We start from the raw sequence: 115,057 nt of genomic DNA on the forward strand, positions 1-115,057 counted from the left end.
AAGCTGTCGGCCAAGATCAAGTCCGCGCCGCTGATGCTGCCCGGCAAGAACTTCCTCAACGTCGGCTCGCTGGTGCTGTTCGTCGCCCTGACCGTGTGGTTCGTCATCTCCCCGAACCTGTGGCTGCTGGTCGGCGTCACCGTCCTGGCGCTGCTGCTGGGCTGGCACCTGGTCGCCTCCATCGGCGGTGGCGACATGCCCGTCGTCGTCTCGATGCTCAACAGCTACTCCGGCTGGGCCGCGGCCGCCTCGGGCTTCCTGCTGTCCAACGACCTGCTGATCATCACCGGCGCGCTCGTCGGCTCCTCCGGTGCCTACCTGTCCTACATCATGTGCAAGGCCATGAACCGGTCCTTCATCTCCGTCATCGCCGGTGGCTTCGGTATCGAAGCCGGCCCCGCCGAGGACAAGGACTACGGCGAGCACCGCGAGATCACCGCCGAAGGCGCCGCCGAGATGCTCGCCTCTGCCAGCTCGGTCATCATCACACCCGGCTACGGCATGGCGGTGGCCCAGGCCCAGTACGGCGTCGCCGACCTGACCCGCAAGCTGCGCGACAAGGGCGTCAATGTCCGCTTCGGCATCCACCCTGTCGCCGGCCGTCTGCCCGGCCACATGAACGTGCTGCTGGCCGAGGCCAAGGTGCCCTACGACATCGTGCTCGAGATGGACGAGATCAACGACGACTTCGACGACACCGCAGTCGTTCTGGTGATCGGCGCCAACGACACCGTGAACCCCGCCGCCTCCGAAGATCCGGGCAGCCCGATCGCCGGCATGCCGGTGCTCACCGTCTGGAACGCCGACAACGTCATCGTGTTCAAGCGCTCCATGGCCTCGGGCTACGCCGGCGTGCAAAACCCGCTGTTCTTCCGCGACAACAGCCAGATGCTGTTCGGCGACGCCCGCGACCGCGTCAACGACATCCTGGCCGCGCTGTAGAAATTCATCGAAGAAGCCTCCAATCCATTGGGATTGGAGGCTTCTTCGTGTCCATGCCGAACACAACGTCTGCCTGGGAGCGTCGTTGACACGTATATACGGTTATCGACACTCTCAGCCCGACATTGTGATTGCGCCCGCGGTCGATCCCGGTCCACCAACTCCGTCAGCGGACGAAATCACCTACCGCCGCGAGGAATTCGTCCGGCTTCTCGACCATCGGGCTGTGGCCTGAGCCGGCGATGAGGTGCGGCGGCAGCCCGGCCGCGGTGTAGCGCGCGACGTTGGGCGCTGTCGGGGTCAGGACGTCCTTGTCACCCCACAGCACCAGCACGGGCTTGCCCAGCCCTTTCAGCGTCTCGGCGACGGGGCGGCCGGCGTCTTTCGAATCGCACACGCCCGCGTAGGTCAGCTGCTTCAGGGAGCGGTAAGCCAGCGGCGGGACGGGATAGTCGGCCGCGAACCCCGTCTGCAGCGAGCCCGCACTGATCGCATCGACGCCGCGGAAATGATCGAGCGCAGGCCCGATGAGCGGCCAGCACAGCATCTTGCCGAGCAACGGCATGGACACCAGGTCCTCCGCCGCGGGGGTGTCCGAAACCGCCACGCGCTCAACCATTTCCGGATACTTGGTGGCGAACTCGGCGGCCACCTTGCCGCCCATCGAATGCCCCACCAGTTCGGCATGCCGGACACCCAGCGCCTCCAGCGCGCGGTGCACCGCCTCGGCCTGACCATCGGAGTGATACGGCGCCGCATCAGTGGGGGCCTCGGAACCGCCGTGGCCGACGAGGTCGACGGCGATCACGCGCTGATGCGCGGCCAGCGCCGGGGCGACCTTCTCCCACCACTCGATGGAGGCCGAATACCCGTGCAGCAGAACGATTGCGCGGTCGCCGGGCGGCCCGTACTCGCGGATGTTCAGGTCGGGTCCATCGAGTTTCAGTACGTGGCCGCCGGCGAACGGTTCGGCCGCGCGGCCGGTGTGCTCCACCACCACGGCGTTCACCACCAACGCCACCACCGCCGCGACCAGCAGGCCGCCCAGAATGCGCAGTTTCATGGCGCGACGCTACCGCCGCCGATGGGTCGCAGGCGCTCTATTTTCTGGCGAGTAGGGATTGCCCCGCTTGCAGGGGACTACTCGCGCTCGGGTGGTGACGTCACCGTCACTCGGGTGCCGCCGCCGACCGCGGAGTCGACGAGCATCGAGCCACCCATCGCATCGAACCTGGCCAGCAGCGAGCCGAGCCCGATGTGTCCGTCGGCCACATACCGCGACACCACGGCCGGATCGAATCCGACGCCGTCGTCGGAGACGGTCAGGACGACGCGATTGCCGATGCGGCCCAATCGAACCGAGACCGTCGTGGCCTGCGCATGCTTGCCGATGTTGGTCAGCAGTTCACGTGCCGCGCGGTACAGCAGCTGCTGCGCATCCGGCTTGCCGACTTCCTCGAGGTCGGCCCGCACCGCGACCCGGCTGCGAGACTCGAACTGCCGCAACAGTTCCCGTACCGCCGGCGTCAGCCCGAGCTGGGCGAGCACCTGCGGGTGCAGTTCGGTGACGGTCGAGCGCAGCGCCGTCGCCGTGTCTTCCAACGCGGCGTAGACCGCGTCGAGTTCAGGCCCGGGGGTCCGGTCCCGGACCTCGTCGAGCTGCAGCCTGGCCGCCAGCAGTGTCTGCAGCGGACCGTCGTGCAACCCTTCGGCGACTTCCTGGTTGTGCCGCTCGTCGGACTGCATGGCCTCGGACACCAACTGGCGGCGCACCTCCTGCAGGGCCTGCACCCGCTCCTGGCGACGCACCAACACGAAGCACAACACGGTGGTGGCCACCGCCAGCCACACGAGGAACCCGAAGTGCGTGTAGACCATGTTCGGCAGGCCCATGCGGTCGTCGTGCTTGGAGTAGAAGATCCACACCGCCAGATAGCCCGCGGCCGTCAGGGTGCCGATGGCCGCGGTCATCAACGGACGGTCCTGGAATGCCACCGAGATCGGCAGCAGGAAGAAGACGGGCAGCAGCGCCGCGGTCGCGCCACCGGACACCAGACACAGCGCCAGGATCACCACCAGGTCGATGCCGGTCGACGCCCAGTCCGCCCACCGCGGCACCGGTCCGCGCAGCACCGCCACCAGCCAGATCACCGCGGCGACGGCGTACAGGCCCAGGATCACGGCATACAACTCGGGCAGCCAGTGGTCGACTTCCCAGATCCAGACCAGGACACCGATCAGCGCGATCAGCGGGAGCCGTAGCCCGGCGGATATCCGCACCGGTTCGGCGGCCAGGTACTCCCCGATCCGGCTGAGCATCGGCCTCACGTCAGTCCAGCAGCTTCCGACGCATCGCCTCGGCCACGGCCGCCGCGCGGTCCCCGACCCCGAGCTTCTCGTAGAGCCGCTGCACGTGGGTCTTGACCGTCGACGGCGCCAGGAACAGCTCCTTGGCCATGGCCGGGATGGTCGCACCCTTTGCGATCAGCTGCAGCACCTCGCGTTCGCGCGGGCTGAGCACCGGGGCGTCCGGCTCGGCCCGGCGACGGATCTCGCCGGCCAGTCCGGCGGCCAGGCTGGGGGCGACGACGTCGCGGCCCTTGGCGCATTCGAGGATCGCGTGTACGAGCTCGCTGCGCGTCGACTCTTTCGGCAGAAACCCGGCCGCGCCGTCTTGCAAGGCCCGGTACACGATCTCGGCCTCGTCATGCGCGGAGAGCAGCAGCACCCGGGTCGGCAGGCCGTCGCGCACCACCGCCGCCGCCACCTCTGCGCCGTCCATGCCGGGCATCCGGTAGTCCAGTAGCGCGACCTGAGGTTTGTGGACGCGGATCGCCTCCAACGCCGACGTGCCGTCGTCTGCTTCGGCCAGCACCTCGATGGCGCCACTCGCCGTCAGCGCGCGGACGACGCCGTCGCGGAACATCGGGTGGTCGTCACCCACCACCACGCGAACCCGTTCGTCGGTCATGCCGTCAGCGTCGCACGGCGACCAGCGAAAAGTAACTCCGATCGCAAATTGACGGCCGCGTGTCCCCCGATCGGTGGACGCCCGAATCCACCGGCGTACCGGCCGATTGCCCGATACCCGCCGAGCCCGCGTCCGGGCACTCTTGAGTCATCACCGGAACACACCGGAGCAAGACACGAAAAACCAACTGACACAGGAGAATTCACATGAGCATCACCGTCCGCACCTTCGGCTTCTCGATCGTCGCCGCCGGCATCCTGGGTGGCTCGGCACTCGGCCTGGCCGGCGCCGCCGGCGCCACCACCCTCGGACCCGATGTCCGCCCGCCGGCCATCGTCGCCACCCCGTCGATCACCGCACCGCCGGCGAGCATGCCGCTGCCCGGCGCGATCTGGCACCGCGGCATCTACCGCGTCGCGGCCCTGCAGGGCCGCTGACCGCCCCGAACCCGGATTCCCTCCCCGAAGTCGTCGCGGGGAGGGAATCCGTCGTCGTGGGGCCGGACGTCGACCGCCCGTCACATCGTTAGACAAGTGGCATATCGTGGCGGGCATGGACTTCGCGTTGTCGGCAAAAGCGCAGGATTACCAGCACAGGCTCACCGAGTTCATGACCGAGCTCGTGCTGCCGGCCGAGGCGTCCTACCACGCCTATCGCGAGGAGAAGGGGCCGAAGGACCACACGGTGCCGCCGGTGGTCGAGGAGCTCAAGGTCGAGGCGCGCAAACGCGGCCTGTGGAATCTGTTCCTGCCGTCGGAGTCGGGGTTGACCAACCTGGAGTACGCCCCACTGGCCGAGATTTCCGGCTGGAGCATGGAAATCGCGCCCGAGGCCATCAACTGCGCCGCCCCCGACACCGGCAACATGGAGACCCTGCACCTGTTCGCCAACGAGCAGCAGCGCAAGCAGTGGCTCGATCCCCTGCTCAATGGCGAAATCCGCAGCGCCTTCGCCATGACCGAGCCCGCGGTGGCGTCGTCCGATGCCCGCAACATCGAGACGACGATGCTGCGCGACGGTGGCGACTACGTCATCAACGGCCGCAAGTGGTGGATCACCGGGGCCGCGGACCCGCGCTGCAAGATCCTGATCGTCATGGGCCGCACCAACCCTGACGCGGCCTCGCTCCAACAGCAGTCGATGATCCTGGTCCCTGCCGACACCCCCGGCGTGGACATCCAGCGCTCGCTGCCGGTGTTCGGTTGGCAGGACCAGCACGGGCACTGCGAGATCGTCTTCGACAACGTCCGCGTGCCGGCCGAGAACCTGCTGCACGAAGAGGGTTCCGGGTTCGCCATCGCACAGGCGCGTCTCGGACCGGGTCGCATCCACCACTGCATGCGTGCACTCGGCGCTGCCGAGCGGGCGCTGGCTTTGATGATCGACCGGGTGCAGACGCGCGTGGCGTTCGGCAAGCCGCTGGCCGAGCAGGGCGTGGTTCGCGAGTCGATTGCCAAGTCCCGCAACGAGATCGACCAGGCCCGGCTGCTGTGCGAGAAGGCCGCCTGGACCATCGACCAGCAGGGCAACAAGGCTGCCCACGTGCTGGTGTCGCAGATCAAGTCGGTGGCCCCGCAGGTCGCGTGCGACGTGATCGACCGCGCCATCCAGGTGCACGGCGCCGCCGGTATCTGCGACGACGTCCCGCTGGCCCGGCTCTACGCCTGGCACCGCGCGATGCGCCTTTTCGACGGGCCCGACGAGGTACACATGCGCACCATCGCGCGGGCCGAACTCGGGCGCGAGAAATCGGCGCTGGCGGCCGCCGTGTTGGGGCAGTGATGCGGTCCACCGGTCTGGAGCTGGCAGGCGCCTGGAACTTCCGCGATGTCGCCGAGGAGACGGGCATCGCCCCAGGCCGGCTGTTCCGCTCCAGCGAGCTCAGCGGGCTCGTCGAAGACGGCCGTAAAGCGTTGCAGCACTACGGCATCACCGACGTCGCGGACCTCCGGTCGTTACGCGAGGTCGAGCGCCGCGGTCCCGGCCAGGTGCCCGACGGTGTGGCGATCCACCTGCTGCCGTTCCACGAGCTGGCCGCGGCTGGGACCGATACCGCCGAGGCGCCGCACGAGAACGCCTTCGAGAAGATGATGACCGCGAAGCCCGACGACGAGGACGTCGCAGTCGCCGCCGGCCGCTTCATGGTCGAGGAGTACCGCCGCTTCCCCACTCTGCCCGGTGCGCATCTTGCGATACGCCAGGTCATTTCGATGCTCGCCGACTCGCGGCCGGTGATCGCACACTGCTTCGCCGGCAAGGACCGCACCGGCTTCACGGTAGCGACGGTGTTGGGTGCCGTGGGCATCGATCGCGACGCGATCCTCACCGATTTCCTGCGGAGCAACGACGCCGTGCCGCAGCTGCGCGAGGGCATCCTCGAGACCCTCCGGACCCGGGCCGGCGAGACGGCCGAGGTCGTCACGTTCGCCGAGGCCCGGCTCACCGAAGAGGTGCTCGGCGTCCGCGAGGAGTACCTGGACGCGGCTTTGGAGGTCGTCGGCGCCGAGTACGGCTCGCTGCCGAATTACCTTGCCGCCCTTGGTGTCACCGAGGAGCAGGTCACTCGGTTGCAGACCGTGCTCAGGGGCTAGGTCCGGTCCCCAGTTGCGCGGTGAGTGTCACCCGGACTTCGTCAGCGACTTTCATCGCGCCCATCAGCATCGAGAACTGCTTGATCCGATGGTCGCTATGGCGTACCAGCGCCTCACCGGTGATCCGCAGGTCGGCGTCGTCCCCCACCACGTGGACGACGACGGTCTGCTCACGGCTCTGACCGGTGAGGTCCAGCGTCCCGGCAAGCCGCCACGAGTCTTCGCCCCGTTCGATCGACGAGGAACGGAATATCGCCTGCGGAAACCGCTTGGCCTGCAATGACTTCAGCGCATTGTTTCGGACCAGTGTCTTTTCTGCGCCGGACAACGGTGTCATGCCGCCCTCGCCCGCCAGCACGTCCAGCGAGTCCAGGTCGACGGTCACCTCGACGGCGACGGGTTCGTCTCCGTCGACGTCCAAGGTCGCGAGCCATGATCGCATCGCGATGGTCAACCGGTGTCCCATCCGGGCTGCGCTGCCGGTGACGCCGGTGTGCAGAAGCAGTTCGCCGGATGATGCGTCGAGAGTCCGTTTCGCCGCGGTCAACTGCCGACCACCAATCCCGTCACCCACGCGACGGTCGCCAGCAGTGCGGCCGTCAACTCCACCCCCATGGCCAGGGCGACGCCCTTGATGGCGTGTTTGGTCGACGTCCAGGCCCGGCTCGTGTCCCGCAGCGCCGAGTACTCGGACAGATAGACGCCCAACACGAAGCCCAGGGCCAGGCCCAGTACCGGGATCACGAAAAACCCGATGACACCGAGGATTCCACCGACGACGAGACTGCGGGTGGACACGTCGGCCCGGCGCATCCGGCGCATCGGCCAGAGATATTTGATGACCTCGCCCGCGAGGAACAGTGCCGCCGCGACGGCGAGCACGACCCAGGTCGTCGCGGTGTGGACGGCCACCGCCCACACCGCGATCGCCAGGAACACGAGCAAGCCACCGGGCAGTACCGGTACCACGATGCCGACGAGGCCGATCGCGATGACCAGCGCCACCAGCACTGTTCCCAAGGTGTTCAATTACGGCTCCAGCACAGCCTTGCCGTGAATCTTCCCGTCTGCCAACGCCTGCAGCGCGGCGGCACCGTCGGACAACGCGAAGCGCATCGGCTCCGGTGGCCGCAAGCCGGCTTGCACCAGCTTCGCCAGGCCCGCACCCACCTCGGCGGCCGCACCGGATACCTGGCGGATGAACTCGCCGTACCCGACACCCACCACGCTGACGTTGCGCAGCAGCAGACGGTTCACCTTCACCGACGGGATGCCTTGGCCCGCAGCGAAACCCAGCACCAGCAGCCGGCCCTCGGGGGCAAGCACCCGGATCGCGTCGTCGAACGCGTCACCGCCGACCGGGTCGACCACCAGGTCCACTCCCCGACCATCGGTCGCCGCCAGCGCGGTATCGCGCCAGCCGTCTGTCAGCGGCAGCACCACGTCGGCACCGACGGACGCGACGAAGTCCAGCGCCTCGGCACGGTGCACCATGGCAACCACCTTGGCGCCCATGGCCTTTGCGACCTGGATGGCCGCGACCCCGACACCGCCCGCCGAGCCGAGCACCAGCACCGTCTCCCCCGCCAGCAGCCGGCCGCGGCGGGCCAGCGCGAAGTACATGGTGTAGTAGTTGCCCAGCAGGCAGACCGCCGCGGCGTCGTCCAGGCCATCGGGTGTCGGGATCACCGAATCCGGCAGCGCCAGCGCACGTTCGGCGTAGCCGCCCATCATGGTGAACGCCGAAACCCGCTGACCGGCAACGAAACCCGAGCTCTCGGGCGCCGACCGGACGGTACCCGCGACCTCCATACCCGGGGTGAACCCGGGCGGCAGCTTGAGCTGGTACTCGCCGCGGATCAGCAGCAGGTCGGGAAAGCAGACGCCGGCTGCACCGACATCGATGACGACCGCATTGCCCGAGGGGTCTGCGGCGGCATCGACGTCGGTGTAGGCCAGGCCCGATGGGCCCGTCAGCGACTGCGCGACAAGCGCTTTCACCTATCAGCCGAGCGAGAAGCTGGCGGCCTTGGCAGCGGACAGATCGGTGATCTCGCCCCACTTGGCGGCGACGTCATCGACCGAAGGCACATCACCGAAGGTGATGCCCTCGTTCTGGAACAGCGCGGTGCGCTGCACCTTGCCGCCGCCGACGATGAAGATCGAATCGGTGTCGGGCAGTTCCTCGGTCATCAGGTAAGCCACCACCGGCGCCACATACTCCGGCGACAGTTTCTCGAACACCTCCGGCGGCACGATGTCCTGCGTCATGCGGGTCGCGGCGATCGGCGCGATGGCATTCAGCTTGATGTTGTACTTGGCGCCTTCCTGGGCAAGCGTGTTGATCAAGCCGACCAGACCCAGCTTGGCCGCGCCGTAGTTCGCCTGGCCGAAGTTGCCGAACAGACCGCTGGTCGAGGTGGCGACGACAACGCGGCCGAAGCTCTGCTCGCGGAAATGCGGCCACGCGGCGCGGATCACGTTGTACCCGCCGTACAGGTGCACCTTGAGCACGATGTCCCACTGCTCGGCGGTCATCTTGTGGAAGGTGCCGTCACGCAGGATGCCCGCGTTGGACACCACACCGTCGATCTTGCCGAACGCGTCGATCGCGGTCTTGACGATGTTCTCGCCCCCCTCGGGCTCGGCGACGCTGTCGTAGTTGGCGACGGCGCGGCCGCCCGCGGCCTTGATCTCCTCGACGACCGTGTCGGCCATGTTGTGGCCGGCGCCGGTGCCGTCGCGGGCGCCGCCGAGGTCGTTGACCACGACGCAGGCGCCTTCGCGGGCCAGCGTCAGCGCGTATTCACGACCCAGGCCGCCACCGGCTCCGGTGACGACGATGACGCGATCCTGCACTCCGGGCATGGGTTTCCTCTCATGGAAGGGCAATGAGACGGCTCACCGCAGTGGGCCACCCCTTGTGTATACGGCGACCGATCGGCCGCCGCGTCGTCGGGTCGGGTCTAGAAGAACTTGCGCGCGATCTTCCACGCCTTGTCGGTGTAGGGCGGGTAGATGAGCTTGCCCAGGTCGGGGCGGGTCGGCTTGGTCATCACCGACTTCGCGTGGCTGAATTCCAGGAAGCCGTAGCGACCGTGGTAGGCGCCCATGCCGGACGGCCCGACGCCGCCGAACGGCAGCCGCGCGGTCGAGACCTGGAAGATCAGGTGGTTGATCAGCATGCCGCCGGCCGGGACCTCGCGGATGAACCGCTCGCGGACGGCCTTCGCCTTGGTGAACAGGTACGCGGCCAGTGGCTTGGGCCGGGCGTTGACGAACGCGATGGCGTCGTCGAGCGAGTCGACCGTGATCACCGGCAGGATGGGCCCGAAGATCTCCTCGGTCATGACCGGTGCGTCGAGTGGCGGATCCACCACGACGGTCGGCTGCATGGTGAGCCGGGCCGGGTTCGTGCCGCCGCCGGTGACGACGTCCCCGCCGGTGCCGAGGTAGCTGCTGAGCCGGTTGAACTGCCGCTCGCTGACGATCGGCAGGCCGTCGGCGTCGTCGGCGGTGAACGCCACGACAGCGTCCCGGATCTTGGCGACCAACTCGTCGCGGATGGGCTTCTCGGCCACCACATAGTCCGGCGCGACGCAGATCTGGCCGGAGTTGACGACCTTGGCGAAGGCGATGCGCTTGGCGGCGACGTCGATGTCGGCGTCGGCCGCGACGATCACCGGGCTCTTGCCGCCGAGTTCCAGCGTGACCGGCGTCAGGTGCTCCGCCGCGGCCGCCATGATCTTCTTGCCGATCTCGGTGCCACCGGTGAACATGATCCGGTCCAGACCCTGCGCGATCAGCTCCTGGCTGACCATGCCGTCGCCCTCGATTACGGCGACGGCCGAGGTGTCCAGGTACTTCTCGACCAGCTCGACCATCAGCCGCGACGAGGCCGGGGCGAACTCAGACGGCTTGAGCACCACCGTGTTTCCCGCGGCGATGGCACCGACCAGCGGGCCCAGCGTGAGGTAGAACGGGAAGTTCCAGGCGCCGATGATCAGCACCGTGCCGTAGGGCTCGTATTCCACCCAGCCACGGCCGGGCAGCTGCGAGCGCTCCAACAGCCGGTAGCGACGTTTCGCCCACTTGTTCAGGTTCTTGGCGGCGTCCTTGGCCTCGGCGATGGTGCCCACGCTGTCGGCGAGCCACGCCTCGAAGGGCTTGCGGCCGAGATCGGCCTCCAGCGCCTTGGCGATGGCCGTTTCGTTCTCCTCCATCGCCTGGGCCAGCGCCAGTAGCTGGCGCTTGCGCCACTGCAGGTCACGGGTGCGCCCGGTCGCGTAGGTCTTGCGGAGTCCGGCGACAACCGCCGGGATGTCAGCAGCTGTGTGGCCGACAGATACAGCTGAATCAAGGGTCATGACATACGTCCTTACGTGAGCCAGGCAACACCGGAATCCTAACCAACCAGCCGGTTGGTTTGAAGGGTCAAGTCCTCGGGATCAGCCCTTGTGCGCGGTCACGAAGGTGGAAAACGCCTTGTCATCGGTGGTATCGACCTGCACCCAACGATTCAGCCGGCGCATCTCCTCCTGCGAGGTGACCGACGTCGACGTCCAGCCATGCGAATCCAGCCACTCAGCCACATCGGCGCGGTCGGGGTCTTCGTACATCAAATCCTGCACGTTCATGACCTGACCCATGCCGAACTGCCCGGCGAGCTTGTCGAACCGGTCCCGCATCCGCTGGCGGCGTTCTGCGGCGTGCTCGCCGACCGTCTCGACCGAGATGCGGCTACCCGGCGCGCTCAGCGCCGTGATGTTCTCGAAGAGGCGGTCCTGCGCCTCGGCGGGCAGGTACATCAGTAGCCCTTCCGCCAGCCACGCGGCCGGTGTCGAGTCGTCGAATCCCGCTTCCCGCAACGCTTTCGGCCAGTCATTGCGCAGGTCGATCGGCAGCTGATGCAGTGCTGCCGCCGGCGTAGCGCCGTGCGCCCTGAGGGTCTCGTCCTTGTACTCGAGCACCTTCGGCTGATCGATCTCGAAGACCGTCGTCCCGGCCGGCCAGTCCAATCGGTAGGCGCGCGAATCCAGCCCGGACGCCAGGATCACCACCTGGCGGATGCCGGCCGCGGCGGCGTCGGCGAAGTAGGCGTCGAAGAAATGCGTACGCACCGCCTGGTAGTTGCCCATGTGCTCGAGGACCGCGGCCACCTCGGGGTCGGCGCCGGCCATCCGGTTGTTGAAGTCGGCGTCGAGGATCGTCTCCCACACACCTGTTCCGGCGCCGGCCACCAGGATTTTCGCGAACGGATCGCGGATCAGCGCGTCATCGCGTTCGGTTTCCCCGGCACGGGCGGCAGCCACCATCACCGCCGTCGCGCCCACACTGCTAGCGATATCCCAGGTGTCGTCGTCGGAGCGTTCGCTACCCATGTATCAGATGTACCAGCTGAGGCCGGTCTATTCGGTGACCTGCCACAGCTTGTTGGCCAGCAAGAGTTCGAGCCGCTCGATGACGGCGGTCAACTCCTGGTGGCTGCCCACATACCCGGCGTAGAAACCCATGCCCCACATCACGGCGATGAGCATCTCCACCACGGTGGAGACGTCGGTGTCGACGGCCAGCTCACCACGTTCGATGGCGTCGGTGACGGCCCAGGTCACGAAGTCGCGGGAGGCCACGAGCGCGTCGTGCTCCTCCTGGCGCAATTCGGGATGCCGCTGTGCCTCGAGGATCGAGGTCACAAGGAACGCCGCGGCGGACCGGTCCTCGGAGTCGGCCTGGATGGCGGCGACGAAAAACGATGAGATGCGCCGGATGAAGGTGGTCTCCTCCTCGGCCCGGCGACGACCCGCAGCGACGACCATGGCATTGGTCTGATCGAGGACCTCGCCATAGAGCACGCGCTTGTTCGCGAAGTAGTGATTGATCGCTGGGCGCGTGAGATCTGCGCGGATCGCAATGGCTTGGAATGTTGCTGCGTCATAACCAAGTTCACTGAAAACCTCGCGTGCGGCGCGCAGGATGCGCTCACGAGTTTCGGCCGCCTTCGCCGCGGGAGGGCGACCCGGGCCTCGGGTGGCGATGTACGGCATCGTCAAATTGTGCCATAGATCTCGGCCCGACCCTGCTCGTATGCGACGCACGCTCGTCAAAATCGCCTCTTCCAGCAAACTTGCAGTTCTGTCAACAACCGATTGCTGTGCGGCGCGCGGTTCCCGGCCCCCGCCCGGTCCCGATCGGTAGCCGGGCCAGGAACGACCCCGGGGCGGCCGGCGGCCGCGGGAGACCGGGACCACAGGCGTGTTGTTGCCGACGCATGGCGGCGTCAGCCAAATTAATGTTGGGCGCCATGACGGGCGTGGTGTCGCGAGAGTCGCCGACGTTGCGCCGGCAGCGGCTTGTCACCCGGCTGCGCGACAAGGATCCGGAGTACGACGCCCTCCGGCGAGCGACCCGTGCCGGTGTGGTGCTCCCGGTCGTCGCGATCGCCGGACTGGCCGCCGGCACCGCCGTCGGGAGCAGGTCGCAGACGACCATGTTCGCCATCTTCGGCGCGGTCGCGCTGCTGGTGGTGGTGGATTTCCCCGGGAACCGCCCGGCGCGGGCGCTGGCCTACGCCGGGCTCGGCTTGAACGGCACGGTCCTGATCACCCTGGGCACGTTGCTGTCCCCACATCCGTGGCTGGCGGTGCCGGCGATGTTCGCCGTCGGATTTCTGGTGACTTTTTCCGGCGTTCTCAGCGAGATCATCGCCGCCGGGCAGCGCTCCACCCTCATGACGTTCGTGCTGCCGGTGTGCACGCCGGCGGGGCCGGTCCCTGATCGACTGCTCGGCTGGGCCGTCGCCTGGGCGATCGCCGTCCCGGCCGCACTGTTCCTGTTGCCGCCCACCCACCACGACGACCTGCGCAAGCACGCCGCGCAGGTGTGCCGCCTGCTGGCGGCCCGGCTGGAAGGGTCCGCCACCGCGCAGGAACTCTCCGACGCAATGGAGGCCCTGGCCGACAACTTCCTCGGCGCCGACTTCCGGCCCGTCGGACTGACCGCCGGCAGCCGCGCCCTGGTGCGGGTCGTCGACGACCTGCGCTGGCTGTGTGACCGCGCCACGGACGCCACCGGCTCCCTGCTCGCGGAGACGCGTGGGCCGGCGATCCGGGTGCTGAACGACTGTGCCCAGGTGCTCAGCACGCCGCGCGCCGCGGGCCGCGATCGCTACCGCGCCGACCTGGCCGACGCCCTGACCGCGCATCGGGCCGCGACCCGCGGGCGTTACCGCGAAGACATCGAGCAGATCCGGGCCGAGCACGACGATCTGCTGGCCGTCGCGACGGGCCGGAAACTGTTGCGGCTGCGCACCTTCTCGGCCTGTATCGGGGCCACGGGCCGCGTCATCGGACTGGCGGCCGACGCCGACGCCCGGCCGGTATGGGCCCGCGTGCTGGGTCGGCGGCTGCCTGCGCACGGGAACCTCGACCGGGTGCTGTCCGAATCCCAGGCCGTGTCGGCCATCCCGTCGGGTTTCGTGGCCACGCGAGCGGTGGTGGTACAGAACAGTCTTCGCACTGGAATCGGACTGGCTGTAGCCGTAGCCGTCGTGCATCTGTTTCCGCTGCAGCACGGATTCTGGATCGCCATGGCATCGCTGTCGGTGCTGCGCAGCAGCGCTTTGACCACCGGGACCCGCGTGTTGCGCGCCGTGGGTGGCACCGCGATCGGATTCCTCCTCGGCACGGTGGTGATCCATCTGATCGGCGCGAACCCCGTGCTGCTGTGGTTCGTCCTTCCGATCGTGGCGTTCGGTTCTGCCTATGTGCCCGATGTGTTTTCGTTCGTCGCGGGCCAGGCGATGTTCACGATGCTGGTGCTCACCATCTACAACCTCATCAGCCCGGCCGGTTGGCGCGTCGGGCTGATCAGGCTCGAGAATGTCTTGGTCGGCGCCGCCGTGGGTGTGGTGGTGTCGCTGCTGCTGTGGCCGCGCGGATCCGCTGCGGTCGTCCAGCGCACGCTGGAGGCGGCCCGCAGCGCCGGCACACGGTATCTGACCGCGGCCGTGCGGCGGGTGACACGCGGTGCCTCCGAAGCCGCCACCGACCGGGTGCACGCGCTGAGCTTCGACGCCCTGACGGCCTCGCGGACCGTGGATGATGCGGTGCGCCACTTCCTTTCGGAGAGCAGCGGGGCCACGGAACTGCGGGCACCGGTGGTCCGGGCCGCCAATCAGACGGTCCGGTTGCGGGCGGCGGCCGACCTCATCGCTGATGTCGTGCCGCCGCCACTTGCCCCGTACCGCGCTGCCCGCGATGTCCTCGAAGCGCACACCGCCTCGATCTGCGCCCGGATCGCGGGCACAGAAGACCCCGGCGCCGCAGGGCGCACACCCATCAGTGACGACTTCGTGCTCGCCCTGCGTGCCGAGACCGGCGGCGGAAACCTGTCGGTCGAGGCCGCGCTGCCTCTGGTGACCGTCGCCGCCAGCCTCGGCGAGCTGGAACTGCTCTATCCGGATGCAGCGCCCGCGTGATCAGTGCCCGGGCCGGTGCGGCTGCAACGCGTTCGGCGGGATGTTGCCGAACTTGCCGGACTGGAAGTCCTCGAACGCCTCGATGAGCTCCGACTTGGAGTTCATCACGAACGGGCCGTAGTGGAAGACCGGTTCCCGGATGGGCTGGCCGCCGAGCAACAGCACCTCGAGCGCGGGCCGGTTCGAGTCCTGACCTTCGTCGGCAGCGACGGTGATCCGGTCCCCCGGCCCCAGCACCGCGAGCTGACCCTGGTGGATGGGGTGGCCGACGGGTCCGACGGTGCCACGTCCGGACAGGATGTAGACGAGCGCGTTGAACTTGCGGTTCCACGGCAGATCGAGTCGCGCTCCGGGCGCAATTGTCGCGTGCGCCATGGTGATCGGCGTGTGCGTGCCACCCGGGCCCTTGGCGTCGCCGATCTCGCCGGCGATGACGCGCACGAGCGCGCCACCGTCGTCCGACGACAGCAGCGTCACATCGGTGCCCTCGATGGCCTGGTACCTGGGGGCGGCGAACTTGTCCTTCTTGGGCAGGTTCACCCACAGCTGCAGGCCGTGGAACAGGCCACCGCTCTCGACCAATTCGGCCGGCGGCGTCTCGATGTGCAGGATGCCCGACCCAGCGGTCATCCACTGCGTGGCGCCGTCGGTGATCAGGCCGCCGCCACCATGGGAATCCTGGTGCGCGAAGCGGCCGTCGATCATGTAGGTCACGGTCTCGAACCCGCGGTGCGGGTGCCAGTCGGTGCCCTTCGGTTCACCGGGTTCGTACTCGACCTCACCCATCTGGTCCAGGTGGACGAACGGGTCGAGGTCGGCCGGGCTGACCCCGGCGAAGGCTCGGACCACCGGGAAACCCTCGCCCTCATAGCCACGGGGGCCGGTGGTGATGGACCGCACCGGGCGTTCTGTGTCGCTCGGCGCAGCGGAAGCAATACGCGGCAAGCTGATCGTGTCAGCAGTGATAGCAGGCATGTCACCTATAACCGGACTGCGGTCCGATTAATTCCAGATGCTACTGCACCCGAAATCCGCCGGTCAGGGGGTCGACAGCGCGGCCAGCGCCGCGCTGCGGGCGTCCGCAGACGACTCAGCGGCCAACGCCGCGTCGGCGGCTGCCCGGCACTGCTCGAGCGTCACCCCGGACAGGGCGGCGCCGACCGCACGCACCGCGGCTGCTGCCGTCGACAGCGACGTCACGCCCAATCCGACCAGCACGCACGCCAGCGCCGGATCGGCCGCAGCCTCCCCGCACACCCCGACCGGCTTGCCCTGTTCGGCACCCGCCTTGGCGGCCGTGCCCACCAGAGCCAGCACCGCCGGCTGCCATGGATCGCTCAGCGTGGCCAGATCGGCCGACATCCGGTCCGCGGCCATCGTGTACTGCGTCAGATCGTTGGTACCGATCGACAAGAAGTCGACGTGCCGCAGAATCCGATCTGCCGACAACGCCGCGGCGGGCACCTCGATCATCACGCCGGGCGTCAGGCCGAAGGACCGCACCTGTGCCGCAAAGGCTTTGGCTTCCGCGGGCGTCGCGATCATCGGCGCCATCACCCACGGACGCTGGCCGGTCGCGGTTGCCGCAGCCGCGATGGCCTCGAGTTGGCGGGTCAGCAACTCCGGATTGCCCTGGGCGATGCGGATGCCGCGGACGCCGAGCGCCGGATTCGCCTCATCGGCATGCCCGGCGAAGCGCAGTGGCTTGTCCGAACCCGCGTCGAGCGTCCGCACCACCACTTTGCGATCGGGGAACGCGGCCAGCACGTCGCCGTAGATCTGCGCCTGCTCGTCGACGGTCGGTTCGAGATCCCGGTTCAGGAAGCACAATTCGGTCCGGAACAGACCGATGCCCTCCGCCGGGGTCTCGGCCGCCGCGTGCGCTGCGGCACCGTCCTGCACGTTGGCGAGCACCGCGACCCGATGTCCGTCAGCGGTGGCACCGGGGCCTCGCCAGCTGTCGGCGAGGTCGGCCTCACGGCGCGCACGGGCCACGGCAGTGGCGGCCGACGTCGCGTCGGGCTCGATCTCCACGGTGCCGTTGGTGCCGTCCACCAGCACCATCGTTCCGGACTGCACCTGCTCGAGTCCGGCGACCGCCACGACACACGGAATGCCCAGTTGCCGGGCGATGATCGCGGTGTGGCTGGTCGGCCCGCCCAGGCTGGTCACCAACGCCACCACCAGATTCGGGTCCAGCCCGGCGGTGTCGGCGGGCGCCAGGTCCTCGGCGCACAGCACCGAAGGCACGTCCGGCACCGGCACGCCGGGCTCGGGCAGCCCGCGCAGTTCGGCGATCACCCGGTCCCGGATATCCCTGAGGTCCGCGACGCGTTCGGCCATGAGTCCGCCCATGCGCGTGAACATCTCGACGAACTGGTCCGCCGTCGCGACGACCGCACGCACTGCGGTCATGCCGTCGGCGATGCGCTTGTCCGTCGCCGACGCCCAAGCGCGGTCCTGCGCAAGGGTCGCGGTGGTGGCCAGTACCTCGGCAGCGGCTCCGGTGGCTCGCGCGGCGCGGCTGCGAAGCCGGTCCGCGACCGTCACCGAGGCTGCCGCGAAGCGCTCCCGCTCCCCCGGCCGCTCCGGCTCTCCCAGTTCAGCGGCGGTGCCGTCGGCGTCCGGCTTCGGTCGCGCCCCGGGCCACAGCACCGGCGCGTACCGCACTCCGCCGACGGCGGGAACCCCGTGCAGCACCACAGGTGCACCGCTGGGCGAACGATCGGTCTCCACGTCGACCACCAAAGGCGACGGGCTCACAGATGTCTGGCTCATGTGATGTAGATTACTCCGAACCGTTGACAAGTCAACACATCCAAGCGTAAAACAAACAATACAAAGATCGAATCGGATGCGTTCCCACACCACTGGAGGGTCATGTACGCGGAAGAACGGCAGCAAGCCATCGCCGCGCGAGTCCTCGCCGACGGTCGCGCCTCCGTCAACGAACTCGCCGAGACCTACGACGTCACCACCGAAACAGTGCGCCGGGACCTCGACGTCCTCGACAAGGCCGGCGTCATCCGGCGGGTGCACGGGGGAGCGGTACCCGCCCGCACCCTGCACCTCGTCGAGCAGGGTGTCGTCCAGCGGGACTCCACCCAGACCCAGCAGAAGGCCGCCATCGCGGCGGCAGCCGTCGCCCTGCTTCCCGCCACCGGCGGAACGGTGCTGATCGACGCCGGCACCACCACCGCGCGCATCGCCGACCTCATCCCCACCGACCGCGACCTCGTCGTCATCACGAACTCCATCCCGGCGGCCGCGAAGCTGACGTCCAACCCGACGGCGTCCCTGCAGTTGCTGGGCGGCCGCGTCCGCAGCATCACCCAGGCCGTGGTGGGGGAGCAGGCCCTGCGCACACTCGACTCCCTGCGCGTCGACGTCGCCTTCCTCGGCACCAACGGCATCAGCGTCCGGCACGGCTTCTCCACCCCGGACAGCGACGAGGCCGCCATCAAGCGCGCCATGGTCCACTGCGCCAACCACGTTGTCGTGACGGCGGATTCGAGCAAGTTCGGCCGGGAAGACCTGGTCAGTTTCGCGCCACTGTCGGCGGTGCGAACCGTCGTCACCGACACCGAGATCCGCGCCCACGAGCGTCAACAACTCATCGACGCCGGCGTCGACGTCATCTGCGCGGAGGCCGGCGCATGATCGTCACCGTCACCCTGAACCCGAGCCTCGACCGCACCCTGTCGCTCGACGAGCCGCTGACCAGGGGAGCGGTACACCGCCTCACGCCCGTCTCCACCGAGCCGGGAGGCAAGGGCGTCAACGTATCTCGCGCGCTGACCCAGAACGGTGTGGACACCGTCGCACTGCTGCCGGCCGCCGACCACGATCCGATCCTGGCGGGGCTGACGGCCCGCGGCGTGCCGTTCCACAACATCGCCATCCCGGGCGTCGTCCGCAGCAACCTGACCATCACCGAAAAAGATGGCACCACAACCAAACTCAACGAACCAGGGGCACATCTGGACGCCGCCGCGCTGGCAGCCCTGACCGCGGTCGTCTGCGACCGCGCCGCGGAAGCCTCCTGGGTGGTGCTGTCCGGATCGCTGCCGCCCGGGGTTCCCGACGACTGGTACGCCGACGTCGCAGCCCGGCTGGCGGCACTGCCGTGCCGCGTCGCGGTGGACACCTCCGAGCGACCGCTCACCGCCCTGGCCGAAGCCTTCGCCACCGCCGCCCCTGACCTCATCAAGCCCAACTCCGAGGAACTGGCCTGGCTGACCGGCCGTTCCGCGCAGGAACTGGAAGACGCTGCCGCGCAAGGTGATCCGCTGCCCGTCGTAGCCGCGGCCCGTCAGCTCGTCGACCGCGGGGCCGGCACGGTGCTCGTCACGCTCGGCGGCGCGGGCGCCGTCCTGGTCGACCGGGACGGGACGTGGGCGGCCACGGCCCCGTCGATCGTGCCGCGCAGCACCGTCGGCGCCGGTGACGCGTCACTGGCGGGATACCTCGCCGCCACCATCGCCGGCGCCGCGCCGGAGCAGCGGCTCCAGACCGCCGTCGCCTACGGCAGCGCCGCTGCGTCCCTGCCGGGCTCAGCACTGCCCAGCCCAGACCAGATCGACGTGAAAGCCGTTCGGGTACAGGCTGTCACGTCCGCCTCCGCCCACCTCTGATCCGTCTGATCCAAAAGGAACACCCATGCCGATCATCACCTCGGAACTCGTCGCACTCGACGTCGACGCCGGTCCCGACAAGCAGAATGTGATCGAACTACTGGCCGCCCGGATGGCCGAAACGGGCCGTGCCACCAACGGAGACGGACTCGTCGAGGCCGCCCTGGCGCGTGAATCCCAGTCGGCCACCGGGCTTCCCGGCGGCATCGCGATCCCGCACTGCCGATCGCCCCATGTCGACGAACCGACCATCGGCTTCGCCCGCCTGGCGCCCGCGGTCCCGTTCGGCGCCCCCGACGGTCCCGCCGACCTCGCGTTCCTCATCGCCGCACCGGAATCCGGCGGCGCCGAGCACATGAAGCTGCTGTCGAGCCTGGCCCGGGCCCTGGTCCGCAAGGATTTCGTCGAACAGCTGCGTGCCGCGGGCACCGCCGATGAAGTGGTCGCACTCGTCGAGGGTGTGGTCAGCCCGGTACCGGCAGCCACGGCCGCATCCGCGACGCCGGCTCCGGTCGCTCCCGCCGCCGAGCCCGCACCCAAGGCCTCGATCATCGCGATCACGGCGTGCCCCACCGGAATTGCCCACACATACATGGCCGCCGACGCCCTGAAACTGGCCGCCGACCGCGCCGGTGTGCATTTCACCGTCGAAACCCAGGGCTCGTCCGGCTCCACCCCGTTGTCGGCCGAGACCATCGCCGCCGCCGACGCCGTCATCTTCGCCACCGATGTCGGGGTCAAGGACAAGCAGCGCTTCGTCGGCAAGCCCGTCATCGCCTCCGGGGTCAAGCGGGCCATCAACGAACCCGACACCATGATCGCCGAAGCCGTTGCGGCGGCGAAGGATCCGCAGGCCGCCCGAGTCCAGGGCGACGCCGCGGCGCCCGCCACCGAGAACCGCGGCGGGCTGGGCTGGGGCACCCGACTGCGCCAGATCCTGCTGACGGGCGTCAGCTACATGATCCCGTTCGTGGCGGCCGGCGGCCTGCTGATCGCGCTGGGCTTCCTGTTCGGGGGCTACGAGATCGCCAACAAGCCTGCCGGACAATCGGATTCGCTCGCGCACATCATCGCGACCACCAACTCGCTGACCAACCTGCCCGCGGGCGGCCTGATGCAGTACCTCGGCGCGGTGCTGTTCACCCTGGGCGGGCTGGCCTTCGGCTTCCTCGTCCCGGCGCTCGCCGGGTACATCTCCTTCGCCATCGCCGACCGCCCCGGCATCGCACCGGGTTTCACCGCGGGCGCGGTGGCCGTCACCGTCGGCGGCGGATTCATCGGTGGCATCGTCGGCGGCCTCATCGCCGGCTTCGCCGCACTGTGGATCGCGTCGTTCAAGGTGCCCCAGTGGTTCCGCGGCCTCATGCCGGTGGTGGTGATCCCGCTCGGCGCCTCGCTGATCGTCGGCCTGTCGATGTTCCTGCTGCTGGGCCGTCCGCTGGCGGCCGTCACCTCGGGTCTGACCCATTGGCTCGGCAGCATGTCCGGCAGTTCGCTGATCCTGCTCGGCGTCATCCTGGGCCTCATGATGTGCTTCGACCTGGGCGGACCGGTCAACAAGGCCGCTTACTCCTTCGCCGCCGCCGGGCTCAACATCACCGACGTCGCATCGCTGCGGATCATGGCCGCCGTCATGGCGGCCGGCATGGTGCCGCCGCTGGCCATGGCGTTGGCCTCCGCCCTCCGGCCCCGCCTGTTCACCGAACCCGAACGCGAGAACGGCCGGGCCGCATGGCTTCTCGGCGCCTGCTTCATCAGTGAGGGCGCCATCCCGTTCGCCGCCGCCGACCCGCTGCGCGTCATCCCGTCGATGATGTTCGGCGGCGCCGTCACCGGCGCCATGGTGATGGCGTTCGACGTGACGTCCAAGGCACCGCACGGCGGCATCTTCGTCTTCTTCGCCATCGGAAACCTCATCTGGTTCGTGGTGGCAGTGCTCGTCGGCGCCGTCTGCAGTGCAGTTGCGGTCATCGCCGCCAAGAGCGCCGGCAGGTCGCTTCCGCCGGTCGACACGACCGCGGCCCTGCAGCCCGCCGCCAGCTGAAACTTCCCGATCAAGGAACCAACCCAACAACACAAGGAGAAGCCATGCCCAGCAAGACCGTCACCGTCGGATCCGCCGTCGGCCTGCATGCCCGTCCGGCAGCCGTCATCTCCGAGGCCGTCATCAATTCCGGAGCGCAGGTCACCCTGGCGGTCGACGGCGGGGAACCCGTGGACGCCGGCTCGGCCCTGATGATCATGACGCTCGGCGCAGGCAACGGAGCGCAGGTGACGGTGGCGTCCGACGACGAAACCGCCGTGGCGACCATCGCGGACCTGGTGTCGCAGGACCTCGACGCCTGACGCGCGTCGCTCGGGGTCGCTCCCGGCAGCCACAGAAAGCGCACAGAGCCCCCGCTACGCACCACTAGTATGAATTCGTGCTAGATGCGTACGGGGAGGGCATCGCGGAACACGGCGGTGTCGTAGCGGGGAAAATGTCACGGGGGACTCGGAACATCACGAGCGGCCGTCCCCATGGTGGGGGCGGTAGCTCGTGCGCCGTCTAGCCGCCCTGGCTGCGGCGCTGCTGCTGGCTGTCGCCAGCGCACCGCCCGCGATGGCCATCGAACCGCCGGCCATCGACCCCGGCGCCGTCCCGCCCGACGACACCGGCCCCGATCAGCCGATGGAGCAGCGCAAGATCTGCTCCGCGCCGACCGTGCTGCCGAACACCAACTTCGCCGACAAGCCCTGGGCGGCCGACTATCTGCACCTCGCCGAGGCGCAGAAGTTCGCCACCGGAGCGGGCGTCACCGTCGCCGTCATCGACACCGGTGTGAACGCCTCGCCGCGGGTTCCGGCCGAGCCCGGCGGCGATTTCGTCGACAAGGGCGGCAACGGCCTGTCGGACTGCGACGCCCACGGCACGCTGACCGCGTCGATCATCGCCGGCCGCCCGGCGCCGACGGACGCGTTCGTCGGCGTCGCCCCCGAAGCCCGCATCCTGTCGCTGCGCCAGACTTCCGAGGCGTTCCAGCCCAAGGACTCCCGCAGTGACCCCAATGACCCGAACACCACGCAGACCGCCGGGTCGCTGCGCAGCCTGGCCCGCGCCATCGTGCACGCCGCGAACCTCGGCGCCCAGGTCATCAACATCTCGGAAGCCGCCTGCTACAAGGTGACCCGGGCCATCAACGAGACCACCGTCGGGTCGGCCATCGCGTATGCGGTCAACGTCAAGAACGCCGTGGTGGTCGTCGCGGCCGGCAACACCGGCCAGGACTGCAGCCAGAACCCGCCGCCGGACGCCGCCGTGCCGTCGGACCCGCGGGGCTGGAAGCAGGTGCAGACCATCGTCTCGCCCGCCTGGTACTCGCCGCTGGTGCTGACCGTCGGCGGCATCGGACCGCAGGGCCAGCCGAGCAACTTCTCGATGTCCGGCCCCTGGGTCGGCGCGGCCGCGCCCGCCGAAGGCGACACCGCGCTGGGCTACGACGGCAATCCCGTCAACGCGCTGACCGGCCAAGACGGCCCGATCCCGATCAACGGCACGTCGTTCGCGGCCGCGTACGTCTCGGGCCTGGCGGCACTGCTGCGGCAGCGGTTCCCCGACCTGACGGCCGCGCAGATCGTCACCCGCATCACCGCGACGGCGCGGCATCCCGGTGGGGGAGTGGACAACTACGTCGGCGCCGGTGTCATCGACCCGGTGGCGGCGCTGACCTGGGATGTTCCCGCCGGCCCCAAGCAGGCGCCCTACCAGGTCAAGAGCATTCCGCCGCCGGTGTACATCCCGCCGCCCGACCGCGGACCCATCACCATGGTCGTCGTGGCCGGTGCCGCGCTGATCGTGCTGCTCGGCCTGGGCGCGGTGACCCGCCGTGCGCTGAGGCGCCGATGAGGCACTTCGGGCTCCGCTTCACCACGGGGCACCTGCTGTGGGCGGCCACGCTGGTGCCGGCCGTCGTGCTGCTGTGCATGCATTTCAACCTGCTGTGGCTCGGCATCACGCTCGGTGTCCTGATCGCGCTGTTCTCGGTCCTCGCCATCCGCGGACGGCGGCTGACGGGCTGGATCGCCGCGATGTTCGCCTGGCGGCGCCGGCACAAGGTTGCCCCACCGGCGCCCTCGGAGCCGGCCGTCGGAGCGACCGTCATGCCCGGCGACCACGTCGCGGTGCGCTGGCTGGGTGACCACCTGATCTCGGTGGTCGAACTGGTGCCGCGCTCGTTCACCCCCACGGTGATCGTCAACGGCGAGGCATTCACCGACGACAACCTCGACACCCGACTGGTGGAGCAGTTACTCGCGGCACACGGACCGGACCTCGAGGCGGACATCGTCTCGGCCGGCTACCGCGTCGGAAAGACCGCCCCGTCGAGCGTCGTCGCGCTGTACGAGCAGGTGGTCGGCCCCTACGCCGCCCCGGCCAATCGGCGGACCTGGATCGTGTTGCGCGCCAACCCCGACGAGACCCGCCGGTCGGCCCTGCGCCGCGGCACCGGGATCTCCGGCCTGGCCAGCTACCTGGTGGCGACCACCACCCGCATCGCCGACCAGTTGGCCAGCCACGGCATCGACGCCCGCCCCGCCCGCAGCTTCGAGGAGTACGACCGCGCGACCGCGATCAGCTTCGAGCGCGAGACATGGTCAACCATCAAGGGCCGCAGCACATTTACCGCGGCCTACTCGGCACCCGGCGGCCCCAACATGTGGTGGTCGGCCCGCGCCGACCACACGATCACCAGGGTCCGGGTGAAGCCGGGACACGCGCCGACGGCGACCGTGCTGCTGACGACGCTGGCCACGCCGACGACACCCCGCGGCTTCTCGTGTCTGTTCGGTGGGCAGCGCGCCGCGCTCGAGGGGCTGAGCCCGATCACCGACCGGCACTACGAGCTGCCGATCGGCTCGGCCGGCGTGCTGGTGGGGGAGACGGCCGACCGGTACCCGGTCTACATGCCGTTCGACAACGTGGACTCCACGATCAACCTGGGCGACGCGCACGTGTTCACGCAGTTCGTCGTCCGCTCGGCGGCTGCGGGCGCCGTCGTCACCTTGGCGCCGCAGTTCAAGGAATTTGCGGGGTTCATCAACGCCCGGATCGGGAATGTTCCGAAGGTGGTGTGGCCCAACGCCACCACCTATCTGGGTCCACACCCGGGTATTTCACGAATTCTGTTGCGCCACAACTTTATCGACACGCCTCGCCACCGTCAGCTGCCCATCCAGCTGATCAACCCGCGCGAGGAGAGCCGGTTCCAGATGGCGCTGGAGAAGTAAGGGGGAGCAAGTAGATGGCTGGAAAACTGAAAGTCTCCTCGGAGACGCTGAACGCAAAGGCCGCTGAAGTCGACGTGGACCTGCCGACTTTGCCGCCGGCGCCCAAAGCGCCATGTGAGTTGGCAATCGCGCAAGAGGCCACCGGTTTCCTCATGAACAACCTGCAGCAGCTCGACGCTGCACTCAAGGCTGGGCGAGCTCAGAATCGGCGACTGGCCGCCTGCCTGCGGGCGGCTGCCGCGGCCTACGACGCCGCCGACGCGGCCGGGAAATCCGGCATCGACGCCACCAAGCTGGGCGCCGGCGGGGGTGCACCGATCACCCCCAACCTGCCGCCGGCTCCGGCCCCCGCTGACCCGGTCGGCAGCTTGCCCTGGATGCTCGAATCGCTTGGCGGAGCCGAATCGCATCCCAGTAATCCCGGCATGGACTGGGAGGTGGCCGCCAAGGAGATCAACGGCGGCGACCAAGGGGCCTCGATGATCGAGTTCGGCGCGAAAATGACCGCAGTGGCAGCGAAACTGGCCGAACTGAACAGCAAGTTCAATATGTCCGGCGTCGAGTGGGAAGGCGACGCCGCCGAAGCCGCAGAAAATGCGCTCAAGGATTATTCGACCTGGTTGACGGCGATGACCGCGGCAGCAAACAACCTGGCCGTCCAGGCCATCGAACTATCCACGATCCATGGCGGCAGGCGACCTGAGCACCCCAGCATGCAGGACGTGGCGGACTACGAGAACGCCAGCGTGCTCGCGACGGTGGGTCAGGCGGCATACGACTTCTTCACCGGCCACGCGACCAAGCAGCAGGAATCCGACACTGTGCGGGCCAGGTACGCCCAACAGGCGACCATTCGTTCTCTCGTCACACCGCCACCACCCAACTTCGGGTCGACCGCGTGGCCCGCCGTAAAGCCTGGGGATGTGGCGAAGAAAGACGGCAATGGCACGGGCACGCCCCAAGCGCCTGGCGGGGGCAGCCCGTCCGGCGGCGGCGGTGGGACGCCGAGCGGTGGAGCGCCGTCGATGCCGGAATCGCCGAGCGTCAGCCCAGCCAGCGCCGGTGCCCAGAAGCCCGAGGGCGGCGGATCACCTTCTGGCGGTTCACCTTCCGGCGGCGGCTCACCGTCAGGCGGATCCGGACAGGGTTCACCGAGCGGCGGGATGCCCGGCGGCTTGGGCGGCGACAAGCCCGAGATGCCGAGCCTGCCCGACGGCCCGAGCGTGAGCCCGGCCTCCGCCGGCGGCGGCGCGGGCGGGGGATCCGGCGGCGGTGGCGGTGGACTGGGCGGCCAGCCCATGCAGCCGGCGGCCGTCGCACCCGCGTTGGGTTCAGCCGGCGGTGCGGCAGCAGGCGGCGCGAGCCAGGCTGCGGGTCGTCCCCCTGTCGGCGGCGGTATGGGCGGCGGCATGGGCGGCATGGGCCACGGCGCCGGCGGCCGCGAAGGCGGCAAGGAGAAGAAGCGCAACGCGAATCTTTCTCCCGACGAGGTCCTGTACAAGGAGGACCGCGCGTTCACGGACGGCGTCATCGGGCACCGGCGCCGCACCAAGATCGATGACAAGAAGGACAACAAATGATCGAGATGCATCCCGAGGTCGCTGCGGTTCTCCAGCAGGCCCAGCGCCTGCAGTCGGTCATGGACGAGCAGCTCGCCAAGATGAACACCGAGTCGTTCACCGCGACCGACGAAGCCAAGACCGTCGAGGTCACCCTCAACGGGCACCACTGGCTGACGGATCTGTTCATCGAGGACGGCCTGCTCCGCCTCGGCGCGGACACCGTGGAAGCCCGGATCAACGAGGCCCTGGGTAACGCGACCGCGAAGGCCACCGAGTCCATTGACGCCGACCGGGCCCGTCTCAACGAGCTGGTCGCCGAGATCACGGCCAGTAATCCGCCCGCGCAGCCGTAGCGGTCACTGGATGACGACCGCCAAACTGGCCGCGGCGACTGCGGCCGTTGCACTGCTGGCCGGCTGCACGACGGTGACGACCGGCGATGCGACAAAAGATCCGTCGTTCAAACCGGGTGACGCCATTGTCAGCCTGCTGAACCCGGGCAACTACCCGACGGCACCGAAGCCAGGGCCTGCGATGAAACCGGGAGCCGAGAGCGGCCGGATCATCGACGGCGAACGCATGGGCGAGTACGTCGTTGGGCCGTGGGAGGTTGATCCGCAGCTGCTGCACGTCGGCTTCATTTCGACCGGCTTGTTGTTCAGTGTCGTATCGCTCCTGTCGCCAGAGCTAGACCAACTGGCCCAACAGCATCACTTGATCTACGGATTCGGCTCTGGCCGCCACACGGACGCCAACGCCGACCACCTCCGCAAACTACAGAACACCGTTTTGCGCTTTCCAAATCCCGACGAAGCGGCTGCCGCAGCATCTGATCTCTACACCCAGCACCCGGGCATCCACGACCCCTCAACGAAACCCAACATTCCGGTACCTGGGCACCCGGAGTCGCGGATGCTCCAAACCACCATGCCGGACGGGACGTACGCCACTTCGATCATTTCGCCGCATGGCCCATATGTCTTGATCCAAAGCGGCATGGCACAGGAAAGCGCCGACGTCTCCCTGCAATTGGCCCTCAAAGCGCTCGATATGCAGGCGCCCAGGATCGATGACTTCAAGCCAACTGATCCCAGCCAGTTCGCGACCATGCAGACCGATCCTGAAGGATTGCTCACGCGGACGGTGCCCACCAAGGAACACAAGGGAAATCAAGGCTTGTGGGGGCCACGTGGCCTGCTTCATTTTGATGACGACCCGGTCCAAACCGCAGCGGCGTTGACGGCGGCCGGCGTAGACGTCATCTCGGTGCGCGGCGCCTACCTCTATCGAGCCAAGGACGCCGCGGCTGCGACGCAGCTGGCTCAGAAGTTGGCCCAGCCTGGCGGCAAAAACCCCAGTGAACCGGGCCCCGTCGTACCCGGCCTGCCCTCGGCCAAGTGCCGGGCGATCAATTATGCCGACGTGAAGGCGCTCGTCTACGACTGCGTCACGTCGTTCGACCGATGGGTGTATACGACGTCCTCGTTGCAGCCATTCGACGCCACACAACGAATGGCATCCCAATACCTGCTGCTGACTGCGAAATAGCGCCACCTCGGTTCAACGCGCTCCGACCACCGAGCCACGGCGACTGAGGCACTCAAACACTCGAATGCGTACAGTTCGCGGAGAGTAACTGCGCACTGCCTCGGCGTTGCGCAGTCCGGGGAGACGATGGGGAGCGTCATGAAGATCGCCAGGTTGACCGCAGCGACTGCCGCAGTGTCAGTGCTGGCGGGCTGCACAACGGTGACGACGGGTGACGCGGCCAAAGACCCGTCATTCAAGTCAGGCGACGCCATCGTGAGCCTCCTCAATCCCGGAAACTATCCGACGGCACCCAAGCCCGGGCCCGCGATGAAACCAGGCGCCGAATCTGGACGCCTCATCGATGCCGAACGGCTCGGCGAATTCGTCGTCGGACCGTGGGAAGTGGATCCCACCCTGATCAGCATCGGGGTGAACGTGACGGGCCTGTTTCTCGATGCCGACCGTCTGAACAGCGTCGAACCCGGTCCCATGAAGCAGATCGCGAAAGATCATCAACTGATCAATGGGTTCGGTTCCGGTCGCGGAACCAACCGCGGCGCGGATCACGACAACCAATTGGTGATTCTGGTGCTGCGCTTCCCAACTGCTGACTTGGCCAACGATGCCGCCCGCCAATTCTCAGAGCAGGCGCCGGTCATCGATCGGGCCGCACCCAATCAACCGATACCAATTCCCGGACACCCGGAAGCGCTCGCTCATGAGTCCACAACAGCAGACCGTAGTTTCACGGTCAGTGCGTATACGCCGCACGGGCCATACGTGCTCTATCAATACGCGTTGAGTGACGTAAACGTCGACACCGCAACACAGTTCGTTGCCAAGGCGTTGGACCTGCAGACTTCGCGCATCGACAAGTTCCAGCCAACCGATCCAGCACAGTTCGCCACCATGCAGACCGATCCTGAAGGCCTGCTCAGCCGGACGGTTCCCACGAAGGAACACACGGGCAATCAGGGCCTATGGGGGCCGCGCGGCATACTTCATTTCAGTGACGACCCACTGCAAACGGGTACCGACCTGACGGCAGCCGGCGTAGACGTCGTTTCGGTACGCGGCACCCACATCTACCGTGCCAAGGACGCCGCGGCCGCGACGCAGCTCGCGCAGAAGTTCGCCGAGCCCGACGCTAAGAATCCCACCGAACCGGGCCCCGCCGTAGCCGGTCTCCCCTCCGCGAAGTGCCAGGCAACCGACGCCGCCGAGATAAAGGCGCGGGTCTACTCCTGCGCTGCAGCACTGGACCGGTGGGTCTATACCGCAGCATCGTTGCAACCATTCGACGCCACCCAGCGGATGGCCTCCCAATATCTGCTGCTGACTGCGAAATAATCGGACGACAATGACCTCGACCTTCAATCCCGGCGACATCGTGGCCGGCTACACCATCGAATCCGTCCTCGGTGTCGGCGGCATGGGTGTGGTCTATAAGGCCAAGAACCCCCAGCTGCCTCGCAGCGATGCCCTGAAGGTTCTCACCACCTCCATTCAAGGGGACGGCCAGTTCCGTGAGCGCTTCCTCCGCGAAGCCAACGTCGCCGCCACCCTCGACCACCCCAACATCGTCGCGGTCTACTCGCGCGGCGAAACCGAGGCGGGCCAGCTGTGGATCGCCATGCAATACGTCGCGGGCACCGACGCCGACCAGGAAGTCCGGTCCGGGCGAATGTCACCCGCGCGGGCGGCCCGCATCATCACCGAAGTTGCCAAGGCTCTCGACTACGCACACCGCCGCGGCATCATGCACCGCGACGTCAAGCCCGCCAATTTCCTGCTGGCCAATCCAGAGGATCCCGGCGATGACGAACGGGTCTTCCTGGCGGACTTCGGAATTGCTCGTGCATTCGACGATGCCGCGCACCTGACCACCGATGGTTCGGTCATGGCGTCCATCGCCTACGCCCCGCCCGAAGCACTGAGCGGGCAGCACGTCGATTCTCGAGCAGATGTCTATTCGCTGGCCTGCAGCTTCTTCGTGCTGCTCACCGGCCGGACGCCGTACGGTGGTCTGCCCGGCGGCATAGCCGCGATCGCCGCGGCACACGTGACAGGAGAGATACCGCGTGTCACTGACCGCGTGCCCCACCTGCCGTGGGCACTGAACGAAGTGATCGCCCGGGGGATGGCAAAAGATCCCAACGCTCGATTCCAGACCGCGCGCGAATTCGCCGCCGCGGCCACGGCCGCCATTGCGAACACCGGGCCCGCGCCACAGCCACCCGGCCAACTGCCACCTCCGGGACCGCAATCATGGCCGCCGCATCAGCCGACGCCGCCCAGCGGCGTGCTGACATATCCGAGCGGGCAGTTCAGCGGTCCCTACCCACCCGGACCACCACGCGGCCCGATGCCTCGCCAGATGGCGGCACCCCATTCTCCAGCCCCGCAACAGAAGAGTTCGCGCAAACGTCGACTGGTCATCGGCGCCGCGGCAGCTGCCGTGGTCACCGTCATCGTGGTCGTCGCCTCGATACTGCTCATCGGCAAGCCCGGTGCCCCGGCTTACACCGCGCAGTCGTTCACCCACGCCCACGGCAGCACCGAAATCACCAAGGCACCAACAGCTGTCGCCGCCCTTGGCCCCGGCGACGCCGATGCAGTGCTGTCTCTCGGCCTACAACCGGTGGCCATCGCCGGCGCAGGCACGTCCCTGCCTTCGTGGTTGCAGTCCAAGATCACCGGGAACCCGTCGGTCAAGGACACCGTCGGTTTCATCGACACCAGCGCCATCCAGGCCGCCAAACCCGACGTCATCATCGCGACCGGCGAGATCGACGACGCGACCTACCAGCGCCTCGCTGCTATCGCCCCGACCGTGACTCAGCCGAAAGACACCAGCCGGGCATGGAACTGGCAGACCCAGCTCAAATGGGTTGGCAAGATTCTCGGCCGCGACAAGGACGCCGACAACCTCATCGATCAGGTGTCGTCCCAGCAGACCGACCTGAAGAATCAGAATCCGCGAGCCGCAGGGAAGAGCGTCCAGGTGATCCACGTGTCGGACGACGGCGTCAGCCAGACGCTGACACCATCCAACGCGGCGGACTATCTCAGTTCGCTCGGTTTGAACTACGACGCCGAATTGCGTCGCAAGTCAGGCGACAGTAGTTCAACCCGGTCGATGCCAGACCTTGGGAAATTGTTCTTGATTCACAGCGAAGTGCTGGTCGTCGTGCGCACCGACAAAGCGGCCGGCAACGGTGGGGCAGCAGGGCTTCCTTACCAATTGGCCGCCTACCGCGGATCGATGATCATCGTGGATGACCCTAATAGTGTTGCAGCACTTGCCGATCCCGGTGGTTACCTGGCTACTGAGTATCTCAACGCCAACTTTGTTCCGCTGATGAGCGTCATCCGCTGAGTCACAGGCCTGCCGCAATCTTCGCCACCAGGTCGCGCCCCTTGTTCCCGACGTTCGGAGCACACACCCGCACATCGATGATCACGTTCCTTCGTGCACCCAATGAGTGCTGACAAGGAACTCGGGTGCCATCGCCGGCCATGCCCGACACCGGAACGCTCGCAACGGAATCGACCGATTCAACTTTCTCCAGCGCATACGTGAGGGGCACCTGACCGCCCGTGACCGTCGCCTGCTGGTTCTGGCATGACCGCCAGTGTCGGGCGGTCCTGTCACGAAAGTCCGCCGCCTCCGCATCTGTGGGAAACGCGGCAACCACCTGCACGACTTGAGCATGTTGATCACCGTGGAGCAGCTGCCCCGCGAAACCTGTTCGGCCGTAGTACCCAATAGTGTCGAGAGCCGGCATGACAGCTTCGAGGCACCGAATAGGTTCCACCCTCAGCTTGGTATCCGGCTTCCTGAAGATCGCCTCCGGCGTCATGGTGTTGGCCGTCGTTGAAGATGACGATGTCGGCGTCATCGGTGTTGATGACGATGCACTGATGAGAACGCCCCGCTCGACTGTGGCGAGCGGGGCGTTTGTGATCTCGGTGACGGGATCCTCGTCGCGGTGACGTGGTCGTCGCCGTGGTGAAGCGGATCGGGTTCAGTCGGTTGCTGTTTCGCTGATGGCGATGCGGGCGGCTTTCTCCCCGACGATGGAGTGCCCGGCGGCGAACGCGGCCGTGAGCGCGTGCAGGGCGAGATTGTTGACCGCACGCGGATGTCCACGGGAGGCGTTGTGGATCAGGGTCATCGCGTCGTCGGCGAACAGCGCATCGGAGCGGCCGGCGATCTTGGTGTGATGCCCGATGTAGTCGGCGGTGTCGGCCGCTGTCATGCCGGGCAGGGTGTAGCGCACGGCGATGCGCTGATCCAACGCGGCCAGAACACCCAGACGCAGTCGGTGCCGCAGGGTGGGTTGCCCGACCAGGACCACGGCGAACGGTGAACCACTGTCCATGTCGTGGTTGGTCAGCAGCCGGATCGCTTCGAGTTGATGGTTGTCGAGCAGGTGGGCTTCATCGACGACTAACACGGGGTTGCGGCCACGTTCAGCGTGCTCGGCGGCCAAGGCGTCTGCGGCTTGGGGAGCCAGCCGGGCGGTGTGAAACGCCGGGGTGTGCCCGAGGGTGGCCACGATGTGGGTGAGCATGCCGCGCACCCCGATGGTGGGGTTGGCGAGGTAGATGATTACGTGCCGCGCCGGATCCAAGGAGGTGGCTGCCGCGCGGATCGCGACGGTTTTGCCAGCGCCGACTTCGCCGGTGATGACGCCGATGGCGCATTGGTCCACACACCAGCCGATGCGGGCGATCGCTTCGCTGTGGCCGGGGTGGCGGTGCAGCATCGACGGCGCCAGATCCCGCCCGAACGGCATCCGTGTGAAGCCCCAATGTGATTGCAACCGTTGAATACTCACGCCGACACCCCGTCCTCGAACTCGTCCTCGGTGGGAGCGAGGTCGGTGATCGAGAGCTGAGCGGCGACCTGGTCGCCGTCGGAGTCGGTTCCGTAGAGGGCGTGATAGCCGATACGTTCATCCTCACGCAGCTGCTCGTGATGGGCGGCAGCGGTCAACGCCAGGTAATCGATCCCCGTCGTTGCCGGCGGGGTCTCGACGGTCTCGGGTCGGGCTTTCGGGTGGGCATGGCGGCTGATGGTGTGCGGTGTCGCGGCACCGAAACTCTGGTCGCGGTGGCGGACCTCGACGGTCTGCAGGTCGAACGGGGAGAACACCAGCTCCACGCGGCGCCCGGCCAGGGCGGGTCGACCTGGTAGGTGTTGGAATGCAGGGAGACGGTGGCGGTCTTGGTCACCACCCGAAATTCCGACCACAAGAACGCCTCGGTCAGATCCGCCGCCGTCGGCAACTCCGGAGTGTGACCAAGGCGGTCCCAGCCGGTGTCCCAGCGCTCCAGTGGGGATTGCCCGGTCTCGGTATGGGTGCGGCGGTGGTATTCGGTCTCGACCCAGGCCATGAACAGCCGGTTGAGCTCCAACAGCGCACCGGTGTGGTCGACCCCGGCGGCGGCGAGGTCCTCGGTGGTGGTGTCGGTGACCTCAACGAGGAACTGCCCACGCACGGTGCGGAAGAACCGTTCAATCTTGCCCCGTCCCTGCGGGCGCCCGGGCGCCGAATGTACCAGTCGGATACCGAGTTTCGCGCACGCCCGCAGCAGCCAGGCATCGACGAACGCCGAACCATTGTCGACATAAATCGAGGCTGGCACGCCGCGGGCGGCCAGCGCGGGTTTGAGCGCGGCCGCCAGACGCACGGTGTCCTCGGCGAACCCGAACCGGTGACCGACCACCAACCGAGAATGGTCGTCGAGGAAGGCGAACAGGTAGGTCTTGCGGTCACCGACCCGCGGACCGTGCAGAGCGTCGCCGACCCACAGTTCGTTGGGGTCGGCGGCTTCGAACCGGCCGAACACCTCCCTGGCGCCACCGGCGGCGGGCCCATCAGCTCGCAGCGATGGAAATGGCGCAGCAGGGTCGATTCCGAGGGCGCCCAGCCGGTGGCGGTGCGCAGGATGCGGGCCACCTGGGCGGTGGTGCGTGACGGATTCTCCCGCTTCAACGAGGCGGCCAGCTCCAGCACCCCGACGTCGGTGCGGGTGGCCAGCCGGCGCGGCTCGGGCACCAGGGCTTCGAACCCGCCGGCCCGGTAACGCCGGATCCAGCGGTCCAGGGTCGGTCGTGCGATCTGCACCCGGGTGCCGAACGGGTCGACATGGGTGCGCTGCGCGATCTCGCGGACCAGTCGGCCACGCTGTTTGGTCGACAACCCGGCCTCCAGGGCGGGGCAGATCAGCTGATACCGGAACAAGCCGATCGCCTGGACCCGCTCGCGACGCTTGTGTTCTTCCAACGACACCGTTTCTCCTCACACATTCGATGGCCCGACCCGAAACCATTTGTCGGGCAGGTGCCTTCGCGAGGATCACCGATTCCCACGTGGCGCATCAGGGGCAACTGGTGTTGCGAACGGCGTCTGCCGCGTCGTCGGCCAGCCCGGTGCTAGCAGTTGGCCGCCGCTGACCGCGACCATCACCTGTACCGGCGTCACCGCGCCCACCAACCCGGCCGGCCCGAACCGCTGCCCGATCGCCACCGCCGCGGCATCGACCGCGGCCACCACCTCACCCCAGCCGCAGCCTTGCCCTCGGGGATCGTCACGTCGATCCCGATGAGCACCGCCATCTGAATGAACCACGCCCGGATCGCCTCCAGTCGGCCGCCGGCCCGGCGCAGCCAGCCCCGCACCGTGGTCGCCGGCACGTTGAGTCGAGCAGCGATCCGGCGATGCCCAACCCCCTGTGCGCGAGCAGCCAATGCCATCCAAATCTGTTCGGCTGCATACGCTCTGCGCAGCAGCACCGTGACCGGCAACAACACGTGCGTCACCAGACACGATCGGCATCGCGCCCGCCGTGGCCGAACCGCACCGGCCAGACCCACCACGCGGCGACTGCGGGCGAATCCCCAACCACCCAGCACGCCCTGTGAGCACGCCGGGCATCTGATCAGCCCCGCCGCCAACCGGGACTCGACGCAGACCAGATCAGCCTCTACCGTCACCATCGGTGCCTCCGTGCACTACAGCGCGGCACCCTGCGAGCCCGCCAAGACTTCAGCGGGGTGCCGCGCGACCCATCAGTTCCTCATCACACTGATGGTGCACACGACCAAGATCAAGCCGGCGGGCCACGCCACCGATCACATCGGCAAGATCAATGACGAATGGCCACCCCGTGATAGCCATCCAGAGAGACGGTCAACATCATGGCGACGCCCACCAGATCGCTGATCTCAGAGGGAGAGCCCAACAACTTCGGCAGGCCGGCATCATCAACAGGTTTGGCGACAGCTGACGTCGACGTCGTCGGAGAAGCGACAGCCGTGGCTGTCGTGGCCGTGCCCGAGACCTTCCGGTCGGTGACCGAACAACCCGCCGCCACGACGACCACCGCTCCGATGAGCATTCCAGTACGCCTGGGGTTCATCTGGTCCTTCCGTCAGCTGACTTTGTCAGCGATCTGCTTGGCCAGGTCCGTGGCCTGAGCGCCGCCACCCGAACTGCACGCCAATACGTCGATCACCACATCAACCTTGGTCGTCAGCACGTGCTGACAACTGCGTCCCGGCTCGGTGAACACCGCAGTGAGTGTGCCCGCGCCGGACGTGACCGCACCGACCGCCAGTTGCCGCGGCGGCTGGCCGTCGGCCGTGAACGTGACGGCCGTGTTCGCGCAGCCGGGCCACGTCGCCGCGGCCGGAATCCGCTCTGCCGCTTGAGGTGCCGGGTAGCCTACGGTGTACGCCACCATCCACACATTCGGATCCGCCGGATTGTGCAGTTCCATTCCCGACATTCCCGTGAATCCGGGCGCGAAGGTCCCGGAGCTGCCCGCGTCCGCGACACCGGCACACGGCGGGGGAGTGGCCGTACCACCCCGTGGAGTTTCCGCGGTGACGATGGTCGCGTTCGCCATCGGCGGCGACTGCATGACGGCGCTCACCGCTTTTCCGTCAGGGAGCAGGTTCGCCAGATCGATGCGGTGGGTGGGGACCGCCGCCTTGGGCGGTGCCGCGGGTGCCGTCGGCTGCGTCGGCCGGTTTCCGGAGTCGCGGGTCAGGTAGGTCATGCCGGCCACAAATCCTGCCGCAAGCACTACGGCGACCGCGATCATCGCAGCTTTCGGGGGACCCGCTTTCGTGCCGCCCGGCAGCCGAAGTCGTCGGTACACCACGAAACCGGCAACCGCGCCCAGCAGCAACAGGACACCGATATCCAGCGCCCACCAGCGCAATTCGTGGTGCCACAGCTGGTCGTCGACGGACATCAGCGGAGCAATCTTGAGCAGGTCGACCACGCTCGCCGACGCCGCGAATCCCCATCGCCCTGGCAGGAACCACGACGCCTGGTCCAGGCCGACGCGTCCCGTCACGGGGATCATGCCGCCGGAGAACACGATCGACAGCATGATGACGACGACGAGCATCGGCAGGATCTGCTCGCTGGACCGCGCCAGCGAGGACAGCAGCAGGCCCAGGATCGCCGAAACAATTGCTGCCACAGTCAGACTCACGTAGAAGTCCAGGGTCGCGCTGCCCAGCAACAATGCGCCTTGCGTGGGCGCGCCCTTGCCGATCACCACGATCGCCACGACGATCGCAGTCTGAATCGCGGTGAACGCGCTGTACACAACGATTTTGGCGGAAAGGTACGCGGCGGCCGACAGCCCGACCGCCTGCTCCCTGCGGAAGATGGTGCGCTCGCCAACCAGATCACGGATCGTCAGTGCGGTTCCCATGAACACTGCCGCGATATTCGCGACGATGAGCAACTGGTTCGGCTCGTTGGGGGAGTGGCCCACAGTCGCCACCCCGAATCCGGTGTCCCCCGGCACAATCAGCGACATCGCCCCCAGGATGAACGGCAGCAGCAACAAGAAGCTGGTGTAGATCCGATCGGCGAAGATCAGCTGCAACTGCCGGCGCGCGACGGTAAGCATCTGGCGACCGGTGCTGGTGCGCGCCGGTGCGCCGAGCGGGCCGGCAGGTTCCGGCGGTGCCGGCGGTTGGTTGGCAGCGGGGTTGTTCTGCAGGAAGACGGCATGCGCCGCATCGGGATTGGCCGATACCCAGGCGAAGATGTCCGCCCAGTCCTGCGTTCCCATCGCCGATCCGACCGCTTGCGGCGGTCCCGCGTAGACGGTCTTGCCGCCGGGCGCCAGGAGCAGCACCTGGTCACACATGTTCAGGTAAGTGAGGGAGTGCGTCACCACCAGCACCGTGCGCCCGGCATCGGCCAGCCGCCGCAACATCTGCATGACCTGGCGGTCCAGCGCCGGGTCCAAACCGGAAGTGGGCTCGTCGAGGATCAAAAGCGAAGGGCCGGTAAGTAGTTCGAGCGCCACCGATGCGCGCTTGCGCTGCCCGCCCGACAGCTTGTCCACGCGCTTGTCGCGGTGCTGGGTGAGTTCCAACTCGGCGAGCACCCGTTCCACCACCGCGCTTCGATCGTCCTTGCTCGTATCCGGCGGCAACCGAAGTTCGGCGGCATAGTTCAGCGCCTGGCTGACCGTCAGTTGGCGGTGTACAACGTCGTCCTGCGGCACCATGCCGATCCGCGACCGGAGCGACGCATAGTGCGCGTGCACGTCGTGTCCGTCGAAGGTGACCTGCCCGGACGTCGGTTTGGTGACACCGCCGAGCAGCCTGATCAACGTCGACTTGCCCGCGCCCGACGGTCCGATCACCGCCGTGAGGGTGCCGGGCCGGGCGTCGAACGAGACGTTGGTGAGCAGTTGGTGGCCGTCGATGGCGAGTCCGACCTGGCGTACCTCGATGCCACCGGTCGCGACTGCCTGCCGCGACTGGACCGCGGTACCGCCGGTGAACACCAGATCCGTGTTGCCGACGGTGATGACGTCACCGGGACGCAGGGTGACGGCCTCGACCCGGTGCCCGTTGACGAAAGTGCCATTGCCCGAACCGTTGTCGTACAACTGCGTTCCGGTCGGGGCGGGCACCAGGTAGGCGTGAATTCGGGAGGCCAGCGAATCTTCGACCTTGATGGTCGCAGTCGAGTGTCGCCCGATGGTGACGGCCCCAGGGGGCGGACCCGACGAGCGTTGTGGCGCGGGGGCGGGCTGGCGCGGCGGTGGAGGCGGCGACTGCCGCTGAACCGGCCGTGGCGGCAATGGAGGAGCCGGCTGCGAAGGACGCGGGGCCGCCGTCTGTGGCGGCGGCTGCCGGTACTTGGCGACCGGGATGACCTGTGTGGCGGTCCGGAAATGCAACTGCGGTCCGTCCGGAGCACCGACAGCCAGGACGAGGTCGTCACTGATGACAGCCGACGGCACACGCGTCCGGTTGGCGAAGATTCCGTTGCGGGACTTGTCGATTGCCACCCACTGACCGACTCCGGGATCCACCCGGATGATCAGATGCAACCGGGACACCACGTGCTTGGCGCCGGGGCCGGCGTCAGGGATCCTGACGTCCGAGGCCTCGCCACGACCGACGGTGACCTCCTTGCCGGGCGGGAAGGTGAACATTGCGCCGCCGAGCGTCACGATGAGCGGCGGGACGGAGCTCACGAATGCACTCTCCTCACTGGTAGCGCTTGTAGCAGCCCTCGTCGTCGGTGGACAGCCCGGCCCGGAACGCCGCGATCCGGGTGAACGCGGCCGGAACACCCTGTCCGTCGACGGCCGTGGCGACGTAGCCGTTGGTGAGCAGCCCGGCGACGGCCTTGTCCAAGTCGCCGGCGGTCAGCTGCAGGCTGGCCCCACTGGGCAGGTCGTGCGGCTTGGCCATCTGACGCTGGGCCTGTGCGGTCAAGCAGGCCGTGCGTAAGGCGGCCGTCGGGTCGTCTAGCTTCACCCCGCGCTGGCTCTCGAGCGCCATCATGTACCGCGACACCACAATCGAGAACGCCGTGTTGTCACCCTGAATGAGACTCTTCTCGGCCATGTCCGCCGGCGTGCCGATCTGCGCAAGTGCCGGCAGATTCACGGAGATCGTGTTCGTCGACGGACAGTACGAAGCAGGTGAATCACCCTGGGAGATATCACATTTCGCTGCACCGTACGTCAACTTCGGCGGCTGCTTCGGCGAGTAGATCACCCCGAGCAACTCAACCAGGGTGCCGATCGTGTCCTTGTCGACGGGGAGGTCGGCCGACCGGTGCTCGTCGTCCATCGGCTCATCTTCGAGCTCCATCGGCAGGCCCTTGCGGCGCTGCTTGATGTCGTTCAGATCGATGGCCGCGCACGCCTGCGGTCCGACCGTGAAGCCCTGCTGGAACGCGCTCACGCGGTCCAGCGCCGTGCCGTGTCCGTCGGTGAGCATGTCGTCGTCGTGCGGTCCCAGCGTTGGATCTCGGACGGTGATCAGCCCGGCGAGCACATGGTTGAGGCCGTCGCCGGTGCTCATCATGAACCGCTTGGAATCACCCGCCGCGACGTAGTGCAGATACGCGCCGGCGAAGCAGTCGGCCTGCTGTTCACGGACGATGACAGGTGTACTACGAGTCACCAGTTTCGCCATGTACTGGATCGCGTGGCCGTATTCATGCCCGATCAGCCCCGCGACGGAGACGTCACCGAAGTACTTGCGCCCCGTCGGGACCATGATGCCGCGGTCCCAGGCCATCAGCTTCTCGCTCGGGCAGTAGAAGGCGTTCACCAGACCGGCGGTGTCCTCGTCACACGCTTCCGGACTGTTCCGATCGCGGGCGTCGTACGACAGGAACTTCTCGATGGGCTTGAACGAACCCTTCAAACCCGACGCGCTGAAGTCGTGTTGCCAGTACTCGGCGATGTCATTGATCGCCTGCAACGCCAGTCGGTCGACGTCGCTGTTGTTGGTGTTCTGCACCTTGCCGACCGCGGCCGGTGCGTTGTCCCGCAACCCGCTCGGCCCGTCCTTGGCCGGGAGGTCGGCGACATGGAAGGGGTCGTTGACCGGCGACACCGCGGTACCGGTGACGGTCGGCGCGCAGCCGGCCAGCATCGCCACCGCGCACAGCGCCACCGAACGTCGCAGCGCCGTTCCGCTTCTCACCCGCAATCCGAAATCGCCTGTCATCGTGCCCCCTGACGTTCGGTTCAGACTATGGCCTGCCGGCAGCTTCAGAACAGCGAACGGCGCACCCCGATTTCAGGGTGCACCGTTCATCGGTCGGGCTGTCAGAACTGACCGGTAGCGATCTTCTGAATACCCTTGTGGACCTGAATTCCGATGTAGCCCAGCACAACTGCGATGACACCGTTGATCACCACAGCCAGGATCAGCATTGCCGTGAGGCTACCGCTGACGTAGGGGCTGCTGCTGACACCCGCCAGGCCGATGATGCCGAACAACAGACCCAGCAGGCTGGCCACCGCGCCCACACCGCAGATCCCGTAGGCCACGAACTGCGCAGCCAGCTTCGTGCCCAAGGCCAGGAAGCAGTAGGCCAATCCGAGCCAGATCACGCTTGCGATGAGCGAACCGATCCCGCCGAACAGGCTCAGGAACAACCCGATGAGCACCGCTCCGCCGTAGCCGAGGTAGACGAACTGGTTGGAGCCCTGGGGGTTGTTCCGCATGTTCTGGAACCACGGCTGTTGGATCAGCTCGCCGCGGACACCGCGCGTCATCAACCGGAAGATGAACGAATCACCCTTCGTGAGCAGCGACTTCGCCATGTCGACGGGCGTTTGCTGCGGACCCGCCGGTCCGCCGAACTGCTGCCCGCCCGGACCGGGGTATCCACCCGGCTGGGGTGAGCCGAAGCCAGGCTGGGCACCACCCGGACCGAAGCCTGGCGGCGGCACCGACGCACCGAAACCCGGGGCACCGAAGCCAGGGGCGCCGTAGGTCGGCGCGCCGAACCCCGGCGGGGGCGGCGGCACGGGCGCACCCGCCGGATTCCACGACTGCTCGGGCTGCGGTGGCACCGGCGCTGCGGGCTGACCGAACTGCGGCTGCGGAGCCGGCGGCTGATAGCCGGGCTGCGGCGGCTGCCACTGCGGAGCAGCGGGCGGCACCTGCTGGCCATAGGGATTCGGCGCGGCGGGAGGCTGCGGCGGCTGCCACTGTGGGGTCGCGACGGTCGGCGGAACGACCTGCGTCTGGTCGCCCGCCTCCGGAGCGGCTGCGGCCGTCGGCTGCAACGCCGACCGGTCGACGAACTGGGTCTTCTCCTCGAGATCACCAGCCGCCGGTGGCTGCTCACTCACCGAGCCGGCCTCGTGATTTTCGGACATATCGTGGTCTCCCTAAAAATTGACTACTCAAGACACCGTACGGGCGCCGACAGCGCAATCGCGCAGCGGTGTCACACGCGCTGCGCGCCGCACGAACCCGTCAGAACCGGATGTTCCGGATGCTGTCGTAAACGCCGGCGATCCACAGCAGCAACGGAATCACCGCGGCAATCGCCGCACCGTCGGTCAGCTCCAGGATCCGCTTGGTCACCGGTGACACACGGCCGACACCGTCGGTCGCGCCGACCGTGATCAGCGCGACGACCGCGAGCCCCACATACAGCACGATCGCCAGCCAGGCGCTATCAGCGTCCCAAGAGACCAACTTGATCATCACGCCGGTCGGGATGGACACCGTTGCAGCCAGCAGTGCCCAGCCGCACCACCGCTCGGCATACAGTCGCGACCGGAAGCCGCACACAACTGTCACCAGTCCCGCGACGATCAGCGAGTGCACGAAGAAGTGTCCCTGCACCACGATCGCGATGGCACCGTAGGTCAGCACCGTGACACCTGCGCTCAGGAAGCCGATCAGCAGCTGCCGCGCGAGCGTGCTGCGTTCGGTCAGCCGCGCCGCGGAATCAGGCACCGAGTCGATGATCGCGCGCCATGTCGCCGACTCCTCGTCGGTGACATCACTGTGCGCAGCAACAGGATCCAGGAGTTCCTCGTTCGCGATCACCTCACCCGGCGCGGGAATCGGCGGCAGCGCGATCCGCGCCACCGCGACCGTGAGCTTCGCCGCGTTGGTGATGACGATGAGACCGACGGCGATGGCGCCCGCCGGAACCCACGACGCTCCGCCGTATCCATACGCGATGGCCGCGCCCGTCACCGCGGCCGCGATGACCGCCAGGAAAGCCGCCACCGCGGCGCGTTTCCGCGGCCCGCCGCGGGTTGCCAGTACGACGATCAGGATCACCGCCGCCGCACCCGCGAGCTGGGGCGCACCCATGTCGTTGATCCCGTACGGCAGCGGAACCGCCAGTGCCGCGGCGCCGCCCAACAGCGGCAACGACGCCACGAGAAGACTCTCGGACAGATCGGCGTTGTCGTACCGCCCCTTGGCGATGAAGCTGCCGGCCAATACCAAGGCACCGAGCAGCCCGAGGGCGACCGGCCACCACCAACCGTGGCCGGACTGCGACCACGCCCACAACGATGCCCCGGTCGTCGCGAACGTTGCGACTGGGATAGCAAGTCCGACCAGCTTTTTCAGCGCTTGACCGTCGAACTCAGGAGACTCCTCGAGCACCGCCATGGCGTCGATCACGTCCTCGACCAGCGGCCGGTACCGCTCGGTGCGGCTCACCGACACCAAGGTCAGCAAGGCCCCGTCGACCACGCCGGCGTCATCGAGCGACTCGGTGGACTTCAGCGGCGGTGAGCCCGGGCGCGCGAAAGCCCACACGCCCTGCGCTTTGAAGTCGAATCCGGCCAGTACATCCGCCGGGGTGTCGTCGAGCAGATCGGCAAGGACGTTCACTGTCTCGTCGATATAAGTCTCGATCGCCGTGGACGCCGGGAGGACCAGGTCGGTCATGCGTCGACCGGTCAGGATGGTGACCCGGGTGGTCGACTGCCTTGTCGGACTGTCAGCTGCCGCGGTAGGCGCAGCGGTTGCGGGGCCGGCCGATGCGGTCACCGACGCTCGAGCCTGTCGAAGTCGTCCGACAGCGCCGCGGCGAGCTCGGTGATGCGGCGCTGGTACGTCTTGCCCAGCAGATCGAACTGGATGTCCGAACCGGCGGCGATGTGCTTGTCCCACGGCAGCACGACGACGCGGCCCGCCGGCACATGCCGCTCGAACTGCTGCACCAGGTCGTCGACGTCGATGTTGGTCTTGCCCGGGGTCACGTGATTGATGACCACACATGCCCGGCCCAGCAGGTCCTGATATCCGTTCTGCCGCAACCAGTCCATGGTCACCGCGGCCTGGCGGGCACCGTCGATCGAGGCGCTGGCCACGATCACCAGACCGGATACGGTCGACAGCACGGCACGCGAGGCCTGGTGGAACAAGCCTGCGCCGCAGTCGGCGAGCACCAGGTTGTAGTACTGCGAGACGATCTTGACCGCAGCGGCCCAGTCCTCTTCGTTGAAGTCACGGCGGGCGACGCTGTACTCGGCCGACGACAGCACCTCGAGGTTTGAGGCGTTCATGCTGGTGTAGGCGCGGATGTCGTTGTAGCGAGCAAGTTCCTTGTCGGACAACAGGTCCGAGATGGTCGCGGCCGACTGCCGGCCGGCGCGGTCGGCCAGGTTGCCGCCGTCCGGATCGGCGTCGACAGCCAGGATCCGGTCGCCGCGGACCTTCGCCATGACAGAGCCCAGGGTGACGGTGACGGCCGTCTTGCCGACGCCGCCCTTCAGTCCCAGCACACCGATCTGGTACGAGTCGCGGGCGTTCCGGCGAATCCGGGTGTAGAGGTCCAACTCGTAGAGCTCATCGGGCGACAGGCCCAGGTTGATGCGCGTCAGCAGATAGAGCACGTGGCGCCAGCCGCGCTGCGACGGCATCTTCACCCCGGCCCGCACACCCACGTGGGACAGCGCGTCGATGGCGCGGTGGTCGCCGATGGTGGCGGCCGACGTCTGGTCCGGCATGTGCTGCTCGGTCCACTGCATGTCGGCCTGGGGATGATCCATGGCGTAGTGCTGTGGCGGCGGCTGCATGTGCCGCGGTGGGGGCGGCATCATCATCGGAGCGTGCTGCGGCTGCTCGTACTGCGCGCCGGCCATGGGGGCGCCCTGCGGCGAGCGCATCAGGCCGTTCTGCATGAATTGCGGTGGCGTAGGCGGCATTTGAGTCGTCACTTCAGACGGCCGCGGCGGCGGGACCATGCCCGGCGGCTGCTGCGCTTGCCCAGCAATGGGCAGACCGGACGGCGATTCGGCCCCTGCAGCCGAGGCAGCGGCCGCTGAGGCCGACATCTGCGCGGCGGCAGCAAGGGTCGCATGGTCGACGGTGCGCGTGGCTTCCTCGTTGTCGGCCTGGCCCGGCGAGTTGTTGAAAAGCCGGTCGTAGTCGGCGGACATGAGTACCTCTCGATTGTGTGTTGGTTACCCGGGAACGCACATGAGGTGGGCAGAGTCGACCCTACGCCGACCTGCCCACCTCCTGTGTTGCGTCGCGTGTATCGCCTAGCCGAACATTCCGGTGACGCCGTGCTCGGTCGACTGCATGTTGCCGCCGGCCTCGCTGACGGCATGCCCGAGGCTCTGCAGCGCGTTGTTGAGCTCCATCGCAGTGTTGTCCCAACGCTGCTGGACGGCCTGGTAGGCCTCGGAACCCGAGCCGCCCCAGACGGAAGCCAGCTTCGCCAGCGAGGCCTTGCCCTCGTCCAGCAGGCCGTGCGTCGTGTTCACCGCACCAGCCAAGTCGCCGGCACTTCCTTCGATGCCCGCGAAATTCCAATCCTGTGCCATTTGTCTTCTCCGCTTCTAAATCGTTGTACGTGGTGGTCGATGTCTAACTAGATCTGCATCTGGCTCGACAGCGACGACCCGGCGTCGGAGTCGGCCGCGGTGTACTGCACGCCGGCGGTCTGGATGTTGGCGGAGATGTCAGCCAGCTCCTTGAGCTGCTGCGTCATGGCCTCGTCGAAGCGCGCCAGAGCGGCCTGCGCGGCCATACCCGCTTCCGGGGTCTTCATGTGCGCCGCGAGCTGGCCCGCTACCGCATCGACGTGGGTCTTCACGCCGGTCAGCTCGCCCGCGATGCGATCGAAATTTCCTGCCTCTGAGGCGAGGACTTCGGCATCTGTATTCATGCTCGTCATGCTGGATCACCTTTTCTGTTTCCTGTGTCCTCACCACGGGAATGGCGAGTCCTTGCCGACCCCCCTGGGCCGGAAAGCCTTGTGTGAAACGACAATTCACCAATCGTCGTCATCGTCGTCGAGGTCCTGTACCAGTACCCCAGGTGCTTTGAGGGCCTCCCTCGTCCCTCCGCCCTTCTCTGCTTTACCGCCGGGACCCATTCCGGCCCCCGCCCCGCCGGCACTGCTCACCGGCGCCTTTCCGGCGCCGGAAGCGCCCGCCGCCGCGCCGGTCTCCAACGAAGCGGTCGAGGCACCATCGGGGCCACCGACCAGCGAGGCCATCAGCGGCGTCCGCGGTGCGGAACCGCCCATGCCCGGCAGTGACGCTGCGCGCACCAGCCCCGCGCCCGATGTCGCGCCCGAACCACCCGCCAGCGGATGGTTGGAGAAAGGGCTGGCGCCCATGAGGCCGATCTGCGGCCCGTTGTTCTGACCGAAGCTGCTTCCCAGCTGACTGAAAATCTGTGTCGCCTGCTGCATCGGCTGGCTCAACTGCTGAACCGGCTGCGTGATGAGCTGACCGAGCTGCTGCGGAAGCTGCGCGACCTGCGAACCGACCTGCGACACCACCTGCATCATCATCTGCGAGCCCTGCTGGCCTTTGTCCTGCTGCTCGCTGGCACGCTGCGCCGCCGATTCCACCTTGGACGCCTGCCCCTGGGCACGTTGTCCCGCGAAATTCGCCTGCGCCGCAGCATTGCCCACCATCAACGCCGCATCTTCGATTGCCGACTGGCTGGCCACCTGCGAGATGACCAAATTGCGCGCCACCGCCTCCGAAACCCCCATCGCGGCTCGCGCGACGATGGCCGCTTCCGTTGCCTCGCCGACACCAGGCATCACGATGGGCTTTGGCGGCAGAATGGGTTCGAACAACGTGTTCATCGTGGTCTCGGCCTGATATGTCTCCATCACCGAGCCCGCCAGCGCCCACATTCGCGCGTAGTCCGCCTCGTTGAAGCCGATGGGCACCGTATTGATACCCAGGAAATTCGTGGCCTCGAGGACGCCGTGCGTGACGTGGTTCATCTCGATTTCCGGCAGCTGCGGAGTGGTGGCCAAAGCCAAGCTGTAAGACTCGGCCTGTGCCAACGCCTGCATCGCGCGCTTCTGTGCCTGCATGGCAGTGGTGTGTAGCCAGGTCACCATCGGTGTGGTGGCGGTGACGGCTCGTTCACTGCCCATACCGGACCAGTTCGCGCTCAGCTCCGCCAAGCTGGCGGCGAGCTCCACCGCCTGCGTCTCCAGGGCGACGGCCAACGCTTCCCACCCGGCGGCTGCTTGCAGCATCGGCGCAGGGCCTGCACCGGCCATGAGTCGGCCGGTGTTCATCTCCGGCGGGAATGCTCCATAGAACATCGCCGGCATGGCGGGAAGTGCCACCATAATTAGCTGTCCTCAGGCTCTGTGTGGGCTCGTCGCACGCGGTGGCTAGATCAGGGTCGCTGACGTGGCCACGTCGGTGGCCTCATACATGGCGCCCGCCTCGACGTACGCGGCGCCGGCGCGCGCCAGCTCTTCCTGCGCGAAGGCGTTGATGCCCATGACCTCGACGCCCTCGACGGCGAAGGCCATGGCGGCCTGCATCGACACCTCATCCGCACCGGCCGGAACCAGAGTGCTGGCCTCCGTCATGGTGGCAGTACCGGTCGCAACTCCACGGGCTCCGTTGGCGACAACCTGGGTGCCGACGCCAATTGCGCCCTCTTCGTGCTGCAAAGGCTGCATTTCATTTCTCCTTACCAAATTCAAGATCGCGGTATGGAATTGTGCGAACGGCACAGAAACGAATTGAAGATCCCCACGGAACCCCCGTTTCCCCTTTGCCGATCAGCGGGCGTTTAGCGTTGCTGAACGTCTGAAACAGATACTACCGAGGGTTTTGGGGGGTCACCTACACTTATTCCGCGGGAGGATCAACGTAGGCCGCCTGGATGACCTCCTTACCGTCCGGTGAGACCAAAAGTGCCTGGCCAGGGGGCCTACGGCGCAGTTTGAACTCACTCGACGGGAACTCCGATTTCTCGCCCGACAGGAACATCGTCGGCGTTCCGGCGCCATACGCCGTACCGACGAACTTGTCCATCGTGGAACGGTGCGCCTGGCTCATCTGACACGTCACGATGATGTGCAGCCCGATGTCCGCGGCGGCCGGCAATAGCGGTGCCAACGGCGCCATCGGCGACCCCATACCGCTCGCCGCGACGATCATGTGCCAGTCGTCGACCAGCAGCACCACGTCCGGACCGCTCCACCAGGAGCGGGTGCGCAACTGCGACGTCGTGAGGTCCGGCGGTGGCAACCGCTTCTTCAGGTTGACCGCCAGCGCCTTGATGGACTCCTCCAACGCGGCGATGTTGCGGTTGATCGCACCCGCCGCGAGCAGATGCGTCTCCGGCACCGCGTCGAGCAGGCCCGAGCGGAAGTCGGCCAACATGAACCGCACCTGATCGGGGCTGTTGCGCTTGCAGATCGCCTCCGCCACCGCATGCGCGATGGTGGTCTTGCCCGACTTCGGCGCACCGAAGATGAGCTGATGCGGCGTGTTGTACATGTGGTTGTACGCCACCGAGAGGTCGGATTCGCGCACGCCCACCGGCACCGTCCAGCGGGTCCGGTAGTCGTTCTCCGGTCCGGGCGGGTTCGGGTCGAGTTCGTTCAGGTAGATCCGCTCGGGCAGCACGCGAACCCGCGGAGCCATATCCGTGTGCAGCGACGCGATGTGGTCGACAGCCGCGGTGATGGCCGGCACGAGGTCGTCGGCGCTGTGCACCCCGTCCATCCGGGGCACGCCGATCATCAGGTGGTGCTTCTCCATCGACACCGCGCGGCCGGGGCGATTCGGCGGGATGTCCCGGGTGATGCGGTCGATCTGCGTCTCGTTGACGTCACCGAGCCGGAACTCGACCTTGGTGCCCAGGTAGTCACGGACACGGGATTTCAGTTCCGTCCAGCGCGGCGTCGAGATGATGATGTGCACTCCGAACGCCAGGCCCTGACCGGCAAGGTCCTGCACCACCGGCTCCAGGTCCGGGAACTCACCGATGAATGCCGGCCAGCCGTCGATGATCAGGTAGACGTCACCGAACGGATCCTGCGACGCCGGATGATTCGGATCTTCACGCAACTGCCGGTAACTGGCGATCGACCCGATACGAAGCTCTTTGAAGGTCAACTCCCGTTGCCGTAGAACGGCTTTCATTTCCGCGACGACGCGCTGCACCCGGTCCGGTTCGGAACGGGTGGCGACGCCGCCGACGTGCGGCAGGTCCTCGAGATACATCAGGCCACCACCGCCGAGGTCGACGCAGTAGAACTGCACCTGCCTGGGGGAGTGGGTCGCGGCCGCCGACAGCACCAGCGTCTGCAGGAAGGTCGACTTCCCGGTCTGCGGCGCACCGCCGACCGCGATGTTGCCACCGGCCGCCGACGTGTCGATACCCCACACTTCCTGCTTGTGGCGACGCGGCTCATCCATGATGCCCAGGCCGAACCGCAACGGGGCACGCTGGTCACGCTCCACCAGTTCATTGACCGGCAGTGGATCCAGCAGCGGCGGCAGCCACATCTTGTACGCCCGGCTCTCACCGGTCGTCAGCTGGTTCAGCACCACTTCACGCAGCGCGCGCTGCTCGGTATTCGTCATCGCCCGATCCCCGAATCTGCCATCGGCGCGGCGGTGAACGGCCGAATCCGGAAGTTGTTCTGCGCCACCACTCGTGGCGCGTCGTCACCGTCGTCGTTCTCCGCTGCCGTCGGCACATAGGTGCCGCCTGTGTAGATGCTCTTGAACTTGACCGGATCCTCCATGCCGACCCGGAGGAAGCCGACGCCGCTCTCCTTGTTGGTGATGTACTGCGCCTCCGGCGTACCGATCACGGCCTTGGATTCGGCGGAGCTGGTGGTACGCAACGCGATTCGGTACGTCAGGTTGGGCTCCAGTTTGTCGATGCGGGCGCCACCGGTGTTGAGTGACTGCGTCGCCAGCAGCAGGTGCACGCGCAGCGACCGGCCCACGCGGCAGATGCGGTCGAACAGTGCGATGAAGTCCGGGTGATTCTGCAGCAACTCCGCGAACTCGTCGACGACGACGAAAAGCGTTGGGAGCGGCGGCAGATCGGCCCCGCGCTCGCGGTACTTCTCGTACTCGGCGACGCCCGACAGCGCACCGGCCGCGCCGACCTGCATACCGGCCTGACGCAGGATGTTCTGCCGCCGGTCCAGCTCACCGGTGAGCACCTCGCCCATGCGGCCGACGAGTTCGGCTTCCTCTTCCATGTTGGTGACGACGGCCGCCGTGTGCGGCAGCTTCTCCATACCGAGGAACGTCGAACCACCCTTGAAGTCGGTAAGCAGCAGGTTGATCTGATCCGGATGGTGCGTCGCAACCAGCGAAAGGATCAGCGTGCGAAGGAATTCCGATTTACCGGAACCCGTCGTACCGATCAGCATGCCGTGCGGACCGGCACCGAACTCGGCGCCTTCCTTGATGTCGAGATACATGATCTCGCCATTCTTGAGCTGGTGGCCGAACGGAATCCGCAACCGGTCCTGATCCGTATCCGAGTACATCCGCCAACGTCGCGGCGTGACCTCCTCGACGCTGCGCGCGCCGACCAGGTGGTGCCACTCGCTCGACACCTTCTTCTGGACACGGGTGCCCTTGTCGATGATCGTGCCGGTGATGGACCATCCCGCAAGCTTGCGCGCCAACCGGCCCGCCGACGTCGGGGTCACCGAGTCGGTCACGGTGGTCACCTCACGCCAAGGCTGGGACGCCGTACGGTCCTCGCATGAGCCATCCGGATTCACCTTGATGCGGTAGCCCGACCGGTGGTTGCCCTTCGTTATGACGGTGACGCCGGCCCGGCCGTCGACCGGGAAGCCGGCCTTGCCGCCGGTCAGGTCGACCACCAGCACATAGGGACCGGAAGGCGGCGCGTCGGCGCTGTGCGGACCACGCGCCGTCAGGTCGGCCAACCCGTCGGGCTTGGTGAATACCAGGCGCTTGGGTCCGGCGTCGTCGAACTCGGTCTGGCTCTGCACATGTGGCAGCCACTTGAGCCACGCCCAGTCGGGATCGTCGAGATCCTCCATCAACACCCGGATCTGCAGCAGGTCCGGCGGATGGAAGACCGCCAGGTGGCAGATCATGGCGGCGAGCAGACCCCGCGACCCTTCCGGATCACCACCGATCGCGATGGTCGGGTAGCTCTTGAGGATCACCAGCTTCGGGCAGTCGTGCACGAGACCGTGGGTGCGCAGGAACTTCGTCACCCACATGTGGCTGACCGGTTCCAGGTGAGCCTGGGGTGCGGCCATCGGGCCCGCCAGGTCCGACCCGATGTTCGGCTTGAGCAGCCGGTCGACCGCCGCCTGCGCGCCGATACCGATGCGGGCGCCCATGAAGAAATCGGCGTTGTTGCCGCTGACACTGCGGGACCACTGTCGTTGTGTCCCGACGATGGACAGCAGGTCCTCGGGATGCGGTGCGTGGTAACTGAAGAACGTGACCTGAGCGTCGGCAGACGATGTCACGCGCGTCCGCAGGCCGGCCAGGTACCGCAGATACTCCTTGCGATCCTCGTTGATCTCCGGCACCTTCTTGCCGCCGCCACCGCCGCTGGCCATGTAGCCGACGGTGCCCATGATCATCATCAGCGGCATCATCAGCATGTACGGCGACAGCTGGCGGACGCCGGTGAAGATCATGATCGCGATCATTCCGAGCATGCCGCCACCCATGACATACGGCATCGCCTTCTGCATGCCGGACGCGGGGATTTCGATGCCCAGGTCGTCGGGCGGCGTCACGTTGATCTCGCCCGGCGTCAGACGCGGGCCGCGCTTCATCGACGGGGTGAATTTCTTGGTCGTCATGACGCACCTCCCGGATGCGGCTGAGCCGCGGCCTCGTCGTTGCCGCCACCCACCCTCCGCGGTTTCGGATCCGCCGGCAGCGTGTCGTGTTCGAGCAACGCCGCCTCCTTCGACAGGACCGGGCCTTCCATCAGCAGGCCGACCACCTGCCACGGCGCCGTGGTGGCGCCGCTGAGGCCGAGGGCCTTGGCCGTGTCGTCATTGGCTATCCCGTACCGGACGCCCTGGGCGTCGACGTAGTACCGGGCCTCGCCGTAGCGCGGGTCGGGCGACTGCAGCCGGATGTACTGCCCACCGTCGATGTAGACGGTGGCGTCGCCGCTGATCTGCTTGATGCCGTTGCCCATCGAGCTCGCCGGGATGGGCAGGTGCCGGCCGACGATCACGGTGGTCTTGGCACCCTGGTCACCGGCTTCGCGCTGCCACGACCAGCACACCGTCGGATCGTCCTGCGGCAGCAACATCGTCATGGGCTTTGCAGGCAGCGGTGAGGTGTAGGTCTGCTCGGGGATCTTCGCGACGACACTGGATTCCACCGACGGCGGCGAGATCAGGCCGTACGAGTTCGTGGCCCGCAGCGCAGCCGCCGTGGTGTCGTTGACCTTCGCGACGCCGTCCGGCAGCACGACGTACTGCTGCTTGCTGTTGTCGGTGATGGTCTGGAACACCGTGCCGTTCACCAGATTCGGCGGCAGGCCGACGGTGTTGGGCGCCCCCGCCGCCGGGATCGGGGCCAAGGCCCAGGGCCCGACGTTCGGCAGTGCGTTGAACAGGCCCGACGAGATGGGCGCCGACTTCGAGCCGACCGGGATTCCCACGGCGGAGGTCAAGGCACGATCGGCCAGGTCGATCGCATGCCGACCGTCCTTGGTGATGAGCCAGGTCTTGTCCTGGTACTTGACCAGCACGCCCTGGTCCGGACGAATGGGGCCGACGCCGCCGCCCAGGACAACGGGTTCGACGAGCACCGATGTCTCGACGGTCGGGGTGACGCTCTCGGGCTTGGTGACGGTGTCGCATACCGACCACGTACCGGAGGTGCCGTTGACCGCCGTCGCGTAGGGCGCACCGGGAATGCCGATCGGTTGGCCCTTCGGCATCTTGGCCAGCTCGGCCGGCTTGACCACTTGCGGCTCGCCGGTGTGGCCGAGGACCAGCCGCGCCGAGGTGAGGTTGTACACCGGACGGATCTGCTGCGTCCCGGGCATGACGACGTACAGCTGGTTGGTGCTGCGGTCGACGAGCAGTGCATCCTCGCCCCGCTTGCCCTGAGGTTTGAAGTAGGCCAGCATCGCCGCACCGAGGCAGACGATGACCGCGACGACGATGCCCGCCGACACCGACCGGCTGTAGAACTGCAGCGGGTCGTCGAACATGCGGGTGTCGCGCCGCACGATGGCGTGCTCGACCCGACGGAGCAGGAAGCGCCAGCCGCTGACCTGAACCTTGGTGGTGAGCCGGAAATCTGCCATCGGTTATTCGCCGATGTTCAGTCGCCGGTGCACCCCGCTGATCGCGGAAGCCATGTCGTCGCCCGTGATCTCGCCCAGCGCTTCGACGCTGAGGCTCTCGATGTCCATCGACCGGGCGAGTCGCATGTCGCGGGCCTGCTCGCCGGCTTCGACCAGCTGGCGCGCGTAGCGGCCGTTACCTGCGATGTCGATGGCCGGCTTGCCGTTGAGCTCATGCTGATACAGCGTCGTCGCCGCTTCCAGGACGTGTTTTGCCGCTTCGTCATCGATCGCCGAATCGTTGCTCTTGGCAATGACTTTCGCGATCTCGACGATCTCTTCGGGCGAGTAGGACTCGAACTCGATGCGGGTGGCGAACCGGGACCGGAGACCGTCGTTGGCTTCCAGCAGCCGGTCGATGTCCGAGCTGTAGCCGGCGATGATGACGACCAGTCGGTCGCGGTCGTTCTCCATGCGGGCCAGCAGGGTGTCGATGGCCTCCGAGCCGAAGGCGTCGCCGCCCTGCAGCCCGTCCTGGATCAGCGTGTAGGCCTCGTCGATGAACAGCACGCCGCCGAGGGCCCGGTCGATGACCTTCGACGTCTTCACGGCGGTGTGGCCGAGGTACTCACCGACGAAGTCCTTGCGGGACGTCTCGACCAGCTTGGGTTCGGCGATGACGCCGAGGCCGGCCAGGATGTTCGCGACCACCCGGGCGATGGTGGTCTTACCGGTTCCCGGCGGCCCGGTGAAGATCATGTGCTTGGACTGCTGCGCGACCTTCATGCCGCGCGCGGCCCGGATTTTCGCCATTTGCGTTGCGGCGCGGTAGGTCTCGATCTGTTCTTTGACCTTGGCCAGGCCGATCTGCCGGTCGAGTTCGGCCTGCGCGTCGCTGAGCATCTTGTCGCGCGCCGAGGTGTCCGCCACGACGCTGTTCGGATCCCACTTGTCCGACCGGGCGGCGATCTTCTCCGGCGTGGTGGTCTGCAGCCGGTAGTTCGGATCACGAAGCGCCTCAGCGACTTTCGGTTCGGGGAAGTTGGCCTGCAGCCACTCCAGCAGGCGCCGGGCGCCCTCTTCGTTGCCCTGATCCCGGAAGGTCATGGCCAGGTACCAGGCGATCGGCCGGCCGCACGCCGTACCGGCCGGCGACTCGTTGGCCTCGGTCAGCTTGTCCTTGGCCTCGGTGAACAATCCGAGGTTGGCCGCAGCGACGCCGCGCGCCACGCCCGCCGCGCCGGCCAGGAAGGCGTCCGGCCAGCTCTCCGAACCGCGGAGCACCTCCATGACGTCGGTCCAGCGCTGGCCACCGGTGTAGATGACGGCCTTGACCCACGCCACCAGATGCTCCGAACCACCGACCGCCGCGCTCTCGACGGCCTCCAGCGCATCGGCGTAGTTGCCTTCGGCGGCCTCGTTGACGGCGAACGCCAGCGTGAGCGCCAGGGGCGAGTTCACCGGGTAGGTGATGTCGCCGAGCTCGCCGCCGATCCGCACGCGCGCGTTGACCTGAGCCAGCGACACCTCGGCCTGCCCGGCGAGCATGCCGAGGTTGCCGCGCGAGTACCAGGCGCGGAACAGCGTGGTCCGGTCGGCGTCACCGCACCGGATGCGCCCGATCCACGCGTCACACGCGGTGTCGTCGACCGAGGTGATCTCGGTGAACAGCTGCATCGAGCGCGCCGGTGCGGTGTCCAGCATGCCGACGGCGTTGTTGAACATGGCGGCGAGTTGGTCACTCATTGGCGTCTACTTCCCCTGAATATCTGGTGGCAAAGATGTGGGCGCGGGTCGCGGCGGCGTCTTCCGGCGACGGGAGGTCGAGACTGCGGGACAGGAAATCCTTGGCCTCGGCGCGGTCGTGGCCCAGGTCCCGGAGTCCCGAGTACATGACGTCGTACTGCGCCGACCTGCCATCCTGGCGGGCCAGGCCGGCGATCACGAGAACTTCCTCCGCCAGTTCGACTTCCGTCATGTTGGTGACGCCCGGGGCGAGCCGGACCCGGTGGATCCGGCCGTCCATGAGGGCCGTGACCGTCACCGTCTGAGGCGGGTTCGTGACCGTGTACCCGAACTGGGGCGGTTCGTCATCGCGGTCCGGCACGTCGTCCTCGGCGCCCCCGGCATCGGAGGTGACCACATCGTCGTCGGCGTAGAGGTAGTCGAGAGCGCCGCCGAGGTCGTCGTCCGAGCCGTCGTCCGGATCATCGCCCGACGGCTCGTCATCGAACCCGTCATCATGGTGGGCCGCCAACGTCAGTCCTGGTAGTCGTCGCCGGCGGCGCCCGCAGCGGGCGTGTCGAACCAGGACCGCGACGGCAGGAACTCCAACAGCCCTTGCAGGGCGCGTTCCAGGTTCTCGTCGGTGCCGGCGAGGAAGCTGCCGTACAGCTCGCCGCTGACCTTCCGCGGCAGGGAGACGATGCGGCCCAGCCGGGAGTCGAGGACACCGGCAGCCACGTCGGCCTGGCTGTACGTGCCGCCGGCGTGCCGCTCGTTGGCGGTGAGCTCGACCCACGAATCGGGGTTGGCGATGAGTTCGGAGTAGGTCCGCGCCGAGCTCAGGCTGATGCCGAACTGGGTGAGCTGGTCGGGCGTGCGGGCGTCGGTGAGACGGCTGGTCGACGCGGTGAGGGGCTCGACGTTCGCGGGGTTGGCCGATCCGAGCACGGCATTGACCATGCCGGCCAGGCCCACCTGCGGGGCGACCCGCTGCACGACCAGCATCTCGCCGTCGCGGGCCGCGACCACGTGCCGTTCGCCCTTGCGACAGACCACGAACCGCAGCATCTTCCCGCCGACATCGCGGCGCCACCAACGGCCCTCGATCGTGCGGTCGGCGCGGCTGAGGGTGTCGACCATCGCGGCCACTTCCGGATGCGGGTTCCCGTAGATGTCGAGTACGCCCTGCGCCGACAGATCGCGGCGCACCTGCTCCCAGACGATGTCCCGCAGGTCCAGTTGCGGGATGTTGGGCCGGATGCCGAGGCTCGTCGGAAAATCCATGAGACCGAGCTTGTCGGCGATGACCAGCATGCCGTCGATGGTGACCTCGACCGCGATGACGTCGTCGATGCCGCCCGAGGCGGTGCCGGCGGCGGTGTACGGGCCGGTCACGACAACCACCCCGACGACATAGCCGAACCAGACGACCCGGCATCACGCCCGGCGCATGTGTCCACCCGCTGCATCTCGGCTCCACCCCCTGTTCCCGGCGCCAGGCGCCGGGCATCGCTGTCCTCCGTGACCATCTTGGTACGCCACCTGACGGACGGCAGGCCGATGGCCAAACTCCTACGCGAGTCACGGCATCTGACCTGCGCGGGCGGCCCCACACCACCCCCACAGCGCTTCCCCACAACCCGCATCGAGCCTACCAGCGGGTCCGCCGCCGGATCCGCACCAATTCGCCGGCGCCGCCCGCCCCGTCGACACGGCCGCCGCATCGCGAAAAACGTTGGCGGACAAGCTGATCAGCGGTGCCACCGCAGTTGCACCCGAACCGCCCATCGAACGGGCGGCGACGCGATTGGGCCCGGCCATCCCGCCGTCGACGCCGGCGTGGTCGATACTGGGATGGCATCCGCGTCTTGGCACCTGCGTCGAGCGAACTTCAGGAGAGAAAGCGCGTATTCGGTGACTGACCACTTCGAACCGCAGCCGGGCCCCCCGGAAAGCGCTTTCGCCGGACATCCCGTCAACACGCCGCCGGCCTGGCCGCGCGTGAATCCGGCAGCGCACAACACCGGTATGCAGCACACGGAACCGCTGCAGCGCAGGACCGGCTACCCACCACAGCCCGGCCCGGTCCAGCCCGGACCGCCACCACAGCAGCCGTGGCCCCACGGTCCCCAGGGTCAGTTCGTGCCGCCAGGGTCGTACGCCGATGCCATCCGCCGCGACGACCTGCTCCGGACCCGCAAGCCCGAGCCCGGTCGCGGCTGGCGCAAGACGTTGTTCAAGGCGACGTTCGGGCTGGTCAACCTGGGTCCGTCACCCGACGAGATCCAGGAGGCGCAGCAGATCAACCGGATCCGGTCGGCGCTGTCGGGCCATTACAAGGTCGGCGTGATGGGCAAGCGTGGCGTCGGCAAGACGACGGTGTCGGCCTCGATCGGGTCGCTGTTCGCCGAGCTCCGGCAGGAGGATCGGGTGGTGGCCGTCGATGCCGACACCGCGTTCGGCAAGCTCGGCAGCCGCGTCGACCCCAAGGCCCTGAGCTCGTACTGGGAGTTGGCTTCCGACCAGCACCTGGAGAGTTTCGCCGACATCCGCAACCGCGTCGGCAGCAACGCCGCCGGGCTGTTCGTGCTGGCCGGCGAGGCGAGCCCAGCCCGCCGGAGGGTGCTGGATCCCGCCGTCTACCGGGAGGCCGCGTCCCGGCTGGACCGCCATTTCACCATCTCGATCATCGACTGCAGTTCCACCATGGACAGCCCCGTCACGCAGGAGGTGCTGCGGGATCTGGACGCGCTCATCGTGGTGTCGTCACCGTGGGTCGACGGTGCCGGCGCCGCGGGGCAGACGCTCGACTGGCTGGCGGCACACGGCCTCAATGGCCTGCTGCAGCGAACCGTGGTGGTACTCAACGATTCCGACGGTCACGCCGACAAACGCACGCGTTCGGTGCTGGCCCAGCAGTTCGCTGGGCAGGGACAGGCCGTCGTCGAGGTGCCGTTCGACGGGCACCTGCGGCCGGGCGGCGTCATCGCCGGCACGCGGGAGATGGCACCGGCGACGCGGCGCAAGTTCATCGAGATCGCCGCCGCGCTCGCGGCGAACTTCCCGACCAGTGACGACCGGCATCGCGAGCGATCCTGACGCCTGGGGTGGCTAGACGAGCTGCACTAGCAGCTTTTCGACCAATTCCTTGTCCTGGTCGGACACCGCCGCTTCGGCCTCGGCACCCACCACGACAGACTCCGGGACCCCGGCCGCAAGCGCCGTCTCCTGAATGGTCAGATTGGCACCGCGGCGGGCTGCGTACAGCCGCTGTCCGAGCGTCGCGGTAGGCGCTTTCGCGCCGAGCAACGTCAGTTCGTCGATCCGGGCGCGCACCAGTCCCAATGCCTTGATCAGAGGCGGCGACACCGGCCCGAGCCGGGCGGCGCTGGCGGCGACGGCTTCGAGTTGCCGCAGGTCGGACAGGATCTGCGTGACCCACGGCGTGAATTCGGAATCCTCGATCGCCGGCAGGGCATCGGCCGTGGCGCCCAACGTGTTCACCGCCGCGACGACGGCCTGCGCGATCAGCGGCACCTCGCCGGCGTTGGTCAACGGCGGGGCGGGAGCGGCCTGCGCCTGGGCCGCGGCCGGCACCTGGGTAGGGGCCGGCTCGCCGCTACGGATCCGTGCGATGGTTCCCGGTGGCCACTGCAATACCTCTTCGAGGCGCAAGCGCGTTCTCTCCCGCGGCCAGCTCCGGCCTTTCTCGAAGGAGATCAGCGCTCCGGCGTTGATGATGCCGTCGGCTGCCAGACTGCGCTGGCTGATGTCCAGTTCACGGCGCCGAGCGGCAGCGGCCGCGCCGGCGCGCTCCATTCCGGGATCGACTGCGGGCAGGGCGATGTATTCGGTGACGTCATCGGGATCGATGTTCGGCACCCGATGTCACCTCCCATCACTTGCGGCCCGCGCTCAACACGAAATCCGGAGCGCTGTCAGCAGTCCGGTACAGCTTAGCCCGTTCCGTCCCGCATAACTATTGCGTTGACAGTCACTGAACCGTATCGGTGTGGCGCCAAGCGCTTCAGTTAGACCGTACACCCCACCTGATTGTCGACTTTCACCAATGTTATTCCGGACCATTCGGATGATTTGGGTCTCGTTACAGCCCGCTGACCTGCGATTATTCGTAACGCTACGGTTTACCTGTTGCGTTACTGCAGTCTGGCGCTATAGATTCTTCCCAACCGCGACGGAACAGTCGCAGCGCAACAACAAAGGAGTACTCCGATGACCGCAATTGCCATGGACGGCCTGCCGCTCGGTGAGTGCACCCGGAGCCCGGAGCAGTGGACGACGATCGCCAGCGAAGAGGCCAAGAGCCTCTGCCGCCAGTGCCCGCGCCGCTGGGCCTGCGCGCGTGACGCCGTCGAACTGCCCCGCGCCGAAGGCCTCTGGGCCGGCATCGTCATCCCGGCCGAGGAGGGCCGCGGCCGGACGTTCGCGATGAAGCAACTGCGGTCCCTGGCCGAGGCCAACGGCTACCCGGTCCGCCGCCAGCGCCGCATCTTCCTCGAAGTCGCGTAGTACCCGCTGCCCACGCTGCCGTTTGAGGGGGCGGCAGCGCGGGCAGCGGCTTTACGCACGAGGGTTACCGTGGCTCCTATGGCCACTACGAGCACCACCGACAAGACCGGAGCACCGACCACCGTCACCGCCGAAGCCGGGCGATTCACCATCGCCGTCGACGGCAAGACGGTCGGGCTGATCGATTACATCGACCAGGGTGGCCGACGCATCTTCCCGCACACCGAAGTTCAGCCCGAGTACGGCGGCCGTGGACTGGCGACGATCCTCGTCGCCGAGGCATTGGACGCCACCCGGGCCGCAGGGTTACGCATCGTCCCGGAATGCTCGATGGTCAGCGGATACATCGCCAAACATCCCGAATACGCTCCGCTGGTCGACCAGGCCTGAGTGGTTTGGGCGCGCTCCGTATCGGAGAGTGATACGGGGCGCGCCGAGATCACTGCTGGTTCAGGTACTGCGCGGTCGAGCCGCTGACCGGCATGTCGGGCATGCCGAGTTTGCGGTGGTCCCAGCTGCGCATGCGGCTCGGTACGACGCGGACCGCGATGCGGTTGTTCATCATCTGGTCGACGAACGGGCGCATCTCGTCGGTGTACGGGCCGGTGTAGCGCTCCCAGACACTGATGCCGACGCGCAGGCAGGTGTCGGGATCCTCGACGATCTCGGCGGTGCCGTCGATCGACACACCACGCAGGGTGCCGTAGGTGTCACCGTCCTCGATCATCACGGTGATGGTCGGGTCCCGGCGCAGGTTGACCGCCTTCTGCGACTTGGCCTTGGTCTCGAACCAGATTTCGCCGTCGAGCACGGCGTACCACATGGCCACCAGGTGCGGCCGGCCGTCAGCCAGGACGGTGGCCATGGTCGCGGTCCGGCTGCGATCGATGAACTCGACGATCTCGTCGTCGGTCATGACGATCTTCTTGCGCTCGTTCTGTCCCACGCTCTTATGCCTATCAGGCCGCCTCTGGGGGCCGTTACTCGCCCCGCAGCGCCGCGATCGCCGGGCTGAACATCGTCGCCTTGATGGCGGCCATGGTCTGGGAATCCTTGCCCGACACCGGAATCACGAGATCCACGGCGGCGGAGACCACCGCGTCCTCGGCCGCGGCCAGCTCGACGATGCCGTACTTGGCGGCGTCGTCGCCCCCGAAGCGCCGGCCGGTGGTCATCGACGCGATGGCCGCCTGCGGCGTCAGCTTGGCCTGGATCAGCGCGGCCATGCCCGGGGTGAAGGGAATCCGGATGTCGACCTCGGGGAAACAGAAGAACCCGCGGTCGGCGCGCATGGTCCGGTAGTCGTGGGCCATGGCCAGCATGGCGCCGGCGCCGAAGGCGTGCCCGTTGACCGCGGCGGCCGTCGGGATCGGCAGCGTCAGCACCCGCGCGAACAGGGCGTGGACCCGCCCGACGTACGCCTGCATCTGGTCGCCGTGCGCCATCAGCCAGTCGAGATCCAGCCCGTTCGAGTAGAACTTCCCGGCACCGGTGGTCACGAGCCCCTGGGCGCCACCGGCGACGAGATCGTCGATGGCACTGTTGATGTCGTCGAGGAAGCCCAGCGAGAACCGGTTCTCGTCGTCGCCGAGATTCAGGATGGCGATCTTGTCCTGGTAGCTGACGGTGATGGTCATGGTTGTTTCCTCCTGGTTGGGGTGGGTTCGTCGGCAAGGACGGCACGGACAGCTGCGGTCAGCCGATCACGCGCCCAGCTGTTGCTGATTCTGTTGCGGGACAAGATGATTGCGGTCGGTAGGTCGACGATGCACACCGTGATGGCGTCGACCGCCGCGCCGTCGCGCCGGTCCCACAGGTGCGACGACAGCCGCACCATCAGGTCGATCAGCTGACGGTCGAGGTCTTGGAGTTGGGCCGCCAGCGCTCCCGGCAGGTCGGGGCCGAGCAGCTGGTCGCGCTGCACCCGCCACACCAGTTCGGCCGACTGGCGTTGACGTTCGTAGAACACCGCGGGTGCTTGGGCGGCGGCGACGACGGCGTCCACGGGGTCTGCTGCGATGTCAGCGAGCGCGGCGTCGACCAATTCCGTTTGTACATCGAGGAATCGGCGCGCGGCACGCAGCCAGGTGCGGGCGACGAGCTCGGATCGCGAACCGAAGTTGTGATAGATCGCGCCGTTGGAGACGCCCGCCGCGGCCGCCACCGAACGGGTGGTGACACCGGCCGGCCCGGCCTCGACGGCCAGCGACTCGGCGGCGTCGAGCACCGAGTCGAGGTCATACACACGAGGCCGGGGCACCGGCACACCATAACAGAGCAATCGCTCCGTTACTGCGCAGCGGGGGCGCGGCCCGTTACGGCGGATAGATCTGCTTGATGGTCCCGTCGGCATTGACCTGCATGTATCCGGTCCCCGGCGCCGTGGAGTGGATCGCCAGCCCCAGACCGCCGCCCTCTTCACCCTCGATGATGAGGTACAGCTGCGAGCCGGGCTCCGCGCCCAGTTGCGGCGGCGCGCCGGCCATGGTGGCCGCCACGGCCTGGGCGTTGATGGCGCTTAGGTCGGCCAGCACATCGAACGAACTGGTGGAGGTGTCCGAGCCCCACTTGTTCCAGCTGCCGCCGCGGTACATGAAGCTCTGGTCGACGTGCTTGTTCGTGGGAGAGACGCGATCCATGACCGCGTAATCCGGGTAGACCACCAGCTTGAATCCCATGGCGTCCCCGAACTTCGCCTTGATGGTCCCGATCAGATCGGTCAGACCGTCAGCAGTCTGCAGCTGGCTCGGTCCCGCCGGCGTCGACGCCGCGGTCGACGCCGGCGTGGACATGCCACCGGTCGGGTACCCGGTGGTGCCACCGGGACCGGTGGGCACCGACGGAAACAGTTGCGCGCTGGGGTCATTGGTTGCCTGAGGCTGATCGCCCGAACCGCTGTCGGACCACATCACGTAGGCCACACCGGCGCCCCCGAGGATGACCACCGTGACCAACGCCGCCACGATCACCACCGCCGAGTTGCGCCACCATGACTGTGCGGGTTGGGCATTCGTCATCTGGGGCGGCGACCACTGCGCCGACCCGGCACCCAGACCGTGCGCCGGGGTCGCGTACTGCGTGTGCGCGTGCGCGGGGTAGGACTCGGGGCCGGTCGTGGGGTACGGGACCGCCGGCGCGGCCCATGCCGGCGGCGGTGTCTGCTGAGCGGGTTGCGCATTCTGCGCGGGTCCGGTCAGCGCGGCACGGGCAGCGCCGGCCAGGTCTTTGGTTGTGGCGTAACGCAGTTCGGGATCTTTGGCCATGCCGGTGGCGATGACCTGGTCCATGTATGCGGAAATCCCCGGCCGCATGGTCGACGGCCGTGGCGGATCCGAATAGAGGTGGCTGGTGATCTGCCGCTCCATGCTGTCGCCCGGAAACGGCGGGGCGCCGACCAGACATTCGTGCAGCACGCACGTCAGCGCGTAGATGTCGGAACGCGCGTCGCACCGGTCGCTGGTGAAGCGTTCGGGCGCCATGTAGGCGACGGTGCCGATGGTGGCGCCGGTGTGGGTCAGCTTGGTCTCGCCGGCGGCACGGGCGATGCCGAAGTCGATGAGGTAGGCGAAATCGTCTGGGGTGACCAGAATGTTGGCGGGTTTCACATCGCGGTGCACCAGTCCGACCCCGTGGGCGGCGCCGAGCGCGGCGGCGATCTGTTCGACGATCGAGACGGCGCGCTCTGGTGCCAGCGGGCCGTCGGCCAACAGCTGCTGGACGGTCTTGCCGTCGATCAACCGCATCGTCACGAACAGCCGGTCGTCGATCTCACCGAAGTCGTGGATCGGCACGATATGCGGCTCATCCAGGCCCGCTGCGGCGTGCGCCTCCCTGCGGAACCGCACCTGGTACTGCTCGTCGTCGGCGAACGTCGGGGGCAGCACCTTCATCGCCACGACGCGCTTCATGGTGGTGTCGTAGGCCTTCCAGACCTCACCCATGCCGCCGCGACCGAGCAGCTCAATCAGCCGGTACCGGCCGAACGGTGTCCCATCCACCGGCTAACCATAAGACAGGCATGACTGCCATACCCGGCTGATGCGCGGGTTACGCACGCACCCTGCGGCGATAGGTGACCTTGTCGAATTCCCGGCCGTGTTCGTCGACCGCGGTCACGTCCATCTCGCTCAGCAGCTGTCCGGGCCGGACGTCGACGCGGATGAAGGCGTAGTTGCGGAAACGCACGCGCGACCAGCCGACGGCCTCGGCCTTCTTCTTGCCGTCCGCGGTCCAGACATAGCTGTTCGGGACGAAGGTGTCGGGCGCTTCGTGGCCGCGGTAGCTCTCGGGCTCGCCCGGCTGGAAGCCGTACCGTGGCCGGCCGGCGCAGCCCACGGTGTAGTAGACGGTGCCGTCGGTCTCCGCGTCGACGGTCGAATTGTCGCCGGCGACCTTGGTGGGGCGGTCGCCGCGGATCGGGTCCGTGCGCTCGTAGACATGGTTGTGTCCCTGCAGCACGAGATCGACCTGATAGCGGTCGAACAGCTCGCACCAGGCCGCCCGCACGCCGCCATCGCTGGCGTGTGAGTCGGTGGTCGAGTAGGCGCAATGGTGGAAGAAGCAGACGATGAAGTCGATGTTCGGGTCGGCGCGGTAGGCGCTCAGGGTGCGTTCGACCCAGGAGTTCTGAGTGCCGTCGGAATAGCCGGTGTTGGAACGGATTTCGAAGCTGACGTCGTTGGCATCCAGCGACAGCACCGCGACGTTGCCGTACGTGAACGAATAGACCGACGGGCAGGCCGCCGGCCCGTTGTCCGGAAAGTCCATGCGCGCCAGGTGACCGCCATATCCGTGACTCGGATACGAGGCCTCCATGTCGTGGTTACCGGTCGCGAACATCCACGGCGTGCTCGCCGCGCTGGCCTCGATGGAGCCCAGATAGACGTCCCACACGAACGGGTTGTACTTGTCGAAGCCATGTGCGGCCTTGCCGCCGGACGGGACGAACGACAGCGGCTTGCCGCCGCCGGACGGGTCGGCATACGCGATATCCCCGGCCAGCAGGTGGAATTCGGGGTTGGACGCGAGGATCTGGTTGAACACGTTGGCGGTGTGCGGGACGTCGGGCTCGTTGTCGGGCTTGTAGTAGCTGTCGTCGTAGTCGCCGGGCTTGAGCCCCGCCGGCTGACGCGGGATGTCATCGGTGCCCTGGTCGCCCATCATGGTGAACCGGAACGGCGCCAGCGTCTTTCGCACGCTGGGCAGCGCCGTCTTGGCCGACCGCACGTCGCTGACGAAGCCTTCCTCGGTGCGCCACCGGTAGAAATGTGCGCTACCACCGGGCAGCCCGTCGACGGGTACATGGGCGTAGAACTGCTCGGCCGCCAGGACACCACGGTCGCTGGTCGGGATCTGCGTGACGAGGTTGCGCACCTCGGCTTCGATGGTCGCGCCCAACTGATCGGTGGGCCCGTGGTCGACGAATACCTTGGTACTGCCGGGATTTCGCGACAGCTGCGCGGCCAGCCGCAGTTGGCTGTCCGCGGCGCCGCCGAAGCCGACCCGCCGGTTGGCCACGCTCAGCGGCGCGTCCTGCGCGTAGGCGCGGCGCCCGAACGGCGCCAGACCCAGGGCCGCCACCGCCGCGGCGGCCGCCGACCCGCGCAGGAAATTCCGCCGCGATACCCGGTGCCGGCGCAGGTACTGCTGGTGCCAGTCGTACTGCTCGGCGATGGTCATGGTCGTCGACAAATCGTCGGGGATGCCCGTGTCCGGGATTTCACCGGCGGCGGTCAGTCGGGTCGGACGCACCAGTCGATGGTGGCCCAGCACGGTCCGTCCCGCGAGTCCGACACCGGAATCACGGCCGAAGTTCAGCCGGGGTTCACGGAATCGCGATCAACGACGCCGGGGCGCCGTACCGCTGTGGCCAGTCCTGCCATGCGACGTCCGTCGGGCCGACGGCCTGCTCCGATACCGTCCACTCGCCGCCGTGTTGGTTCAACAGCGCCGCGTAGGCCCGCGAGACGAACCCTTCGGCGGCGCCGTCGGCAAGCGGTGTCCCGCGGAAGTCGAACTGCCGGCCGTCGGCGCCGCGGATACCGCCGTATACGAACGCCCACGGCCCGGAGACGTTGATGGCCTCGACCGCGAGCGTTGCGGGCTTGCCGAGTTCGGCCCTCAGCGCCGCGACGGCCGGCGCCACGATGGCCGCTCCAGTCGGCGAACCCGGGTCGACGCCCGGGTCCGCCCCGGCCCGCGCGGCACCGATCAGGATCGACAGCGACACCGTCAGCAGCACCACGACCACTCGCCGGAACATGCGGTGACGGTATCGAGGTCAGCACGAGTACGCCATACGCTGAAGCCATGGATCGCGGGTGCCAGGACACCTCACGTGGATCCGCGCGACCGACCCGAAATGACACTTTTTGTGATCTGAAAAGTCTTGGGCTGTCCCGAACTCTTTCTCAGCAACGCCTCAGTTGGCGGCGGCACGGTGGAGACATCAAGCGCGAGCACGCCTGTCTTACCGACGTTTCGAGAAAGTAGTCAACGCCAATGAGACACCCGTCAGAACAGCCGACCCCCGACAACCAGCACCTCTGGTCGCGGCAGTACGCCGCTGAGCAGGAGAAACTGGTCCAGTGGAGCAATGACCGCTACCAGCGTCCCCACGCATCGGACGCGCACACCCAACCGATTCGGACTCCGTACCTGGCGCCGCAGCAGTATCCCGCCGCACCCGTTCCGCCGGCGCCAGCTAAGCGCTCGCGTTCCGGGCTGCTGGCTTTCGGTGTCGCCGCGGTAGCCATCGCGGCGGGCGCAGCCGGCACCATGGCCGCGGTCGATCACTACGGCAGCGTGGCGTCGTCGGCGCAGGTTCCGCTCGCCACCGGTATTCAGAACCGTACGCTGCCAACGGCTTCCGCACCCGCCCCAGCGGCGCCGGCCGGCTCCGTCGAGGCGGTGTCGGCGAAGGTGTTGCCGAGCGTCGTGAAACTGCAGGTGCAGACCGGCCAGCAGGGCGGCGAGGGTTCCGGCATCGTCCTCACCGCGGATGGCCTCATTCTGACCAACAACCATGTCATCGCAGAGGCCAATCAGTCTGCTGCCGAACAGGATTCGCTGCCCAGCGGGCTGAGCCCGAGTGGCCGGCTGCCCCGCGGCATGATGGGCGGCGGCCAGACCAAGGCGACCGTCACGCTGGCGGACGGCCGCACCGTGCCCTTCGCGGTCGTGGGCGCGGACCCGGCCGACGACATCGCTGTTGTGAAGGCGCAGGGCGTGTCCGACCTGACCCCGATCAGCATCGGCTCCTCCAAGGACCTGCGCGTCGGACAGAACGTGGTGGCCATCGGCTCGCCGCTGGGCCTGCAGGGCACCGTGACCACCGGCATCATCAGTTCGTTGAACCGTCCGGTGAGCACCGGTGACGAGCAGACCGGCCAGCAGTCGGTGATGAGCGCCATCCAGACCGACGCCGCGATCAATCCCGGCAACTCCGGTGGCGCGCTGGTCGATATGAACGGCAATCTGATCGGGGTGAACTCAGCGATCGCCTCGCTGGGTGGTGGTCCGGAATCCGGTGGCTCCCAGCCGGGCTCGATCGGCCTCGGCTTCGCCATCCCGGTCGACCAGGCCAAGCGCATTGCCGACCAACTGATCTCGACCGGCACGGTGCAGCACGCCTCGCTGGGCGTCAAGCTGGCCGCCAACAACAGCGCCCAGGGCGCGGCCGTGGCCGGCGTCGTCGCCGACGGTCCCGCCGCCGCGGCCGGCCTGGACAAGGGCGCCGTGATCACCAAGGTCGACAACCAGCCGATCGACAGTCCGGAAGCGCTCGTCGCGGCGATCCGGTCCAAGGCGCCCGGTGACAACGTCACCGTGACCTACGCCGACCCCTCCGGCGCGGAACGTTCCGTGCAGGTGACCTTGGGACAGACGGAGGCCTAGACCGCCCACGTCCTGTCCCGCAATCCCTGTGAGGGTTGTGTACGCCGAACCCGAGATAGGCGTACACAACCCTCACAGGCGTTTCCGGACATCCCCGCGCCAACCGGATTCCAATCGCGCCGTCCTACGCTCTCCATGTCGACACTTCCGGAGGGACCATGCGCGTCGAGTACATCGTGGTGCTGATCGCCGTCATCGTGATCGTGGATGTCGCCGTCCTCGTCACGCTGCTGCGCAAGCACCGCGCCCGCACAGCTCCTGCCGACCCTACGACAACCAGCGCAACGGAACTCGGTGCCACCGACCTACCCAAGAAGTCCGCGGCACCGGTCCTGGCGAAGGCGTTCCTGGCGGTCGGGTTGTCGTTGGCCGCCGCGGCCGGTGTCTTCGCAGCGATTGTCACCCAGACGAATTCGTCCGACAGGCACGCCGACGGGACCGTCGTCGAGCTGGTGCCCAGCGGCGGCGGCAGCAGCCCGCGCTACCGGGCGCGCGTCGAATTCGCCACCTCCACGGGCACGCACGTCCGCTTTCTCAGCTCGATCAGCAGCAATCCGCCCCCCGCCAAGCTCGGCGAGCACGTCGACGTCCGGTACGACCCCGACGACCCGCACGACGCCACCATCAACAGCTATTGGCAGGTGTGGTTCCTGCCGACCCTGCTCGCCATCATCGGCGCCCCGTTCCTGCTGGTGGGCGCCGGATTCGGGATCGTGAGCCGGGCCGGCCGCCGCCGCGGGCCGGAACGCCTCTGAACTGGCCCGGCCGCCAGCAGATTGCCAGGTTCATCTGCGCTGCCGCAGGTCATGCGCGGATGTATCGTCTCTCCAGTTCCAAATTTGCTGTGAATCGGGGGAAATGGCCCAGTACTACCTCTCGGGTGCAGTAGCGGCCCGGGTCGACGGCACGCCGGCAGCGCTCGGCGGACCGAAGCAGCGGTGTGTACTGGCCGTCTTGCTGGCCAATCACGGCACGGTGGTCAGCATCGACCGCCTGATCGACGCCGTCTGGGGTGACGAGCCCCCGCCGAAGGCGCTCGCGTCGGTGCGCTCGTATGTGGCCAACCTCCGCCGGGTTCTCGACCCGGGCGCCGACGTCGGGCCCGACCAGACCGCCGATGCCCGCCGGGGCGACGCGCAGCGACAACGGCTCGCCTCCCACCCCCACGGCTACCAGCTGAATCTGCTCGGCGGCGACACGATCGACCTCGTCAGCTTCGAAAGCCTTGTCTCGAAAGGCCGGACGGCGCTGATCCGCCACTCGGCCGGTGCCGCCGTCGAGATGCTGACCGAGGCGCTGGCACTGTGGCACGGAGATCCGTTCGGCGAGTTCGCCTATCACGAATTCGCCGCACCCGAGGCCATCCGCTTCGCAGCCCTGCGAACCACCGCCATCGAGGCCCGTTTCGACGCGGCGCTGCAACTCGGCGGCGGCGGTGAACTCGTACCCGAGATCGAGGCGGCCCTGGCGGAACATCCACTGCAGGAACGCTTGTGGGGCCATCTGATGCTGGCACTACACCGGTCCAACCGCACCGCCGACGCCATCCAGGCGTTCGACCGGGCCTGTACGACACTCGACCGCGAGGTCGGTACCCGGCCCGGCGAAGGCCTGCAGACGCTGTTCGAGAAGATTCGCGACGGCGCCGCGGAACTGCGCGTCGCACCCGCACCGCACGTGCTGAATCCCGATCCGGACCCGGCCGCGCCGCCGCCGTTCGTCGGCCGGGACGCCGAGCTGGGTGCCGTCACCGCGGCGGTGCGCCGAGCCGACGGCGGCGCCGGCGGGCTGACGCTGGTGACCGGTGACAGCGGCATCGGCAAGACCACCCTTGCGCAGGCCGCCGTCGACCGCGCCCGCGCGGCGGGCATCGCCGTGGCCTGGGCCGGCCACCCGAGCGGGGTGAAGCTGCCCCTGCTGTGGACCTGGATCCAGCTGCTGCGCCAACTGGGTGGCGAGCTCGGCACCACAGGCCGCAAGGCCGTGCTGCGGGAGGCCCCCGGCGTCGTCAACGCCCTGGTTCCCGAATGGCACGGCGACGACGACCTCAACGCCGGCAGCCGGTTCGCACCAACGGGATTCGTCCTCGTCGAGCGCATTGTGGCGGCGCTGCGTGAGCTGTCGACCCTGGCGCCCATGGTGCTCGTCATCGACGATCTGCAACGGGCAGACCCCGCCTCGATCAACACGCTCGTCCTGCTGGCCGAAGAGTTCCCGCGCGTCCCCATCCAGATCATCGGCAACTGGACCTTCTTCGGGGACGACCGGCCCATGAACCGGTCCTCGTTCGAGCGCATCGTCCGGTCGAACGACACCGTCACCCTGCATCTGGACGGCATCGACCGCGCGGCCGCCGCAGACCTCGTCGACGCGGTGGTGGGCGGCACGATCCCGCCGGCCATCTCGGCACAGGTCTGGGAGCAAGCCGGCGGAAACCCCTTCTACATCAAGGAACTGGCGCGGGCGCTGGACACCGACGGCGCGCCGCAACGTGGCCATCCCGCACTGTCGGATGCCGTGGTCGGTGTCGTCGGCCGCCGGCTCGGCGTCCTGGACCGGCCCTGCCGTCGGGTGCTCTGCGCGGCCGCCGTCGTCGGGCCCGAATTCAACGTCGCCGACCTGGCCGACATCGTCGACCTGTCGGTCTCGACGGTGCAGAGCCGGCTACGTCCGGCGTATCAGACCGGCCTGCTCGACGAACTGCCCGCCCGTCCCGGCGCCTACCGGTTCAGCCACGGACTGGTGCGCGACGCGCTCATCGCCCAGCTCGCCACCACCGACCGCACCAGCGTGCATGCCGCGATCGCCACCACGCGGACGGCAACGCTCGCGACCGCCGCGTACGAACACGTCATCGCAACCGCCGACCATGCCTGGCGGGCCGGCGCCGAGTTGAATCCCGATGTGGCCCTTGGCATTCTCGAGATCGCCATCCAGCGGGCCCTGAACCGGTCCGCCTACCACGACGTCGCCGGGCTGGCCGAGCACGCCCTGCAGATCGGTGACCGACTGCCGGCCAAACCCGAACACCTGGACCGGCAGGCCACCTTGTGGCTGCACCTGGCCGGGGCGAAGAACATCCTCGAGGGGCAGGCCAGTGAGTCGGCCGCCGCGGCCGTCCAGCGGGCCTTCGAGATCGGTCAGGAAGTCAAGGGCCGGGCCTTCTACGGAGCCATCGCGCTGCAGTCCATGCTGCTGTGCGTGCACGGCCGCATCGACGAGGTCGAGATCATCGCCATCGGCCTGCAGGACCAGTACGACAAGTCCGGTGACCCGGTGATCGGTCTCGTCAACGACTTCGTGCACATCCTGCTGTACACCCTGCGCGGCAACACCGACATGTTGATCAGCACCGGGCTGCACATGATGGACACCTTCCCGCCGCCCGAGACGGTCATCGATCCGCTGCACTTCTTCCATCCCCGCGTCTACTGCTGGATGGCGATTGCCGAGGCGGTCCGCGGCGACGTGCAGGCCATGCGCGAATACCACCGCCGCGCATTGCATCTCGCGCAGAGTCGCGGCGACGTGTTCAACATCCTGGCCGCCCGGCTGACGTACGTCGAGTGCGCGGCAGTCCTCGGTGTCACCGACGGCATCGTCGAACTGGCAGACCAGGTCGACGTCGAGTTCACCGCGGCCGGCAGCCCGCAATGGGCTGCGTGCGCACGCATCGTCCGGGTCTGGGCGCAGGTCATCGGCTCGGGTGAGGGCGACGCGGCCGTCGCCTTCCAGGCGTTCGACGAATACACCTGCGACGGGACCACCGTGATGAACACGATGTTCCTGTGCCTGCTCTCCGACATCGAGTTGCACCAGGGCCGTCCCGACAGTGCCCGTGCCCTGGTGCACCGGGCCGGCCGCCTCGCCGATGCCACGGGCGAACAGGCATTCGCCCGCGGCATCGCCGAACGGCTGGCGGCCCAGTCCGTCGAACCCGTGTGAATCAGGCCTTGGCGGTCCGGTCGGGCAGTTCCTCGCGCCACTGCCGCCAGATGGCCCGGTCCGTCATCAGGTCGAGCACACTGCCGAACCCGGACGGATACACCAGGGAGACAACCCATTTGCGGGAGTCCCCGCGGCTGACCTCGCAGCCGCCCCGGTACAACTGACGTAACCAGGTGACCGTCACGGCGTCCCGCGGGAAGTCGAAGATCACCACCTCCTCACCCGCGGACAGCTTCGCCTGGTAATCGGTCAGGCCCAACTGGTCGTCGACCCACTTCGAATACTCGGACGCAAGGCACCGCACCTGGGTGTCGGTCAGCTCGAGTTCGACGTTCACCCACCAGGTGTTGGTACGGCTCTTGAGCAGATACGCCTTGCTTCGGGGTGGCGCCGTCGCCATTTCGTCAGAAGGTGATCTTCAAAGACTTGTCCACCGCGTCCAGCGCCTCGAACAGCTCGTGGCCCTGGCTCTCATCACTGGTCGCGTTGATCTGCAGCACGTACAGGCCGTCGGGCCCCTTGAAGACCACCGTCTCCTGCCCGAACGCGGCCTTGCCACCGCTCTTGAGGTTGTAGGTGCCGGCGATGCGGAACGCCGGGAAGCCGGCCGAGGTGCCCGGTTCCTCACCGACGGACTCGAAGCCGGGGAGGTTCTTCACCTCGCCGCCCGCGAGCTTGAGCAGCTTGTCGGGGTCTGCCGGACCGTCGAGACGGGACACCAGCGCGATGATGTTCGCGGTGTAGTCGGTGCTCTGGGCGCCGGGCCCGGTGTAGACGAGGGCGCCGTACGCGTAATCAGGAGTGTCTTCGCCGGCGCTGTCCCAACCGGTCGGGCGGTCGATGTCGACGGCGGGCGCACCTGGGTCCCCAGGATGGATCGACGTCTCCTGGATCTTCTCTTCCTTGATGTAGTCGGCGATGGTGGGGTTCGTGCCGGATTCCTCGGCCTTGCGCGGCTTCAGCTTTGGCGCGGCCTTCGCCGACGACGATGCGCTCGAGCTACTGCTCGAACTCGACGAACTGGAACTGGAGCTGCTCGAGCTCTTGTCCTTGTCGCCGCCTCCGCACGCGCCCAGCGTGATGCTCAGGCAGACCGCGGCGGCGACGGCGATGACAGGCCGATGCGATATCTGCATCGTGACTCCTCAGGGGTAGACGACGGACGCCGGTCACGTCCTCGGCGTCACGATATGGACGGCCGATTGGAATTCCGTTGAACTCGGCGGCGCAGGCGGTTGGAACGGCGGTGTCACAACCGGACCTGCGCCGACTTCCAACCGGATTCCAATACCGCAGCGCTAACTTTTGCCGTCCGCTCGATCAGTGCGGCGCCGGTGAGTGGCGCCCGAACTCGGAAGGGGTTGGCGACATGACCAACACGATGTGTCAGAGACTCGTTCTGGCATCTGCGATCACGGCTGCTGTGTTCGGCGCCGCCGCCTGCTCCAGCGGGACACCGTCGGTGAGCAAGAAGGACGTCGAGAGCCAGATTGTCGAAAAGATGACCGGCGCCGATGGCAAGAAGGCCGATTCGGTGACGTGCCCCGATAACCTCGCGGGCCAGAAGGGCGCTGAGGTCAACTGCACCATGAAGGTCGGCGACAAGACCAGCACCGTCAACGTCACGGTCACCAGCGTCGAGGGTCAGAACGTGAAGTTCGACATGGTCCAGACGATCGACAAGGATCAGGTCGCCAAACAGATCAGCGAGGAGCTGGGACAACAGTTCGGCACCAAGCCCGAAACGTTGACCTGCCCGGAGAACCTCAAAGGCACACCCGGCGCCACGCTGCGCTGCGAGCTCAAAGACAGCGGCCAGACCTACGGCGTCACGGTCACCGTCAACAAGGTCGACGGCTCCGACGTGAACTACGGGTTCAAGGTCGACGACAAGCCGACGTCGTAACCGATGGGAATGAAACGGGCCCTCTGGCGGGCATCTGCGCTCCTGGCGGTCTGCACCCTGACCGTCGCCGGCTGCGCCGGGAAGCAGCTGAAACCACAGGCTGAGCCACCATCGTCGACGACGCCGGCGGCCCCTCCGGTGGAGATTCACGGCGACGCCTCGGACCCGGTGAACAAGATCGTCATCAAAGCGATCGGCGACATCGAAAGCTATTGGCAGACCGAGTTTCCCAAGCTCTACAAGAAGGACTACACCCCGGTCAAGGGTGGGTTCTACGCGGTGGATCCCGGGCAGGGACCGCTGCCGCCGTGCGCCCAGGCGGCCGCCGACATCGCCGGCAACGCGTTCTACTGCGCCAAGGCCGACAACGTCGCCTGGGACGTCGAAGGCCTGCTGCCGAGTCTGCGAAAGCGGTTCGGCGACTTCGTCATTCCCGTCGTGATGGCCCACGAATGGGGGCACGCGATCCAGGCCCGCGCGAACTTCCAGGGCGAGACCGTCACCAAGGAGATCCAAGCCGACTGCTTCGCCGGGGCCTGGGCCAAGCACAGCGCCGAGACCTTCAAGCCCAGCCCCAACGATCTCGACCGCGCCCTCGCCGGCGTACTGTTCCTGCGCGACGAGCCGGGCACCGGGCAGCATGAATTGAGCGCGCACGGCAGTGGTTTCGACCGGGTGAGTTCCTTCCGCAACGGATACGATCAGGGCCCGCAAGCCTGCGCCGACTACCGGCGCGGTGACCCGGTCGTGGTCGAGCTGCCGTTCAACAACGCGGAGGATGCCGCGGCCGGCGGCAACGCCCCGTACGAGTCGATCGTGGACGGTGTCCCCGAGGACGCCGAGGACTACTTCGCGAAGCTCTACCAGCAGGGCACCGGCAAACCGTGGACCCCGATGAAGCCCGCGCAGAAGCTCGACCCGCGCAACCAACCGGACTGCGGCAACGAATCGACCAAGGGCTACGTGCTGTTCTACTGTGTCCCCGAGGACTATGTCGGATTCGACAACGTCGAGGCCATGCCCCAAATCTATGAGGAGGCGGGGGATTTCGCGGTGGCGACGCTGATCGCGACGCAGTACGGGCTCGCGCTGCTGACCCGCCTCGGGCAGGACAGCAGCGACAAGCAGACGTCTCTGCAGGCCGACTGCCTCGCCGGCGCCTGGGCCGCGAGCCTGCTGCTGCACGAACGCGCCGACAGCCGTTACAGCCTGTCGCCGGGTGACCTCGACAAGGCGGTGTCCGCACTCCTGCTGTTCCGGGGTGAGGGTGACGTCGAACGCCAAGGTCAAGGCAGCGACCGGATCGACGCCTACCGCAAGGGCGTCTACGAGGGCGCGAAGCCGTGCCTCGCCCGTTGACCACAGCCACCTCGTCGCTCAAGGAGCGTGCTCGATGACCCAGCCCGACCAGACCACCGTCGCCGCGGACGAGACGCCGGCCCAACAGCAGACCTCGGCCGGGCGCGGCCTGCTGAATTCGATGCACCCGAAGGCGTTCTTCGCCATGGCCGACGGCTATCCCGTTGGGGTCAAACAGTTTCTGCAATTCTGCCTGCTGCTGATCTACCCGGGCTGGCTGATCGCGGCGCCGTTGTGCGCGGCGATCTATTTCACGGGGTACGGCGTTTTGTGGGTATTGTTCTGGCCGTTGCGCGCGTGGATGAAGAAGAACCGGCCCGAGGAGTACGCCGCCAGTCAGCTCAAGTGAGCGGGCGTCCTATCGCTTCAGGAAGTCGAAGAAGTGCGGCGTGGTGTCGACCCGCAGCCGCGTCAGCTTGCGGTAGCTGATGAGCCACAGGCCGTGTTCCAGGCGGTACTGCTCGTGATAGTGGCCGTAGCCGTGGAGATGCTCTTCGGCTTCGCCGTTGGTCCACCACAACTTGTCCTCCATGGCCCAGATTCCGGTGGCCGTGGTGTCGCTGGTCAGCTCGATCTCGGGGGTGTGACCGTGGTGGACGGTGGTGACGGTGGTGCCGCCGTCGAGCAGTGACCGAATGGCGCGCGTCAGCGGCTCCTTACCGACCACCCGGTTGCCGGCCGCCTCTTTGGGCGTCCAATTGTCGTTGTCGGGCAACCCATCCCAGGTCTCGGAGACGACGTCGTCGGTGTGCAGTGTCGGGTAGACCTCCCACTGCTTGGTATCCATGCACCGCAGCCGGCGGGCGAAGGTGCGCTTGATTGCCTCGATGGCGCAGGCCTGGTCGCCGGTGCTGAGGGTGATGTCGGTGGTCATTCGATCTCTTTTCAGGATGTGCGGTTTCGCCGGCGCCAGGGCGCCAGCAGCAGTTCGCAGGCCCGGCGCATGTCGCGCTCGGCCTGCTCGGGCGTCGTCTCCCCGGTGATGGCCCACGACAGGATGCCGTACGCGCACTGCTCGAGCAGGAGCGCGATCTGCGTCTGGTCGGCGGTGGGCGCCGCGATCCCGGCGACGCCGAGAATGTTGCGCCGCAGGTTGTAGTCGCCGCGGACCGTCGACTCGGCGCGGCGGGCATTGACCGACGTGATCATCGCGCGCGCCAGTAGCGGACGGGCCAGCATGTTCCGGATGATGCCGGCCATGAACTCGGTGACGTCGGCGACCGGGTGCCCGGTCGTCGGACCCGGCGGAGCTGCGGTCTGGGTGAGGTGGAACAGCAACGCCGCGAACAGGTGATGCTTCGTGGGGTAGTAGCGGTAGACGGTGGTGATCGAGACCGCCGACTGATCCGCCACGTCCTGCATCCGGACCTCTTCGAGGCCGTACCGCGCCCCCAGGAGCGCGGCGGTCGCGAGGATGCGGTCGCAGCGGTCGATTTGCGCGGGGGTCCTGGGAGTCGCCGGTTCCCTGTCGAGCGGTGCGCGGGGCATGGCTAAACCGCCGGCCCAGACGGCGTGCCCTGCAACATCTTCTGGATCATCGCGTGTGACGCCAGCAGCACCTTGTCGCGATCGGTGGTGGCGTGGACCGCCGGACTGGCGGCGTGCATCGAGATGACGTGCACGGGTCCGTTCGCGAGATTCGCGAGGCCTTCACGGGCGACGTCGGCCGGATCGGACGCGGGCATGCCGGGGACGTCGAAATTGAGGCCGACGCGCTCCATCGCCGGTGTCCTGGTGAGGCCGAGGACGAGTTCGAGGACGTGCACGTTGTGCTCGCGCAGCTCCAGCCACAGACCCTCGGCGTAGATCCGGCTGAATGCCTTCACCCCGCCGTACACGGTGTGCCGCGCCGAGCCGAGGTGCCCGGAGAGCGATCCGACCAACATCAGCCCGCCCCGGCGACGCTCGCGCATCGGCGCGCCGAAGTGGTGGACCAGCCGCAGCGGGGTGGTGACGTTCAGGTCGATGACGCGCTGGAACTCCGTCAGGTCGCCGTCGAGGAACTCGGCGCTGTGGGTGTTGGCGCCGGCGTTGTAGATGAGGAGTCCGACCTCCAGATCGGTTGTGGCACTGATGATCTGATCCACACCGTCATCGGTGGTCAGGTCGACGGTGAGCTCGCGCACCGTCACGCCCAACTCGCGACAGCGAGTGGCGGTGGCCTGCAGCGGCCCCGGCTTGCGCGCGATCAGCACCAGGTTGACACCGGCCCGCGCGAGCAGTGCCGCGAACTCGGCCCCGACGCCTTCCGAGCCACCCGCGATGACGGCCCACGGCCCGTATTGCTGCAACTGCAATGCGTCCTCACTAGACAAGTTCACGCCCCATATCTAAAATTCATTTTAGTTTTCAGCGTCCGAGGGTAGCCGATCCAGACGCCAGATCGGAAGGGCGCATAAATGCGGATTGGTCTGCAGACGCCAGTGGTGATCCAGGTACCCGCCACCGCGTCGGCGTGGGAAGCGACGGCCGGCGTCGCCGAGATCGGGGAGATCGCCGCCGTCGCCGACCTGCTCGGCATCGACTACCTGACGTGTTCCGAACATGTCGTCGTGCCGACCGATGTGGCGGCCACCCGGGGCGCGACGTACTGGGATCCGCTGGCCACCTTGGCTTTCATCGCCGGGCGCACATCGCGCATCCGGCTGGCCACCTCGGTGCTGGTGCTGGGCTACCACCATCCGCTCGAGATCGCCAAGCGTTACGGCACCCTCGACCAGGTCAGCGGTGGCCGGTTGATCCTGGGCGTGGGCGTCGGGTCGCTGCGGGAGGAGTTCGACCTGCTGGGCGCGGCCTGGGACGACCGGGGTGCCCGCGCGGACGAGGCGATGACCGCGCTGCGCGCGGCATTGCCCACCAATCATCCAGTGCACCAGGGTGATCACTACAACTACGACTCGTTCGTGATGGACCCCTGTGCGCTGCAACCGCGCGTACCGATCTGGGTGGGCGGCCGGACCCGCCGTTCGCTGCGCCGAGCCGTCGAGCTCGGCGACGGCTGGATGCCCTTCGGCCTCGCGGCGGCCGAGATCTCGACAATGCTTGCCACCGTGGAACTTCCGACGGATTTCGACATCGTGCTCGCCACGAGGCCGCTGGATCCCATGGGTGCACCGCAACAGACACTCGATGCACTCGGCGCGCTCGAGGACGCCGGCGCGACGGCCGCGACCTGCGTGATCGCCTCCCGATCCGGGGCGCACTGCTGCGAACAACTCGGCGCCCTGGCAGATCTGACGAACCTGCTGACCACGGAGGCGAGATGACTGAACAACGACTGGCCGAGCTCGAAGCGCGGTTGCGCCGCATCGAGGACGAACGCGCCATCGAGCGGATGATCGCTTCCTACGGTCCGCTCGTCGACGCCGGCGAGGCCGACGCCGTCGCCGCGATGTGGGCGCCCGACGGTGTCTACGATGTCGAGAACTGGCTCATGACCGGGCCCGCCGACGTCGCGGCCATGGTGCGCTCACCCGGTCACCAGGATTTCATCACCACCGGTTGCACCAACTTCCTGAGTCCCGCCGTCGTCACCGTCGACGGCGATGAGGCGGTCGCCGTCTGCGAGTCGACGCTGTTACTCAGGCGCACAACGACTTACGAACCCATCCGGGCCGGCGTCAGCCACTTTCACCTTCGCCGGGCCACCGGGGCGCCGCACGGCTGGCAGATCGTCAAACGCGTCACGCGACTGCTCGACGGAACCGAGGGGCCCCGCAGGTTGCTGTCGGACGGTATCGCCGGACGGCTCCCGGCCTAGCCGCGCACCCGGTCCAGCGTGTGCCCGGCCATGGCCGCCAGGACGCGGTGGGCCCGGGCGACCATCGCCGCGGCGGACTCCTCGGGATGATTGCGCCAGAACAGCATCAGCGCCGACACCATGTGTTCCCAGACGCCGGTGGCGGCCACCAGGTCCACGGGATCGGTCAGGCCGACACTGCCGAGGGACCGCGATACCCCCGCGAACGCCTGCTGGCGCAAGATCGTCCGTTGCTCGCGTGCGGCATCCCGCGCCGGGCCATGGGGGACCGACCGGTCGAACAGCACATGCCAGTCGCCCGGGTGCCCCTCGAACGTCGTGAAGATGGCGGCCAGCACGGGCTCGCCGGCGGCGGCGCCGGCCGCGGCCAGGTGGTCGGGGGAGTTGAGCGCGTCGGCGACGGCCTGCTCGATCTGGGTGCCGATCTTGGTCACGCAGGCGGCGTAGACCGCCTCTTTCGACCCGAAGTAACTGATGATCAGGGTCTTGGAGACGTCGGCCTGCGCGGCGATGGCGGCCAGGGACGCGCCCGCGTACGTGGCACGGCTGAACTCGGCGATGGCGGCTTCGACGATCAGCTGCTCACGCTCACCGCGCGGCACACCTTTGGTACCGGTCCTGCCGGTGACGGGGCGCGTGGTCATCGGGACAGCCTAATCAGCCCCGCAGCACCTCTGCCCCGGAGTTGACCGTTGCCTGGGACGAACAGGCAATTCAGTCCGGCTGAACGTCGATCCACTCCAGATATGCACTGCCCGAGACCGATCCGGTACCCCAGGTACCGGTATAGGAGTACGCCGTCACGTATCCCGGTCCGTGCCCGAGGCGCCACGGCGCATCGACGGTGCCGATCAGCGCCAGAATTTCTCGGTCGCCATCACGCACCGACCACTTGAACTTGCGGGGCCTCCGCATCGTGTTGCCCCGATCGTCGACGAGCGGCTCGCCGTATTCGGTGACCGCGAAGTGGACGTCGGTGTAGACCTCGGTCTCGCCGCTGAGCACCCGCACGTGGGCCAGCTTGCAGGCGGTGCGGCCCCGCGCCCGGACGTCGGTCAGCAACACCTGCGTTCGCTCGTCGAGGTTGATGATCTGGTAGGTGAAGAAATCCAGCGGCAGTTTCAGCTGGGCCGGTATCGGCCGGCGCGTAAGTGCTTGGTGCGTACGGATTCTCGCGTACTCGAAGGTACCCAGACCGCTGACTGCGACGCCGTCGACCGTGCCGGTGTAGGGCGCGAGCAGGCTCAGGTGGTCATAGATCGGCGACTTCACGAAGTACGAAACCTGTTCTGTGACATTCAGTTTGAGGTCTACGTCGAACTGCGGATAGCGGCCGCGGACGACGACGCGCGGCAGGGCCACGTTGATGGCCAGGTCTTCGGCCCAGCGCAGCCGGCGGGCATCGGCGGTGAACCAGCAGTCCGCGCTCATGTCGTAGGCCCGATAGAACCGCTGATCCGCATGCGCGGTCGACGAGAAGACCGTGGTGGTGTCACGCGCGTCGGCGGCGGCCAGGTGGTCGAGATCGAACAGTTCGGCGCCCGACGCACCCAGCAGCGTCATGGTGTTGAGATAGCGGTAGGGCTCGGGCAGGTCCGGTACGAACACACCGAAATGCGTGACGCCCCAGGCACGTGAGAGGTCATGCGGCCGGAGAATCTCCGGGGCGTCGAACGGCAGGCGCGACGCCGGCAGGCGACTGTCGACCAGCGGCAGCAGGCCGTCGATGACGACACGCGACAGCGCGCGGGAGATCGGGTGCGTCTTCATGGAGTCCTTGTCTGACGTGGGATCGGCGACTAGGTGAGGGCGGCGAGAGCCCGGTCCGCCGTGGCGGGGGAGATGAGGTCGATGGTCGGCAGGACCGCGCGCAGCACCGCGGGGCTGACCTCGACCGGCTGATGGGTGACCGCCCGCACGATCCAGCGTCCGGCCTCTTCCGCCGACAGTGCCGGGGCATCCTCGTATTCGGCTGTGGGCGCGATCATTTCGGTGCGGACCAGCGGGAAGTAGACATTGGTGGCGCTGATGCCGGGGTGGGGCCGTTCGGCATTGAGACTGCGGCCGAAGATCGCCAGCGCACTCTTGGAAGCGGCATACGCGGAGAAGCGCGGGAACGTGTTGGCGTGCAGGCCCCAGGTACAGACGTTGACGACCTGACCGCGGCCGCGCTCGATCATGCCCGGCAGCAGCCCCAGGCTCAGCTGGACAGCAGCCAGGTAGTTGAGGGACATCGTGCGCTGATAGTCGTGCAGTCGGTCGGTGGCGTCGGCGATGCTGCGGCGGATCGAATGTCCGGCGTTGTTCACCAGCACGTCCACGCGTTCGTCGGCGAGGTCGGCCAGCAGCCGGGCCGTGGCCGCCTGGTCGGCCAGATCGCAAGTGCGCCAAGAGCATCCGGTCTCGGCGGCGAGCGTCCGTAGTTCGTCCTCCCGGCGGGCGACGGCGATGACGGTGGCACCGCGCGCGCGGAGCTGGGTGACGGCCTGCCGGCCGATACCGGCCGAGGCGCCCGTCACGACGATCGTCAGGTCGCTGACGTCACGTCCCGGGCCGGCCAGCGCGGCGTCGAGTCGCTCGGGCAACAGGGTGCGGCGCTGGACGAGATCCATCACGGCATTACGAATGAACATGGCTTCCTCCCACACGGTGTTCTCACCGGAACGTCGCCGATATTACCACTCGGTTACTTCAGCCTCGGCCGGTGATGCCCGCGCCGCCCATCCACAGCGGCGGTTCGCAGTGATCACCGGCCGCGGTATGCGGGACCAACCCGCGCCAGCGCTGACGGCGCGTCATCCGGTCGTAGTGTCCGGCGGCGACCGACTTCAGAAAGTCCACACTGTCGCTCAGGTAATCCAGACCGTAGCCGGTCAGTACATACGTGGGCAGGCCCGGCAACGACTGCTCCGAGATGTCGTATCGCTCGCTGCGGTGGTGCGTCCCGCGATCATCGACCTCGGCTGTCCACCGCAGTGCCGACGGCACGTGCCGCGCCGCCGCCGTCGCCGTCGCCTCTACGGCCGTCCGCCAGTCGACACCGGTCCCGGGCGCGATCCAGAAGGGCGCCGGGATTTCGCGGACGATCTCTGTCCTCATGCCGATCCCCTTCCGCAGCTCGTGCACCGAGTGTGAGCGCGGGCGACGCGGTCGGGGAAGTGCTTCCTACGCCAGCGGGCCGTTTCCTCGCACGAATCACAGATTGGCCCGCCAGCGTGGGCTACAGCCGGTACATCTCGCGCTCGGTGGCCGCTTCGTCGAAAAGCAGGTCGGGCCGTCCCCGATGCGCGGTGTGCGCCCGCGCGGCGGCGATCCGGGCCGCCCAGGCGGGATTTCCAATTATGTTGCGCCGGAATCGAGTTCGCGGTACGAGGACGACCGCGGCCAGGCTCGGCCGGCAGGAGAATGCAGTCATCGACGAACCCTATGAGCCGAGACCACCGTCGGGCATCGTGCTGGGGACGGCTCCGTCCTCATACCGGGGGCGGAGCGCGCTGTTCACCTTCCTGCGCGCAGGCGGATCAGACGGACTCGACCTCGGCCTTGATGCGGTTGAGAGTGGTCCTCATGTCCCGGATGTTGCGCCGGGTGCGCAGCTGGCCGCCGAAAATGCCGAACACGGTGTCGAGCAGGCCGGGCGTCATCCAGAACGACTCGGTGACATCAGTGCCATCGCCGGCGGGCGCCAGGGCGTAGTGCCAGTTGTTCACCGCCTTGTCGCCGGCAAGCACCGCGAAGCCGAACTCGCTCCCGGGTTCGCAGGCCGTGACCCGGCACGTCGTCCAGTAGATCGGCCCGATCTCGTTGCGCTTGACGTGGCCGCGGAACAGCGCGCCCAGTGCGGGTCCGGTGGCTCCGTCCAGCCATTCCGACTCGAATACTTCGGGCGAGTATTTCGGGGTGTTGCGAATATCGGCAATCAGATTCCAGACCTGATCGGCCCGCGCGTTCATGTGGACGGTAACCGAACCCTTCATGGCGCAATCCTATCGATCGGTGCCGCCCCGTACACCCATCAATTTTGCCCGCGAATTGCTTAAGAGCGTCGCGGCCGCCGTTTAAGTGCGAATCAATCGCCGCTAGCCGGCATTCGAGTTCGTGCCCACCTCCGTGAGCGCCGTGCCGAGATTAAAGCTCCTTGCGTCACGGACCTAACGCACCAGGGGCTCAACGGCTTCAAACAATTTCAACAAGTCGAGCGCGAATTCACCTTGATGGATCCGCACGAACCTCGTCATGCCTCGTACTTCCGCAACGACGAGACGTGCACGTCCGAGTTTCACCAATGTCGGCCCAGACTTAGATACCGCGTCATCCGTATTCGTACCTAGGTGCGCGGCGCGACGAGCACGTAAGAGGGACCTAGCGCGCCAGGCGGTTCATCGACCGCTGCCCCGACATCCAGTGGCGATCGATCTGCTGCACGAACTCCGGACGGACCAACTTTGCGCGCTGCTGCGGACCGTCGATCGTTATCGTGCGCGCAATGACCCCCTCCATCTGCTCGTGCCCCACTCGACTCCGACAAATTAGTCGCGTCAGATCGTCGACGGCGAAATACCCGACTCCCAAGAAGGGAACGGTGCAGAGCCCGAGTTCTTCAGCGAGCGCGTCACGCATGTCGGGCTCCCAGAATCGGCCGGACCTACGCTCGTACACGTCGAACACGAGGAACCAGTCAGGCAGGCTTTCGTAGCGCACGCTATGTGTGACAGCGCACCACTCACCAAAAATAATCAAGTCGTCGTTGAGTCCTTGTTCGAGTCGCCGCTGCCGCGGCGCGACCCATGTCGCGAGGCCACGAAAATGGCGTCCCCCAGGCTGAACGTAGCTACCGCGTGCCTGGAACTGCAGGCCTTGGTCGCCGCTTGAGATACCGAGGTTCTGTCCGTCCACTTTCTCCTCGACGTGCAGAACCCGCGTCAGGAACTCGTCGCGTTCGGTCTTCGTGAGGACTTTGTCATCGCGTACATCGATGCCCGGCGGGCGGACCAGGTAGGGAGTCGACGGGAATCTGACGAACTCTGTCACGGTGCGTCGCGGTCGAATTTTTTGCGGTAGGCGGCACGGATCGAGGGTTCGTGGGCGTACTCAACGCTTACGCCGTGCCGACGAAGCACTTCGCCCCAGTCGAGCCACTTGGTATCGGTGGCCTGCACGACCGGAACGCGAGCGACTTTCGCGGCAGCGACAAACTTGCGGTCGGAAGGGTCGATCGCGTCATGGTCCCCGTCCAGAACCCCGTAAGTACTGGTGCCCGGTTGGCCGGGTTGGATATCAGGACGCATTGCAGCGTCCCACCGGTAGCGGTTGTCGTGGATGTAACGAATGAATGTGTCACCCAAACTAGGTTGTCCGCTCAGATCAAGCTGATGAGAGTACTCTTCGAAGATCTCGCCGCCTGCGTCGGTGACGACCGGAATGCGATCATCGATGATGTTCTCGAGCATTTCTTCGCAGGCGTCTCGGAGCTCGCGGGAGTGGCCCTCGGGCAGCTTCACCACCAGCGGGACGTTGGTGTCAATAACGCGCGTCATCGCGATTCGGCATTTCGGCGAGCCCGGGCACTCCGTGATTGCGCGATAATGTCAGCCGCCGAGTCCCCGAAGAAGTGCTCGGGCCAGTTGTACACGTTCCCGTACTCATCGAAGTCCAGAGCGTCAATCTTTGACCCGCCCTTTCTAGAATTCACCACATAGCACCGCACATGCGCAGGATCGACCTTTTGCTCAGCCACTCGTCGAAGTAACCGCCGAAGCAAGTGCTCAGAGTGGGATTCGACTATGAACTGGGTATTGCGCGGTGAGCTTTCTTCGCGCGCCGCGATAGCAGCAATGAACAGGTCGGCGAGACCGGCCTGTACTGCAGGATGCAGATGTATCTCTGGCTGCTCCATAACGACCGTCGACCCCGGAGCAGCGTAGAACGCCTCAACGATCACTGGCAGTACCTGGGAAACACCGAATCCGACATCCGTCAGCAGGACTTCTCGGCGGCTGCCCGGCGTGGTTACTCGCACTTCGTACTCATCGCGCCCTTCCCCAATCTGCGCGACGGTGAACTTGTCGATAACCCCTAGGTCCTGCAGCCATTGCGCAACCAGCACCTGCAGGGACTTCGTTCTCTGCTTCTCAGCAAAGTTGAACTTACGTGCGCGACCGGCGAGGAGCGCCTCGATCGATTGCTCACCGCGCCAGCCGACATGGCTGACCTCTTCACCAGACCATCGATACAAACGGCTAGGTTTTTCGCGCAATGGTCCTAGGTAGTTGATCGCACGCAGTTGCTCTTCAAGAGCCAGAGTCAAGTCCGCAGCGAAATCGAGGTACTGGTACCTAGTCGGTAGGTCGTCTGGAAATGCGTGAAACTGAGAGGGCGCTGACACTGGCCATTTGCGGCCCAACGTACGCACTAGTTCAATGCCCTCAGCGCGAACCACGTACCGGCCGTCGCTGCCGCGCTCACTGCCCAACCGCAGGACTTCAGACCCACCAGCGCCCAGTTGATATGAGTAGTTGTCTACACGCAGCCGTGGCGGCGCATCGGCCGTGGCGCTGATCGCAGCCTTGAATCCCATGTCGTGGCCACTCAGCCGGGTTTTTTGGCGGCCATAGACGATCTGCAGCGGCGCTGATCGACGCCAGTCAAGCTCAAACTCAAGGGGCAAGTTGACATTTGCGTTGCGCAGCAAACTTGAATAGCTGCCGAGGTCGACGGGGGTCCGGTCATCGCCGGTGTGCAGGACACGTCGGCGATCCGGAGATTCCATGGTCTGCTGAAGCATCAGAAGAAATTGATGCAGGCTCGACTTCCCCGACGAGTTCGCCCCGAACAGAATCGTCAGCGGGGCTAGTTCTACATCACCGGTGTCTTCCCACGCCTTGAAGTTCTTCAATCGTAGTCGAGTGAGCATCATCCCCCTTCTGTTGCGGGCGTCCCGGCGCAACCATACTGACAATGCTGAGGTAGACGCATTCCTTCGGTTCTCAGCATCGCACCGGCGCGTCTCAAGCTCGGTCGCCGAGTTCAGTGCTGTGGGCTAGTTCGATTAACTTGTAGCATTCGGCGATCTAGGTGTCGGTCTCGGCGGCATGTCTCATCGGATAGGCCACGATGCACTGCCATTCATCGACATATTCGCGGCTGGCGTTTTGCGGGAGCCATCGCACTCTGCCGATGACAGGCGGCCTGCAGTACTGTCGCAAATGGACCAGACGTGCTGTTCCATGCGAGCCGCAGTTCCGATCTGCAGATTCGCGCACATTGCCGAGAGCGCTGCTCTTTTAGCGCGCTATTGCATCCCAGTGGCGAGGTGGCCATTGGGAAGCCGCGGAGGTCGAAGGTTCGCTCTGATTACGCAGGCATCAGGCGGCCCTAGCCATGTCGCCACGCCACCCTGACGCTTGTGGCCTCGCGATCCAACAGACCGAGCCAGCACCGCGACTGTAAGTACTGTGCTCGAATTCGAGTCAATTCGCTCGCACAGCAGCGCCCGACAGAAGCAAAAGCCGCGAATCCGAACCGGATTCGCGGCTTTTGTTGAGTGGGCGAAGGGGGACTTGAACCCCCACGTCCCGAAGGACACTGGCACCTGAAGCCAGCGCGTCTGCCATTCCGCCACTCGCCCCAAACAACTGGGAGAGAGTATCACCACCCCCACCCCCGGCTCCAAATCCGCGCCTGACCACCGGATACGGCCCAATTCGGCCCGCCGCGACCGCGAAATCCAGCGATCGGCCGGTCCGCGTGCCGGCCGGCCACCTCCTGACCTGCGGCTTTCGAATTCTCACGATTCTGTTGGTCACGTATTGCAAGGTCAGGCCGATACCATGCGTAACAGTGGTGTCCGCGGTTATCGCGCACATCACATCTGGACCACCGAGACGAAGCGAGGCAGGGGGACATGGGTCTGGTCGACCGGATCGAGCGCAAGCTCGAGACCACGGTCGGAGACGCTTTTGCCCGCGTCTTCGGGGGGTCGATCGCACCCCCGGAAGTCGAGGCCGCCCTCCAGCGGGAAGCCGAATCCGGTGCCCGTGATGTCGGTGGCGGCCGTATTTTGGCACCGAACGAATACGTCATTACGCTCAGTAACACCGATTTCGAGAAGGTGAACGCCGATCCTGACCTCACACCCAGTGCTTTTGCCAAACACCTTGAGGGATTCGTCCATGAGCGGGGATGGCAAACGTATGGTGAGGTGGTCGTCAGGTTTGAGCCGTCACCTGGCCTTCATACCGGCCAATTCCGCGCCCACGGCGCGGTCAACCCCGACTCAACCGCCGGGCCACCGCGGCCGGCACCCAGCGACCGCGTGCACACCGCAGAACCAGGAGTACCAACGATGACTGACAACCCGACCCACCGTCCCGGCCCGGGACAGGGCCAGCCAGGCGACGAGTACGACTACGGACGGCAGCCCGACGAGCAGCGCGGTCAGCAGTACCCGCAGGACCCGAGCCAGGGCTACGGCCAGCCACCGCAGGGTTACGGCCAGCAGGGCGGCTACGGCGCGCCGCAGGGTGGCCCCGGATACGGCCAGCAGGGTGGCTATGGCCAGCCCGAGCAGGCCGGTTACGGCGCCGGCCCGTCGGGGTACGGCCAGGGCGGCTTCGGCGGCCCGCAGGGTGGTCCTCCCGGACCGCCGCCGGTCGGTCCTCAGCATGGTTACGGCCAGCCCGAGCAGGGTTACGGCCAGCAGAGCTACGGCCAGCAGCCCGAACAGGGCTACGGCGGCCAGCAGGGCGGCTACGGCCAGCCCCCGCAGGGCGGTTATGGGCAGCCCGAGCAAGGTGGCTACGGCCAGGGCGGCTACGGCCAGCCCCAGCAGGGCGGTTACGGCCAGCCCGAACAGGGCTACGGCGGCCAGCAGGGCGGCTACGGCCAGCCCCAGCAGGGTGGCTACGGCCAGGGCGGCTACGGCGAGCAGAACTACGGCCAGCCGCAGCAGCAGGGCTACGGCCAGGCGCCGGCCGATCAGGGCTACGGTCATGCCCCCGCTGATCAGGGATACGGTCAGGCGCCGGCGCCGGGTGGCTACGGCGACCAGGGTTACGGTGGCGGCGCTGGCGCCGGCTACGCCGAGCCCGACTACGGTCAGCCGGCCGGCGGCTACGGCGGTGGCTACGGCGCCGCGGGCGCGAACGTCACCCTCCAGCTCGACGACGGCAGCGGCCGCACCTACCAGCTGCGCGAAGGCGCCAACGTCATCGGCCGCGGCCAGGACGCGCAGTTCCGTCTGCCCGACACCGGCGTTTCGCGCCGGCACCTCGAAATCCGCTGGGACGGCCACACGGCGCTGCTCTCGGATCTGAACTCGACCAACGGCACCACCGTCAACAACGCCCCGGTGCAGGAGTGGCAGCTGGCCGACGGCGACGTCATCCGGGTGGGTCACTCCGAGATCGTGGTCCGCGTTCACTGAGCCCGGTTTCTGTCACCGGCCGGATGATGTTCGCACCGGCCGGTGAGCGCCAAAGTATCGTGACGATGCCGACGGCTACCGGGCACCGGGCCCAGCCTCGACGCGGCAACGGAGAGGACGTCGGATGCAGGGGTTAGTTCTGCAGCTGACGCGGGTCGGTTTCCTCCTGTTGCTCTGGCTTTTCATCTGGTCGGTACTGCGTGTCCTGCGCACCGACATCTACGCACCCACCGGAGCCGTCATGGTGCGGCGCGGCCTGGCGTTCCGTGGCACCCTGCTGCCCAACCGGGACCGACGCCGGTACGCGCGCCAGTTGGTGGTGACCGAAGGCGCCCTCTCGGGCACCCGGATCACCCTGACCAGCCAGCCCGTTCTGATCGGCCGGGCCGACGACTCCACGTTGGTGCTCACCGACGACTACGCCTCGACACGGCACGCCCGGCTGTCGCCGAGAGGCTCCGAGTGGTACGTCGAAGACCTAGGATCGACCAACGGTACATACCTGGACAGGGCGAAAGTGACGACGGCGGTAAGGGTTCCAATGGGAACGCCGGTTCGAATCGGCAAGACGGTAATTGAGCTGCGCCCGTGACACTCGTACTCCGATATGCCGCGCGCAGCGACCGCGGCCTGGTCCGCGCAAACAATGAGGACTCCGTCTACGCCGGGGCCCGCCTCCTCGCATTGGCGGACGGCATGGGCGGCCACGCCGCGGGTGAGGTCGCCTCGCAGCTGGTGATCGCCGCGCTCGCGCACCTCGACGACGACGAACCCGGCGGCGACCTGCTGGCCAAGCTGAACGACGCCGTCCACGACGGCAATGCCGCCATCGCGGCGCACGTCGAAGCCGACCCCGAGCTCGAGGGCATGGGCACCACGCTGAGCGCCATCCTGTTCGCCGGGACGCGGCTGGGCATGGTGCACATCGGCGACTCCCGCGGCTACCTGATGCGCGACGGCGAGCTGACCCAGATCACCAAGGACGACACCTTCGTCCAGACCCTGGTAGACGACGGCCGCATCACCGCCGAAGAGGCCCACAGTCACCCGCAGCGCTCGCTCATCATGAAGGCGCTGACCGGTCACGAGGTCGAGCCGACGCTGACGATGCGCGAGGTCCGGGCCGGTGACCGCTACCTGCTGTGCTCGGACGGCCTGTCCGACCCCGTCAGCCACGAGACCATCCAGACCGCCATGCAGATCCCGGACGTCGTGGACTGCGCCGACCGGCTCATCGAGCTGGCGCTGCGCGGCGGCGGCCCCGACAACGTGACGGTCGTGGTGGCCGACGTCGTCGACTACGAGTACGGCCAGACCGCGCCCATCCTGGCGGGCGCGGTGTCAGGTCAGGACGACGACGCCCTGCCGCCCAACACCGCGGCCGGACGCGCCTCCGCCTTCAACCCCAAGCGTGTGGCAGCGGCCGCGAAAAAGCCTGCGGCACAACTTGATCCACCGCAGCGCAAGAAGCACACCCGGCGCAATCTGATCATCGGCGCGATCCTGCTGATCCTGCTGCTCGTGAGCGGACTGGCCATCGGGCGCTACCTGATCCGCAGCAACTACTACGTCTCCGGCCACAACGGCTCGGTCTACATCATGCGCGGCGTGCCGGGCTCGCTGCTCGGGCTGCCGCTGCAGGAGCCCTACCTGCTGGCGTGTCTGGACAGCCACTCGGACATGACGATCATCGGCGTCGACGACACCCGGGCGGGCTGCCAGCCCATGAAGGTGGCCGATCTGCGCGAGTCCGGCCGCGCCCAGGTCACCGCCGGCTTGCCGACCGGCACCGTCGACGACGCGATCCGTCAGCTCAAGGAACTCAGCCGCGCCTCGCTGCTGCCACTGTGCGCGCCGCCCGTCGCCACCCCGCCGGCGCCCGCCCCGACCCCCGCACCGGCGCCGTCGCTGTCGGTGGTGCCGCAGCCACCGCGCGGCCCGGCCCCCGGTCCCGAGGCCCCGGCGCCGACGACAGCCGTTCCGACCCCGGCACCGGCACCCAGCCCGGCGCCCGCCCCCAACCCTTCGAGCCCCGCACCGGCCCCGACCTCGCCCGCGGCTCCGTCCCCGACGGCCACGGCACTCCCTCCGCCACCTCAGGAGCCGGGCACCAACTGCCGGAACGCGTCATGACGGCCCGAGAGCGAGCGGGAGCCCCGGCATGACGACGCCGGGGCAAGAGAAGGGGCGCGAAGACACCCCGGTGCCGGCGCAGCGACGGGAAGACACGTCCGGGCGAGCGCAGCGACGGGAAGACACCCAGCCGCAGTCTCCGGTCGCGATCGCCCCGCCACTACCCAATCGGCGTAATTCCGAGTTGGTGCTGCTGGGTTTCGCCGCCGTGATCACCACGGTGGCACTGCTCATCGTCGAGGCCAATCAGGAGAGCGGCCTGCGGCTGGACCTCATCCAGTTCACACTCGGCTTTGTCGTGCTGTTCGGTGGCGCTCACCTGGCGGTGCGCCGGTATGCGCCGTATGCCGACCCGCTGCTGCTTCCCGTGGTCGCGCTGCTGAATGGTCTGGGCCTGGTGCTGATCTACCGGCTGGACCTGTCGGCGCACACCCGGCCCGCCGGGATCCTGCCGGGCGGCAACGCCAACCAGCAGATGCTGTGGACTCTGCTGGGCATCCTGGTGTTCACCGCGGTGCTGATGTTCGTGCACGACCACCGGATGCTGGCCCGCTACGGCTATATCTGCGGCCTCGCCGGCCTGGTGCTGCTGGCGATTCCGGCCGTGCTGCCGGACTCGGTGGCCGAGCAGTACGGCGCCAAGATCTGGATCCGGTTGCCGGGCTTCTCGATTCAGCCCGCCGAGTTCTCCAAGATCCTGCTGCTGATCTTCTTCGCGAGCGTGCTGGTCACCAAGCGCAGCCTGTTCACCAGCGCCGGCAAGCACATGTTCGGGATGGACCTGCCGCGGCCGCGCGACCTGGCGCCGCTGCTGGTGGCCTGGATCGGCTCGATCGGCGTCATGGTGTTCGAGAAGGACCTCGGCGCCTCCCTCCTGCTCTACGCGACGTTCCTGGTCCTGCTGTACGTCGCCACCGAGAAGCTCAGTTGGGTGATCATCGGGCTGAGCCTGTTCGGCGTGGGAAGCCTGCTGGCGTACCAACTCTTCGACCACGTGCGGGTGCGGGTGCAGAACTGGCTGGACCCGTTCGCCGACCCCGACGGCGCCGGGTACCAGATGGTCCAGTCGCTGTTCAGCTTCGCGACCGGCGGCATCTTCGGCACCGGACTGGGCAACGGGCAGCCCGGCACCGTGCCCGACGCCTCGACCGACTTCATCATCGCGGCGGTGGGCGAAGAGCTCGGGCTCGTCGGTCTGGCCGCGGTGCTGATGCTCTACACGATCGTCATCATCCGCGGGCTGCGCACCGCCATCGCCGTTCGTGACAGCTTCGGCAAGCTGCTCGCCGCGGGCCTGTCGGCCGCGCTGGCGCTGCAGCTGTTCATCGTCGTCGGCGGCGTCACCAAACTGATCCCGCAGACGGGCCTGACGACACCGTGGATGTCGTACGGCGGCTCGTCTCTGTTGTCCAACTACGTGCTGCTGGCCCTGCTGCTGCGGGTCTCGCACGTCGCGCGCCGGCCGCTGTCGACCCGCGGCCCCAACCAAGCACCGATCGCGGCGGCCAACACCGAGGTGATCGAGAAGCAATGAACACCTCACTTCGTCGCGTCTCCGGACTGGTGATGGCACTGGTCGTGCTGCTGCTGCTCAACGCCACCACCACCCAGGTGTTCGCCGCCGACGGCCTGCGTGCCGACCCGCGGAACCAGCGCGTGCTGCTCGACGAATACTCCCGCCAGCGCGGCCAGATCACCGCAGGCGGCCAGCTGCTGGCGTACTCGATGCCGACCAACGGCCGGTTCCGGTACCTGCGCATCTACCCCAACCCGCTGGTCTACGCGCCGGTCACCGGCTTCTACTCGCTGCAGTACTCGAGCGCCGGACTCGAGCGCGCCGAGGACAGCATCCTCAACGGCTCCGACGAGCGGCTGTTCGGCAACCGGATCGCCGACTTCTTCACCGGCCGCGACCCCCGCGGCGGCAACGTCGACACCACCATCGTGCCGCGGGTGCAGCAGGCCGCGTGGGACGCCATGCAGCAGGGCTGCGGCGGCAACCCGTGCAAGGGCTCGGTGGTGGCGCTGGATCCGTCGACCGGCAAGATTCTGGCCATGGTGTCGTCCCCGTCGTACGACCCCAATCTGCTGGCCTCGCACGAAGGCGACCGGCAGTCCGCCGCCTGGCAGGAGTTGCGCGACAACCCCGACTCACCGCTGCAGAACCGGGCGATCTCCGAGACCTACCCGCCGGGGTCGACGTTCAAGGTGCTGACGACCGCAGCCGCGCTGCAGGCCGGCGCCACGCCGGACACCCAGCTGACATCGGCAGCACGAATCACGTTGCCGGACAGCACCGCAACGCTGGAGAACTACGGGGGCTCGGCCTGCGGCGGCAGCCCGACGGTGTCCCTGCGTGAGGCGTTCGCCAAGTCCTGCAACACCGCCTTCGTCGAACTCGGACTGCGGAACGGGGCCGATGCGATGCGGACCGTGGCCAAGCAGTTCGGCCTGGACACCCCGCCGCCGTCGATCCCGCTGCAGGTCGCGGAATCGACCGTCGGGCCGATCTCCGACGCCCCGGCCCTGGGTATCTCCAGCATCGGTCAGAAGGACGTCGCCCTGACCCCGCTACAGAACGCGATGATCGCCGCGACCGTCGCCAACGGTGGCGTCAGCATGGCCCCCTACCTGGTCGACGACCTCAAGGGACCCGACCTTTCCAACATCGCGGCCACCTCACCGCACCAACAGCGGCGGGCCATCTCATCCCAGGTCGCGGCTACACTTACGGATCTGATGGTCGGCGCCGAGCAGGTGACGCAGCAGAAGGGAGCCATAGCCGGCGTGCAGATCGCATCCAAGACGGGCACGGCCGAACACGGCACCGATCCACGTAACACCCCACCACATGCGTGGTACATCGCTTTTGCCCCGGCGAAATCCCCGAAGGTCGCCGTCGCCGTCCTAGTGGAGAATGGTGGAGACCGTTTGTCCGCGACCGGCGGTGCGCTGGCCGCACCCATCGGGCGGGCCACCATCGCCGCGGCGCTACGGGAGGGATCATGAGCGCGCGGGTCGGAGTCACACTTTCCGGCCGCTATCGACTTCAGCGACTCATCGCCACAGGCGGCATGGGTCAGGTCTGGGAAGGCGTCGACAGCAGGCTCGGCCGACAGGTCGCCATCAAGGTACTCAAGGCCGAATACTCGACCGACCCCGAATTCGTCGAGCGGTTCCGCGCCGAGGCGCGCACGGTCGCGATGCTGAACCACCCCGGCATCGCCAGCGTCTACGACTACGGCGAGACCGAACTCGACGATTCCGGCCGCACCGCCTACCTGGTGATGGAACTCGTCAACGGCGAGCCGCTGAACTCGGTGATCAAGCGCACCGGCCGACTGTCCCTGCGGCACTCGCTCGACATGCTGGAGCAGACGGGCCGGGCCCTGCAGGTCGCGCACAGCGCGGGCCTGGTGCACCGTGACGTCAAGCCCGGCAACATCATGATCACCCCGACCGGCCAGGTGAAGCTCACCGACTTCGGTATCGCCAAGGCCGTCGACGCGGCGCCTGTCACCCAGACCGGCATGGTCATGGGCACCGCCCAGTACATCGCGCCCGAGCAGGCCCTGGGCCACGACGCCACCGCCGCCAGCGACGTCTACTCGCTCGGTGTCGTCGGCTACGAGTCCGTGTCCGGGCGACGGCCGTTCACCGGCGACGGCGCGCTGACCGTCGCGATGAAGCACATCAAGGAAGCGCCGCCACCGCTGCCGGCCGACCTGCCCCCGAACGTCCGCGAGCTGATCGAGATCAGCCTCGCCAAGGACGCCATCCACCGCTACCGCAGCGGCGGCCCGTTCGCCGACGCCGTCGCCGCGGTCCGGGCCGGACGCCGCCCCCCGCGGCCCAACCAGGCCCCGACCATCGGACGGGCCGCTCCCGCGGCCATTCCGTCGAGCACACAGGCGCGGGCTGCCATCGAGCCCGCCCGGCCGGCACCCGCGACACCGCGGCCCCGGCCCGCCACCGGCAGCCATCGGCCGGCCCCGCCGGCCCGGCGCACGTTCTCGCCCGGGCAGCGCGCGCTGCTGTGGGCGGCGGGTGTCCTGGGTGCGCTGGCGATCGTCATCGCGATCCTGATCGTGCTCAACGCGCAGGACCGCCAGGACCAGAAGAACCAGCAGCAGTCGACGGTCACCAACACCATCACCGAGACCACCAAGACTCCAGGCGCACCGGCGGGCCAGTCGATTCGTCTCCCGGATCTGTCAGGACCGGCCATCTCATGACCACGCCCCAGCACCTCTCCGACCGTTATGAGCTGGGGGACATCCTCGGCTTCGGCGGCATGTCCGAGGTTCACCTCGGACGGGATCTGCGCCTGCACCGCGACGTGGCGGTCAAGGTGCTGCGCGCCGACCTCGCTCGGGACCCCAGCTTCTACCTGCGCTTCCGCCGCGAGGCGCAGAACGCCGCCGCGCTGAACCACCCGGCGATCGTCGCGGTCTATGACACCGGCGAAGCCGAGACGCCCAACGGGCCGCTGCCGTACATCGTCATGGAGTACGTCGACGGCGTCACGCTGCGCGACATCGTGCACACCGAGGGGCCGCTCCCGCAGCAGCGCGCCATCGAGATCATCGCCGACGCCTGCCAGGCCCTGAACTTCAGTCACCAGCACGGCATCGTGCACCGGGACATCAAGCCGGCGAACATCATGATCAGCAAGTCCAACGCGGTCAAGGTCATGGACTTCGGCATCGCCCGCGCCATCGCCGACAGCAGCAACCGGATGACGCAGACCGCCGCGGTCATCGGCACCGCGCAGTACCTGTCGCCCGAGCAGGCCAGCGGGCAGAACGTCGACGCCCGCTCGGACGTGTACTCGCTGGGCTGCGTGCTCTACGAACTCATCACCGGTGAGCCGCCCTTCGTCGGCGATTCGCCCGTCGCCGTGGCGTACCAGCACGTGCGCGAGGATCCCGTGCCGCCGTCGCAGCGGCACGCCGGCATCAGCCCCGGCCTGGACGCCGTCGTGCTCAAGGCGCTGGCGAAGAACCCGGACAACCGTTACCAGAGCGCCGCGGACATGCGGAACGATCTGATCCGCGTGCACGCCGGCGAGGCGCCGGATGCGCCCAAGGTGCTCACCGACGCCGAGCGCACCGCGATGATGGGCACCGGCGGCTTCGGTGGGCCGCGCAGCATGATGCCGGAGCCGATCAGCGTCAACCCCCAGCCGTACCGGTCGACGGAACGCGCCTCGACGCCCATCGGTCGCTGGCTCATCGCCGCGGCCATCCTGGCGGTGCTGACCGTCGTCGTCACGGTGGCCATCAACCTGATCGGTGGCAAGCCGCACGACCAGCAGATTCCGGACGTCCGTGGGCTGGCTCAGGCCGACGCCGTCGCCAACCTGCAGAACCGCGGCTTCAAGACCCGCACGCAACAGCGGCCCGACTCGACGGTGGCGCCGGACCACGTCATCGGCACCGAGCCGGCGGCCAACACCTCCGTCGCCGCCGGTGACGAGATCACCATCAACATCTCCACCGGACCGGAGCAGCGCGAGGTCCCGGACGTGTCGAAGCTGTCACCCGCCGACGCGATGGCCAAGCTGCAGTCCGCCGGCTTCCGGAACATCCAGCAGACGGTGTCGCAGTCGCTGCCGGAGCAGAAGGACCGGGTCATCGCGACCAACCCGCCGGCGCACCAGACCTCCGCGATCACCAACGTCATCACGATCATCGTCGGCTCCGGCCCGGGCCTGGTCCCGATCCCCGATGTCAACGGGCAGACCGTCGACATCGCGACCAAGAATCTGAACACCGTCGGCTTCACGACGATCCTGACGGCCCCGATCGACAGCCCGAAACCGGCCGGCGAGATCATCGGCACCGACCCGGCGGCGGGCACGCCGACGGCCAAGGACGCGCCGATCACGCTGAAGGTGTCGCAGGGCAACCAGTTCGTCATGCCGAACCTGACCGGTCAGTTCTGGACCGACGCCGAACCGAATCTGCGCGCCCTGGGCTGGACCGGCGTGCTGATCAAGGGCGCCGACGTGCAGAACAGCGGTCAGCGCAGCAATGCGGTGGTGAGCCAGATGCCGGCGGCCGGCAGTGGCGTCAACTTCAACGCGTCGATCACGCTGAGCTTCGCCTCGTAAGGCCGCTCGGTCAGGCCGTGCGAGTCGCGGCCGAGACCGCGTCGGCGACTTCCTGCTCGAGCCGGCTGACCAGTCCCTCGTCGGGAGCCTGGCCGCAGAAGGCGAGCCAGTTGGCCAGCATCCGGTGGCCGCCCTGGGTCAGGATGCTCTCCGGGTGGAACTGCACACCGTGGATCGGCAGTTCGCGGTGCCGGACGGCCATGATGACGCCGCTGTCGGTCTGGCCGATGGCCTCCAGCTCAGCCGGCAGCGTCTCGGGCAGGATGGTCAGCGAGTGATAGCGGGTCGCCGTGAACGGGTCCGGAAGTCCTTGCAGCACACCACTGTTTGCGTGATGGACCTGACTGGTCTTGCCGTGCAGCAGCTCCGGCGCGCGGTCGACCGTGCCACCGAAAGCGACGCCGATCGCCTGGTGTCCGAGGCACACCCCGAGTAGGGGAGTGCCGTTCTCGGCGCACGCGCGGACCAACGGAATGGACGCACCGGCCCGCTCCGGGGTGCCCGGGCCGGGGCTCACCAGGATGCCGTCGAACTCCTCGGCCACGGCGGCGACGCCGTCGGGAGTGGAGACGCGCTCGTCGTCGCTACGCCAGACCTGCGCGTGCACCCCGAGCTGACCCAGGTACTGGACCAGGTTGAACACGAAGCTGTCGTAGTTGTCGAGGACGAGAACCTGCATGCCGCCAGGCTACTGGGTCACCCGCCGAGCCGAGCACTCAATATGTGACCGGTCCAGCCGGTTTGGCGTACCGGAGCTTCAGCGGCATCCGGTGGCCGACGACGTCCACCGATGCCCGCGGCTCCTCGGTGTAACCGAGCCCGAACCGCACCACGTACTGCTTGTAGAGCGTCACCAGCGGCGCGGCGGCGAGTGCGGCCCGCATGCCTTCGACGTTGCCGATGACGGTGATGACGTACGGCGGACTGTAGGTGCGGCCGTTGAGCAACAGGGTGTTCCCGACGCAGCGCGGGGCCGAGGTGGCCAGGATCCGCTGGTCCTGCATCTGGACGGCCTCGGCACCGCCCAGCCACAGCGCGTTGAGCACCGCCTGGACGTCCTGCTGGTGTACGACGAGGTCGTCAGGGGTGGCGTCACGCGGGTACTGGCCCTGCGCGTTGCGCTGCGCATCGTTGAGGGTGATCACCAGGCCCGGTCCCCGCATGGGGTCGAGGCCCAGTTCCAGGCCGAGTTCGTTGGCCCGGCTGGTGATGGCACCGAGCGCGGCATCGGCACCGGGGGTACCGCCGTGGTGATTCTCGAGCTGACGCTGCAGGTTGTCGCGCTCGGCGGCCCGGGTGGCGACGGTGCGCTGCGCCTCCTTGACCATGTCCACGAGGCGGGGCGCGTCGCTGCGCCGGATCTCACTGCCCCTGGAGACACTGTGGGTGGTGGCGAGCAGGAGGCCGGCGAGCACACAGACCACCGGCACACCGAATCGCCAGGCCGAGTAGCGGGCCGGTTGGTCAGGTTCCGAGGTCCCGGCCGTCAACCAGGGCCTGCGAGGCGACACGTCTTCTGCGTTAGGCTCTGAGTGCATACCGCTCCATCGTCGCACCGAATTGCCGGTTTTTCTCCACCGGCGCGGGAGTGCGGCACCGACTGTCCGCGAAGGTACCAATGCCCAAGTCCAAGGTTCGCAAGAAGAACGACTTCACCATCAACCCGGTGAGTCGGACGCCGGTGAAGGTCAAGGCCGGGCCGTCGAGCGTGTGGTTCGTGGTGTTCTTCTGCTCGCTCATGCTGATCGGTCTGATCTGGCTGGCGGTGTTCCAGCTCGCCGCGCTGAACCCGGCCGGTACTCCGCACCTGCTGCAGTGGATGGCCGATCTCGCCCAGTGGAACTACGCGATCGCCTTCGCGTTCATGATCACCGGTCTGCTGCTGACCATGCGGTGGCGCTGAGCTGCGTCAACCGACCCGGTTCGTTACATCCAGGTCTCGTGACGTAACCCAATTGGCAACCTGACGGACACCCAATCACATCGATGTGATTCATCCCCATTGGGGATAGTGCCTGTGGATAACTTGCCCCCAAGGGTGTGGACATCTCGTGGAACAAACTCAATGGAGCCCGCCGACAGCCGGCATCGCGGCCTGTGGAGCATTCGGCGTCGTACTCGCCGCGGTGGCCCTGACTTCGGTCACTGACCTGCCCGGACGCGTTCTCGGCGGCATCGCTGCCGTCGGTCTGCTGGTCTTCGCCGTGATGTCCTGGCGCGCGCGGCCGAAGCTCGCGATCACGCCGGCCGGGCTCGTGGTGCGCGGGTGGTTCAGCACCCAGACTTATACACAGGCCGACCTCAAGAGTGTGCGTATCACCGAGTTCCGCCGGCTGACCCGCAAGGTGCGGCTGCTGGAGCTCGACACCGCCGACGACCGGCTCCTGGTCTTCACCCGCTGGGACGTCGGCACCGACCCCATCAACGTCCTCGATGCCCTGACCGAAGCCGGCCTCATTCCACAGCGTTGATCCTGCACCCTGGGCGCACCGCACTCGCACTTTTCCGCCCGCATCGCAGGCTCAACGCAAACGGCGCGACAGCCCCGGTAGGGGACTGCCGCGCCGTGCGTCAGGCTGAAATCAGGAAATGGTGATCGAGTCGACGACGACCGGCTCGGTCGGGCGGTCACCGCGGTCGACGGAGGTGGTGGCGATGGCGTCCACCACCTTCTGCGACGCCTCGTCGACGACCTCACCGAAGATGGTGTGGCGACGGTTCAGGTGCGGGGTCGGTCCGACGGTGATGAAGAACTGCGAACCGTTGGTGCCCGGTCCGGCGTTCGCCATGGCCAGCAGGTACGGCTTGTCGAACTGCAGCTCCGGGTGGAACTCGTCGGCGAACTGGTAGCCCGGGCCGCCGCGGCCGGTACCGGTCGGGTCGCCGCCCTGGATCATGAAACCGTCGATGACACGGTGGAAGATGACGCCGTCATAGAACGGGCCGGAGGTGCCGCCCGAGGCGTTCTCGGTGGAGTAATCCTTGGTGCCCTGCGCCAGTCCAACGAAGTTGGCGACGGTCTTGGGCGCGTGGTTACCGAACAAAGCAATCTTGATGTCGCCGCGGTTGGTGTGCAGCGTCGCGGTCGCAGTCTGAATGGGGCTCGTCACGGAAAGTCAGTCTGCCACTCACATTTAAGACCCCGAAGTCGCCCCCACCGAATAACGTGGATGTCCGAGCACAGGACCGGGCCACCGCTTCGGTTCTCTCCACAAATCGTCCGGCAGAGAGGTTGGTTGATGAGCACTGTCACCGAGAACGTCCCCGAGGTCAGCCGCCCCAGCTCCGGTGCCCGCCTGGGTCGCGGGCTGAAGTACACCATCGTCGGGCCGCTGCTGATGCTGCGCGGGCTCCTCGGTCTGGGCGTCGGTTCGACCCTGGGTACCGCCCGGTGGGTCGGACGTCAATGCCGGCGCAGCGAGGACTCCGCGGGCGATCTGGCTTTGGTCGTGGAGTCGGGCGCCAAGCGTCGCCGGCCCTTGCTGCTCGCCGGTGCGACCGTCGCGGTCCTGGCGCTCGGTGGCATCACGTTCTCGATCGTGCGGCGCTCGATGCAGCCGGAACCGTCCCCACTGCCCCCGAGCGTGGACGTGACACCGCAGCCCTGATTCTCAGCGCCGAGACTGAGCTTGGGTGCCCGATCCTGGCCGGATTTGGCACCCAAGCTCATGTTCGTCACGTGGTGCAGGCGGCGATGAGGGCATCGGGGTCGGTCACGCTGACGCCGAGCTCCCGCAGCGTCACCGGCACCCCACACACCTTGGCCTTCACCGGCGGATCGATGGTCAGCGCCACGACACCATCCGAGGAACCGTTGACCAGCCAGCGTCCGCGCCAGCCGTGCACACCCCAGGACGTGATGCGGCCCTCCCAGCGGCCGGCCTCCTTGATCGACGCCAGCGGGATCTCGGCGGAAAATCCCCACCCCATGGCCACGTGCAGGGCGCCGTCGCGCACCTGCACGTCGCTGTGCTTGGGCCCGAGACCGAACGGCACCGACAGTGGCAACATCCACTTCGCATAGCTGATCTCTGTCGTCATGCGGGCAGCGTAGGACGGCGACGTTGGACCGCCGTTGGAGGCCAACACGAGAAAAGCGGCCCGATGGACATCGGAACCGCTTCGGCACTGCTGTGAATTCTTGTGGAGCCTAGGAGATTCGAACTCCTGACATCTGCCTTGCAAAGGCAGCGCTCTACCAACTGAGCTAAGGCCCCTCGATGGTGTCCGATTGAATGGAGTGCCAGACCTCTGCGCCATGCCGGGTCCGCCAAACAAAGCCGGCTGCGATCGCGACCATGGCACCGAGCACCAGCAGAACCAATCTCACGGTGCACCCTTCCGGTGGGGGAGTCGGTGATACCGACTTCCGTGGGCCTAGGAGGACTCGAACCTCCGACCTCTTCGTTATCAGCGAAGCGCTCTAACCGCCTGAGCTATAGGCCCGAAAGTGGCCTTGCGGCCGAGCGATGAGATTACCGTATGGGTACCTCTGCGCCCAAAACGCGACGTCAGTCGCGCCCGCAGGCCCGCCGACTAGTCCCGGTCCGCGAGCGTCACCTCGACGCCGCCGACCAGATCCGTGGTCAGGTTGTAGACGAACGCCGCGGCCGTGGCCATGGCTGTCAGCAGCACGATGTTGACCAACCCGATGAGGGTTGCGCCGCCGAAAATCGTACTGGCAGAAACCAATTCGCCGCCGCTACCGCCACCACTGGTGAGCAGATCACCGACGTTGCTGTTGAGCTTGCTCCACACACCCATGCCGCCGAGGACGAGGTACAGGAACGCGACGGCGATCATCCAGACGAAGAACAACGCCACCGACAGCACCAGCGAGACCTTCAGCACACTCCACGGGTCGACGCGGCGCACCTGCATGCTGGCCCGCACCGGGCCGTCCTGGCGGGCACCCGCACGGCTGCGCGGCGCCGCCGAACGCGCCGGGGCCGGCGACACCGTGACGACGGTGCTGCGGGGCTCCCGCGGCTCGCCCGCACGGCGCTGCGGCTGGCGGGACAGGTCCGGGATCTCGCTGGCGTAGGCGGCCTCGGGCCGGGTTTCCGTCCGGACGGTCTCGGCCGTCCGGACCGGCTTCGGCGGCACATTGCCCTGCGGGGTCACCGCGGGGGACGACGGGGCCGCCGGCACCGGGGGCACCGGCGGGACATCCGGATTCACAGCCGGCGTGATGGTCGTCTCCGCCTCGGACGGCGAACCGCCGGACAACGCCGATCCCGATCCACTACCGCTGACGAAGCGGTTCAGCCGCTCGTCGAGGCTCTGCCCACCGGCCGCGGGAGCGTCCGCCTGGGCCCCGCTGCGGGTCCGCTGCCAGGGCGGGGTGTCCCCGCTCTGGTCGGCCGCGTGGGCGCCGCCACCCGATCCGGTGGCGGGCCCGTTATTGCTCGCGGGTCCGTCACCGGTACGGGTGTATCCCGGCTCGTTCGGGGAACTCACCTGGCGGCTCCTTCAATCAGGGCGGCTGGGGACAGTCGCAGCACTACGTTTCGTCGGTCTCGGTCTCGGTCGCGGTGTCGACGACCTCGGTGTCGGTCTCGTCGCCACCTTCGGCCTCTTCGGCGTTGCGCGCGACGGCAATCAGTGTGTCGCCCTCACCCAGGTTCATCAACCGCACACCCTTGGTCTGCCGTCCGGCCTTCCGCACCTGACGTGCCGCGGTCCGGATGACACCACCGCCGGAAGTGATGGCGTACAGCTCGGTGTCGTCATCGACGATCAACGCACCGACCAGACTGCCACGCTTGGGGTCGTACTGGATCGTGAGGATGCCCTTGCCGCCGCGGCCCTGTGCCGTGTACTCGTCGATGGCCGTCCGCTTGGCGTAACCGCCCGCCGTCGCGACCAACAGGTAGGTGTCCGGCACCACGACGTTGAGCGACAGCAATCGGTCGTCTTCGTTGAACCGCATGCCTTGCACACCGGAGGTGGCGCGGCCCATCGGCCGCAGCGCCTCGTCGGTCGCGGAGAACCGGATGGACTGGCCGTTGGCGGACACCAGCAGCAGGTCCTCTTCGGCGGAGCACAGCACGGCGCCGACCAGTTCGTCGCCGTCGCGCAGGTTGATCGCGACGATGCCGCCCGAGCGGTTCGAGTCGAAGTCGGCCAGCTTGGACTTCTTCACCAGACCGTTGCGGGTGGCGAGGACCAGGTAGGGCGCGTCCTCGTAGCTCTTGATCTGGATGACCTGAGCGATGCGCTCTTCCGGCTGGAAGGCCAGCAGGTTCGCCACGTGCTGGCCGCGCGCGGTCCGCGAGGCCTCGGGCAGGTCGTACGCCTTGGCCCGGTACACCCGGCCCTGCGTGGTGAAGAACAGGATCCAGTCGTGCGTCGAGCACACGAAGAAGTGGTTGACGATGTCGTCCTGCTTGAGCCCGGCGCCCTGAACGCCCTTACCGCCGCGCTTCTGGCTGCGGTAGAGGTCGGTCTTGGTGCGCTTGGCGTAGCCGGTCTCGGTGATGGTGACGACGACGTCCTCGCGCTGGATGAGGTCCTCGTCGGTGACGTCACCGTCGGCCGCGATGATGCGGGTACGACGGTCGTCGCCGTACTTGTCGGCGAGCTCCTTGAGCTCGTCGTGGACGATGGCGCGCTGCCGCTCGGGCTTGGCGAGGATGTCCTCGAGGTCGGCGATCTCGGCTTCGATCTTGGCCAGATCGTCGACGATGCGTTGCCGTTCCAGGGCGGCCAGACGACGCAGCTGCATGTCGAGGATGGCCTGCGCCTGGATCTCGTCGACGTCGAGCAGCTCCATCAAGCCCGTCCGGGCCGCGTCTGCGTTGGCCGACGCACGGATCAGCGCGATGACTTCATCAAGGGCGTCAAGGGCTTTCACCAGGCCGCGCAAGATGTGGGCGCGCTCGTTGGCCTTACGCAACCGGTACCGCGTGCGGCGGATGATGACGTCGAGCTGGTGGGCGACGTAGTACCGGATCATCTGGTCCAGCCGCAGGGTGCGCGGTACGCCGTCGACGATCGACAGCATGTTGGCACCGAAGCTGGTCTGCAGCTGGGTGTGCTTGTAGAGGTTGTTCAGCACCACCTTGGCGACGGCGTCACGCTTGAGGTCGACGACGATGCGCAGACCCACGCGGTCACTGGACTGGTCCTCGATGTTGGAGATGCCGGCGATCCGGCCGTCGCGCACCTGCTCGGCGATCGAGGTGATGAAGTTGTCGTGGTTGACCTGGTACGGCAGCTCGGTGATGACGAGCGAGGTGCGGCCCTTGGCGTCTTCCTCGATCTCGACGACACCGCGCATGCGCACCGAGCCGCGGCCGGTGCGGTAGGTGTCGGAGATGCCCTGCGTCCCGACGATCAGGCCGTGGGTCGGGAAGTCCGGACCCTTGACCCGCTCCATCACCGCTTCGAGGGTGGTCTCCTCGTCGGCTTCGTGGTTCTCCAGGCACCAGTACACGGCCTCGGCGAGTTCGCGCAGGTTGTGCGGCGGGATGTTGGTGGCCATACCGACGGCGATACCGCCGGAGCCGTTGGCCAGCAGGTTCGGGAACCGGCTGGGCAGGACGGTCGGCTCTTGGACGCGGCCGTCGTAGTTGGGGATGAAATCGACTGTCTCCTCGTCGATTTCGCGCAGCATTTCCATCGCCAGCGGGGTGAGCCGGGCCTCGGTGTAACGCATGGCGGCGGCGGGGTCGTTACCCGGCGAACCGAAGTTGCCTTGGCCGTCGACCAGCGGGTAGCGCAGCGACCACGGCTGGGCCATACGGACCAGGGTGTCGTAGATCGACGAGTCACCGTGGGGGTGGTAATTACCCATGGTCTCGGCGACCGAACGTGCCGACTTGGCGTGCGAGCGGTCCGGCCGGAATCCCGAGTCGTACATGGCGTAGAGCACCCGTCGGTGCACCGGCTTGAGGCCGTCGCGGACTTCGGGGAGCGCGCGGCCGACGATGACGCTCATGGCGTAATCGATGTAGCTGCGCTGCATCTCCTGCTGGATGTCAACCGGTTCGATGCGGTCGCCCTCGGGCGGCATGGTGTCGGTCATCGGGTTCCTTCTGCGGATTGTTTCACGTTAAACATTGCTTTTTCGGTGGTCGCCGGGACCGGACTCACAGCGCTTCGGCGTGCGATGGTGGCTAAACATCAAGGAAACGAACATCTTTCGCGTTCCGGGTGATGAAGCTGCGCCGCGCTTCGACGTCCTCGCCCATCAGGATCGAGAACAGTTCGTCGGCGGCCGCGGCGTCATCGAGCGTGACCTGACGCAGGACGCGGACGGACGGATCCATCGTGGTCTCCCACAGTTCCTTGGCGTCCATCTCACCCAGACCCTTGTAGCGCTGGATTCCGTCATCGGTGTTGATGCGCTTGCCGGCCTTCTTGCCGGCCTCGAGCAGGCCGTCGCGCTCGCGGTCCGAGTAGGCGAATTCCGGTTCGCTGCGTTGCCATTTCAGCTTGTACAGCGGCGGCTGCGCCAGGAAGATGTGGCCGTTTTCCACCAGCGGCTTCATGAACCGGAACAACAAGGTGAGCAGCAGCGTCGAGATGTGCTGGCCGTCGACGTCGGCGTCGGCCATCAGCACGATCTTGTGGTACCGCAGCTTCGACAGGTCGAACTCGTCGTGGATACCGGTGCCCAGCGCCGTGATGATGGCCTGGACTTCGTTGTTCTTGAGCACGCGGTCGATGCGGGCCTTCTCGACGTTGATGATCTTGCCGCGCAGCGGCAGGATCGCCTGGAACATCGAGTCCCGGCCACTCTTGGCCGAGCCACCGGCCGAATCACCCTCCACCACATACAGTTCCGACTTCGTCGGGTCGGTGGAGCGGCAGTCGGCAAGCTTGCCCGGTAGACCACCGATGTCGGTCGCGCTCTTGCGGCGCACCAACTCCCGCGCCTTACGGGCGGCGACACGGGCCTGCGCCGACGAAACCGCCTTGTTGACAACCGTTTTGGCTTCGGCGGGGTTGGCCTCGAACCAGTGGGTCAGCTGTTCGTTGCAGATCTTCTGCACGAACGACTTGACCTCGGTGTTGCCCAGCTTGGTCTTGGTCTGGCCCTCGAACTGGGGCTGGTGGACCTTCACCGAGACGACGGCCGCCAGACCTTCCCGGATGTCATCGCCGGTGAGGTTGGCTTCCTTCTCCTTGAGCAGTTTCTTGTCGCGCGCGTACTTGTTGACGACCGTGGTCAGCGCGGCGCGGAAACCTTCTTCGTGGGTGCCACCTTCGTGCGTGTTGATGGTGTTCGCGAAGGTGTGCACCGACTCCGAGTAGCCGGCGTTCCACTGCATGGCGATCTCGACCTCGTGGCCGTCACCCTTGCCACCGAAATCGATGATGCTCTGCTGGATGGCGCTCTTGGTCCGGTTGATGTGCTTGACGAAGTCCACCAGACCATCGGGGTAGTGGAAGACCCGGTGCTTCACCTTCTGCGGGGCCGCGGCTTCGGCGGCCTGTTCCTCAGCGGACTTGGGCGCTTCGGCATGGTCGCTGACGACCTCGTCGACGACCGCGGCCGGAGCGACGCGCTCGTCGGTCAGTTCGATGGTCAGGCCCTTGTTCAGGAATGCCATCTCCTGCAGGCGGCGGGCGATGGTCTCGAAGTCGTAGACCGTGGTCTCGAAAATGTCCGGGTCGGCCCAGAAGCGGATGGTCGTACCGGTCTTCTTGGACGGCTCGCCCTTGCGCAGCGTGCCGGGGACCGATTTGTCATAGGTCTGGTGCCATTCGAAGCCGTCCTTGTGGATGTCGGCCTCGAGCCGCGTCGACAGGGCGTTCACGACCGAGACGCCGACACCGTGCAGACCACCGGACACCTGGTAGGCGCCCTCTTCGAACTTGCCGCCGGCGTGCAGCACCGTCATGACGACGTCGACGGTCGGGATACCGGTGGCGTGCATCGCGACGGGGATGCCGCGGCCGTCGTCGGTGACCTGGACGCCGCCGTCCTCGAGGATGCGGACGTCGACCTTGGTCGCGAAACCGGCCATCGCCTCGTCGACCGCGTTGTCCACAACTTCCCAGATCAGGTGGTGCAGACCGCGCTCGCCGGTGGAACCGATGTACATACCGGGACGCTTGCGGACCGCTTCCAGACCTTCGAGGACCTTGATCGAATCGGCACCGTACTCAGCCGGCGCATCCTTCTTTTGGGCAGCCACGTCGGATGCGTCTCCTTGGGGTTCGCGGGGGCGGTGAGGACACCGCTCTCAGATCTGTCGACAGTCTACCGGTAGGGCCCGGCGGCACTGACTTTCTGACAGCGTTTTGACACGTCTGTTCGCGCCGTGCGGGGAATTTCTCGGGTGATGTCGCGTCCGGACGCTCCAGGGCCGTCATCTGAGACTCATCGGCGCGCTGAGCGGCGCCCGCAAACGCCCTCAGCCGAAGGTGTCGCGCGGTCCGCGGGCGCCGAAATTCCGCGGGCCTTTCTGCCACGTCGGACCCGAGGGACCCAGGATCTTGAGCGACGTGACGACCCCGTCACCGACGGACGCGGCGATCTTCGCCAAGATCTGCGACTGCACCATGCGCAGTTGCGTCGCCCAGGCCGTCGACTCGGCGGTCACCGTCAGGACGCCGTCGCGCAGGGACGTGGGAGAGGCGTGCTCGGCGATTTGCTCGCCGACCACCGTCGGCCACTGACCGAACACCGATCCTTCTGCCATCCGGCCGGACCACCCGCGGTTACGGGCCAGGTCCATGGTGGCCGAACCCAGCAACTGGGGATCCCGGCGGTCGGGCCCCGGTCCGGACCAGGCCCGGCGGCCACCGCCGCGCTTGACCTTCGCCACGGGTGCGTTACGGCCCCGGCCGACGTCTTTTCCTTGGCTACGGGCCGCGCCGCGGGCTTCCTCCAGCGTGCGCCGCACCAGGTCCATGCCCTTGAGGTGCGCGAGATGTGCTGGCGGAAAAGCACTTTCCGGCAGATCGGACCCCGCCGCACCATCAGCTCGGTCCGGTCGATCGGCTGGGTCAACCTCGCTCATGCGTCCACCACCGAAATCCGCCCGCCGTCGTCGTCACGCATCACCACGTTGACCCGGGTGCCGTCCCAGTCCTGGGGAATGTCATCAGGCACCGCCGCGGTGACCAAAACCTGCTCCGCCGATTGTGCCACGTCCGCCAGCGCCCGCCGGCGTGCCGAATCGAGTTCGGCGAACACATCATCGAGGAGCAGCACCGGGTCGGTGCCGTCGGTCCGCAGTAGCTCGTAGGCACCCAGGCGCAGCGCCAGCGCCATCGACCACGATTCTCCGTGGCTGGCAAAACCTTTCGCGAGCTGGTCGCCCAGGCGCAGTTCGAGGTCGTCGCGGTGCGGCCCGACCAGGCAGACGCCGCGCTCAAGTTCCGCTGACCGGCGGCGCGCGAGTTCATCGAGCAGAGCGCTCTGGTAGGCCGCGACATCGACCGACCCGGTGCCGGCCTGTTCTTCGACGGCCTCGACCGAACTGCGGTAGCGGACCGATGCCGGCCGCGACGCAGGAGCCAGCAGGTGGTAGGCCTTCGTGATCTCCGGATGCAATTCGTTGATGAGGTTCACGCGGGCGGCGATCAGCTCGGCCCCGTGGGCGGCCAGATGACCGTCCCAGACATCGAGGGTCTCGAGCGCGCCGGCATCCGCGCCACGAAAACGGCTGGCGCCCGCAGACTTCAGCAGCGCGGTGCGCTGGCGCACCACTTTTTCGTAATCTGCCCGTACCCCACCCAGTCGCGGCCGCCGGGTGCTGGCCAGTTCGTCGAGGTAGCGCCGGCGTTCCCCGGGATCGCCGCGGACCAACGACAAATCTTCCGGGGCAAACAACACCGCCCGCAGGGCGCCGAGAATTTCGCGCGCGGACCGGACCGGAGAGCGGTTCAGCCGGGCCTTGTTGGCCCGCCCGGCGGTGATGTCGAGATCCACCGCCAGTTCGCGGCCGTCGTTGACGACGATGGTGGAGACGACGGCGCGGTCACATCCGGACCGGATGAGCGGGGCGTCCGAGGCGACCCGGTGGGAGCCGAGCGTGGCGGTGTACCACAGCGCCTCGACGATATTGGTCTTGCCGAAACCGTTCTGGCCGACGAACACGGTCCGACCCGGCGCCAATTCCAGGTCGAGCCGCGGCCACGACCGGAAGTCGGTCAGACTGAGCTGTCGAACAAACACCTAGCCGGACTTACTGACCCTCTGCACGGCGTGGCCACCGAACTGATTACGAAGTGCTGCAACGGCTTTCATCGTCGGCGAGTCATCCTGCCGCGACAGGAACCGGGCGAACAGCGACGCCGCGATACCCGGCACCGGGACCCGCAACCGGATGGCCTCCTCGACCGTCCAGCGGCCCTCACCGGAATCCTCGGTGTAGCCGCTGATGTCCTCGAGCTGCGGGTCTTCCTTGAGCGCCTTGGCCAACAACTGCTGCAGCCAGGACCGCACAACGGTGCCGTTGGTCCAGGCCTGGTAGACCGCCTGCGGATCCTTGATGAGCGGCTCGGCAGCCAGCATCTCGTAACCCTCGCCGTAGGCCGTCATCAGCGCGTACTCCACGCCGTTGTGCACCATCTTGGCGAAATGGCCGGCGCCGACGGGGCCGGCGTGGACGAAACCGTCGGCGAGATCTCCCTCGGGCCGCAACGTGTCGAAGATCGGCATGACGCGTGCGACGTCGTCGTCACTACCACCGACCATCAGGCCATAGCCCTCGGTCAGACCCCAGACGCCACCGGAAACACCGGCGTCGATGAAGCCGATTCCCTTGTCCGCCAACAGCTTTGCATGCACGGCGTCTTCGGTGAAGCGGGAGTTGCCGCCGTCGATCACCAGGTCACCGGAGCTGAGCACGCCGGCGAGATCCTCGATGGTCTCGCGGGTGATGTCACCCGAGGGCACCATGACCCACACCACGCGCGGCGCCTCGAGTTGCTCGGCGAGTGCAGCGAGCGACGGGACGTCGCTGACTTCCGGCCTCGGGTCGTACCCGATGACTTCGTGGCCGCCCCCGCGCAGACGCTCGCGCATGTTGAAGCCCATTTTTCCGAGGCCGATCAACCCCAGTTGCATCAGTGCGTCCTCCGCTGTTCTGTTCCGGTCAGCCCGGCAGGCGCACCGGCATCAGCAAGTACACGTAGTCGGTGTCCCCGGCAGGGAACGGTCCGGATCCTGAGTACTGATTCTCCCCGGCCGGCCGCAACACTGCAGGCTTGCTGGGTGTCGTGAAGCCGAACGTCACCCGATCGGCATGCAACGAACCCAGGCCGTCGGTCAGGTAGGTGGGGTTGAACGCGATGGTCAACGGCTCACCGTAGAACTCCACCGGCAGGTCTTCCTCGGCGCGGCCGACATCGTCGGCGCCGGCCGACAGGCGCAGGATGTCGTCGGCGAACTCCATCCGGACCTGGGCGCCGCGATCGGCGACCAGTGCGACGCGCTTGATGGCCTCGGCCAGCTCGGCGACACCGATGGTGGCCACCGCGGTGTGTTCGGCCGGCAGCAGCTGACGGAATTTCGGGAACTCGGCGTCGAGCAGGCGCGTCGTGGTGCGCTTGCCGTTGCTGCGGATACCCAGCATGCCGTCCTTGCCGACGGCCTGACCGGCACCCAGCGACAGGTGTACCTCGGTGCCGTCGGCGCCCGACTTGGCCGACTCGGCCAGCGTCTTGGCCGGAACCAGCACGGCGGCTTCGAGATCCGGCACGGCCGAATTCCAGGTGAGTTCACGGACCGCGAGCCGGAATCGGTCGGTGGCGGCCAGCACGACCTTCTCGCCCGAGATCTCGACGCGCACACCGGTGAGCATCGGCAGGGTGTCGTCGCGGCCGGCGGCGACGGCCACCTGACCGATGGCTTCGGCGAAGACGCCTGCGGGCACGATGCCGGTCTCATCCGGCAGCGCCGGCAGCGCGGGATAGTCCTCGACCGCCATCGTGGGCAGCGAGAAGCGGGCGCTACCGCAGCTCAGCGCCACTCGGGTGCCTTCGACGCTGAGTTCCACCGGCTTGGCCGGCAGCGCGCGGGTGATGTCCGAGAGCAGCTTGCCCGACACCAAAACGCTTCCGGGAGAAGAGATTTCAGCCGCAACGCGTACCTCGGCCGACACCTCGTAGTCGTAACCGGAGATCGTCAGACCGTCGTCCGAGCCGGTCAGCAGCACACCGGCCAGGACCGGGTTCAGGGGCCGGGACGGCAGGATCCGGGCGACCCATGCCACGGCGTCGGCGAAGTCTTCCCGAACGAGACGGAACTTCAAATCGGTCAGACCGGCTGTCGTCGCCACGTCCATAGCGTCCCTTCGCTGTAACCCCACCACGCTTGCCTGCCGGATCCAGTGGACGCAGGTCGCATGGGCGCTGGGCCCGTGCGTGTGCATCGGCGTTGGTTCCGGCTATCGAAGAACACCGTAGAGCGTTCTGCGTGAAGTTGAAAGCTAAACGATCAGCCCGGACAGCGCGTGACGACCCCCGGAATCCCGTCGGGATCCGGTAGTCCACCGGGAGTTTCCCCAACGGACTGCTTTTAGAAGAAGATCTAGGGAGATCTAAAGGTATTAGTAATAGGGGTTGTGCACGCTGTGGATGGATCCACGGAGTTGCTGGTCGGGGCCTCACCGGTGGGATCCCGGCCTGTGAGCGGACTGTGCACGCGCCGTTAATCCAATCCGTGTATTTGTGGAGCGATCCGGCCATGTGGATTGTTCCGGGCAAAATCCCACGGTTTGTCCCAGGTAATACACAGTGCTGTGCACACCCCCATCGTGTGACTGGAGGTGCTGCTGATGCCAAATAATCTTTTTTGAGATTCGGGTCGGAGGGGCACAAATCACGCTGGATCCGGGGGATCCGCGGCTCGGGTACCCACTGTCGGTTCCGCCAAAACAACACCGGCCCGAGGCGATCACGCCTACGGGCCGGTGTTGAAGAAGACAGTTTCAGTGCTTGGACCGCTGCCGGATCCGGGTGGTGAGCTCCTTGACGTGATCGAAAACCTCACGCCGCGAGGCCATTTCCTTCTTGATCTTGCGTTCGGCGTACATCACCGTGGTGTGGTCGCGGCCGAAGGCCTGCCCGATGCGGGGCAAGGACAGGTCCGTGAGCTCGCGGCACAGATACATGGCGATCTGCCGCGAGAGGGCCACGGCGCGGGTCTTACCGGGCCCGCGGAGCTCCTCGACGGTGGTCTCGAAGTACTCGGCCGTGGCCGCCATGATCGTGGCAATGCTGATCTGGGTGGTGCCGGCGTCGGCGATGAGATCTCGCAGCACGATCTCGGCCAGAGACTTGTCGATCATCGTCTTGTTCAGCGACGCGAACGCCGTCACGCGGATCAGCGCACCCTCGAGCTCGCGGATGTTGCGATCGATGCGGCTGGCGATGAGTTCGAGCACGTCGTCCGGCACATCCAGGCGATCCATCTGCGCCTTCTTGCGCAGGATCGCGATGCGGGTCTCCAGCTCGGGCGGCTGAACATCGGTGATCAGACCCCACTCGAAGCGGGTCCGCAGCCGGTCCTCCAGTGTTGCAAGCTGTTTCGGCGGGCGGTCCGACGAGATGACGATCTGTTTGTTCGCGTTGTGCAGCGTATTGAAGGTGTGGAAGAACTCTTCCTGAGTGCTTTCCTTGCCTTCGATGAACTGGATGTCGTCGACCAGCAGGACGTCGATGTCGCGGAAGCTGCGCTTGAACGATGCGGTCCGGTCGTCGCGCAGCGAGTTGATGAAGTCGTTGGTGAACTGCTCGGTCGAGACGTACTTGACCCGCATGCCGGGGAACAGCTTCTGCGCGTAGTTACCGGCGGCGTGCAGCAGGTGGGTCTTGCCCAGGCCTGATTCACCCCAGATGAACAGCGGGTTGTAGGCCCGGGCCGGCGCTTCGGCGATGGCCAGCGTCGCGGCGTGCGCGAACCGGTTGGACGCGCCGATGACGAAGGTGTCGAAGGTGTAGCGCCGGTTGAGGCTCAGGTCGGCCGATTCGTCGGCGGGCGGCCGGTTGAAATACCGGGGCCAGGTCTCTTCGGCGCTGGACAGCTCTTCGGCGTCCTCGTCCAGGTCGTCGGCCGCGGTGACCGGTTCGGGGTCCGGAATCTCGGCGGTTTCTGTGGTTTCTGTGGTCGTCGGCCGCTCGTCGGTCTCCGGAACCGCGATGCGCACGCCCAGGTCGACACGTTGTCCGAGGTGTCGGCTGAGCGCGGCGATGATCGGTTCGCGCAGGTGGCGTTCGATCTCGTTCTGGACGAACTGGGTGGGGACCGACAGCAACGCGAAACCCTCGGTCAGCACCAGCGGCTGAACCATGCGCAACCAGGCCCGTTGTTGGGCGGTCAGCGTCGTGGTGCCGCCGAGGTCACCGTTGAGTTCGGCGACCACGCTTTTCCAGATGTCGGTGAACGATGAACTGGGGTTAGCGGTCAACGACTACTACCCCCTCGTAACCGCCTGACCGGCGGCTCAATAAAACGACGACAATCTGTCCACATAGTTATCCACAGACTGTGGACAAAGTAGGAGAGTGCCGTCGTGCTCGTGTTTTGCATGCAGGAAGCCCGCGCGCTGAGGCTCGTCACAGGAACGTCTGTGGGCTCGTAGCGTCGGGACCTCTCTGACTTGTTGTCTGTCGCCGTCGTGCAACGGCATTGGCAGAAGCTAACAAGTTTTCTGTTCGTCCGCCAACCGTTCGGCAACATTGGTTCGAGGTTCTTGGGCGTGTCGGCTTGCCACGTTGCGAGTGGGACAACTGTGACGAACTCGTGTGGGACGCATCGCACTTCTCACTACGAAGCGGTAACGCTTGCTGACGTGCGAGGGCGAGGTTTGACCCGGAGAATTCAGATCAGTACCCTCGAACAGTCGCCCACACGTGGTGATACGGCTGCGACCGGTATCTATCGGTACCGCGCCGGCTAGCAAGCAAGATGCGTGCGCTTACCAGCGACGACCGTGCCCACCGGCATGACTCGTTCATGTCGGTGGCGAGTGCGGGCGTCACATAGTTGAGGAGATACAGCCGTGGCCAAGGGCAAGCGGACTTTCCAGCCGAACAACCGTCGTCGGGCCCGTGTGCACGGTTTCCGTCTGCGTATGCGGACCCGTGCCGGCCGCGCCATCGTGTCGGCACGTCGCGGCAAGGGCCGTCGCTCTCTCACTGCGTGACCTGACGCAGGATCGAAGCACCGTGCTTCCGGCTCGTAACCGGATGACGCGCTCGACAGACTTTCGAGTCACCGTGAGCCGCGGTGTGCGCTCGGCGCAACGGGATCTCGTGGTGCATTCACTGGCACCACGAGATTTTGGTGATGCCGATTCAAACACTGCGGATGCGCCGAAAGTCGGTCTCGTCGTAGGTAAATCGGTCGGCAACGCCGTCCAGCGGCACCGGGTGTCCCGTCAGCTCCGTCATGCCAGCCGGGATCTCCTGCCCGAACTGCAGTCCGGTGAGCTCCTGGTGATCCGGGCCCTGCCCGGCAGTCGAGAGGCGGCCACCGCCACGCTGCAGGACGAACTGCGAGTCGCAGTGCAGCGCGCTCACGCGAAGTCCGGATCCCGGCCATGAGTCACCGGCTGGCCCGCGGGCTGATCTTTCTCATCGAGCTGTACCGCAACATGGTGTCGCCGATGCGTCTGCCCAGCTGCCGGTTCAGCCCCACCTGTAGCCAGTACGCCGTCGAGGCACTCACCGAACACGGATTGTTCCGCGGTTGTTGGCTGACGACGGTCCGGCTGGCCAAGTGTGGCCCGTGGCATCACGGGGGATGGGACCCCATCCCCGAAAGACGGTCCGCGGCAACCGCCGCGCAGTCAAGGAGCGATTCGCTTGTCTTTTAACTGGTTCAGTCTGGACTACATCTATTACCCGGTGTCGGGGATCATGTGGCTCTGGTACAAGCTTTTCGGCGCGATCCTGGGTGCGGAGAACTTCTTCGCCTGGGGCCTGTCGGTGATGTTCCTGGTCTTTTCCCTCCGTGCACTGCTGTACAAGCCGTTCGTCCGGCAGATCGAGACCACCCGGCAGATGCAGGAACTGCAGCCCCAGATCAAGGAGCTGCAGAAGAAGTACGGCAAGGATCGCCAGCGGCTCGCGCTCGAGATGCAGAAGCTGCAGAGCGAACACGGTTTCAACCCGCTCCTGGGCTGTCTGCCGATGCTGGCGCAGATTCCGGTGTTCCTGGGCCTGTTCCACGTGCTGCGCTCGTTCAACCGCACCGAGGGCGCCGGTATGGGTATCGGTGCCCAGGCGCTGTCCATCGAGCAGAACCGGTCGATCGGCAACTACTTCTTCAGTGCGACCGACGTCAGCCACTTCCTGAACACCGACCTGTTCGGTGCGCCGTTGGGCGCCACCATGATTCAGACCGGTGAGAGCCTCAAGGCGTTCGCGCACTTCGACCGCATGTCGGTGATCCTGGTGGGCATTCCGTTGATGATCGTCTCGGGTATCGCGACGCACATGAACAGCCGGGCCTCGGTGGCCCGGCAGAGTCTCGAAGCCCAGCAGAACCCCCAGACCCAGCTGATGAACAAGCTGGCGCTGTACGTGTTCCCGTTGGGCGTCGTGGTGTCCGGCCCGTTCCTGCCGATCGCCATCCTCATGTACTGGGTGGCCAACAACATCTGGACCTACGGTCAGCAGCATGTGGTGTTCAACCGGATCGAAAAGCGTGAGGCGGAGGAGAAGGAACAGGCGATCGCACGCCGTTCCGCCAACGCCCCGGCACCCGGCGTGAAGCCGAACCGGTCGAAGAAGGGCAATACACCGGCCGCCCCGGCGAGTTCGGGTACCGACGTCGAACAGACCGGTACGGAGCTGGACGGCACGACGGATTCCGGTGCCGCCGGCTCGAAGCCGGCCCCGGGCGCCAAGCCCAACAAGAAGAAGCGTTGACCGGTCAGAGGGTAAAGACCCTGAGCGACGGCCGGTGCAAGAGGGAGAAGGCAGGGATATGACAGACACAGAAACGCAGGCGGAGGCCCCGGAATCAGAGGCCGCGACGACGGCTCCGGCCGCTCCTGCAAGCAAGAGCGACGATCTTGAAGAGCGCCTGGTCGCCGAAGGTGAGATCGCCGGCGACTACCTCGAGGAGCTCCTCGATCTGCTGGACTTCGATGGTGACATCGATCTGGATGTGGAAGGCGACCGCGCGGTCGTCAGCATCGACGGTGGCAACGACCTGAGCAAGCTGGTGGGTCGCAAGGGCGAGGTGCTGGACGCGCTCCAGGAGCTGACCCGGCTGGCCGTGCACCAGAAGACCGGCGAGCGCAGCCGGTTGATGCTGGACATCGCCCGGTGGCGTCGGCAGCGCCGTGACGAGTTGGCCGCGCTGGGCAAGAAGGTCGCCGAGCGCGTGCTGGCGTCGGGTGAGCGCGAAGAGCTGTCACCGATGACGCCGTTCGAGCGCAAGATCGTGCACGACGCGGTGGCGGCCGTGGACGGCGTCCACAGCGAGAGCGAGGGCGTCGAGCCGTCGCGCCGGGTGGTTGTTCTGCTCGATTGAGCACCTTAATTACATCGATGTTGTTCGTCGGCGGCGAGCTGGCGGGGAAAGTGGAGGCTGTTTCACGTGAAACATGGTGAAGCCCCATCCCCACCGGCCGCCGCCGTCGACGTATTTGGTGACCGAGTCGATCTGGCACACAGCTACGCGGAGATCCTCGCGGGCGACGGAATCGAGCGTGGCCTGATCGGACCGTCGGAAGTCGGCCGGTTGTGGGACCGTCACGTGATGAATTGCGCCGCTATAGGCGAGTTGGTCTCGAGCGGCGAGCGAATCGGCGATATTGGCAGTGGAGCCGGCCTACCCGGCATTCCGCTGGCCCTCGCGCGGCCCGATGTTCACGTGGTCTTGATTGAGCCGCTGCTGCGCCGAGCGGACTTCCTTCGTGAAGTCGTGGCCGAGCTCGGCATCGACGTGACCGTCATCCGGGGCCGCGCCGAGGAGCGAACGGTTCGCGCCGAGGCGGGGGAGCTGGACGTCGTCACCTCGCGAGC

106 protein-coding genes, 3 tRNA genes and 2 pseudogenes (2 of these 111 only partly in view) are annotated in these 115,057 nt (G+C 67.2%); 43 read left to right on the top strand and 68 right to left on the bottom strand.

Annotation, left to right across the window (positions count from 1 at the left end):
• A protein-coding gene (gene pntB, locus G6N46_RS17525) for a Re/Si-specific NAD(P)(+) transhydrogenase subunit beta (protein WP_138247569.1) crosses the window boundary here: on the top strand, nt 1-942 show its 3' portion. The gene continues 489 nt to the left of window position 1, outside the view; 942 of the gene's 1,431 nt are visible here — the last part of the coding sequence; its start codon lies off the left edge, out of view; the stop codon is at nt 940-942.
• Nucleotides 943-1,108: 166 nt separating this feature from the next.
• Here pntB and G6N46_RS17530 read toward each other — a convergent pair whose 3' ends face one another.
• The 3 genes from G6N46_RS17530 to G6N46_RS17540 form a co-directional block, all read right to left on the bottom strand.
• Nucleotides 1,109-2,005 (bottom strand): alpha/beta fold hydrolase, encoded by an 897-nt coding sequence (locus G6N46_RS17530; protein ID WP_138247568.1) that lies wholly within the window; start codon nt 2,003-2,005, stop codon nt 1,109-1,111.
• A 77-nt stretch (nt 2,006-2,082) separates the two neighbouring features.
• Nucleotides 2,083-3,261, bottom strand: a complete 1,179-nt coding sequence (locus G6N46_RS17535; protein ID WP_138247567.1) for a sensor histidine kinase — start codon at nt 3,259-3,261, stop codon at nt 2,083-2,085.
• A gap of 10 nt (nt 3,262-3,271) precedes the next feature.
• Nucleotides 3,272-3,913 carry a response regulator gene (locus G6N46_RS17540; protein WP_064858576.1) on the bottom strand — a complete coding sequence of 214 codons (642 nt, stop codon included), beginning with the start codon at nt 3,911-3,913 and terminating at the stop codon, nt 3,272-3,274.
• Between the two features lie 206 nt (nt 3,914-4,119).
• On the opposite strand from G6N46_RS17540, the gene G6N46_RS17545 reads away from it, so the two are divergent.
• The 3 genes from G6N46_RS17545 to G6N46_RS17555 all read left to right on the top strand — a co-directional run bounded on the left by G6N46_RS17545 (nt 4,120) and on the right by G6N46_RS17555 (nt 6,504).
• The gene (locus G6N46_RS17545) at nt 4,120-4,350 is read left to right on the top strand and encodes a hypothetical protein (RefSeq protein WP_138247566.1); all 231 of its coding nucleotides are present in this window, start codon (nt 4,120-4,122) and stop codon (nt 4,348-4,350) included.
• Nucleotides 4,351-4,465: 115 nt separating this feature from the next.
• A complete protein-coding gene (locus G6N46_RS17550; protein WP_163692845.1) occupies nt 4,466-5,695 on the top strand; it encodes an acyl-CoA dehydrogenase family protein in 1,230 nt (409 codons plus the stop codon).
• Nucleotides 5,695-6,504 carry a tyrosine-protein phosphatase gene (locus G6N46_RS17555; RefSeq protein WP_138247564.1) on the top strand — a complete coding sequence of 270 codons (810 nt, stop codon included), beginning with the start codon at nt 5,695-5,697 and terminating at the stop codon, nt 6,502-6,504. Before G6N46_RS17550 ends, G6N46_RS17555 begins: the two co-directional genes overlap by 1 nt.
• On the opposite strand, the gene G6N46_RS17560 is transcribed toward G6N46_RS17555, so the two are convergent.
• The 7 genes from G6N46_RS17560 to G6N46_RS17590 form a co-directional block, all read right to left on the bottom strand.
• Entirely contained in the window at nt 6,494-7,078 is a 585-nt protein-coding gene (locus G6N46_RS17560; protein ID WP_163692847.1) for a YceI family protein, read from the bottom strand. The two genes, G6N46_RS17555 and G6N46_RS17560, sit on opposite strands and share 11 nt — an antisense overlap.
• Nucleotides 7,048-7,533, bottom strand: coding sequence for a DUF456 domain-containing protein (locus G6N46_RS17565; protein WP_135357156.1), 486 nt, complete (start codon nt 7,531-7,533; stop codon nt 7,048-7,050). The genes G6N46_RS17560 and G6N46_RS17565 overlap by 31 nt, the downstream gene beginning before the upstream one ends.
• The gene (locus G6N46_RS17570) at nt 7,534-8,505 is read right to left on the bottom strand and encodes an NADPH:quinone oxidoreductase family protein (RefSeq protein ID WP_135357155.1); all 972 of its coding nucleotides are present in this window, start codon (nt 8,503-8,505) and stop codon (nt 7,534-7,536) included.
• A gap of 3 nt (nt 8,506-8,508) precedes the next feature.
• The gene (locus G6N46_RS17575) at nt 8,509-9,372 is read right to left on the bottom strand and encodes an SDR family oxidoreductase (RefSeq protein ID WP_061000491.1); all 864 of its coding nucleotides are present in this window, start codon (nt 9,370-9,372) and stop codon (nt 8,509-8,511) included.
• A 98-nt stretch (nt 9,373-9,470) separates the two neighbouring features.
• Nucleotides 9,471-10,871 carry an aldehyde dehydrogenase family protein gene (locus G6N46_RS17580; RefSeq protein ID WP_061010633.1) on the bottom strand — a complete coding sequence of 467 codons (1,401 nt, stop codon included), beginning with the start codon at nt 10,869-10,871 and terminating at the stop codon, nt 9,471-9,473.
• 81 nt (nt 10,872-10,952) lie between these two features.
• Entirely contained in the window at nt 10,953-11,885 is a 933-nt protein-coding gene (locus G6N46_RS17585) for a class I SAM-dependent methyltransferase (RefSeq protein WP_061001336.1), read from the bottom strand.
• A 27-nt stretch (nt 11,886-11,912) separates the two neighbouring features.
• Nucleotides 11,913-12,548, bottom strand: a complete 636-nt coding sequence (locus tag G6N46_RS17590; protein WP_061001337.1) for a TetR/AcrR family transcriptional regulator — start codon at nt 12,546-12,548, stop codon at nt 11,913-11,915.
• Between the two features lie 257 nt (nt 12,549-12,805).
• On the opposite strand from G6N46_RS17590, the gene G6N46_RS17595 reads away from it, so the two are divergent.
• Nucleotides 12,806-14,980, top strand: coding sequence for an FUSC family protein (locus tag G6N46_RS17595; protein WP_163692849.1), 2,175 nt, complete (start codon nt 12,806-12,808; stop codon nt 14,978-14,980).
• Here G6N46_RS17595 and G6N46_RS17600 read toward each other — a convergent pair whose 3' ends face one another.
• Both G6N46_RS17600 and ptsP read right to left on the bottom strand, forming a co-directional pair.
• The gene (locus G6N46_RS17600) at nt 14,981-15,955 is read right to left on the bottom strand and encodes a pirin family protein (protein ID WP_064858584.1); all 975 of its coding nucleotides are present in this window, start codon (nt 15,953-15,955) and stop codon (nt 14,981-14,983) included.
• A 63-nt stretch (nt 15,956-16,018) separates the two neighbouring features.
• Nucleotides 16,019-17,758 carry a phosphoenolpyruvate--protein phosphotransferase gene (ptsP, locus tag G6N46_RS17605; RefSeq protein ID WP_138247562.1) on the bottom strand — a complete coding sequence of 580 codons (1,740 nt, stop codon included), beginning with the start codon at nt 17,756-17,758 and terminating at the stop codon, nt 16,019-16,021.
• 102 nt (nt 17,759-17,860) lie between these two features.
• On the opposite strand from ptsP, the gene G6N46_RS17610 reads away from it, so the two are divergent.
• From G6N46_RS17610 to G6N46_RS17660, 11 genes are all read left to right on the top strand, one after another.
• Nucleotides 17,861-18,640 (top strand): DeoR/GlpR family DNA-binding transcription regulator, encoded by a 780-nt coding sequence (locus tag G6N46_RS17610; protein ID WP_064858585.1) that lies wholly within the window; start codon nt 17,861-17,863, stop codon nt 18,638-18,640.
• Entirely contained in the window at nt 18,637-19,614 is a 978-nt protein-coding gene (pfkB, locus tag G6N46_RS17615) for a 1-phosphofructokinase (protein ID WP_064858586.1), read from the top strand. The genes G6N46_RS17610 and pfkB overlap by 4 nt, the downstream gene beginning before the upstream one ends.
• Nucleotides 19,615-19,639: 25 nt before the next feature.
• Entirely contained in the window at nt 19,640-21,658 is a 2,019-nt protein-coding gene (locus G6N46_RS17620) for a PTS fructose transporter subunit IIABC (protein WP_064858587.1), read from the top strand.
• Between the two features lie 44 nt (nt 21,659-21,702).
• A complete protein-coding gene (locus G6N46_RS17625; RefSeq protein WP_061000546.1) occupies nt 21,703-21,960 on the top strand; it encodes an HPr family phosphocarrier protein in 258 nt (85 codons plus the stop codon).
• 193 nt (nt 21,961-22,153) lie between these two features.
• On the top strand, nt 22,154-23,500 hold the full coding sequence (mycP, locus tag G6N46_RS17630) for a type VII secretion-associated serine protease mycosin (protein ID WP_064858588.1): 1,347 nt from the start codon (nt 22,154-22,156) through the stop codon (nt 23,498-23,500).
• Nucleotides 23,497-24,882, top strand: coding sequence for a type VII secretion protein EccE (gene eccE, locus G6N46_RS17635; protein ID WP_064858589.1), 1,386 nt, complete (start codon nt 23,497-23,499; stop codon nt 24,880-24,882). The genes mycP and eccE overlap by 4 nt, the downstream gene beginning before the upstream one ends.
• A 14-nt stretch (nt 24,883-24,896) precedes the next feature.
• Complete coding sequence (locus G6N46_RS28945) at nt 24,897-26,462, top strand: PPE domain-containing protein (RefSeq protein WP_064858590.1); 1,566 nt, start codon at nt 24,897-24,899, stop codon at nt 26,460-26,462.
• Nucleotides 26,459-26,797, top strand: a complete 339-nt coding sequence (locus G6N46_RS17645) for a YbaB/EbfC family nucleoid-associated protein (RefSeq protein ID WP_020099970.1) — start codon at nt 26,459-26,461, stop codon at nt 26,795-26,797. Before G6N46_RS28945 ends, G6N46_RS17645 begins: the two co-directional genes overlap by 4 nt.
• Before the next feature lie 10 nt (nt 26,798-26,807).
• Nucleotides 26,808-27,992: a DUF7373 family lipoprotein gene (locus G6N46_RS17650; RefSeq protein ID WP_064858591.1), complete on the top strand. Its 1,185-nt coding sequence runs from the start codon at nt 26,808-26,810 to the stop codon at nt 27,990-27,992.
• A gap of 138 nt (nt 27,993-28,130) precedes the next feature.
• On the top strand, nt 28,131-29,324 hold the full coding sequence (locus tag G6N46_RS17655) for a DUF7373 family lipoprotein (protein ID WP_064858592.1): 1,194 nt from the start codon (nt 28,131-28,133) through the stop codon (nt 29,322-29,324).
• 10 nt (nt 29,325-29,334) lie between these two features.
• Complete coding sequence (locus tag G6N46_RS17660) at nt 29,335-31,353, top strand: serine/threonine-protein kinase (protein ID WP_061000557.1); 2,019 nt, start codon at nt 29,335-29,337, stop codon at nt 31,351-31,353.
• A 1-nt stretch (nt 31,354) separates the two neighbouring features.
• On the opposite strand, the gene G6N46_RS17665 is transcribed toward G6N46_RS17660, so the two are convergent.
• The 20 genes and pseudogenes from G6N46_RS17665 to G6N46_RS17760 all read right to left on the bottom strand — a co-directional run bounded on the left by G6N46_RS17665 (nt 31,355) and on the right by G6N46_RS17760 (nt 55,437).
• On the bottom strand, nt 31,355-31,876 hold the full coding sequence (locus G6N46_RS17665) for a sensor domain-containing protein (protein ID WP_163692851.1): 522 nt from the start codon (nt 31,874-31,876) through the stop codon (nt 31,355-31,357).
• Nucleotides 31,877-32,002: 126 nt separating this feature from the next.
• The gene (locus G6N46_RS17670) at nt 32,003-32,776 is read right to left on the bottom strand and encodes an ExeA family protein (RefSeq protein ID WP_226522213.1); all 774 of its coding nucleotides are present in this window, start codon (nt 32,774-32,776) and stop codon (nt 32,003-32,005) included.
• Nucleotides 32,777-32,814: 38 nt separating this feature from the next.
• Nucleotides 32,815-34,276: pseudogene (locus G6N46_RS17675) on the bottom strand (DDE-type integrase/transposase/recombinase).
• Nucleotides 34,277-34,342: 66 nt separating this feature from the next.
• Nucleotides 34,343-34,983 (bottom strand): annotated as a pseudogene (locus G6N46_RS17680) (helix-turn-helix domain-containing protein).
• Nucleotides 34,984-35,132: 149 nt separating this feature from the next.
• Nucleotides 35,133-35,405 carry a hypothetical protein gene (locus tag G6N46_RS17685; protein WP_138247558.1) on the bottom strand — a complete coding sequence of 91 codons (273 nt, stop codon included), beginning with the start codon at nt 35,403-35,405 and terminating at the stop codon, nt 35,133-35,135.
• 12 nt (nt 35,406-35,417) lie between these two features.
• The gene (locus G6N46_RS17690) at nt 35,418-38,465 is read right to left on the bottom strand and encodes an ATP-binding cassette domain-containing protein (RefSeq protein ID WP_163693174.1); all 3,048 of its coding nucleotides are present in this window, start codon (nt 38,463-38,465) and stop codon (nt 35,418-35,420) included.
• A 55-nt stretch (nt 38,466-38,520) separates the two neighbouring features.
• Nucleotides 38,521-39,999, bottom strand: a complete 1,479-nt coding sequence (locus G6N46_RS17695; protein ID WP_064858595.1) for a neutral zinc metallopeptidase — start codon at nt 39,997-39,999, stop codon at nt 38,521-38,523.
• Between the two features lie 101 nt (nt 40,000-40,100).
• Complete coding sequence (locus tag G6N46_RS17700; RefSeq protein WP_064858596.1) at nt 40,101-41,162, bottom strand: hypothetical protein; 1,062 nt, start codon at nt 41,160-41,162, stop codon at nt 40,101-40,103.
• A 100-nt stretch (nt 41,163-41,262) separates the two neighbouring features.
• Nucleotides 41,263-42,807, bottom strand: a complete 1,545-nt coding sequence (eccD, locus tag G6N46_RS17705; protein ID WP_082762262.1) for a type VII secretion integral membrane protein EccD — start codon at nt 42,805-42,807, stop codon at nt 41,263-41,265.
• Entirely contained in the window at nt 42,804-44,201 is a 1,398-nt protein-coding gene (locus tag G6N46_RS17710) for a MinD/ParA family ATP-binding protein (protein WP_061000004.1), read from the bottom strand. Before G6N46_RS17710 ends, eccD begins: the two co-directional genes overlap by 4 nt.
• Before the next feature lie 105 nt (nt 44,202-44,306).
• Nucleotides 44,307-44,591 (bottom strand): WXG100 family type VII secretion target, encoded by a 285-nt coding sequence (locus G6N46_RS17715; RefSeq protein WP_061000005.1) that lies wholly within the window; start codon nt 44,589-44,591, stop codon nt 44,307-44,309.
• Between the two features lie 47 nt (nt 44,592-44,638).
• Complete coding sequence (locus tag G6N46_RS17720) at nt 44,639-44,944, bottom strand: WXG100 family type VII secretion target (RefSeq protein ID WP_061000007.1); 306 nt, start codon at nt 44,942-44,944, stop codon at nt 44,639-44,641.
• Between the two features lie 96 nt (nt 44,945-45,040).
• A complete protein-coding gene (locus tag G6N46_RS17725; RefSeq protein WP_061000067.1) occupies nt 45,041-46,345 on the bottom strand; it encodes a PPE family protein in 1,305 nt (434 codons plus the stop codon).
• 72 nt (nt 46,346-46,417) lie between these two features.
• Nucleotides 46,418-46,714, bottom strand: a complete 297-nt coding sequence (locus G6N46_RS17730; RefSeq protein ID WP_061000009.1) for a PE family protein — start codon at nt 46,712-46,714, stop codon at nt 46,418-46,420.
• 172 nt (nt 46,715-46,886) lie between these two features.
• Nucleotides 46,887-48,632: a type VII secretion protein EccCb gene (gene eccCb, locus G6N46_RS17735; RefSeq protein WP_138247557.1), complete on the bottom strand. Its 1,746-nt coding sequence runs from the start codon at nt 48,630-48,632 to the stop codon at nt 46,887-46,889.
• The gene (eccCa, locus tag G6N46_RS17740; protein WP_064858598.1) at nt 48,629-50,866 is read right to left on the bottom strand and encodes a type VII secretion protein EccCa; all 2,238 of its coding nucleotides are present in this window, start codon (nt 50,864-50,866) and stop codon (nt 48,629-48,631) included. Before eccCa ends, eccCb begins: the two co-directional genes overlap by 4 nt.
• Nucleotides 50,863-52,338 (bottom strand): type VII secretion protein EccB, encoded by a 1,476-nt coding sequence (gene eccB, locus G6N46_RS17745; RefSeq protein WP_061000018.1) that lies wholly within the window; start codon nt 52,336-52,338, stop codon nt 50,863-50,865. Before eccB ends, eccCa begins: the two co-directional genes overlap by 4 nt.
• A 3-nt stretch (nt 52,339-52,341) precedes the next feature.
• A complete protein-coding gene (eccA, locus tag G6N46_RS17750; protein ID WP_061000020.1) occupies nt 52,342-54,063 on the bottom strand; it encodes a type VII secretion AAA-ATPase EccA in 1,722 nt (573 codons plus the stop codon).
• Nucleotides 54,056-54,574 (bottom strand): YbaB/EbfC family DNA-binding protein, encoded by a 519-nt coding sequence (locus G6N46_RS17755; RefSeq protein ID WP_138247556.1) that lies wholly within the window; start codon nt 54,572-54,574, stop codon nt 54,056-54,058. The genes eccA and G6N46_RS17755 overlap by 8 nt, the downstream gene beginning before the upstream one ends.
• A 2-nt stretch (nt 54,575-54,576) precedes the next feature.
• Nucleotides 54,577-55,437 (bottom strand): ESX secretion-associated protein EspG, encoded by an 861-nt coding sequence (locus G6N46_RS17760; protein WP_138247555.1) that lies wholly within the window; start codon nt 55,435-55,437, stop codon nt 54,577-54,579.
• A gap of 519 nt (nt 55,438-55,956) precedes the next feature.
• Between G6N46_RS17760 and G6N46_RS17765 the strand changes: the two genes are divergently transcribed.
• On the top strand, nt 55,957-57,141 hold the full coding sequence (locus tag G6N46_RS17765) for a MinD/ParA family ATP-binding protein (protein ID WP_082762263.1): 1,185 nt from the start codon (nt 55,957-55,959) through the stop codon (nt 57,139-57,141).
• Nucleotides 57,142-57,153: 12 nt separating this feature from the next.
• Here the strand turns inward: G6N46_RS17765 and G6N46_RS17770 are convergent, their stop codons facing one another.
• On the bottom strand, nt 57,154-57,924 hold the full coding sequence (locus tag G6N46_RS17770) for a transcriptional regulator (RefSeq protein WP_407665123.1): 771 nt from the start codon (nt 57,922-57,924) through the stop codon (nt 57,154-57,156).
• Between the two features lie 351 nt (nt 57,925-58,275).
• Between G6N46_RS17770 and G6N46_RS17775 the strand changes: the two genes are divergently transcribed.
• Together G6N46_RS17775 and G6N46_RS17780 are read left to right on the top strand one after the other, a co-directional pair.
• On the top strand, nt 58,276-58,572 hold the full coding sequence (locus G6N46_RS17775) for a WhiB family transcriptional regulator (protein ID WP_064978846.1): 297 nt from the start codon (nt 58,276-58,278) through the stop codon (nt 58,570-58,572).
• A gap of 78 nt (nt 58,573-58,650) precedes the next feature.
• On the top strand, nt 58,651-58,962 hold the full coding sequence (locus tag G6N46_RS17780) for a GNAT family N-acetyltransferase (RefSeq protein ID WP_073694077.1): 312 nt from the start codon (nt 58,651-58,653) through the stop codon (nt 58,960-58,962).
• 49 nt (nt 58,963-59,011) lie between these two features.
• On the opposite strand, the gene G6N46_RS17785 is transcribed toward G6N46_RS17780, so the two are convergent.
• From G6N46_RS17785 to G6N46_RS17810, 6 genes are all read right to left on the bottom strand, one after another.
• A complete protein-coding gene (locus G6N46_RS17785) occupies nt 59,012-59,518 on the bottom strand; it encodes a pyridoxamine 5'-phosphate oxidase family protein (RefSeq protein WP_138247554.1) in 507 nt (168 codons plus the stop codon).
• A gap of 34 nt (nt 59,519-59,552) precedes the next feature.
• Nucleotides 59,553-60,209, bottom strand: coding sequence for an enoyl-CoA hydratase-related protein (locus G6N46_RS17790; protein ID WP_073694079.1), 657 nt, complete (start codon nt 60,207-60,209; stop codon nt 59,553-59,555).
• Entirely contained in the window at nt 60,206-60,832 is a 627-nt protein-coding gene (locus G6N46_RS17795; RefSeq protein WP_138247553.1) for a TetR/AcrR family transcriptional regulator, read from the bottom strand. Before G6N46_RS17795 ends, G6N46_RS17790 begins: the two co-directional genes overlap by 4 nt.
• A 55-nt stretch (nt 60,833-60,887) precedes the next feature.
• Nucleotides 60,888-62,570, bottom strand: coding sequence for a serine/threonine-protein kinase (locus G6N46_RS17800; protein WP_138247552.1), 1,683 nt, complete (start codon nt 62,568-62,570; stop codon nt 60,888-60,890).
• A gap of 49 nt (nt 62,571-62,619) precedes the next feature.
• Nucleotides 62,620-64,251: a metallophosphoesterase gene (locus G6N46_RS17805; protein WP_234880476.1), complete on the bottom strand. Its 1,632-nt coding sequence runs from the start codon at nt 64,249-64,251 to the stop codon at nt 62,620-62,622.
• Between the two features lie 145 nt (nt 64,252-64,396).
• Nucleotides 64,397-64,834, bottom strand: a complete 438-nt coding sequence (locus G6N46_RS17810; protein ID WP_064858601.1) for a hypothetical protein — start codon at nt 64,832-64,834, stop codon at nt 64,397-64,399.
• 464 nt (nt 64,835-65,298) lie between these two features.
• Between G6N46_RS17810 and G6N46_RS17815 the strand changes: the two genes are divergently transcribed.
• The 3 genes from G6N46_RS17815 (at nt 65,299) to G6N46_RS17825 (ending at nt 70,413) form a co-directional block, all read left to right on the top strand.
• Nucleotides 65,299-66,468 carry a S1C family serine protease gene (locus tag G6N46_RS17815; RefSeq protein ID WP_064858625.1) on the top strand — a complete coding sequence of 390 codons (1,170 nt, stop codon included), beginning with the start codon at nt 65,299-65,301 and terminating at the stop codon, nt 66,466-66,468.
• A 158-nt stretch (nt 66,469-66,626) separates the two neighbouring features.
• Nucleotides 66,627-67,223 (top strand): DUF3592 domain-containing protein, encoded by a 597-nt coding sequence (locus G6N46_RS17820; protein ID WP_064858602.1) that lies wholly within the window; start codon nt 66,627-66,629, stop codon nt 67,221-67,223.
• Between the two features lie 103 nt (nt 67,224-67,326).
• Entirely contained in the window at nt 67,327-70,413 is a 3,087-nt protein-coding gene (locus G6N46_RS17825) for an ATP-binding protein (RefSeq protein WP_138247550.1), read from the top strand.
• A 1-nt stretch (nt 70,414) separates the two neighbouring features.
• On the opposite strand, the gene G6N46_RS17830 is transcribed toward G6N46_RS17825, so the two are convergent.
• Complete coding sequence (locus G6N46_RS17830) at nt 70,415-70,816, bottom strand: hypothetical protein (protein ID WP_133425710.1); 402 nt, start codon at nt 70,814-70,816, stop codon at nt 70,415-70,417.
• A gap of 4 nt (nt 70,817-70,820) precedes the next feature.
• The gene (locus G6N46_RS17835; RefSeq protein WP_138247549.1) at nt 70,821-71,552 is read right to left on the bottom strand and encodes an LpqN/LpqT family lipoprotein; all 732 of its coding nucleotides are present in this window, start codon (nt 71,550-71,552) and stop codon (nt 70,821-70,823) included.
• A gap of 233 nt (nt 71,553-71,785) precedes the next feature.
• Between G6N46_RS17835 and G6N46_RS17840 the strand changes: the two genes are divergently transcribed.
• The 3 genes from G6N46_RS17840 to G6N46_RS17850 are packed head-to-tail and all read left to right on the top strand — an operon-like array spanning nt 71,786 to nt 74,030.
• Nucleotides 71,786-72,322 carry an anti-apoptotic protein gene (locus tag G6N46_RS17840; RefSeq protein ID WP_064858606.1) on the top strand — a complete coding sequence of 179 codons (537 nt, stop codon included), beginning with the start codon at nt 71,786-71,788 and terminating at the stop codon, nt 72,320-72,322.
• A gap of 3 nt (nt 72,323-72,325) precedes the next feature.
• On the top strand, nt 72,326-73,681 hold the full coding sequence (locus tag G6N46_RS17845) for a neutral zinc metallopeptidase (RefSeq protein WP_138247548.1): 1,356 nt from the start codon (nt 72,326-72,328) through the stop codon (nt 73,679-73,681).
• Between the two features lie 34 nt (nt 73,682-73,715).
• On the top strand, nt 73,716-74,030 hold the full coding sequence (locus tag G6N46_RS17850) for a hypothetical protein (RefSeq protein WP_138247547.1): 315 nt from the start codon (nt 73,716-73,718) through the stop codon (nt 74,028-74,030).
• A gap of 9 nt (nt 74,031-74,039) precedes the next feature.
• Here G6N46_RS17850 and G6N46_RS17855 read toward each other — a convergent pair whose 3' ends face one another.
• From G6N46_RS17855 to G6N46_RS17865, 3 genes are read right to left on the bottom strand one after another with little or no spacing between them, the layout of a single operon-like run.
• The gene (locus G6N46_RS17855) at nt 74,040-74,555 is read right to left on the bottom strand and encodes a nuclear transport factor 2 family protein (RefSeq protein WP_061000046.1); all 516 of its coding nucleotides are present in this window, start codon (nt 74,553-74,555) and stop codon (nt 74,040-74,042) included.
• A gap of 11 nt (nt 74,556-74,566) precedes the next feature.
• The gene (locus tag G6N46_RS17860) at nt 74,567-75,169 is read right to left on the bottom strand and encodes a TetR/AcrR family transcriptional regulator (RefSeq protein ID WP_064858608.1); all 603 of its coding nucleotides are present in this window, start codon (nt 75,167-75,169) and stop codon (nt 74,567-74,569) included.
• A gap of 2 nt (nt 75,170-75,171) precedes the next feature.
• The gene (locus G6N46_RS17865) at nt 75,172-75,996 is read right to left on the bottom strand and encodes an SDR family NAD(P)-dependent oxidoreductase (protein ID WP_082762264.1); all 825 of its coding nucleotides are present in this window, start codon (nt 75,994-75,996) and stop codon (nt 75,172-75,174) included.
• 84 nt (nt 75,997-76,080) lie between these two features.
• Between G6N46_RS17865 and G6N46_RS17870 the strand changes: the two genes are divergently transcribed.
• Both G6N46_RS17870 and G6N46_RS17875 read left to right on the top strand, forming a co-directional pair.
• A complete protein-coding gene (locus G6N46_RS17870; protein ID WP_135357129.1) occupies nt 76,081-76,947 on the top strand; it encodes an LLM class F420-dependent oxidoreductase in 867 nt (288 codons plus the stop codon).
• On the top strand, nt 76,944-77,441 hold the full coding sequence (locus tag G6N46_RS17875) for a nuclear transport factor 2 family protein (protein ID WP_138247546.1): 498 nt from the start codon (nt 76,944-76,946) through the stop codon (nt 77,439-77,441). The genes G6N46_RS17870 and G6N46_RS17875 overlap by 4 nt, the downstream gene beginning before the upstream one ends.
• Here the strand turns inward: G6N46_RS17875 and G6N46_RS17880 are convergent.
• From G6N46_RS17880 to G6N46_RS17925, 10 genes are all read right to left on the bottom strand, one after another.
• Nucleotides 77,438-78,085, bottom strand: a complete 648-nt coding sequence (locus tag G6N46_RS17880; protein ID WP_138247545.1) for a TetR/AcrR family transcriptional regulator — start codon at nt 78,083-78,085, stop codon at nt 77,438-77,440. The genes G6N46_RS17875 and G6N46_RS17880 overlap by 4 nt on opposite strands.
• 70 nt (nt 78,086-78,155) lie before the next feature.
• Nucleotides 78,156-79,211 (bottom strand): DUF6670 family protein, encoded by a 1,056-nt coding sequence (locus G6N46_RS17885; protein ID WP_138247544.1) that lies wholly within the window; start codon nt 79,209-79,211, stop codon nt 78,156-78,158.
• Nucleotides 79,212-79,240: 29 nt separating this feature from the next.
• A complete protein-coding gene (locus G6N46_RS17890; protein ID WP_061000088.1) occupies nt 79,241-80,074 on the bottom strand; it encodes an SDR family NAD(P)-dependent oxidoreductase in 834 nt (277 codons plus the stop codon).
• Between the two features lie 58 nt (nt 80,075-80,132).
• Nucleotides 80,133-80,540, bottom strand: a complete 408-nt coding sequence (locus G6N46_RS17895) for a hypothetical protein (RefSeq protein WP_138247543.1) — start codon at nt 80,538-80,540, stop codon at nt 80,133-80,135.
• Between the two features lie 121 nt (nt 80,541-80,661).
• The gene (locus tag G6N46_RS17900) at nt 80,662-80,856 is read right to left on the bottom strand and encodes a hypothetical protein (protein WP_061000058.1); all 195 of its coding nucleotides are present in this window, start codon (nt 80,854-80,856) and stop codon (nt 80,662-80,664) included.
• 106 nt (nt 80,857-80,962) lie between these two features.
• A complete protein-coding gene (locus tag G6N46_RS17905) occupies nt 80,963-81,418 on the bottom strand; it encodes an SRPBCC family protein (protein ID WP_064858613.1) in 456 nt (151 codons plus the stop codon).
• A gap of 385 nt (nt 81,419-81,803) precedes the next feature.
• Nucleotides 81,804-82,472 (bottom strand): RNA ligase family protein, encoded by a 669-nt coding sequence (locus G6N46_RS17910; protein ID WP_163692853.1) that lies wholly within the window; start codon nt 82,470-82,472, stop codon nt 81,804-81,806.
• Nucleotides 82,469-82,978, bottom strand: coding sequence for a hypothetical protein (locus tag G6N46_RS17915; protein ID WP_138247541.1), 510 nt, complete (start codon nt 82,976-82,978; stop codon nt 82,469-82,471). Before G6N46_RS17915 ends, G6N46_RS17910 begins: the two co-directional genes overlap by 4 nt.
• A complete protein-coding gene (locus tag G6N46_RS17920; protein ID WP_163692855.1) occupies nt 82,975-84,336 on the bottom strand; it encodes a DUF3696 domain-containing protein in 1,362 nt (453 codons plus the stop codon). The genes G6N46_RS17915 and G6N46_RS17920 overlap by 4 nt, the downstream gene beginning before the upstream one ends.
• A 649-nt stretch (nt 84,337-84,985) precedes the next feature.
• Nucleotides 84,986-85,068 (bottom strand) — tRNA-Leu (locus tag G6N46_RS17925).
• Nucleotides 85,069-85,344: 276 nt separating this feature from the next.
• On the opposite strand from G6N46_RS17925, the gene G6N46_RS17930 reads away from it, so the two are divergent.
• The 7 genes from G6N46_RS17930 to pknB all read left to right on the top strand — a co-directional run bounded on the left by G6N46_RS17930 (nt 85,345) and on the right by pknB (nt 95,113).
• Nucleotides 85,345-86,865, top strand: coding sequence for an FHA domain-containing protein (locus tag G6N46_RS17930; protein ID WP_138247539.1), 1,521 nt, complete (start codon nt 85,345-85,347; stop codon nt 86,863-86,865).
• 124 nt (nt 86,866-86,989) lie between these two features.
• Nucleotides 86,990-87,457: an FHA domain-containing protein FhaB/FipA gene (locus G6N46_RS17935; RefSeq protein WP_138247538.1), complete on the top strand. Its 468-nt coding sequence runs from the start codon at nt 86,990-86,992 to the stop codon at nt 87,455-87,457.
• Nucleotides 87,454-88,998: a PP2C family protein-serine/threonine phosphatase gene (locus G6N46_RS17940; protein ID WP_163692857.1), complete on the top strand. Its 1,545-nt coding sequence runs from the start codon at nt 87,454-87,456 to the stop codon at nt 88,996-88,998. The genes G6N46_RS17935 and G6N46_RS17940 overlap by 4 nt, the downstream gene beginning before the upstream one ends.
• Nucleotides 88,999-89,026: 28 nt before the next feature.
• Complete coding sequence (locus G6N46_RS17945; RefSeq protein WP_138247533.1) at nt 89,027-90,532, top strand: peptidoglycan glycosyltransferase RodA; 1,506 nt, start codon at nt 89,027-89,029, stop codon at nt 90,530-90,532.
• Entirely contained in the window at nt 90,529-92,007 is a 1,479-nt protein-coding gene (gene pbpA / locus G6N46_RS17950; RefSeq protein ID WP_138247532.1) for a D,D-transpeptidase PbpA, read from the top strand. The genes G6N46_RS17945 and pbpA overlap by 4 nt, the downstream gene beginning before the upstream one ends.
• A complete protein-coding gene (locus G6N46_RS17955; protein ID WP_061005914.1) occupies nt 92,004-93,233 on the top strand; it encodes a protein kinase domain-containing protein in 1,230 nt (409 codons plus the stop codon). The genes pbpA and G6N46_RS17955 overlap by 4 nt, the downstream gene beginning before the upstream one ends.
• A complete protein-coding gene (pknB, locus tag G6N46_RS17960; RefSeq protein ID WP_138247531.1) occupies nt 93,230-95,113 on the top strand; it encodes a Stk1 family PASTA domain-containing Ser/Thr kinase in 1,884 nt (627 codons plus the stop codon). The genes G6N46_RS17955 and pknB overlap by 4 nt, the downstream gene beginning before the upstream one ends.
• 10 nt (nt 95,114-95,123) lie before the next feature.
• On the opposite strand, the gene G6N46_RS17965 is transcribed toward pknB, so the two are convergent.
• Together G6N46_RS17965 and G6N46_RS17970 are read right to left on the bottom strand one after the other, a co-directional pair.
• Entirely contained in the window at nt 95,124-95,792 is a 669-nt protein-coding gene (locus G6N46_RS17965; RefSeq protein ID WP_061005907.1) for an aminodeoxychorismate/anthranilate synthase component II, read from the bottom strand.
• A 37-nt stretch (nt 95,793-95,829) separates the two neighbouring features.
• Nucleotides 95,830-96,624 carry a DUF881 domain-containing protein gene (locus G6N46_RS17970; RefSeq protein ID WP_234880471.1) on the bottom strand — a complete coding sequence of 265 codons (795 nt, stop codon included), beginning with the start codon at nt 96,622-96,624 and terminating at the stop codon, nt 95,830-95,832.
• 107 nt (nt 96,625-96,731) lie between these two features.
• Between G6N46_RS17970 and crgA the strand changes: the two genes are divergently transcribed.
• Both crgA and G6N46_RS17980 read left to right on the top strand, forming a co-directional pair.
• Complete coding sequence (gene crgA / locus G6N46_RS17975; protein WP_020099906.1) at nt 96,732-97,016, top strand: cell division protein CrgA; 285 nt, start codon at nt 96,732-96,734, stop codon at nt 97,014-97,016.
• 148 nt (nt 97,017-97,164) lie between these two features.
• Nucleotides 97,165-97,584 carry a PH domain-containing protein gene (locus G6N46_RS17980; RefSeq protein WP_138247530.1) on the top strand — a complete coding sequence of 140 codons (420 nt, stop codon included), beginning with the start codon at nt 97,165-97,167 and terminating at the stop codon, nt 97,582-97,584.
• Nucleotides 97,585-97,695: 111 nt separating this feature from the next.
• Here the strand turns inward: G6N46_RS17980 and G6N46_RS17985 are convergent, their stop codons facing one another.
• Entirely contained in the window at nt 97,696-98,223 is a 528-nt protein-coding gene (locus G6N46_RS17985; protein WP_061005901.1) for a peptidylprolyl isomerase, read from the bottom strand.
• Nucleotides 98,224-98,352: 129 nt separating this feature from the next.
• On the opposite strand from G6N46_RS17985, the gene cwsA reads away from it, so the two are divergent.
• Nucleotides 98,353-98,721: a cell wall synthesis protein CwsA gene (gene cwsA / locus G6N46_RS17990; protein ID WP_061005899.1), complete on the top strand. Its 369-nt coding sequence runs from the start codon at nt 98,353-98,355 to the stop codon at nt 98,719-98,721.
• 67 nt (nt 98,722-98,788) lie between these two features.
• Here cwsA and G6N46_RS17995 read toward each other — a convergent pair whose 3' ends face one another.
• The 11 genes from G6N46_RS17995 to dnaA form a co-directional block, all read right to left on the bottom strand.
• Nucleotides 98,789-99,154, bottom strand: coding sequence for a hypothetical protein (locus G6N46_RS17995; protein ID WP_138247529.1), 366 nt, complete (start codon nt 99,152-99,154; stop codon nt 98,789-98,791).
• A 103-nt stretch (nt 99,155-99,257) separates the two neighbouring features.
• A tRNA-Ala gene (locus tag G6N46_RS18000) sits at nt 99,258-99,330 on the bottom strand.
• Nucleotides 99,331-99,485: 155 nt separating this feature from the next.
• Nucleotides 99,486-99,559: transfer RNA gene (locus G6N46_RS18005), tRNA-Ile, on the bottom strand.
• Nucleotides 99,560-99,649: 90 nt separating this feature from the next.
• Nucleotides 99,650-100,573, bottom strand: coding sequence for a DUF3566 domain-containing protein (locus G6N46_RS18010; protein ID WP_138247528.1), 924 nt, complete (start codon nt 100,571-100,573; stop codon nt 99,650-99,652).
• Between the two features lie 43 nt (nt 100,574-100,616).
• Nucleotides 100,617-103,142, bottom strand: coding sequence for a DNA gyrase subunit A (gene gyrA / locus G6N46_RS18015; protein WP_064857431.1), 2,526 nt, complete (start codon nt 103,140-103,142; stop codon nt 100,617-100,619).
• 91 nt (nt 103,143-103,233) lie between these two features.
• Nucleotides 103,234-105,261, bottom strand: a complete 2,028-nt coding sequence (gene gyrB, locus G6N46_RS18020) for a DNA topoisomerase (ATP-hydrolyzing) subunit B (protein ID WP_064857432.1) — start codon at nt 105,259-105,261, stop codon at nt 103,234-103,236.
• Nucleotides 105,262-105,480: 219 nt separating this feature from the next.
• Nucleotides 105,481-106,089 (bottom strand): DUF721 family protein, encoded by a 609-nt coding sequence (locus G6N46_RS18025; RefSeq protein ID WP_174814061.1) that lies wholly within the window; start codon nt 106,087-106,089, stop codon nt 105,481-105,483.
• The gene (recF, locus tag G6N46_RS18030; RefSeq protein WP_020099897.1) at nt 106,086-107,249 is read right to left on the bottom strand and encodes a DNA replication/repair protein RecF; all 1,164 of its coding nucleotides are present in this window, start codon (nt 107,247-107,249) and stop codon (nt 106,086-106,088) included. Before recF ends, G6N46_RS18025 begins: the two co-directional genes overlap by 4 nt.
• Entirely contained in the window at nt 107,250-108,143 is an 894-nt protein-coding gene (gene gnd, locus G6N46_RS18035) for a phosphogluconate dehydrogenase (NAD(+)-dependent, decarboxylating) (protein WP_138247527.1), read from the bottom strand.
• 28 nt (nt 108,144-108,171) lie between these two features.
• Complete coding sequence (gene dnaN / locus G6N46_RS18040) at nt 108,172-109,362, bottom strand: DNA polymerase III subunit beta (protein WP_138247526.1); 1,191 nt, start codon at nt 109,360-109,362, stop codon at nt 108,172-108,174.
• Between the two features lie 645 nt (nt 109,363-110,007).
• Nucleotides 110,008-111,486 (bottom strand): chromosomal replication initiator protein DnaA, encoded by a 1,479-nt coding sequence (gene dnaA, locus G6N46_RS18045; protein ID WP_138247525.1) that lies wholly within the window; start codon nt 111,484-111,486, stop codon nt 110,008-110,010.
• Between the two features lie 594 nt (nt 111,487-112,080).
• Between dnaA and rpmH the strand changes: the two genes are divergently transcribed.
• The 6 genes from rpmH to rsmG all read left to right on the top strand — a co-directional run.
• Nucleotides 112,081-112,224, top strand: a complete 144-nt coding sequence (rpmH, locus tag G6N46_RS18050; RefSeq protein ID WP_073695092.1) for a 50S ribosomal protein L34 — start codon at nt 112,081-112,083, stop codon at nt 112,222-112,224.
• Between the two features lie 22 nt (nt 112,225-112,246).
• Nucleotides 112,247-112,624, top strand: a complete 378-nt coding sequence (rnpA, locus tag G6N46_RS18055; RefSeq protein WP_081633317.1) for a ribonuclease P protein component — start codon at nt 112,247-112,249, stop codon at nt 112,622-112,624.
• Entirely contained in the window at nt 112,621-112,896 is a 276-nt protein-coding gene (gene yidD / locus G6N46_RS18060; RefSeq protein WP_082934494.1) for a membrane protein insertion efficiency factor YidD, read from the top strand. Before rnpA ends, yidD begins: the two co-directional genes overlap by 4 nt.
• Nucleotides 112,897-112,939: 43 nt before the next feature.
• A complete protein-coding gene (yidC, locus tag G6N46_RS18065; protein ID WP_234880472.1) occupies nt 112,940-113,953 on the top strand; it encodes a membrane protein insertase YidC in 1,014 nt (337 codons plus the stop codon).
• Nucleotides 113,954-114,011: 58 nt separating this feature from the next.
• Nucleotides 114,012-114,563: a Jag family protein gene (locus tag G6N46_RS18070; RefSeq protein ID WP_138247523.1), complete on the top strand. Its 552-nt coding sequence runs from the start codon at nt 114,012-114,014 to the stop codon at nt 114,561-114,563.
• A 66-nt stretch (nt 114,564-114,629) separates the two neighbouring features.
• Nucleotides 114,630-115,057: the 5' portion of a 16S rRNA (guanine(527)-N(7))-methyltransferase RsmG gene (gene rsmG, locus G6N46_RS18075; RefSeq protein WP_138247522.1), read on the top strand. It continues 256 nt past the right edge of the window; 428 of the gene's 684 nt are visible here — the first part of the coding sequence; it begins with the start codon at nt 114,630-114,632; the stop codon falls past the right edge of the window.

The organism is Mycolicibacterium phocaicum, from assembly GCF_010731115.1.
Classification (GTDB): Bacteria; Actinomycetota; Actinomycetes; order Mycobacteriales; family Mycobacteriaceae; genus Mycobacterium; species Mycobacterium phocaicum.

What these genes read in the sequence shown, in the direction of transcription:
- G6N46_RS17530 (WP_138247568.1), bottom strand. Translation starts at nt 2,005, where the DNA reads ATGAAACTGCGCATTCTGGGCGGCCTGCTGGTCGCGGCGGTGGTGGCG.
- G6N46_RS17535 (WP_138247567.1), bottom strand. Translation starts at nt 3,261, where the DNA reads ATGCTCAGCCGGATCGGGGAGTACCTGGCCGCCGAACCGGTGCGGATA.
- G6N46_RS17540 (WP_064858576.1), bottom strand. Translation starts at nt 3,913, where the DNA reads ATGACCGACGAACGGGTTCGCGTGGTGGTGGGTGACGACCACCCGATG.
- G6N46_RS17545 (WP_138247566.1), top strand. Translation starts at nt 4,120, where the DNA reads ATGAGCATCACCGTCCGCACCTTCGGCTTCTCGATCGTCGCCGCCGGC.
- G6N46_RS17550 (WP_163692845.1), top strand. Translation starts at nt 4,466, where the DNA reads ATGGACTTCGCGTTGTCGGCAAAAGCGCAGGATTACCAGCACAGGCTC.
- G6N46_RS17555 (WP_138247564.1), top strand. Translation starts at nt 5,695, where the DNA reads ATGCGGTCCACCGGTCTGGAGCTGGCAGGCGCCTGGAACTTCCGCGAT.
- G6N46_RS17575 (WP_061000491.1), bottom strand. Translation starts at nt 9,372, where the DNA reads ATGCCCGGAGTGCAGGATCGCGTCATCGTCGTCACCGGAGCCGGTGGC.
- G6N46_RS17580 (WP_061010633.1), bottom strand. Translation starts at nt 10,871, where the DNA reads ATGACCCTTGATTCAGCTGTATCTGTCGGCCACACAGCTGCTGACATC.
- G6N46_RS17585 (WP_061001336.1), bottom strand. Translation starts at nt 11,885, where the DNA reads ATGGGTAGCGAACGCTCCGACGACGACACCTGGGATATCGCTAGCAGT.
- G6N46_RS17590 (WP_061001337.1), bottom strand. Translation starts at nt 12,548, where the DNA reads ATGCCGTACATCGCCACCCGAGGCCCGGGTCGCCCTCCCGCGGCGAAG.
- G6N46_RS17595 (WP_163692849.1), top strand. Translation starts at nt 12,806, where the DNA reads ATGACGGGCGTGGTGTCGCGAGAGTCGCCGACGTTGCGCCGGCAGCGG.
- G6N46_RS17600 (WP_064858584.1), bottom strand. Translation starts at nt 15,955, where the DNA reads ATGCCTGCTATCACTGCTGACACGATCAGCTTGCCGCGTATTGCTTCC.
- ptsP (WP_138247562.1), bottom strand. Translation starts at nt 17,758, where the DNA reads ATGAGCCAGACATCTGTGAGCCCGTCGCCTTTGGTGGTCGACGTGGAG.
- G6N46_RS17610 (WP_064858585.1), top strand. Translation starts at nt 17,861, where the DNA reads ATGTACGCGGAAGAACGGCAGCAAGCCATCGCCGCGCGAGTCCTCGCC.
- pfkB (WP_064858586.1), top strand. Translation starts at nt 18,637, where the DNA reads ATGATCGTCACCGTCACCCTGAACCCGAGCCTCGACCGCACCCTGTCG.
- G6N46_RS17620 (WP_064858587.1), top strand. Translation starts at nt 19,640, where the DNA reads ATGCCGATCATCACCTCGGAACTCGTCGCACTCGACGTCGACGCCGGT.
- G6N46_RS17625 (WP_061000546.1), top strand. Translation starts at nt 21,703, where the DNA reads ATGCCCAGCAAGACCGTCACCGTCGGATCCGCCGTCGGCCTGCATGCC.
- eccE (WP_064858589.1), top strand. Translation starts at nt 23,497, where the DNA reads ATGAGGCACTTCGGGCTCCGCTTCACCACGGGGCACCTGCTGTGGGCG.
- G6N46_RS28945 (WP_064858590.1), top strand. Translation starts at nt 24,897, where the DNA reads ATGGCTGGAAAACTGAAAGTCTCCTCGGAGACGCTGAACGCAAAGGCC.
- G6N46_RS17645 (WP_020099970.1), top strand. Translation starts at nt 26,459, where the DNA reads ATGATCGAGATGCATCCCGAGGTCGCTGCGGTTCTCCAGCAGGCCCAG.
- G6N46_RS17650 (WP_064858591.1), top strand. Translation starts at nt 26,808, where the DNA reads ATGACGACCGCCAAACTGGCCGCGGCGACTGCGGCCGTTGCACTGCTG.
- G6N46_RS17655 (WP_064858592.1), top strand. Translation starts at nt 28,131, where the DNA reads ATGAAGATCGCCAGGTTGACCGCAGCGACTGCCGCAGTGTCAGTGCTG.
- G6N46_RS17660 (WP_061000557.1), top strand. Translation starts at nt 29,335, where the DNA reads ATGACCTCGACCTTCAATCCCGGCGACATCGTGGCCGGCTACACCATC.
- G6N46_RS17665 (WP_163692851.1), bottom strand. Translation starts at nt 31,876, where the DNA reads ATGACGCCGACATCGTCATCTTCAACGACGGCCAACACCATGACGCCG.
- G6N46_RS17670 (WP_226522213.1), bottom strand. Translation starts at nt 32,776, where the DNA reads ATGCCGTTCGGGCGGGATCTGGCGCCGTCGATGCTGCACCGCCACCCC.
- G6N46_RS17685 (WP_138247558.1), bottom strand. Translation starts at nt 35,405, where the DNA reads ATGAACCCCAGGCGTACTGGAATGCTCATCGGAGCGGTGGTCGTCGTG.
- G6N46_RS17690 (WP_163693174.1), bottom strand. Translation starts at nt 38,465, where the DNA reads ATGTTCACCTTCCCGCCCGGCAAGGAGGTCACCGTCGGTCGTGGCGAG.
- G6N46_RS17695 (WP_064858595.1), bottom strand. Translation starts at nt 39,999, where the DNA reads ATGACAGGCGATTTCGGATTGCGGGTGAGAAGCGGAACGGCGCTGCGA.
- G6N46_RS17700 (WP_064858596.1), bottom strand. Translation starts at nt 41,162, where the DNA reads ATGTCCGAAAATCACGAGGCCGGCTCGGTGAGTGAGCAGCCACCGGCG.
- G6N46_RS17710 (WP_061000004.1), bottom strand. Translation starts at nt 44,201, where the DNA reads ATGTCCGCCGACTACGACCGGCTTTTCAACAACTCGCCGGGCCAGGCC.
- G6N46_RS17715 (WP_061000005.1), bottom strand. Translation starts at nt 44,591, where the DNA reads ATGGCACAGGATTGGAATTTCGCGGGCATCGAAGGAAGTGCCGGCGAC.
- G6N46_RS17720 (WP_061000007.1), bottom strand. Translation starts at nt 44,944, where the DNA reads ATGACGAGCATGAATACAGATGCCGAAGTCCTCGCCTCAGAGGCAGGA.
- G6N46_RS17725 (WP_061000067.1), bottom strand. Translation starts at nt 46,345, where the DNA reads ATGTTCTATGGAGCATTCCCGCCGGAGATGAACACCGGCCGACTCATG.
- G6N46_RS17730 (WP_061000009.1), bottom strand. Translation starts at nt 46,714, where the DNA reads ATGCAGCCTTTGCAGCACGAAGAGGGCGCAATTGGCGTCGGCACCCAG.
- eccCb (WP_138247557.1), bottom strand. Translation starts at nt 48,632, where the DNA reads ATGACGAATACCGAGCAGCGCGCGCTGCGTGAAGTGGTGCTGAACCAG.
- eccCa (WP_064858598.1), bottom strand. Translation starts at nt 50,866, where the DNA reads ATGACGACCAAGAAATTCACCCCGTCGATGAAGCGCGGCCCGCGTCTG.
- eccB (WP_061000018.1), bottom strand. Translation starts at nt 52,338, where the DNA reads ATGGCAGATTTCCGGCTCACCACCAAGGTTCAGGTCAGCGGCTGGCGC.
- eccA (WP_061000020.1), bottom strand. Translation starts at nt 54,063, where the DNA reads ATGAGTGACCAACTCGCCGCCATGTTCAACAACGCCGTCGGCATGCTG.
- G6N46_RS17775 (WP_064978846.1), top strand. Translation starts at nt 58,276, where the DNA reads ATGACCGCAATTGCCATGGACGGCCTGCCGCTCGGTGAGTGCACCCGG.
- G6N46_RS17780 (WP_073694077.1), top strand. Translation starts at nt 58,651, where the DNA reads ATGGCCACTACGAGCACCACCGACAAGACCGGAGCACCGACCACCGTC.
- G6N46_RS17790 (WP_073694079.1), bottom strand. Translation starts at nt 60,209, where the DNA reads ATGACCATCACCGTCAGCTACCAGGACAAGATCGCCATCCTGAATCTC.
- G6N46_RS17805 (WP_234880476.1), bottom strand. Translation starts at nt 64,251, where the DNA reads ATGACCATCGCCGAGCAGTACGACTGGCACCAGCAGTACCTGCGCCGG.
- G6N46_RS17810 (WP_064858601.1), bottom strand. Translation starts at nt 64,834, where the DNA reads ATGTTCCGGCGAGTGGTCGTGGTGCTGCTGACGGTGTCGCTGTCGATC.
- G6N46_RS17820 (WP_064858602.1), top strand. Translation starts at nt 66,627, where the DNA reads ATGCGCGTCGAGTACATCGTGGTGCTGATCGCCGTCATCGTGATCGTG.
- G6N46_RS17825 (WP_138247550.1), top strand. Translation starts at nt 67,327, where the DNA reads ATGGCCCAGTACTACCTCTCGGGTGCAGTAGCGGCCCGGGTCGACGGC.
- G6N46_RS17830 (WP_133425710.1), bottom strand. Translation starts at nt 70,816, where the DNA reads ATGGCGACGGCGCCACCCCGAAGCAAGGCGTATCTGCTCAAGAGCCGT.
- G6N46_RS17835 (WP_138247549.1), bottom strand. Translation starts at nt 71,552, where the DNA reads ATGCAGATATCGCATCGGCCTGTCATCGCCGTCGCCGCCGCGGTCTGC.
- G6N46_RS17840 (WP_064858606.1), top strand. Translation starts at nt 71,786, where the DNA reads ATGACCAACACGATGTGTCAGAGACTCGTTCTGGCATCTGCGATCACG.
- G6N46_RS17845 (WP_138247548.1), top strand. Translation starts at nt 72,326, where the DNA reads ATGGGAATGAAACGGGCCCTCTGGCGGGCATCTGCGCTCCTGGCGGTC.
- G6N46_RS17850 (WP_138247547.1), top strand. Translation starts at nt 73,716, where the DNA reads ATGACCCAGCCCGACCAGACCACCGTCGCCGCGGACGAGACGCCGGCC.
- G6N46_RS17855 (WP_061000046.1), bottom strand. Translation starts at nt 74,555, where the DNA reads ATGACCACCGACATCACCCTCAGCACCGGCGACCAGGCCTGCGCCATC.
- G6N46_RS17860 (WP_064858608.1), bottom strand. Translation starts at nt 75,169, where the DNA reads ATGCCCCGCGCACCGCTCGACAGGGAACCGGCGACTCCCAGGACCCCC.
- G6N46_RS17870 (WP_135357129.1), top strand. Translation starts at nt 76,081, where the DNA reads ATGCGGATTGGTCTGCAGACGCCAGTGGTGATCCAGGTACCCGCCACC.
- G6N46_RS17875 (WP_138247546.1), top strand. Translation starts at nt 76,944, where the DNA reads ATGACTGAACAACGACTGGCCGAGCTCGAAGCGCGGTTGCGCCGCATC.
- G6N46_RS17880 (WP_138247545.1), bottom strand. Translation starts at nt 78,085, where the DNA reads ATGACCACGCGCCCCGTCACCGGCAGGACCGGTACCAAAGGTGTGCCG.
- G6N46_RS17885 (WP_138247544.1), bottom strand. Translation starts at nt 79,211, where the DNA reads ATGAAGACGCACCCGATCTCCCGCGCGCTGTCGCGTGTCGTCATCGAC.
- G6N46_RS17890 (WP_061000088.1), bottom strand. Translation starts at nt 80,074, where the DNA reads ATGTTCATTCGTAATGCCGTGATGGATCTCGTCCAGCGCCGCACCCTG.
- G6N46_RS17895 (WP_138247543.1), bottom strand. Translation starts at nt 80,540, where the DNA reads ATGAGGACAGAGATCGTCCGCGAAATCCCGGCGCCCTTCTGGATCGCG.
- G6N46_RS17900 (WP_061000058.1), bottom strand. Translation starts at nt 80,856, where the DNA reads ATGACTGCATTCTCCTGCCGGCCGAGCCTGGCCGCGGTCGTCCTCGTA.
- G6N46_RS17905 (WP_064858613.1), bottom strand. Translation starts at nt 81,418, where the DNA reads ATGAAGGGTTCGGTTACCGTCCACATGAACGCGCGGGCCGATCAGGTC.
- G6N46_RS17915 (WP_138247541.1), bottom strand. Translation starts at nt 82,978, where the DNA reads ATGACGCGCGTTATTGACACCAACGTCCCGCTGGTGGTGAAGCTGCCC.
- G6N46_RS17930 (WP_138247539.1), top strand. Translation starts at nt 85,345, where the DNA reads ATGGGTCTGGTCGACCGGATCGAGCGCAAGCTCGAGACCACGGTCGGA.
- G6N46_RS17935 (WP_138247538.1), top strand. Translation starts at nt 86,990, where the DNA reads ATGCAGGGGTTAGTTCTGCAGCTGACGCGGGTCGGTTTCCTCCTGTTG.
- G6N46_RS17945 (WP_138247533.1), top strand. Translation starts at nt 89,027, where the DNA reads ATGACGACGCCGGGGCAAGAGAAGGGGCGCGAAGACACCCCGGTGCCG.
- pbpA (WP_138247532.1), top strand. Translation starts at nt 90,529, where the DNA reads ATGAACACCTCACTTCGTCGCGTCTCCGGACTGGTGATGGCACTGGTC.
- G6N46_RS17955 (WP_061005914.1), top strand. Translation starts at nt 92,004, where the DNA reads ATGAGCGCGCGGGTCGGAGTCACACTTTCCGGCCGCTATCGACTTCAG.
- pknB (WP_138247531.1), top strand. Translation starts at nt 93,230, where the DNA reads ATGACCACGCCCCAGCACCTCTCCGACCGTTATGAGCTGGGGGACATC.
- G6N46_RS17965 (WP_061005907.1), bottom strand. Translation starts at nt 95,792, where the DNA reads ATGCAGGTTCTCGTCCTCGACAACTACGACAGCTTCGTGTTCAACCTG.
- crgA (WP_020099906.1), top strand. Translation starts at nt 96,732, where the DNA reads ATGCCCAAGTCCAAGGTTCGCAAGAAGAACGACTTCACCATCAACCCG.
- cwsA (WP_061005899.1), top strand. Translation starts at nt 98,353, where the DNA reads ATGAGCACTGTCACCGAGAACGTCCCCGAGGTCAGCCGCCCCAGCTCC.
- G6N46_RS17995 (WP_138247529.1), bottom strand. Translation starts at nt 99,154, where the DNA reads ATGACGACAGAGATCAGCTATGCGAAGTGGATGTTGCCACTGTCGGTG.
- gyrA (WP_064857431.1), bottom strand. Translation starts at nt 103,142, where the DNA reads ATGACCGACACCATGCCGCCCGAGGGCGACCGCATCGAACCGGTTGAC.
- G6N46_RS18025 (WP_174814061.1), bottom strand. Translation starts at nt 106,089, where the DNA reads ATGAGCGAGGTTGACCCAGCCGATCGACCGGACCGAGCTGATGGTGCG.
- gnd (WP_138247527.1), bottom strand. Translation starts at nt 108,143, where the DNA reads ATGCAACTGGGGTTGATCGGCCTCGGAAAAATGGGCTTCAACATGCGC.
- dnaN (WP_138247526.1), bottom strand. Translation starts at nt 109,362, where the DNA reads ATGGACGTGGCGACGACAGCCGGTCTGACCGATTTGAAGTTCCGTCTC.
- yidD (WP_082934494.1), top strand. Translation starts at nt 112,621, where the DNA reads ATGAGTCACCGGCTGGCCCGCGGGCTGATCTTTCTCATCGAGCTGTAC.
- yidC (WP_234880472.1), top strand. Translation starts at nt 112,940, where the DNA reads ATGTGGCTCTGGTACAAGCTTTTCGGCGCGATCCTGGGTGCGGAGAAC.
- G6N46_RS18070 (WP_138247523.1), top strand. Translation starts at nt 114,012, where the DNA reads ATGACAGACACAGAAACGCAGGCGGAGGCCCCGGAATCAGAGGCCGCG.